The sequence below is a fragment of the Acinetobacter sp. YH12218 genome, from assembly GCF_013417925.1.
GTDB classification, from domain to species: domain Bacteria; phylum Pseudomonadota; class Gammaproteobacteria; order Pseudomonadales; family Moraxellaceae; genus Acinetobacter; species Acinetobacter amyesii.
The window spans coordinates 1-82,597 of sequence record NZ_VPDB01000010.1 but is presented as its reverse complement, the minus strand read 5'-3'; the positions used below and the strand labels follow the sequence as shown (position 1 = coordinate 82,597).

Below are 82,597 nucleotides of genomic sequence, written 5' to 3'. Positions count from 1 at the left end.
AAATATATATCGTTGGCAGAAGAAATTATTTAGACCAATTATCAAAAACTTCATTGATGACTTTATTCTCGATAAAAATCATCTGCTACCACAGAGAATCTATAAATGATAGTGCGTAAGTCCTAAACTATCAAAAATAAAACAAAGATTTGATGTGACTTTCTATTTATTTTTTTAAATTGTGGATACACAAAATTGGGGGAATTTTGATGGTATGGTTTTGGTCACGACACTGCATTCAAGCAAATCGGCTGCTGGTCTTAGCGAGTCTATTTTGCCTGCTATGTTGTATTGCTATACCCACTTTTGCCAATGCCACCCCTCAGATCTCAAGCAGTCATTGTCCTGTTGAAATTACCCATATTGCCACAGCTAAAAGCGCTGTCGAGCAAGAGCGCCCACGTACAGGTTGGCAAAATCTGCAAAAGCTTCCAGACACTTGGAATAAACGTTGGCCGGATTATCATGGTATCGCTTGGTACAAAATCCAATTTAAGTTGAACTGTGACCTCCATCAGTTAAATCAGCCCATTGCTATCGCCATACAAGGCATCACCCAAAGTGGACGGGTGTACATCAACGATGCCCTACTTTGGCAAGATTACATTTCAGCAGAACATTTTTCGCGAAGCCAACATCAACCTAGACTATTGAACTTGCCTAGCTCGAGTTTAAAGCAAGGTGTTAATACCATTTGGGTGCAAGTATATGGTTCGGTGACCCAAAAATCAGGACTCAGTTCAGTTCAAATTGGGGAATACCCGCAAGTCTATGACACCTTTAAAATTTGGTTACTCGAACAACGACAATTAGTCGAACTCAATACGATGATTAATTTCGTCGTGGCTGTGTTCTTTTTTTTAGCATGGCTCGCCAATCGTAATGAAAGAGCTTACTTATGGTTAACCATCACTGGTATGTGTTGGGTGTTTTATAGCCTGTGTATTATTTTTAATGGGCCAATTGCATTTCTAACCACCGTACAGATCGACCGTATGCAAAATATCATTTTCTGCTTTTATACGGTTTTTGGCTGTATTGGTGCATGGTATTTTGCAAACCACCCATTTCCAAAAATTCAGAAACTATTATTAAGTCTTGCCACCATCGCCGCTCTCTGTATAGGTTTTGCGCCAGAGGCTTATTTAAAGACCGTCATCCAAATTTGTTTTAGCTTCTTTGTTTTTGTCTTTGTGGCCAAATGTATTAGCTACCCCTATTTAGCCTATAAAGCCAAAATGGCTGAAACCTATTTGCTTGCAACGCTGTATCTGATTTATTTACCGATTGCGGTACATGATGCTCACTTTATGATGACCATGGAAGGTCATGCGCTCTCGCCCTATACCGGGCCAGTGACAACCCTCATCTTGGGCGGCGTACTGGCTCTACGTTTAGCTCGACACACGCGTCAAATTGAGCGTTTTAATAAGACCTTAACTGAAAATGTTCAACGAGCTGAACTGAAACTCGCTACTTCACTCGGTCAACAACATCAACTCGCGCTTGAAAATGCACGACTTCAAGAACGAATTCATTTATCTCATGACTTACATGATGGTTTAGGCGGATCAATTGTCCGTTCAATTTTACTGTTAGAACAAAATGATAAAATTGAAAAACCACAAATCATGTCGATGCTTAAATTGTTCCGAAATGATTTAAGACAAGTTATCGATTCGGGTTCAAGTATAGGGACGAAAGTTCCAGACACCCCGATCGAATGGGCGGCGCCGATTCGCCATCGCTTTGTACAGCTCTTTGAAGAATTAGACATGAGCTCAAGCTGGAAATTTGCTGCCGAATGGATTCACTCACCCACTGCAACTCAATGTCTCAATTTGACTCGTGTCGCAGAAGAAACCCTGACCAATATTCTAAAGCATAGTCAGGCTAGCAAAGTTCAAGTCAGTTTGTGCGAAACAGAGACTCAACTGATATTACGTATTGAAGATAATGGTATAGGCTTCAACCCTAACGAAGTTGAACAAGGGCTACATGTTGGCCTCCATAGTATGCAAACACGAATACATCGTATCGGTGGTGAATTTAAAATACAGTCACAGCCGGGTTGTACCGTTCTTGAGGCCATTTTACCGTTTAAACATGATGATACAGATAGTGAAGATCTTGACGATAAAATCGCCTAGCTTAATGTTATTTCATCGCTTTTGAGCTGAGTAATTCACTGTACATTGCAAATCCTCGGCACGGCTTCCGTCGGTGAGATTGAGCAAAAAGCGGATATATTCACGGTAAAAAATTTGACTTGTGCATCTCAGGACTTAAAATACCGCATTCGAATTTTTTACATTTGCCAAAGTTATGTCGAACGATCAATTAGACCAGCACGCTGTAGATCTGGATAATCTAAACGAACACCGTGAAATCGTGACGTTTATGCGCCGCTCTGCGCCACTTAATACTTCGCAACGTACTGCGCTGGAACAATATGGTCATCTAATTTTGGAATACCCTGTTGGTGATTTGCGTCAGCATTTTGAACACCCTGAACGCCCATTAACTGTAGAGATCGGTTTTGGTATGGGTCGCTCTTTGGTGCTAATGGCAAAAGCAAACCCAGAGCGAAACTTTGTCGGCATTGAAGTGCATGTTCCGGGTATCGCTCAATGTGTGTATGAAGCAGGTCTTGCAGGTTTAACTAACCTTCGAGTACTGGATGCTGATGCCATCCAAGTGCTACGTGAAATGCCAGATAACAGTATTAATACTGTGCAATTATACTTCCCAGATCCATGGCAGAAGAAACGTCATTTCAAACGTCGTTTTGTATCTCATGACCGTATGCCATTGGTTGAAGAAAAATTAGAAATCGGCGGCACATTCCACTCAGCAACTGACTGGGAACCGTATGCTGAATGGATGATCGAAGTTCTTGAAGAACGTCCACGTCTTGAAAACCTTGCAGGTAAAGGCAATAGCTACCCTCGTCCAGACTGGCGTCCACAAACTAAATTTGAACGTCGCGGAATTGAAGCAGGCCATAAAATTAATGACTTCATCTTCAAAAAAGTAAACTAATTTTTGAATGAAATAAAAAACCACCGTTAGCGGTGGTTTTTTATTGCTGTTTTTGATCTAAGATTTATCTGTGTTGTTTCAAATCACAGGAAAACTGCTTACACCTAGGCTACTTGCGCTTGGAGCTGACTTTGACGAATCATATCCACGGCTTTTTCAGCAATCATCACTGTTGGGGCATTGGTATTGCCATTCACCACAGAAGGCATAATAGAAGCATCGACTACACGAAGGTTTTGAATCCCGTAGACTTTCAATTCAGGGTCAACCACAGACATCTCATCTACGCCCATCTTACAACTGCCGACAGGGTGATAAACCGTATCCACACGCTGACGTAAGATTGCACGTATGTCATCATCGGTTTTGACCAGTGAGGTAAATAAATCTTGCTGATAATGACTCGATAAAGACGGCGACATCATTAATTGCTGCGTCAACTTAAAGCCTTGTACCAAATCTTCTAAATCCTGTTCATCCCCTAAAAAGTTTGGATCAATCAATAATGGATCATTGACACTGGAACCACTCAATTTGATCGTACCGCGACTTCTTGGATTGAGCAGACACACATGACAAGACAAACCATGGCTTGCGTGAAATTTCCGTGCATGATCATCTACTAACGCGACGACAAAGTGTAATTGCAAATTTGGTATCGCTAAATCGGGTGAAGACTTTAGAAAACCACCACATTCTGCAAAATTTGAAGCAATCATGCCCCGTCGCTCCTTACGATAGCGACTGATCTGCTTAAACATATCAATTGAGCCTGGTAAGGACACCCCAAATGTGCCTTGATATTCTTTGACTTTATAACCAAAAATGAAATCGGGATGATCGTGGAAGTTCTTTCCTACACCCGGTAAATGGTGCTTCAATTCAATGCCATGCGCTTGTAGCTCGGCCTGATCTCCCACTCCAGACAACATTAAAATCTGCGGTGACTGCATCGCTCCGGCACTGAGCAAGACTTCACGTCTGGCTTTTAGGTGTTTCATTTGCCCTGCATGTTGTACTTCTACACCAGTCGCAACTTGATGCTCTATGGTAATTTTATGCGTTGTTGCTTTGGTCAATACGGTTAAATTTGGCCGATCTAAATGTGGAAATAAGTACGCACGCGCCACACTACAACGCTCTCCATTGATATGCGTAACTTGATAAACCCCTAAGCCTTCTTGTTCTGCACCATTAAAATCATCAAGGACTTTATGGCCTTGTGCACGAGCCGCTTCGGTATAGCGTTGATGGAAAATATTGTCACTTTGTACATCTGTGACGGATAGAGGGCCGTCATTTCCGTGGAATTCATTGTGTATTCGGTTGTTATTTTCTGAGCGAATAAAATATGGCAAGACCTCGTCGTATGACCAACCAGTATTGCCCTGTACCGCCCATTGATCATAATCATTTTTATGACCACGAATATAAATCATGGCATTAATACTAGATGAACCGCCTAGGCATTTTCCACGTGGTTGATAGCTTTTACGACCATTCAAGCCAGCTTGTGGCACAGTTTCAAAAGCCCAATTATTGATCTTGGTCGGCAAGCTCACCACGCATGCAGCTGGAATATTGACCGTCCACTGATCACCTTGTCCACCTGCTTCTAGCAAGCACACAGATATATTCGGATCTTCACTGAGTCGTGCAGCCAGTACGCAACCCGCACTTCCGCCACCAATCACAATATAATCAAATTCCATTTTTGACATTATTTTCATCCAATTGATTCTTTTTATAAATGCACAATAAGTGATTTAACGCTGACTGAAAAGTTTCTTTTTAAAAAATGACGCGCGATACCGTGCAAGAAGGATGAAACTGATGATCGAAATTTTGAGGCAAGCGTCACTCATGCAAGGTAGCAACTATGTCGGTCAAAATGATCGATGAACTTAACACCCAAACTTGGTCTTTTTATATTTTTAATCTATAGACGTTTTAAAAGCACTGTAAGCTGCATAGCTAAAGATTTGGCTGAAACAATGGATTTGATCAAAGCCTATTTCCGTTAGTAAATTTTGATAGTGCTGCTGGCTAATCAGTTCAAAATCATCCTCTAAACGCTGCATCATTTTTGTCGCTTGTACAGCAGATAAACCTTGCATTTGGCAAAATTCAGGTAGGACACGCTGCTCAAAATTCGAATGAGTTTGCATCAAGTCAAAACTTACAAAAATGCCCTGCGGTTTAAGCAATTCAAAAGCTTTTGCTAAAAAATTCGTTTTCTCTGACAACAGAATGAAATGCGTCACCAAGATACTCAGCGCCGCATCAAAACAACTCGCCTGCTCAAAAGTAGTGTGACTGCCCAAAACAAATTTGACGCGATGCAACTGTCCAGCAGCTTCAACACTTTGCCGTGTTTGATTCAGCATATTTTCAGATAATTCTGTAACGGTAAATGACCATGTTGGATTCAAGGCCATGAGATAGCCCAATTCATAGCCCGTCCCACATCCAATGATCAGTACATGGGCATCTTCAGCGACATAGCAATTTAACACCGCCTGAATCTGTTGATGGACAAGTTCATAACCGGGAATTAATTTACGTATATGTGCATCATAACTTTCGACCACTTGTGGGCTATTAAAATCTTTTGCCATGTAACATCCTGATTGACATGTATTTCTATGCTAATAAATATTCATTGTTCTTTATAGATTGTTTATTTCTGATGATGCTCAAAAATCTGCTGACTCAGCATTTCATAGACCACTTTCAGATCGACTTGATCCGCTTGCTCAAGCATATTGGCGTGCATCTGCATGATATTTTGATCCCCACGCATTGCAGGGCCTGTTTGCATGTTACGCGGTTCAGCCTGAGTCGCTTTATTGGCTGTCTCTAAAATCAATGGATAAAGCAAGCTAAAATCGACGTATTTTGCATCGACAACCTGCTTTGCCATGTCATAACAATAATTACTAAAATTACATGCGAACACCGCAGCAAGATGCAGACTTAAACGTTGTGCCGAATCATATTGATAAACCCTTTGACTCATGCTGTTTGCTAAATCTGTTAGTGTCCTCAAATCTTTAGAATCCGCGGCTTCTACAAAGATCGGTGTAGACGTCCAGTCCACATCTCGATCTAAACTAAAGGTTTGTAAAGGATAAAACACCCCTGCTCGCAAATGCTGCTGGGTCAGTACCGTGATATTGGTGCTACCTGAAGTATGCACGATCAAAACCTGTGGCAGATAGGCTGTAACTTGCTGAATAACGGTTGCAATCGATTGGTCGCTCACCGCAATGATCAAAAGATCAGTCTCAGCATTCAACTTATTTGGGGTATGAATGGCTTCGGCACCTACACTTGCTGCAAGTTTTTCTGCCTTATCAAGATTTCGCGCATAAACTTGCACAATGTGATGTTGTGGATGAAGTACTTTGAGCAAATGATGTGCAACACGACCTGCACCCACAATACTGATTCGCATATAGTTTTAACTCATTTTCGATGGCTACAGCATGTCAGGAAAATATCGGACGTGCAAATCGAGTTGTATCGATAGAATGATTTATTTTCAATTCTTCACATTAGTTTCGCTCAGATAAGCACAAAAAAAGGGATGCGTTTCATCCCTTTTGCTAGACGTCAATCTAAGTCTAATGCATATCATATCGCTTTCAATCTAGACAATATTCGATATGCACTTTAGCTTTTACGATTTACCAATGATTTGATTCAGAGTCTGTAGGTATTGTTCTGCGTCACGGCGCGCATTGAATTTCTTTTCAAATACACCTGTGTTTTGCACACTGTTCGGTGTGTATTCTACCGAAACAACAAAGGTATCAAGCAAATCTCTATTAATCCGAATTGCAATAATATGATGTGAGTTTAAATAAAAACCATCATCAACCTTAACTAACATGACTCGCCTCAAAAATCTTGCATAATGAAATAGATAAAAATATCTAAACATTCATAAACTTGGATGCCTTACCGCATACAGTTATAAATAGGATAAACCGAAATCATTGTAACGCCATTATGTGATTTGTATTGCAATTATTATGCAATTTAAATGAATAATTAGAGAAAATCATTCAGTTCCAGTCATCTAAACATGATTGATTTTCAATCCTAGCTAAAGATTGGATAAAAAGACTGGATATAAAAAAGCCTGCTGCCATAGCCATGGCAATAGGCTCATTTCAGTACGACTGATTTAACTCAAATCAATCGTACAATGTGGTTGAACGATTAAACACTCAACATACTGTTTAATGTTTCTGACACATTCTTCGATTTCACAACAGGTTTAAGTGCTTCAAGTTTTGCTTTGACTTCACTACGCTGCGGTTCTGCCAAAGTGTACCAACGGGACAAAATTTGCAGTAACCGTGAACCGACAATTGGATTCTTCTCATCGAGGAATTTTGCCAATTCAACAATGTGCTGTACACCAAAGCTCCATGTGTTGACAGGATTGCTATTTAAACCGCCTGTAACCGCACGAATACGGTTCGGTACTTTCAAGTCATAGTCAGGATGAGCAGTTAGTGCCTTGATAGTTTCCGCAGTTGCTTTCGGATGTGCAGCTTGCAGCATAAACCATTGGTCCATCGACAAAGCTTCATTTTTAAAGCGTGTATAGAAGGCTTCTAAAGCTTGCTGTGCTTGTGGTGCATCATTCCAAACCAATACTTTTAAAGCACCAAGACGTTCAGAGATATTTTGCGTGGTTTTAAACTGTTCAAAGGCTAAATCAAATACTGACTTATCCCCCTGACGCGCCATCATATTCAAAGCGATATTTTTCAGCGCGCGCACACCCATTGCCTGACTGAACTCTGCAGGCGCTTCTAATGTTTGATAAATATTTTTCCAGAAACCGGTAAATGACAATGCAACAGCGGTAAGTAAAGCATTGCGCTTTTCTTGGATCATGGCTGGATTGTAGTTCTCATCAATACGGCTGCCCAAATAGCCCTCAGCCGGAACATCCAGCAAGCGTGAAGCCAATAACGGATCTTTGCAGACCAATTGAGGCAGCAGCTTAGGCGAACTGATCGCATCTAAATAAATTTGCGCATCATGATCTTTCAGCAGAATGTTTTCGACCAGGCTCTGCGCCGCCTGCCATTGGTTAAAGCCATTGGTTTCATACTGCAGAAGGAATGCAAGCTCTTCATCTGAATAGTTAAATTCAAGATTAACAGGTGCAGAGAAGTTACGTAGTAAAGAAACAACAGGCTGAGTTTTTACACCGCTAAATGTAATGGTTGCAGTATCGGTATCAAATAAATACACGCCATCTTTGATGCCATTTTCAACCAATGCATCTGAGCTGAGAACTAACTGTTCACCACTCGTCGCATCAAACAATGCCAAAGCCACAGGAATAGGCACAGCTTTTAAATTTGGATATTTCGGATGAGCTTTTAAGCTTTGTTTCAAGCTTAAAGTATAGGTTTGATTTGCAGCATCGTACTCACCTTTTGCTTCAAGTTTTGGTGTACCCGGTTGGTTATACCAAATCAAGAAACTCGATAAATCCACACCTGAACCCGCTGTCAGTGCTGCCACCCAATCTTCAACAGTCACAGCTTGACCATCATGGCGTTTGAAATATTCGTCAGTACCTGCACGGAATTTTTCTTTGCCCAAGAGTGTCGCCATCATGCGGTTAATTTCCGCACCTTTTTCGTACACTGTTGCGGTATAGAAGTTATTAATTTCAACAAAATGATCTGGACGCGGTGGATGCGAAAGCGGGCCTGAATCTTCTGGGAACTGATGTGCTTTTAATACTGCAACATCATCGATTCGTTGTACCGCAGCAGATTGTAAATCTTCTGAGAACGACTGATCACGGAATACCGTCAAACCTTCTTTTAAGCATAGTTGGAACCAATCACGACAGGTAATACGGTTACCCGTCCAGTTATGGAAGTATTCATGTGCAATCACCGATTGAACGCGCATGATCGCAGCATCAGTCGTATATTCTTCATCAGCAAGCACACAAGAGGTGTTGAAAATATTCAAGCCTTTGTTTTCCATTGCACCCATATTAAATGCACTGGTTGCCACGATCATATAATTGTCTAAATCATAAGGACGACCATAATGTTCTTCGTCCCAACGCATCGAGTGCTTTAAAGCTTCCATCGCAATATGACATTTTGGAATGTCTTTTTCTTCTGCATAGATTTCTAAAGCAACATTACGACCTTCAGACGTCACGTAAGAGTCTTTAAGTACCGCCAAATCACCAATCACACAAGCAAAAAGATACGATGGTTTTTTGGTTGGATCTTGCCAAACGGTATAATGACGACCTTCACCGGTTTCACCCGCTTCAATCAAATTACCATTGGCAAGTAATACAGGGAATTTTTTATCCGCTTCGACACGTGTGGTAAATACCGATAGCACATCAGGACGGTCAGGATAATAGGTAATTTTACGGAAGCCTTCAGGCTCGTTTTGAGTGACGAATAGATCGCCTGCCGCTTGGTATAAGCCTTCGAGTTGAGTATTACTTTCAGGATGAATCACGACTTCGGTTTCAATGACAGCTTGGTCAGGTGCATTTGATATCACCAGTTGTTCTGCATCTACAACATAGGCATCTGCTGGCAAGACTTGACCATTTAAGTGAATTGATTTGAGTTCCAAATCACGACCCAATAACACCAAATCCCCTGCCGTTTGACGCCGCATCACTAATTTTGCATTTACATTGGTATGGTCATCAAAGACTTGAATATCTAGATCGATACTATCTACGACAAATGATGGTTTTTGATAATCTTTTAAATAAACAGTTTGGTCTGCTTCGACCACTGGATTTGCCGCAATGTTCATATCTCGTCCTATTCCTTAGTTATTGCTCATCAGCTTTTTGAACACATTGTGAATGACTTGATCATACGACAAGATGCATAAGCTGTCTTCGCATTTACAATGATTTATATATGGGCTCAGCGCATGTTGTTTTCAATCATCTTTATTGAATAATTTAAAGGCTGGCACATATTTTCGCCATGTTTAAGCAAAATAAATGCCCGAGTTGAGTACAGCTACTGCAATATGCAAATTATTTATCTACCTCAAATAAATAAAGCACCTATATACTAGAAAGAGAAAGTACAGGTGCTTTATATCCTTCTGTACCTTCAAATTATTACGCTCAAACTTTCCTGCTTAAGACTTAGAGGATTATTGATTTTCGAAAATTAAATCGAGCGCGCTGTCATAGTCTGCAGCAAAGTAAAATTGAAATGCCGTGACTTTTGAGGTGAGGAATTGCTGAATTTCTTCCGTCGCACCCGCCACATAAATTTTAGATACTTGATGTTGCTGCGCCAGGCTCAATAACTCGATCGTCTTTTCCAGTGTTTGATCATGCCCAATAATCAGCGCACCAACCGTACCCTGTGGCTGCTTATATAATTGCATACGGGTGATATTGCTGTTTTTAAGTGCGTCTGACATATGTATTCCATACAAAGAAAGGATAAAAAAAGATCAAAACCTTTAGAAATCCAGCTGAATCATGCTGTGTATCAAGTTCAGTAGATTCCGCTTGGTTTCAATCCTAGAAGCCTAGATCATTAAAAATTATAAGCTCAATATATACAAATATACTTTTCAAATCCAATCGCTTAGGTGATTCCTTCCAAAAAGCACCTTAGTACGTAATTCATATCAATCTTCTAATTTGTATTTGATTGCATACTTCTGTTTAAACGATGCACCAAGATGTTTCTTTTTCAACAGTTTAAGCATTTTGAGAATTCATTAGACATAGCCATACGCATCAATATTATTTTGTTACTTTTAAATTAATAATTTATTTTCAATATCTTAGTAAATAATTATAAAGTTTATCTGCTTTAAAATGTCTACTCAAAACATTTGAGCATGCGTTTTGCATCTACTTAATTGCCAAAAGCAAAATCATCAGGCTAAAACAAAAAGAGGTGCATTATGTTTATTAAAGAACACATCATCCGTATTGAAAATATGAAGACCCTGCAAGCGCTTGATGCTGCAAATATCGACCATCAAGTAATTGCAATGTTTATGACTTGCGAAGGGATTCCACTCAAAGCCTTTGAGGTCAGTTCATTACTTAACTCATATAGTGCATTAGGCACTAAAAAAGTCGCGTCTAAAAAAGTGCAAGCCTTAATACAAGCCAAACAAGTTGGAGAGGAGGACGAATCGATCCCATGCCCAGCCGCCTATTAATAATCCATTCTAACTAAAAGCTGCATCATCACTATGCAGCTTTTTTTATTTGTCGACTTCTCGCCTGAGCTGCTGCAACTGAAATTGCAAACCCGTCTTTAAACAGAGATGTGTATAATCAATTTAACCTTTCAAGAAACGCTGGCAACATGTTCAATATTCTACGCAAACAAATGGATGAAAGTACGCAATGCCCGTTGTGTCGTGCATCTATGTATTGGGTAGATGCTGAAAAATTAGATGAGCAAGAATTTAATTTTTATCAGTGTAGCCACTGTCATCATCAAATATTTCCAGAACAGCAATACAACTGTCATTGTGAAAACTGTCAGGCTGCGCGAAAAAAACTACTGAAAGAAACCCGTTTACAAGAACAGCGTAAACTCAAAAATAAAGATATCGTTGAACGTGAATTAAGTGAACTGAGTTTTTTACAGAAACTCTTTTTGCTGGCTTTATTGGATAATCACGTCCAAGAACATACGGCGCATCAAGAATTTATCGACTGGGACGCTATTAAGTATCATAACATCAGCCCGAATTATTTCTTCCAACAATCACTCAAAAAGCATCTCGTGCATGAGCAAATTTTGATTGTGAAAGATGATGCACTACAAGCTGAACAGTATTATATCAATGTCCGTCTGGATGGCTATTCGGAGCCCAGTCTTTTTAGCGTAGCGCAGCAACTCCGTCATTGGTTTTATGAAAATTTAGCCTTGGGTGTTCCCTTTAAAAGTGCTGACGAAGTGAAAGAATGCTTGTATCTCCTACTTTTTCAAGAAATTGTGCAATTCATGCAGTTTTACTGTAAGACATGGGGTATTCAAATTGCAGGGAATAAAAGCTTTCAAGTGTTCTGTTATCGCCTACTCGACCATCTAGCGGTTGGGCAGATTTATTATATGATTCAGTCAGCACTCGAATATCTACATAAACAAAAAGCCCTGCAAGTTCGTAATGAAAATTTCATTAACACCAATCTGTTAAAAAAGACCTTACAGCAATACCGTGAACGTGGCTTACAGGAAAAATGGGAAACTTTTACCCTCCCTCGTCCGCCACAACTCCCCTTTAGTAAAATGAGTGAAATTTTGCTCTTTAACTTTTTAGGACTCGATGAAAGTATCTTTGTGCAGCCAATACGCCATGCTTGGAAAAAAATCGAACCTCGCTTAAATTTTTATTCCACAAAGCGCTGCATGTACTGTGGTTCACAAGAGCTCTCTGTCGATTATGATGCCGCAGATTATGTGACCCTGTTCTGCCGTAATTGTAAACATCAAGACCATTACTTCACCCGCTAAGGGAGAAACCGATGAATCAATCTGAAAATTTTGAAACGACCATGAACAGTGAATTGACTGACTTAAATAGCCCGCTTTTGCAAAGCGTCATCAATGCGTGGATTGAACTTCAATCCAAACAACCTTTGGTGCATATCCTCACCAATGCAGTCGCGAGTAATTATGTCGCCAATGTCCTTTTGGCTGCGGGTGCTTCTCCTGCAATGATTGACAATCCCTTTGAAGCCGAAAGCTTTGCCTCAATTGCCAGTGCATTGAATATCAATTTAGGTACGCCAACGTCTGAACAAATGCAGGCCATGCAAATTGCTGCACAAACAGCACAAAATTTAAATAAACCTTGGGTGCTTGACCCTGTCGGTTATGGCCCCGTTTTGCCGTGGCGATCTGAAATGGTTGATCAATTACTCCAGTACAAGCCAAGCATAATCCGTGGCAATGCATCAGAAATCAGTGGTCTTGCAGGTAATCAAGGTGAGTCACGCGGTGTCGATAGCACACTCAATAGTGCCGAGATTTATTTAAATGCTGCGCCCTTATTAGAACACTGTGAATGTGTGGCAATTTCAGGCGAATCGGATTTCATCTTATCAAAAGAAATGAATGCTGTGATACAGATTAATGGTGGATCTTACTTACAACCCAAAGTGACGGCTTCTGGCTGCGCTTTAGGTGCGTTAACAGCGGCTTATTGCGCCGTGAGTGAAACGCTAACTGCTGGCACGGTCGCAGCACATTTGCACTTTGCGATTGCGGGTCAAAAAGCCTATGAAATTAGCTCAAGTGTCGGCAGTTTCAATGTTGCATTTTTAGATGAAATTTATAATCTCAATGAAGATGATTTCAATCAACTTGCCAACATGCAAATTTATGCACTATGAAGCTATGATAGCTTGAGAAAAACAAAAACAGCTTGAGTAAAGACTCAAGCTGTTCAGGGATTCATACTGTTTTGTACTAATTAATATGCGACAAAAAATTTACTGTGCCGTACTGTCAATTGCAGCATTGGCATCAAACATTTCTGAATCTTCGATCGTTTCTGTTGGATTACTCAAAATCATGTCGAGGTCATAGTCCCCCGCATAGACAATATTTTTGATTTTTGAACAGTCGCCATCACTCATTTCATAATTTAAGACTTTGGCTTCATCACCAATTTTAAACTCAGCACGAACAACGTTTTTATTTTCATCAAAACTCAGTTTAGGCTGTACGCCCTTTTTGGAATTTTGCTGCGGATCTTGGCTGTCCGTGAAAATATCAAAATCCACATTACACTCTTGTTGCGACTGCTTACAGTTAATTTCTGCTTGCATACGTTCCACTAACGATGGCTCAAAATAGGCAGCAAGTTGATCTTTACTCAAAGCATGCAATTTCAACTCTTGATCATAAATTTGTTTGACCAGTTTTTCGGGGGCAACACATTTCTGCGATTGCTCCTGTACTTTTTGCTCTGCTGGCTGACAAGCCGTTAAAAAGATCGCCGCGCCGAAACCGAATAATCGATATATCGTCATTTGTCGCATAACACATCCATGTCCGTCATTAAACTGCCCGCCCAACTGCCAGATTCATACTTGCTTCAAAAATAGTTGAAACATTTAATTTACAAATACACATTAAACCCATGCCATCAAAATAATCTGGCACGTGCTGCATAAAAAATTGAACATGTTCATCAGATTTTTTCCGTAGCCGAACCAATTGCTCAGGCGTCACCTTCGGTAAATCACAACGATGAACAAAAATATCCTCAGCGCGATGCTGCACATCATGCTGACGGATTTTATAACTGTTTAAAACATCCGCATACTCAGTGGGCATCGGGACACCATGCCTTGGATAAAACTTAACAGAGCGCGAGGCAAATAATGTATATACCTTTGGTTGTGCCAATGTAGCCACAAACCACATAGGAATCGCTGGAAATCGAATCTGATGCTGCATCGCCACTTTAATCGCCGAATTTAAGGTCAGGTTTTTCCGACGATAATCAACCAATACCCCTGCCCGTGAATTAAAAATAAAAATCGGCCGATTGTTATGCATAATTTTTAATATACGCACAATGTTTTGCCCGATCAGTTTTTCCTGCTCAAAATACTGAATGATTGGTAAGGCAACAATATCTGGGTCATGCATGTATTGATAAAGTTGCTCAATCCTAGAAGTTGGAAAAATACATTGATCAAACTCCCAGAGCCGTTGAAACAACTCATGTTTTTCTTCAATCGTGAGTTTGCAAAAATCAATGATATTCTCAGTGATCGCCATACCAACACCCATTTTCTTAATGGATTAACTTTGATGTTTTTTCAAAGTCCCTAGTTATAAAGTTTTCCGAAGCGGTATTTAAATGAAATAAAATTATTCATAGATCATCAATGATGATTAAAACCCCAAGTTAAAAATGAATCGCTATTTACCCTCATGCTTTTTTAAAATCAACCCTATCAATATTTCTTACTTTTGAATCGTTTTAGCCCTCTAAAAGCCCAAAAGTTGCAGCGTTTTTTGACTGTTACATCATGTAAATATAATACGTTTTAACATAGTGAATTACAGCCTCCTTGGATAGGATTTCTTATACTTTCTAGTCATACAAAAAAGACAGCTTCGAAAAGCTGTCTTAGGGTCATTTTTAATATTTGAGCATTAGGCCTGGTAATAGATATCAACCGTTTTAATGCGGTTTTCATCCATTGCCGTGACTTTAAATTGAATGCCTTTAAAATCAACCACAGTACCGACTTCTACATTGCCGTGGGTCTGATCTAAAATAAGACCTGAAACACTGATATAACCATCATCTTCTTCGATCAAATCCAGCATTTCCAATTCAAGTTCTAACTGATACAGATCGAGCATGCCTGAAGCTTTCCAATGTTCATCATCGATTTTAATCAAATCAAGTTGTTCATCCGCATCTGGGAATTCACCAGCAATTGCTTCAAACACATCGAGTGGTGAAATCAGACCCTGTACCGCACCAAATTCATCCGTAACCAGTACCAAAGAGCCTTTAGAGGTACGCAAGGTATTAATCGCATCAATCACCTTCATTTTTTGGAAAATAAAGATCGGACGATGACGTTTAATCAATACTTTTAGATCATCTTCGCTATCTAGAACATCAATAAGTTCTTTCGCACGGACAATACTAATCACTTTGTCCAAGCTACCACGACACACAGGGAATAAACTGTGCGGCACTGAAAGGACTTGCTCACGAATTTGCTCAGGTGTGTCATTTAAATCAACCCAAGAAATTTGATTACGAGGGGTCATGATCGACGCAACTGAACGCTCTGCAAGCGTCAATACACCACCAATCATGTAACGTTCTTCGTCTGCAAAGGTTTCTTGTGCTTGATTACCGACTTGATCGGCTTCTAAGCGTCCACCCATCAGCTTTAAAATACTGTCTGCAGTACGGTGACGTAATGGAATTTTCGCTTCGTGTTTTTGAGCATTACGCTGACTAAACTGGTTAAAGGCTTCGATGATAATCGCAACACCAATACCTGAGTAGATATAGCCTTTCGGAATATGGAAACCAAAACCTTCTGCAATCAAACTAATACCAATAAGCAATAAGAAGCTTAAGCATAAGATCACGACGGTCGGATGTCGGTTAACAAAGGCCGTTAACGGTTTAGATGCAAGTAACATCACAGCCATTGCAACAATCATTGCAGCCATCATGACATAAATGTTGTCGACCATACCGATTGCTGTAATGACAGAATCTAGAGAGAAAACTGCATCTAAGACAACAATTTGCGCCACGACTGCTGTAAAGCTCGCATAAGCCACTTTTGTTGTCACTTGAACTTCTGGTTTACCTTCTAATTTCTCATGCAGCTCTGTGACCGCCTTATAGACTAAGAATAATCCACCGAACAATAAAATGAGATCTCGACCAGAGAATGTCCAATCAAAAACGGTAATCAGGGGCTTTGTTAATGTGACCAACCAAGAGATTGCAAATAACAATCCTAATCGCATTAACAATGCGAGTGAAAGACCAAGTATACGGGCTTTGTCACGTTGTTCTGGAGGGAGTTTTTCTGCCAAAATGGCAATGAAGACTAGGTTATCAATCCCTAGTACAATTTCTAAAATAATTAATGTAAGTAAACCAACCCAGATTCCAGGATCTAACAAAAATTCCATTAGCTCTCTTCCTCATTCTGGATTGTAAGAATATCTTCAATCAGACCAACGCACGGCGACGGATCCATAAATTTAACCTGTGTAACTAGAGACCATTCCATTATGCATAATCTTGCGCATTTGTAATGTATTCAAGCATATTTTTTCGCAGCAACAATATGACAAAATGTTAAAAACGCTGAATGTATTACAAATCGAATGGGCGATATAAAATACACATCTAGATGTTAAAACCTACTTTTTGAGATCTCCTCTTCCACTTTAAAAAAAGTATGAATTCACCTGACTTTTAATTAAATGTAATTAAATACGTTGTATGAGATTGTATGACAAATCTAATGAATTATTTATTTCTACCTTTTGGTAAAAAATATTAATATTCAATTCAAATTAAAAACTTATTTATTTTCACTACACTATCTCTTTACCCAACTTTGCTTTTATTCTCTTTTAATCGCTTGGAAAGAATATCAATATAATCTATTAAGATAATCTAAAAATGAGATATCTTCTACTTTCTATTTTTTTATTGTGAACTCTTGCTATTACCCTCTATTTTTCAATAGAATGTTAAAACATTAAATAAAATTAAAACAAATATTCAGGGGACTCCTTCATGACAAAAAAGTATTCAAAATTTTTACCATCCACCGATGACTTTAGTTTAGAAAATTTTCCTTTCTACTGGGTCACTCAGGTGCATTCACAATATGTTTTAAACGTCGACCATGCCTTAAAAAAGTATGGCGTAGATAATTCACGTCGTCGCATCCTGCTCGCACTCAAGTCTAAACCACATGCGAGCGTTTCGGATTTATCTGAAATGGTCGTGTCTAAAATGTCGACGACAACCAAAATTGTTTATCGCTTAAAAGATGAAGGCTTAGTAGACACTTATTCTTGTGAAGATGATGCACGTATTACTCGCGTCGTGTTAACCGATAAAGGCACTGCTATGACGCAAAAGATTAACGATCTAACGAATGTCGTTCTAGAACAATCTTTTGAAGGCTTAACACCGCTACAAATTGAAAAAACCATGGAAAGTTTAAAGCACATTTTCAAAAACTTAGCGCGCTAAGCATTCTGCATCACCGAAGTATCAATCGAAAAAGTTCAGTTGGGGACTGATTTTTTCGATTTTTATTTTGGGTGCATGCTCACATTCAAATTCGTCAACAGGAAAACCCTGTACAAAACTTTGGATATTCGGTGATTTCCAACTCAGCCATTCCTCTAATCGTGCATGCGGAATCACAATCACTGAGCGTTTTACATTACCTGGCTCATGAAAGTGTTTCATCATCTCATGCTGAATAGCATCCATCGTAATCATGGTTGCAGAACGTACAATCTCATCACCTTGCCGACAAATGTCATATAAGGCAGCGATATAAAACGCTTCTCCATCTTTGCGTTTAACACTCCAACGCTGCGGTTTATTGTCGATATACATAGACTCATAAAATTCAGACACTGGAATTACGCCAAACTTACATTTTGAGATCGCATTGATAAAAGACGGCTTTTGATACAAAGTTTCATTTCGGGCATTATAGGTTTTTAGTGCAATAGATTTGTCTTCGGCCCATTTAGGCACCATGCCAAAACCCACTTTTCGCCACTCTAGCCCTTGCTCAGACTTAAAGAGCAGCGGTAAATCATAATTTGGATAGACTTCCTCAGGATATTCAAAACTGATTTCAGGCAAGTTTTGCGACTTTAATTGCGCTAAGGTAATCGGTTTGAAATTGGCACACATATTTGCCATAATCCGCAAAAATTCAATCTTTATAATAAATGAAAAATCTAGACCGAAGTCGCTTTATCGTTTTAATTCTCAGTTTAAGTCTATATCCAACTGCAAAGCAGCAAAAGTTTCTGTACATACCGTTTCATTTCTACCTTTTAGTCTCGACGCGCTATATCTCAATGAATATCCATTTAAACAAAGCCTGATCAATGAAATCGAGATCCCTGCAGGCAAATACCGCATTCAATATAAGCATTTTCGCAATCAGCAAATGATCAGTACACATCATTGGGTCACGGTCAAAAATCTTCCCAACACCCAAGAGCAGCAGTTCTCATTAGTCATCCTGCCCTATGGTGAAATGATCAATGTCTCTGACTTTAAAATTACATCTCCAGAAATGTTTCCTGAAATCCGTTTTGCAAAACGTGCTCAAAATAGTTATCGCTTGATGCAAAATCAGCAAAGACAAAGAGATCAGTTTGGCGTGATTCTTCCTGACGTAGATGAAGCCCATACGATGGAATTGGAAGATCAATTTGGCTGGTTTACGGTGAACGCAGATGAAGGGCGTGTCAGGACAGATTGTACAGGCACGTTTAAAATCAATCCTCAAGATGCGCTCCCCTATTTCACTACTGCAAATTCAGCTATTCAGTTTAATGATTAACAAGGAAACAAAATACATAACGCATATTTAGCGTTTAGTGATAACAATCCGCTTATTCCAATTGCAGATCGAACAATTCATGAGGCAACAGATTACAAAAATGGCTTGAAGTTTGATGTGTATATTCACAATATCCAAAAAATGAAAACCGAGAGTATTTCTTCTAATTATTCAATCTACAATTACAAGGTTCAGGTCAAGCTGTATATGACGGCCTTGCAGCGTAAACCTATGCTGTTGATGAATCACAAAATGTACTATCAGGATAATTGTTCAAGCCAAGATATTGGCTCTTTCCTGTATTACAAAACACGTTGGAGTCGTTTTTGGGACTATATACTTCCTGATATTTCATGGAAATAAACTAGAAATGTCCTGCATAACAGAACCTGCAGTGAAGTCTATTGCACAAGATAAAATAGACTTCATTTTGTGTATTTTAAGCAGGGAACGTTTGCCAATGGGTGCGGGTAAATTCCTCAAATATCCACTCACCATTAAAGCGACCAAGGCCTGAATTCCGTTCACCGCCAAAGGGTGCATTAGAATGATCCGCCACACTGATGCCATTGATATGCGTCATGCCTATATCGAGTTTGGCCACAAACTCTCCGCCGCGTGCTAAATTTGAGGTACATACCGCACTCGATAAACCAAATCGGGTTGAATTCGCCAATTCAAGTGCATGCGCTTCATCTCGCGCTTTTAAAATCGGCAAAATTGGCCCAAAGCTTTCTTCTAATGCAATATCAGCGTGCGCATCCACATGGGTGAAAATATGCGGTGCAACCAATTGACCTTCTATACCGCCTGCATAGGCTAAAATCGCATCTTGCTGAATGGCATTTTGAATAATGGTTTTTAATTTATCGATTTGCGACTTATTGATGATAGGGCCTATCAGAGTTTCGACATCATTCGGATCACCGACCACAATGCTTTTTACCCGTTTAATTAATTTTTCAACATAAGCATCGTGCAAGGATTCATCCACAATCACTCGATTGGTACTCATGCAGATTTGTCCTTGATGCAAAAAACGCCCCATCACGGTCAGTTCAACGGCTAAATCTAAATCGGCATCATCTAAAATCACCAAAGGCGCATTGCCGCCAAGTTCCAGCGCTAAACGCTTAATCCGTGAACTTGCCAAAGCTTTCACCCCCACCTGTTGACCCACTTCAGTTGAACCTGTAAATGAAATCATTTTAGGCACAGGATGCTCTACAAAATAGTCGCCAATTTCACTGCCGCTGCCTGCAACAACATTTAATACGCCATGCGGCAAACCCGCTTCTTCAAATAATTTCCCGAGTAACGTTCCACCTGTCACTGGCGTGTCACTTGCAGGCTTCAGCACCACACTATTGCCGCAAGCAATCGCAGTCACCACAGAACGCATCGATAAATGAAATGGAAAATTCCACGGGCTAATCACCGCAATGACACCCAAGGGTTTGCGCAATACAAAACTCTTTCGACTCGGGTCTTTACTCTCTAGCTGCGTAGTTTGCATTTTTTCAGGAAAACGCAACGATTCTTGGATAATGCCGAGCGCTGCATCAACTTCAATATTGGCTTTTAAACGTGTACTACCAGATTCATCTATCAGCCATTGAATAATTTCTTCTCTGCGCTGCTGAATGGTTTGAGTTAATTTAGTGATGACTTGCTGACGTACTTCAATGGGCTTGGTCACTTCTGATTTAAAGGCAGCTTCTGCCGCACTATAAGCACTGTCTACATCGACACTGCTGGCTGCCTGCAATTCAAAAATCTCTGCTTGGCTAAAGGGATTGATATTCTTGATGTGACGCGTTGAAGTCCCTGCTCGCCACTGTCCACCAATATATTGCAAATCTAATGCGGTATATGCTGACATCGTTTCCATCCCATTTTTATCATTCATTCCAATGTAAAGGCTTCAGCATCGAAAAGCTATGAGAAAAACAGGATAAAACTTTATAATTAATTTCTTTTACAACCTTATACTTTAAACAGGCTGATGAATCTGCCGCATCGCTTTATAGATTCGCCAATAAATATAACAGCTAATGATGACTTCAAAACTTAGATCTTTAACTGTGGTGAGTTGCTCAAGCGCAGCCTCCTCCATGTTTAGGGTCAACATGGGTAACAGCCCTTCGACAACAACAGCGATCAAGATAAAGAGGACTAAACTCTGAATCGTTACGGGCAAATACAATGCAATAAAGCGCTTTAAAAAATCTCGGCCTTGCTCGCCGCCATTGGCTTTAAATATGGCATTCACCCAGCTAATCAGCAGACCAACTTGTAAAACAAACGAAGCCCAAGCTTCTGTAGGTTTGGATTCTGGGGTTAACGTCAGTGCTAAGTAGCTAAAGAAAATCAATATTGAGCTGGCAATATAGTAGTTTTTATAATGGGTTTCAGAGACTTTATTCAGTCTTATATCATCCACCAACCGATTTACATTCCATAAATACATGGAGTTTCCTTTTCATTTTTTATGTCGACATTCTAACTTTCTCAAGCAATAAAAAAAGCCTCCGAAGAGGCTTTTTTTGATTTACAGATTAGTCACCTGTATAACCTTTTAATTTTAAACGGTAAGCATGAAGAAGCGGCTCTGTATAACCAGAAGGCTGCTCGCCACCTTTGAATACTAAGTCATAAGCAGCTTTGTATGCATAACCATCAAAGCTTGGTGCCATTGGCGTGTAAAGTGGATCGTTGGCATTTTGCTCATCCACAATTTTCGCCATACGTTTAAACACTTCTTCAACTTGCTCAGCAGTTACGATACCGTGACGTAACCAGTTTGCAACGTGTTGAGAAGAAATACGTAAAGTTGCACGGTCTTCCATCAAACCAACGTTGTTGATGTCTAGTACTTTTGAACAACCTACACCCAAATCAACCCAACGAACGACATAACCTAAGATACCTTGAAGGTTATTTTCGAGTTCTTTAGTTTTCTCTTCTTCAGACCAGTTTGTATCTGTCGCTAAAGGCGGCGTTAACAAGTCATCTAAAGATAGCGGCTGAGTATTCAACAACTCTTTTTGACGCTCAGAAACATTGCACTGATGGTAGTGAATCGCGTGAATTACAGCACCAGATGGAGACGGAACCCATGCACAACTTGCGCCAGCTTCTGGATGCTCAATCTTCGTTTTGTACATATCAAGCAACATATCTGGTTTTGGCCACATGCCTTTACCGATTTGCGCTTTACCACGTAAGCCGGCTTGAAGACCGATCATCACGTTACGGTTTTCATATGCAGGGAACCAGATTTGAGACTTCACTTCGCCTTTACGAACGAATGGACCTGCTTCCATGAAAGTATGGATTTCATCACCCGTACGGTCCATGAAACCTGTATTAATAAAGATCGTACGATCTTTCGCTTGCGCGATACAGTTTTTCAAGTTCACAGAAGTACGACGTTCTTCGTCCATGATACCGATTTTCAAAGTCTTCGCAGGTAGACCAAGCGCTTGTTCAGCACGCTCAAATAATTCAACTGCAAATGCAACTTCTTCTGGACCATGCATTTTTGGTTTAACGATGTACATAGAACCTTTACGAGAATTCTTGTTTTCGTTTTCGCCTTTAATGTCTGCAAACGTCAATAACGGTGTGATCAATGCATCCATGATGCCTTCGTAGATTTCAGCACCATCTACAAGGATCGCAGGGTTTGTCATCAAATGACCTACATTACGAAGCAACATCAATGAACGACCGTGAAGCGTAGTTTCACCACCGATTAAGTTTTTGTGCGTACGATCTTTATTTAATGTACGCGTGATGGTCTTACCATTTTTCTCGATTGACTCAGAAAGTGTACCTTTCATTAAGCCTAACCAGTTACGGTAGCCTTCAACTTTCTCTTCAGCATCAACTGCTGCAATTGAGTCTTCTAAGTCTTGAATTGTGGTTACTGCAGCTTCAAGAACTAAGTCTTTAACGCCCGCAGCATCAGTTGAACCAATTGGGCTCGTCGCATCAATTTCAATGATTACATGCAAACCATTGTTTAAAAGTACGATTTCAGTTGGCGCAGCTTCGTCACCATTAAAACCAACAAACTGAGCTTCTTTCGCTAAAGTTGCAGTTGAGCCATCTTTTAGGCTTACAACTAACTTTTTGCCTTCTACCGCATATTTAGTTGCATCTGCATGCGAACCATTAGCTAGCGGGAAAGTTTCATTTAAGAAGTTTTTAGCAAATTCGATAACTTTTGCACCACGAGCTGGGTTATAGCCCTTACCTTTTTCCGCGCCGTCTTCTTCAGAAATCACGTCAAAACCGTAAAGAGCATCGTAGAGTGAACCCCAACGTGCGTTCGCAGCGTTTAAGCAGTAACGTGCATTACGTACAGGCACTACTAATTGCGCACCAGCCAATAATGCGATTTCTTCGTCTACATTTTCTGTGCTGATTTGGAAATCTTCTACTTCTGGTAATAAGTAGCCAATTTCAGTAAGGAAAGCTTTGTAAGCTTCGAGTTCAAATTTGTTGTTGCGGTGCCATTCATCAATTTTAGCTTGAATGTCGTCACGCTTAGCCAATAGTGCTTTGTTCTTTGGGCTAAGATCGACAACGACTTGTTCAAAGTTTTTCCAGTAAGTTTCACTGTCTAAACCTGAACCCGGTAGTGCTTCATTTTCGATGAAATCGTAAAGTTCTTTAGCAATCGCTAACTTGCCTTTTTGAATACGTGCAGTCATTGTCTTTCCTGATATTGCTATTTTTTATAACAAGAGATTCTAGTATACCCATTTATACTTTGCTGAATAGTACTATCACATTCCTAAATAATGATCATTTTCTATGTAATGAAATACCCTCATCATTCAACATAATAAAGATCAGAAATACGACGTCATCATCAGCCTGAATACCTTTTTACAGTGTATAAAGTTTTTGAAATGTCGAAATTAGACTTAAGTGCAGAATTTTGTTCTAAAACTGAACAAATAGACCCAAGCGTCAAACAAACTCACTCGATTAAGCCATGAAATGCTGCCAATGTCGATGCTACAACTTCAACCAATCAGTTTAAATTTAACGCTTTTATCGATGAATTATTAAACAGCCATACTTCTTATTTAATGATGCTTTTATCATGAGACTTTGCTTTAACTTCTATTGTTCGTTCCACAGCTTTTCTTAATTTATACATGTTTTCTAAAACTAAAAATCAAAAAAAAAGAACGCCATCAAGACGTTCTTTTTTCATTCCAACAGAAACGCTTAATTTTCTGCCGTAGATTCTGGTGCATTGATTTGACGGTGAGAGGTATGTAGATAATCATTAGATTGCATTTCCAATAAGCGCGAACGTGTACGCTCAATTTCAAATGCCAATTTTTCACCTTGATATAATTCAATAATCGTATCTTCTGAAGTAAGCAACAACTTCACACCACGGTCATAAAACTCATCAACTAGATAGATAAAACGACGAGTCCCTTCAGACAAATAATCCGTCATGTGCGGCACATTACTCACCAAGACCGTATTATAAATATTGGCAATTTCAATAAAGTCCGCTGGGCTACGTGGTTTTAGGCAAAGTTCAGAATATTCACACCACAGTACATCTTCCGTATGACCAATGGTTTCCACAATACGCTGATTAATAATAATTGGCTCTTGTGAAACTGTTTGGGTTTGCGTTAATGCTGTAAAACGCTGTGCCATCCACAACTTATGTTCATGTGTTAAAGGTGACTTAAACAACTGCGCTTGTTTCAATACACGTAAACGATAGTCTACGCCTGAGTCTACATTTAAAATCACACAGTTCTTTTTTACCATTTCGATGGTTGGGATAAAACGGTCACGGTGGATCCCGTTTTTATACAAACCATCTGGTGCGATGTTAGATGTTGCAACAAGGGTGATCCCACGCGTAAATAATTTTTGGAATAGATCACTCAAAATCATCGCATCTGTGACATTGGATACAAAGAATTCATCAAAGCAGATCACGACTGCTTCTTTATAAATTTGGTCGGCAACAAGGTCGAGTGGATTACGCTGACCTGAAAGCTTATTTAATTCACGGTGTACGTACTGCATAAAGTGATGGAAATGCATACGTGTTTTGCGTCGAAATGGCACAGAATCATAAAACTGATCCATCAGCCACGTTTTACCACGTCCTACACCGCCCCACATATACACCCCTTTCGGTGCAGTTTGACGACGGAAACGACGAAACGCTTTTTTAGAAGCCTTAAAACGTTGGATTAATTCTTGCCAAACTCGATCCAACTCATGCACCGCTTGCGCCTGTTCCTGATCTGGTAAAAACTGACCAGATGCTAAGGCTTGAGCATAACGCTCAGCCGGTGAAATCGGAGTAAATGCGGTGTTGTGTGGTGACTGAAAATCTGACATATCATTAAATACTTTTTTGGGCTAAATGAATTATAACGAAGAATAAACTCGAAGATATAACACTTTGGCAGTAAAGCGCATTGGCTATTTATTATATTGTCTCGGACTATGCCCAAACCAACGTTTAAACGCATGATTAAACGCCGCAGGTTCTGAATAGCCCAGCAATTCTGCAATCATTTCAATTGAATATTCATTATATTCAATCATACGGAGTGCTTTATCTTTAATAATATCTTCACGAATTTGCTTATAACTGGTATTTAACTGTTGCAGTTGATGACGCAAAGTTCTTTCAGGCAAGTTCAACGCTTGAGCAGTTGCTGCCATACTTGGCATCGCACCACTTTGTAATTCCAAATAATCTTGCACACGTTGAACCAATGATGGCGCATCTTCATCGGCGCTTAAACGTTCTAACTCCGCAATACATTTCGACTCATATAATCGAAAAGTAATAATATCTGCGGAAGGGATCCGAATATCTAAAACATCTTCATCAAACCAAAATGCCGCAAATGGCGCACCAAATCGAACTTGAGAGCCATAATAATCAGTAAACATTTTTAATTTTTCAGGATCTTTGGGTTCAGCGAACGGCAAATCAATTTGAACTTGCGGTGTAGATAGCCCCATCATTTTGTACAGATCACGGATGAATTTATACGTTCCAGAAATTTCCGACTGCGCCAATAATGCACCCAGTGGTGCATACACATCTTGCGGTTGATAACATAAGGCCACTTTATGCTGACTGATTTGCAAACTCAAACGCCCAGTTAGATGCGTCAACTGTTGAAAGCGAATTCCCTGATTTAAAGCTTGGCGTAAAGTATCACTGGTGACCAATAACATCAGCAACGGGCCATAACCCGCCAACGTATAATGCTGACCAATAAATAAACCTTGCTCAGGTTCTACATCTTTACCAATGACTTTCAGTACATCCCACTCCAAACTCGGATGAATCACCGAAGTAGGATCGAGTGCATCGACACGCAGCCCGATAGTTTGCAAACGTTGATCGACATCTACGCCTGCTTTACGCATTCCTTGTACTAAATACATCAGGCTTAGAATAGATCGTTTCATAAATCGTAAAATGACATTAAATTTCTTCTTTTTTACTACAAATTTGCAATTATGAACATTGCCGTTTCGATCAATTTTTCTGTCACCTCAATCATATTGTTCTGGTTATGAACTCAAGTATGCTTAGCCTGTAATCTCGCTTGGAATTAAAAAAATGATGCAGGAAGCGCAAACAAAAACAGTGCAAACCCCAAAAGCCAATTCTGAAATACATACACAAATCGCCATCATCGGCGGTGGTTTTGGTGGTATTGCTATGGCGATCCGACTTTTACAACAAGGCAATCAAGATTTTCTGATCCTCGAAAAAGCCAATGATTTTGGTGGAACCTGGCGTGAAAACCGCTACCCTGGCGCTGCCTGCGATGTGCAATCACATATGTATTCACTTTCTTTTGCACCCAAAACAGATTGGTCAAAGCGTTACGCCGAAGCGCCGGAAATATTTGACTATATCCAACATGTCACCCGTGAATATAATTTAAAACAATTCTGTCGCTTTAACAGTGAAGTGCTTTCAAGCCAATACAATGAATCAACCTGCGACTGGCATTTAGAACTCAAAGATGGCGTTAAAATTACCGCTCAATATGTGATTTTTGCATCTGGCCCGTTACATGTCCCACAAATTCCACATATTCCAGGCATTGAAAAATTTAAGGGTAAAGTGTTCCATTCTTCTCAATGGGATCATCAATATCCATTAGCAGGCAAAAAAGTCGCATCGATTGGTACAGGCGGCAGTGCCATCCAATACATTCCAGAAATTGCACCACAAACACAGCAACTTTATGTTTTTCAGCGTACAGCGGCTTGGGTCATTCCACGAGATGAACGTAGTTATCATGGTTTAGAAAAATCATTATTTAAAAAATATGATTGGTTTCGAAAAATTCACCGTGCTCGACTGTATTGGACCAACGAATCACGTGTCGTGCCAATTGTTAAGCCGACCACCATGAAGTATGCGCAAAAACTGGCTGAACTGTATATTAAATACCAAGTCAAAGATGCTGAACTCGCCAAGAAACTAACCCCAAACTACATCATGGGTTGTAAACGCATTTTAATTTCTAATAAATACTTTCCAACCTTTAATAGACCTAATGTGGAATTGGTCAGTGATGCAATACAAGAAATCACTGAAAATGCCATTATTACCAAAGATGGAAAATCCCGTGAAATTGACTGCTTAATCTATGGGACTGGCTTTATTACTGACCCACGTATTTATCTCAAGTCCTTTGAATGTATTGGTGAAAATGCTCAAGAACTCAAACAAGTTTGGCAAGCTGGCGCAGAAAGTTTTTATGGCATTTGCACCAAAGGCTTTCCAAATCTGTTCCAATTATTAGGCCCCAATACCGTACTTGCGCATAATTCAGTGGTATTTATGATTGAGGCACAAGTCGATTACATCTTACAAATGATGCAATTGGTTTCAAAATCTAATGTTCAAGCCATCGCTGTCAAAGATCAGGTGCAAGATCAATTTAACACTCATGTACAAGACATGCTTGATGGCACGGTATGGCAATCAGGCTGCGTGAGCTGGTATCAACAAAATGGCGGTAAAAATTTTGCACTGTGGCCAACTTATACATGGAAATATTGGCTCGCTACTCGAAAAATAAATCCAGCTGATTTTCGACTCCTAAGTAAAACAAAATCTAGTCATGCAGCTTAAGCAATAACAGGTCATAATAGGCAGGTATTCATTATCTGCCTATTTTTTATGCAATCTTTCTGGCTGATTTTCCAGCTCTTGACCTGTTTAGGGCTTGGTTTTATTCTTGCACGTCGCCTACCCACTTGGCTTGAAAAAATCGCCTTTAAACTCCTGCCGTACTTTACTTATATTTTGTTATTTGCGATTGCGATCGAATTTTCTGAAACATTACACACTATTCCAGCACCTCTGCAAATCCTCTCTTCATCAGTACTTATTGCACTATTGACCTCAATGGGTGCTTTTATTTGCTGCTATATTTTGTTTAAGCTTTTAGGCTATAAACCCAGTCATGGCAAAGTGTCCATGCAGTTAGTGACAAGCTCACTCATCAATATTAGCTATGCTTTTATTGCATTAGGTTTAGGTTATGCTTTTGCCGAAATTGCAGCACATTTTAGTCTTCAGCCACATATTAGTACTTGGGATCTACTTTTAGTCTTCATGTTTCTGATTGGGCTTGATCTCGCCTACTCACCGCTCGATCGTTCTTGGTTAAATTGGAAAATTCTACTTGTTCCACTCGGCTGTATCGTCGGTTCACTTTTGGGCGCTTTTGCTGCTGCCTATCTATTGCCACAAATCAGTTTGAAAGATTTGATTATGTTGTCACAAGGCTACGGTTTCTATTCGATGACAGGCATCGTCGTGACTGAATTAAAGAATGCGCATCTAGGCAGTATCGCGCTGATGAATGATTTATTCAGAGAAATTTTTGCGATTGTATTTATGTATATTATTGGCTGGCGCTACCCACGCTCTGCAATTTCATCTGCGGGTGCAACAGCTATGGATGTCACCCTACCCATGGTCAAACAAGCCTGTGGTAATGATTTTATTCCACATGCTATGGTCAGCGGCTTTATCCTTTCTGTACTTGCACCAATATTGGTGAGTATATTGGCGGCTATCTAACCCCTCACCTAAATCCTCTCCCAAAGGCAGAGGACTTTCTCTCTCCCTTTGGGAGAGAGTTAGAGAGAGAAGGTAAATATTAAAGTGTCGCTAAAATATCTTTTAAAGTCTGACGCATATTGTCCGATTTGGTAATCGGACGACCAATCACCAAATGTGTAGAACCATCGAGCATGGCTTGTTTAGGTGTCACAATTCGTTTTTGATCATCAGCAGCAGAACCCGCAGGACGGATACCCGGTGTCACTAAAGCAAACTCAGCACCCAAAGTCTCACGCAGCATTTTTGCTTCTTGTGCCGAACACACTACACCATCTAAACCACTTTCTTTCGTTAAAGTCGCAAGACGTTTCACATGTTCAAAGGGTTCAACATCTAAACCTAAATCCGCAAGATCTTCACGGCCCATCGAGGTTAATACCGTTACTGCAATCAGCTGAGTGTTATAGTTACCCGTCTTTAAACGCTCAACACAGGTTTCCATCATTTTACGACCACCTGAAGCATGAACATTCACCATCCACACACCCATATCCGCAGCTGCACAAACTGCTTGCGCTGTAGTGTTTGGAATATCGTGGAATTTTAGATCTAGAAATACTTCAAAACCTTTATCATGCAATGCCTTAACGACACTTGGACCCTCATGGGTAAATAACTCTTTACCAACCTTAACTCGACATAATGCAGGATCTAACTGCTCTGCAATTGTAAGTGCGTCATATTGGCTTTTAGCATCTAGTGCAACGATGATACTCAAGAGACTTACCCTTCATTTTGACAAAATTAGTGCATTATAAATGGATTCAACTTGATCAGAAAGCTATAAAACTCATGTTATTTGAAATGATTAATTTTAATTGACCTATCTCATTATTTTATTTGAGATAAGCGTTTTATTTTTTCAGCCCATAAAAAAACACCCCGATGATCCACCGGAGTGTTAAATATAAAATTTAAATCTACTCATAAAAGTAGTTAATTTACTTCTAAAACCCAATTATAACGGGTTAGAAGGACGCTCATTCGCATCAATATCTAAAACTGTCTTTTCATGACGCGTATGTGCAGCCGCTTCAGCAGCAGCCAGTTGAGCAGTTTGAATTTGCTCTTTGCGTAGGCGGTCAATATCTTTACGTAGACGTTTAATTTCCCAGTTATTTTGAAATACTCGAAATACTTGCACTGCCAATAAAAGACCTAACACCAAACCTAAAGACAAGGTTAATAGCAATAAAAGCCCTAAACGCATTGCAGGCACTTGTGTAAATAACAAATCGACTGAAAGTTCAGTTCCGTTTTGCAGAACCAAAGCCAATGAGTATCCAAATAGAACCAGTAAAATTACGACCAATACGTAACGCATAAACACCCCTAACAATGTTTTGAATTAGTTTGCAGATTCGTTTACCGCATCACGTAAAGCTTTACCAGGTTTAAAGTGCGGTACAGCTTTTGCTGCAACTTCTACTGATTTACCTGTTTTTGGGTTACGACCCACACGTGGTTCACGGTGATGTAATGCAAAACTACCAAAACCACGGATTTCAATTCGGTTGTCTGTAGATAACGCTTCGATCATTTGATCGATCATTATCTTAACGGCCTCTTCCACTAAGGGTTCAGCTAAGTGTGGGTTTTTAAGAGAAATACGCTCTATTAAGTCAGACTTATTAAGTGCTTCAGTAGTCATCTGCGACCTCTTTAATTATCAAGCTACCTAGGATCAGTTTCCTGATAATAACCTGTTTAAATACAAAACGGTAGCGTAATAATCACTTACTACGCTACCGTTACAGTAATTGTGTAAAAAATATTAATTAATTTACATTAATAATACAATTCAAACACTTACTTAGTGGTTCATTTGAGCTTTGATCAAATCACCAATAGTCTTAGGACCATTGTCTGAAGATGCTGTAGCTGTCTTGTTCAAGTTAGCTACCGCTTCTTTTTCTTCAGCTTCGTCTTTCGCTTTGATAGACAAGTTGATAGAACGTGATTTGCGGTCTACGTTGATGATTTTAGCTTCAACTTCTTGACCAACTTCAAGGAACTTAGTTGCATCTTCAACGCGGTCGCGGTTGATTTCAGATGCTTTAAGAGTCGCTTCAACTTCGTCAGCTAACTTAACAGTAGCGCCTTTAGCGTCAACTGCAGTTACAGTACCTTTAACAAGCGCACCGCGTTCGTTAGCAGCTAAGAAATCGTTGAACGGATCGCTGTTCATTTGTTTGATGCCAAGGCTGATACGGTTGCCTTCAGCGTCTACTGAAAGGATAACCGCTTCAACTGTGTCACCTTTCTTGTAACGACGGATAGCTTCTTCGCCTTGTTCGTTCCAAGAAATGTCAGACAAGTGAACTAGACCATCGATACCGCCTGGTAAACCGATGAAGATACCGAAGTCAGTGATTGACTTGATCGTACCTGAAACTTTTTCACCTTTGTCGTGTTCTTTAGCAAACTCTTCCCATGGGTTAGCACGAGTTTGTTTGATACCAAGAGAAATACGACGACGCTCTTCATCAACTTCAAGAACCATAACGTCAACTTCGTCACCGATCTGAACAACTTTAGATGGGTGGATGTTTTTGTTAGTGTGGTCCATTTCTGAAACGTGTACTAAGCCTTCAACGCCTTCAGCGATTTCAGCGAAGCAACCGTAGTCAGTTAAGTTAGTTACACGAGCTTTAACGATAGAACCTTTAGGGTAACGGTTCATGATCGCTAACCATGGATCTTCGCCTAATTGTTTAAGGCCTAAAGATACGCGGTTACGTTCGCGGTCGAATTTAAGTACTTTAACAGTAACTTCTTGACCAACTTCAACAACTTCTGAAGGGTGCTTGATACGTTTCCAAGCCATGTCAGTGATGTGAAGAAGACCATCAATACCGCCAAGGTCAACGAACGCGCCGTAGTCAGTAAGATTTTTGATAGTACCAGTAACTGTTTGACCTTCTTCAAGCTGAGCAAGAAGAGCTTCACGGTCAGCTGAAGATTCAGCTTCCATAACAGCACGACGAGATACAACAACGTTGTTACGTTTAGCATCAAGTTTGATTACTTTAAATTCTAACTCTTTACCTTCTAAGTGAGTAGTATCACGAATAGGACGAGTATCAACTAAAGAACCTGGAAGGAACGCACGAACTGGACCGATGTCAACAGTGAAACCGCCTTTAACCTTACCAGAGATAACACCAGTAACGATTTCGCCGTCTTCAAAGATTTTTTCAAGTTTAGTCCAAGTTTCAGCACGTTTCGCTTTTTCACGTGATAAAACTGTTTGACCCATACCGTTGTCAAGAGCTTCAACAACTACGTCAACAGTGTCGCCAACTTGAACTTCAAGTTCACGTTGTTCATTTAAGAATTCAGCGCGGTCAACAATACCTTCTGATTTAAGGCCAGTGTCAACTGTTACCCAGTCAGAGTCGATATTTACTACAACGCCTTGGATGACAGCACCCTTTTCAACGTTGAGGTTTAATTCGCTTTCTTCAAAGAGGGCTGCAAAAGATTCGGTCATGATATACCTAGTAAAGTCAGCGGTCTTGGATCAGACAAGGCCGGTTTAATTAAGCGTCTACATAGTCCGTATAAGACTGATCAAGCTATGCTTCTGCTGAAAATTCTTTAGTTTGCTAATTGCTGATCGATGTAATTCGTCATCAGCGTGAATACTTCATCAATACTCAAAGTTGAACTATCAATGAAATAAGCATCTGGCGCAGGCTTGAGTGGAGCGACTGTGCGTTCCATATCTCGCTTATCACGCGCTTCGATATTAGCTAAAATGTCGTTTATTTTAACATCCACACCCATAGCCTGCAACTGATTTACACGGCGCTCTGCACGGGACTGAGCAGAAGCCGTTAAATAAATCTTGGCTTGAGCATTGGGAAAAATCGTAGTTGCCATGTCACGGCCATCTGCAACCAAACCAGGTGCTTGGGCAAAGGCATGCTGACGTTCTAAAAGCGCAGTTCTAAGTGCAGGAATTGCAGCAACTTTTGAGGCAAACTCTCCGACTCTCTCAGTACGGATAACTTTTGAGACATCTTCACCATCTAAAAGCACCGAAACACCTGCTTCATTTGTCACAAATTGTATGTCTAAATTTGTTGCAATTTTTACGCATTCATCGAGCTTTGAGTCTAATGCATCAATTAAGTCTTGCTTATGCAATGACAATCCCAACAGACGATATAACGCACCTGAGTCGAGTAAGTGGAACTGATAATGTGCCGCAATTTTTGCTGCCAATGTTCCTTTACCTGAGCCACTTGGGCCATCAATTGTAATGATTTGAACTGTCATTGCTCTTCCACTTTTGTTTATACGGTTTTTGCAAGTTTTGAAAAACCAATTTTAATCGCTGACTTCAGTTGCGCAAGGATTAATTGACTAACGAATGGCGCACGCGCCTGTAATTCAATCGTATAAGTGACTAAAGTACGCGCAGCATCAATCGCTTCGAATTGAATCACACCCAAATGATGTTTCACCAGTGGGTTTTTAATAATCTTATATTCAATGCGTTGGTTTGGCTCAAGCAAGGTAATTTGCTCTTGTAACGGCTTCACTGGCCCAAAGCCCATACGACGTACAGAACCCACACCATCAGGACGTTCAGGATCTGCAGAATCTTTGACGCGCACCACTTGAATCGGTGCAAAAGCCACGTTATAGGTCGAATGTTTTGAAAGTAAGTCAAAAACCTGCTCGACTGGTGCATTAAATTCTTTTTTTACTTGGATCGATTTCATGGTGTACCCTATTTTATTTGACAATATTAATTGTCAGTAGAGTTTACTTGATTTTTTAAATTAAGTTCAGTCAAAGTGGCTTTTTCCTGTAACTTCATCAGTCGTTTTTGTTCACGACGCATTTTAAAAAAATCACTTAATTGTTGGGAGCATTGCTCTTGTAGGCAACCATGCTCAAACTCAAAGATATGGTTATAGTAGCCTGAATTTAATAATTGACGCGAACTGACCAAAGAACCTGCTTTAGGCTCAGTCGTCGCAAATACCACACGTTTAATTCTCGAATGTACCAAAGCACCCACACACATTGTGCATGGCTCCAATGTTACATATAAGGTTGCATCATCGGGTAAACGGTAATTATCGATATTTAAACAAGCTTGACGCAAAGCTTGTACTTCCGCATGTGCGGTGGGATCTTTCAGAGAAATCGGCGCATTAAACCCTGCACCTATGACTTGATTTTGACTCACAATGACTGCGCCTACAGGAATTTCTTGCAATTCGGCAGCTTGTGCAGCCTGCTCGAAAGCAAGCTGCATCCAATGTTCATCACTATATAAGTTTGGTTCAGACATCAATTAATAAATTACACCATACTGTCTTAACAGTGCATTCCAACTGTCAATATTGGTTACAGGAGGCTCATCAGCCAGAATTCCTTTGAGGGAAAGATCTGTACCTTTTTTCCATTCTGGAGACAGGTCTTTATCGACTAGACGGGCGCGCACACCTTCAACAAAGTCCGCGTGACGAATTTTCCAATCCGAAATTTGGGTTTCTAGCTCAAACACTTCATTCCAAGAATGCACTTGCTTGCCCCACTGCCACAACAACCATGTTAATGCGGCGGTTGCAGGTGAACCTTTTTGTAGATTTTCACTGGCTTGGCGTAACCAATCACTGCGCGCATCACTTAAACCAATAATTGATTCATAGTCATGTTCAAAATTATGCCCACGGCACACACTTTGAATCACATCTAACGAGTTTTGTAATGGCCCCGGCCCCACAGAACGATGCATACTATTTAAAGTGTCATCAATGGCACGAAAATCGCCCGCTGGATAATGATCCCAATCAATATTAATGACAGTTTCAAGTACATTATCACGCTGAGCATCACAAATATGCGTTGCCCAGCCGATACCATAAGCACCAGCTGCGGTCATAATCGAGCCAGTTAACCCAGTAAACAATCCAATGGCACCACGGTCAGCGAGGAAACGCGTCGCACCAACATCTGGATACAAACCGATATTAATCTCAGGCATTGCTAAACGTGAATAAGGTGTCACCAAACGGAAAGGTGCAGCCATAAATAGACCTAAACCACCTCCCATGACATAACCTTCGCCCCAAACCAAAATCGGCTTTGCATAGTTATGCAGCAGCAAATCTAGGGCATATTCTTGTTCAAAGAATTTATTCGCCGTTTCAACTTCATCATTGACCACCAATTGTCGCAATTTGCGTACATCGCCACCTGCACAAAATGCTTTCGGCGTAGTGGAATCTAACCAAATCGCTTTTACTGCATCATCGTGTTGAAAGTCCTGAAAGACTTCAAGCAACGCTGTACAGATAGATTCATCTAATGCATGAAGCGATTTTGGGCGATTCAGGCGAACAATGCGCCAGCCCTTTTTCGCTTCTTCAACAATCAGATCTGGGTGATAATTTTTTGAAACGGGAGAATAAGTCATGCGTCCAGCTGCCAGTCTATTGGCTCAATGCCATTTTGTTTAAGATAATTATTACTTTTTGAGAACACCTTACAACCAAAAAAACCACCGCGGTTTGCAGCCAAAGGTGATGGATGCGCGGCTTTTAGCACCAAGTGCTTATTTTGGTCAATGCGTTGTCCCTTACGCTGTGCATATGCCCCCCATAAAATAAAGACAATATGCTCACGTTGTTCATTTAAAACATCAATCACATGGTCTGTAAAATCTTCCCAGCCACGTTTTTGATGTGAAGTTGGTTGCCCAGCCTCAACAGTCAGTACCGCATTTAAAAGCAAAACACCTTGTTCTGCCCAGCGTGTTAAGTCCCCATGTTTTGACACAGGTACCCCAAGGTCGGTATTTAACTCATGGAAAATATTACGTAAAGAAGGTGGTAATGCAACCCCCTTTTGTACCGAAAAACTCAAGCCATGTGCCTGATTTGGCCCATGATAAGGGTCTTGGCCTAAAATCACCACCTTTACATTCGCCATAGGCGTCGTATTTAAGGCATTAAAAATCAGCGGATTCGGAGGATAAATCACTTTATCCTGTTTCATTTGTTGTATCAGAAAGTCTTTTAACTCATCCATGCGGGGGCTAAGCAGAAACTCACTTAGACCATATTTCCAGCTAGCATCAAGCTGCACTTTAGCGAGTTTTGCTTGTTGCTCTTCTGTTAAAGACATCACTGTTAACCAATCCTAATAAAACCAAATATTTACTTAAATTTTAACTTGTAAATCAACTGCAGGGTTTAAAAATTTTTGACCCTGTTTTAATTTTTCATACATCTGGGTATCGTTCCATTCCGATTGAACCTGTTCGGAAAAGACGATTTGATCTAACTGCAAGAGCCCCATTTGTACATTATCGATATCTTCTAAAAAGCTTTGCGCATAGCCTGTGTCCGTCTCATGTACGATCACAGAATACACTTCAACATCACCCTCACCATTTTGAGTTTTTGTTGATTTTAGAACTTGTTGTGCCAAGTAAAAGAAGATCCGTGAAAACTGTTCTGCTGAAGGCGATACGGGTAGTTCAACCCACCGTGCGCTGAACTGTTTGCAGGCACGAATGTACTCGGCATCATCATGTTGCCAAAAACAAATCGCGTGATCAAAACTATCAAATAAGTCTTTAATTACCCCTTTGAGCAAACCGAAATCGTAAACCATTTGTCCATGGTCAAGTTTCGACGCTTTGAGTAATAATTCGACTTTATAACTGTGTCCATGAATGGAACGTTTGCAACGGTCTGACGTGCAATTACGCACGATATGCGCGTTTTCAAACTTAAATAACTTACGAATTAACATGTGTCGTAATGCAATCAAATAATCTATGGGTTCTTAGAGATTATAATGCAAAAGTCTAACAAGAGGCATTAATTTTGCTGTTCAGCACAATTGGGAAAAGGCATCATGAAAATTTAGCGATATTTAAGACCTAAAATGGTGCCATACTGCGAAAAGCCACATATACATCTTTATCTTTTCGCACTAACTCACTGGTAAATTGACGCTTTCTTTCATTTAAAATAATTTCAATTTGCGCTTTAAAATAGTTCGACTGCACACCCAATTGTGAATTTAAAACTTCCCTATTTTCTGTGCTCACCTGTGCAAATGGCTCCATTGCCCATAAATCATTGATATTTTCGAAATGTTCAAATTTGGCTGCTTTTTGTTGCAAAGCTTGTTCAACTGCATTGACATCTAAACGATCATCCAAGGTCGCTAACAAAAATGCAGGAGCGGTATTAATGTTTACCGTTGTTTCATGCGAAGGTAAGCTACTCACATAAGGCGCAATTAGTTTATATTGAGCACCGTCAAAACCACGGACTGATTTCAGCTCTTCCACACTATGGAATTTTGCATTTGGCGGTAGTGCCGCATTATTTAAACCACGATAATACGCCAGCTCTGCTCCCATTGGGCCAGAGGTCTCATCATCTTCATCTTGCCAGTCAATCACGGCTTGACTTAATTCTGCGGGTAAACCAACACGCTGCAATATTTTCTCAAACCATAATTTTGCTTTGTCATTTACCACACCCTCTTCTGAAACCAAACTATTGAGGTTAAATTTTCCAGATTCGTCTTGCAGCACACCTGCAACAGTTCCACCTTCCACTGGAAAGGCGGGCATAGGCTGAGCCCAATTTTCTTGGAGGTGATCCACCTGCCCTGCATTTTCGGCATCATTTACTAAAAGTTCAGCAAAAAATGCTTCGGCACTTTTCGCATATAACAACGACTGATTTTGGCGCATCACATAAGCGGTATTTTCAGAAGTATGGGCTTGTTGTTTTGCGATACCTGCTGCAACTATGGTTGCCAAAGCTACCATCATCAGGATAGTTAACAAAGCGATACCACGTTGCTGTTTCATACGCAACTCCGAACTTCAAATGACTCTACTACCTGACCGCTAACCATTCTTATTTTTATCCAATAAAAAATCAGTATTTAACAAACTGAATAACCATTCGTAGTTTGTCCCATCCACTGTGAGCTGCATCCTGATACCCCGCGGTAACAGTTGAATGGTTTTTTCATTATTCAAATCAGCGGCAGCATCTGGCCAATTCTCTAACTCATTTGGATTGAGTACCGTGATTTTATATTGTTCAACATTATCCAGTAAAACACTCGAATCTGGCTGATCATGCCCCGTTTGGTTGAGATTTTTAAATTTTAGCCGATACAATTTTTTTTCATCAGCTTTGTATTGATATTCCACTCGCTCGTCAGGTGCAATGCCCTGATTTAATGGATCAGTGACACCTGTCTTACTGAAATTAAATCGGCCATTTTGCAATACTAACGCTGGTTGAATATCTCCATTAATATTGGCAGTTAAGGGCACAGCTTGTACTGTGTCTCTGAGAATTTGCTGATGGGCATCTTGCAACTGACTAAGCCTTGCCTCATGGGTTGCGTTTCGTTCCTTCACTTTCGAGACATAATCAAAAACCTTCCAACCCAAAGCAGACAGCACTGCGAAAATAGCAATCGCAACCAAAAGTTCAACTAAGGTAAATCCTGCTTGATTCTTCATTCCTTGCTGCACAAGCACAGGCATATCTTGAGATGTACGTTTTTTTCTAGTTATTATTTTCATCCAACGGAGCCTTATAGTTAAAGAACACTAAACTACTAATCCCTGCTTCTACATCCCCAGTTTCAGCATTCATCAAACTCACTTGGATATCAATCCGTTGTACATTTGGACTAATGGTGGCTTGGGCTTTTTTGTCAATTTGCCATTGTTCGCCTTGTTCAGTGACTTGTTTAGATGCAGTACCTGTCATCCATTCACGATTGATTTCCATCTTAGCGATTTCATTCAGCGCGACAAATTGTGCTTTATTTCTTAAAATTGCGTGTGCTGTCGACTGTGTATACTGCATCGCAACATTAGACAAAGCCATTGCCGCAGTCGCAAAAATCGCCAATGCCACCATGACTTCAAGTAGCGTAAACCCTTTAGCCCGCATTGACTTTCCCTAAATGATCAATTTCGATTTCATTGCCAATGGGACGTTCTTCAAAATAAAACTGTATACGCACAGGCTTCACTTCCCCATTACCTAACCAAATCAACTTGGGTGCATTGGTATTTAACAAATCATCATTATTGGCATTTTCATACTGCTGGTCTAAAGGCTGAATCGTAAAAGAGACATTTTCAGGTAATACTCGGATTTCAAAGTTTTTATAGTTTTGCCATTTATTGTTCTGATTTAAAATACTATTTTCTACACGTTTTTGTTCTGGTAAATATTCTTGTACCGCATAGCTTTGCGTGTTGACATCCGTTCCAGCTTTTTGCTGTAAGGCCAATATCAAAGCTTGATCATTTGCATCACGTAATATTCGTTTCAGATCCATTACAAACACTTCGCGTGCTTGCATGGCTTTGCGTTGATCTGTTCCACCGATATTCAAAAGCACCAATGAGGCCATGATGCCCATAATCACAATCACCACCATCAATTCTACGAGGGTGAAGCCACGAACCAATGATGGTGATGCTATTTTCATAAGCAGCCTTTAAGCGAATTGAGCAACCGCATGCACTTGTTTTGGTAAGGCCAAGGCTTGATCAATATAAGCAACCCGCAAGGTGTCTCTTGAACCCAAATAACGCTGATAAAAACTAGAGTTCAAAATTGCTGCAGCACCATGTGTAAGTGACCAAATCGAAGCAAGATAATCACGTACTGGCATGCTACTTTGAATCGACTCCAAGTAACGCTCAGTCATACGAATGATCAATCGTAGGCGTTGTTTGCGCACTTGATATAGTTCACTAAACAAGTGCTGAATACCCACACCCGTTGTCGATAAACGCTCTTCAATTTGGTGAAACAACACTGTACGTTCTGGGTGATGTAAGTGATGCAACATAAAGAAAGCAAGGTGTTCAGGAAAAGCTTTATCGGTGTCTTTAATCATTTCCAATAACATGCGTTCATTACGAATAATGAGCAACATATATAGTTCATCTTTACTTTGAAAATGTTTATATAACGTCCCTTTTGCCAAGTCGAGTTCTGCCGCTAGCGCATCTAGTGTCATCCCTGCTTCGCCATTTTCCAATAGCAGCTGCTCTGCCACTTGGAAAATTAATGCCTCTCTTGCTCTAAACTGAGCTTGACGATCCATCTTCACCCTATACTCTCTTACTCTTATATCAATTCAAATTATTTACTTAAGATTGAGGAGATTTTCAAAGTTTTGCATTGTAATGAAAGCCATCTCTTCAATTGACTTATCATATACATCACTTAAGGCTTTGGCTACATAAGGAACGTATTTTGGTTCATTAGACTTTCCTCTATAGGGCATCGGTGCAAGGTATGGGCTATCTGTTTCAATCAGCACGCGATCCAGTGGCACTTGCTTGGCCACATCACGCAAATCTTGTGCATTTTTAAAAGAAACAATGCCTGAAAATGACACGTAATAACCACAATCTAAGACAGCTTTTGCCGTTTCCCAATCTTCAGTAAAACAATGCAAAATACCGTGAGTAGATTTCTCTGCACGGATAATATCCACCGTATCATGCTTTGCAGAACGAGTATGTACAACCACCGGTTTTTTCACGGCTTGCGATGCGCGAATATGGCGGGCAAAACATTCTTTTTGCTCTGCAACAAAGTCGGTACTATGAAAATAGTCCAGCCCTGTTTCACCAATCGCCCAAACCTTTTCAGGTTGTGCTAATTCAATGAGATATTCTTCTGTTGCCCGAGCCATCGTTGCAGGATCTTCACATGGGTGTACCCCAACGGAATAACCCACATCGGCATGACGTGAAGCAATTTTTGAAAGTTCGATATGGTCATCTAGATCAACCGAGATACTCATAAATTTTGAGACCCCGGCTTGACGAGCCTGATCCAATGCAAGATCTAAATTACCCTCATAAGGGCTTAAGTCAAGCATGGTTAAATGGCAATGGGTATCTACAAACACAATATGTACCTACAAGTCTTCACTGTTGTAACTACATAGTGTAACTTCTACGCCCCTCAGATTTAAGCCCTGCAAGTAAACGTTCTGCTTCTGTTTTGAAATAAACGCCTTTTTCGCCGCTTAATTGAATTCCAAAGCCTTGTGGTTTAATGCCATTTTGCTTTTGCGAAATCCAAATCACTTTTCCTGTCAAAGGAATTTTTATACTTTGTTCAGGCAAAGTCGCCAATAAGAAAACCTCATCACCCATTTTCACAGCTTGCTTTGATGGTACAAATAAACCGCCACCAACGACATAAGGCATGTAGCTCGCAAAAAGTGTTTCCACATCTGGAATATTAGCGTGAACGATCCCGCCCATACGTGGTTGCATGATGTTTCCCCTTAATTAAACATTCATCAGTTTGATGCAAAGCTCATCTACGACCAGATTCCCCTGTACGTTCTGCTCGATGAACCGCTTAGACTGCTGTAATTCTGTATAAATCCCAAAGAGTGTTTCGAGCGAATATTGCTCTGCCAACACCCCAAAATCCAAATCTATATTTTTTATGGATTGATTTAGCTTGACACAAATTATATCGGACAACAAGTATTCAAACATTTGACTAAAATCACTAAAACTCAGAGCTTTATTCCACTTGGTCGCAATTGCCATCGGCATATTTTTTTGTGTCACAAGTTTTTGCCAATCTTGTAGAAACTCTTGGCGCATATTTAGCCATTCACTACTTGCCAATGAAATCGCTTGTAATGGCATTTGACTAGCTAAGTTCATGAGAACTTTGCGCTGGGTTTCACCACTATCGGGCAAATGCTGCTGTAAATATTGCTGTGATTGTTCCGGTTCAATACGATCCAATGCATAGTGCTGCATTCGACTGCGAATGGTTGCCGGCAATTTCAAATAATGCTCTGCCAATAACATAATCACAATCCGCTCGCCCGGCTCTTCCAATGTTTTCAGCAATGCATTTGATGATGCAATGTTTAATGCTTCAGCAGGCTCAATCAACACAACTCGCCAACCGTCTACGGTTTGCTGTACAAAAGGCAATAAATCACGAATTTTCTCGATTTTAATTTTGGCGTTTTGCTTTTTATTGTCTTCATCTGTACTGATATGGACAAAATTTGGATTTGTATCTGACTTTAACCACTGGCAACTCCCGCACTCACCACACGGCTCAGTTCGCTCATCACGTTTTTGACACAGCACCCATGCAAGAAATTGTTTTGCAAATGCCTCTTTACCACAGCCTTTTTTGCCATACAAAAGCACGCCATGTCCCAATTGTGGAAAACGGCTGGTTAATGTATTCCATGTATTTTTCTGCCAAGGGTACACTTGCGCCACAATTTCATTTTGCATAAATCGTTTAACCTTATTCGAAGTTCGAAACATCCATTTGGTTCAAACGATCAAGGTCAGCTTGAGTATCTACGCCCGGTGGAAGGTTCGCTTCTGCCACAGCAATGGCAATACGGTGACCATTTTCCAAAACGCGTAATTGTTCAAGGCTTTCTAATTTTTCCAGCACACCCATATCCCAAGTGACATATTCTTGTAGGAGTTTTACGCGGTATGCATATAGGCCTAAATGACGATAAGCCTGATCATGCAAGGTTTGTTCAGCTTGCTTTGCACCATCACGGTCATAAGGAATAGTCGCACGGCTAAAATACAGCGCTTGATTGTGCTTTGACATCACCACTTTGACGATACTGTCACGTTGAAACTCATCTAGACTATGAATCGGCTCACAGAGCGTCGACATCGAACATGTCGGTTGATCAACAAGTAATTGTGCAACTTGTTTTACCAATTGAGCGGGAAGCAAAGGTTCATCACCTTGCACATTGACAATAATGTCATCACTCGCCCAACCTTTGATGCATGCAACTTCACTTAAACGATCTGTCCCTGATGGATGCTCTGCAGAGGTCAGTACCACATCAACCCCTTCTGCACGACACACTGCTGCAATACGTTCATCATCTGTAGCGACACAAAGATCATCGAATCCTGCAACTTTTTTGGCTTGATCGACCACACGTAAAATCATCGGACGACCATGAATTTCAAGTAAAGGCTTACCCGGTAAACGTGAACTTGAAAAACGTGCAGGAATAACAATATGTTTCATAAATTAAATGCCTTCGGGAAGTTTCAGACCCAGTTTTTTCAACTGCGCATGCAAAGTTTCATAACACGCAGGTGACAACACTGCATCTACAGGAACAACCCATATTTCTCTTTTAAAATCTGGATTATTTTTGAGGATCGCTAAAATTTTAACTGCATCTTTTTCAGTGGTAATGATGGGATTGGCATCTTCAAATTGCAAATCACTCAGTTCATATTCATAATGATCTGGGAATTCATGACATTGAAATTGATGAATCCCCATGTTTTCTAGGGTTTTATAAAATCGTTGCGGAAAACCGATACCCACTACGGCATAAAAATCTTTATTTGCATCAAATGTCGTCACAAGATCTTTATTGAGCAAATAAGGCTGCGCCGCTTCTAGGTGCATATTCAGTGGAGAACTTGGATCTGCTGAATGCTCAATGACCGTTCCACTGGCAAGGCGCTTTTTCGGTTCACGCAAATAACCTTCAGGTAATAATTTTTCATTGCCTAAACCACGGTTATTATCCAGTACGATCCACTCCAACTGGCGTTGAAGCGCCCAATGCTGCAAACCATCATCACAGATAATCAAATCCAATTCATGCTTAGATAGCAGCAACTCAATACTTTGTTGGCGATTTGGACCGACCGCCATCGGCACACCTGTAGACTGAACGATTAAGCTCGGTTCATCACCCACGATTTCAGCCGTCGAATCTAAATCCACATAGGCCGGAAATGGTCCTTGACCACCATAGCCACGACTGATCACACCAACACGCAGCTTTAAGCTATTTAAATAACTAACCAAGTGAATGAGCAAAGGGGTTTTACCACTTCCACCGACTGTGATGTTACCAATGACCATGACTGGAATGGGCGCTTTATAGCTTTGCTTAATACCTGATTGATAGAGTTTTTTATTGAGTAAAAAGCCGCCACGATAAAGCCATGACAAAGGTCTAAACACAACGAGCCACTTTGCCTGTTCATTCCAAGCATCCTGAATCAATTGTGTAAAAGACATGACTTAATTTTCCTCAAAATTACGCTGATGAAGTTGGTAATATGCACCACGTTGTGCCATCAATTCCGTATGCGAACCTTGTTCAATAATACGCCCTTTATCCATCACCACAATACAGTCTGCATTTTCAATGGTCGATAAACGATGCGCAATCACGATCGTAGTACGATCTTGCATCGCAGCGTCAAATGCTTGCTGAATGAAAAATTCAGATTCGTTATCTAGCGCACTGGTCGCTTCATCTAAAATTAAGATCGGTGCATTTTTCAAAATCGCACGAGCAATTGCAATCCGTTGACGTTGTCCACCAGATAGATTTAAACCTTGGGCACCCAATGGTGTGTCATAACCTTGCGGTAAGTCCATAATAAAATCATGTGCAAATGCAGCTTTGGCAGCAGCAATGACTTGTTCATCTGTTGCATGCTCGAGCTGACCATAAGCAATATTTTCACGCACAGTACGGTTAAACAAAACCACTTGCTGATTGACCATCGAAATCTGAGTACGCAAGCTATTGAGCTCTATGTCGTGAATATCATGCTGATCAAGCAACAATTGGCCTGAGGATACCTCTTGGTAACGCACCAACAGATTGACCAGTGAGGTTTTACCTGCACCTGAACGCCCAACCAATGCAACAGTTTGCCCTGCATTCACTTTTAAATTGAAGTCATGAATCGCATGGTGACCATCGGCATAGATCAAATTAACATTTTTAAATTCGACATCACCTTTCAAAGCAGGCTTCAGCGTGCCGTTATTTACTTCTTCAGGCATATCAAGCAATTCAAAAACTGAATAAGCTGCTGCCATGCCTCGTTGTAGTTTTTCATTGACATCCGTTAAGGTTTTAATCGGCTTACTCAGCATACCTGCGGCAGTGATATACGCTACAAACTCACCCGCTGTTGTATCTTGTAAAATCTCAGGGCGTAGCGCGATATACATCACGATACTGAGCGCGATCGACATAATCAGCTGAACAATTGGGCTATTGAGTTGCTGCACCACAACCATTTTTAAGCCGCGGCGTAAGTTCTCCATTGAGCTTTCATAAAAACGTTTTTGTTCATAATCTTGCCCTGCAAAGCCCTTCACTACCAAGTTGCCTTGTACTGTCTCTTGCACCACATGGTTAACGTCACCCATGGTACTTTGTACTTGCATGGATAATTTACGCATGCGTTTCGACGCTTTCCGAATGATCAGCCCAATAATTGGGCCAAAAATTAAAATACATAGAGTTAAACGCCAGTTGGTATAGAGCAAATAACCCAATAATGCGATGGTAATCAGACCCTGTTGTACAATCGTTTTCAGTGACTCAGATGATGCTGCCGTCAACTGTTCAACGTTATACATAATTTTTGCAGTGATATGACCGCTCGAATTATCTAAATAATATTGCGAAGGCAAACGCATGAGTTTTGCGAACACTTGCTGACGAATATTAAAGATTAAGTTTCGAGAAATCACTGCGGTAAAATATCCCCCCATGAACAAACCGAGTCCACGGAAGAACATCAATAAAACCACCAAGAGTGGAAATAAGGTTGTAAAGCTTTGATCTTTGTTTTGAATGGCTTCAATAATGCGTTCCAATAATTTTGCGACAGAAACTTCTGTCGCAGCATTAATACCGAAACCAAGCAAAACCAGCAGGCCGATTCCCCAAAAAGGTTTTAAATAACTTAATAGGCGTAAATAGACCTTAAAATCGTGCTTCACTAATAACCTCGAGTTGGAACTTTGGTACTGATGTTGATATTCACAAATCCAAGTTGACCTGCAACATCCATCACCCGAATCACATCTTGATGTGTTGCTTTTGCATCTGCGGCAATCACAAACATTAAATCACGACGATCATTGGCTGTCTGTTTAATTGCAGTATTCAAATCAGAGACTTCTTTACTGGCCAATGACTGACCATTGACAGAATAATGGCCTGATGAATCCACCACAACTTCAATTTTTTGATCATAGTTTTTAGGTGGAACACCTTGTGCATCTGGCAAAGTGAGGTTCATTCGACTCATCTGATTAAAGGTAGTCGAGAGCAACAAGAACACCAAAATGAACATCAAACAGTCAATCATCGGTGTGAGGTTGATATGAATATCTTCAACCTGACGACGTTTAAATTTCATGCGCAGTCTCCACTCAGCTGGCTTTCTGAATGTCCTGACTTTCTACTTCAGGTGTTTTTTTATAAAACAAAGCGGCATGAAACAATGTCGACTGCTGTTCTAACTCAGCCACATATTCCTGAACCAAACGTTGGAAATAGCGATGCGCAAATAATGCAGGCACAGCAATTAACATACCGGCAGCAGTGGTAATCAAGGCTTTAGAAATACCCGGCATCATCAACACTGGATCACTATTGGTACCAATATCAATTATTAAGAATGCTTCAATAATACCGATCACCGTACCCAACAAACCTAGTAACGGTGCAACAGCGCTTAAGGTGCCCAAAAAGTTGATATTTTTTTCTAAATAACCAATTTCTTGTGACGCTGTGACTTCCATTTGCGCACGTGCATATTGCTCGTTTTGATCTTTACTGGCAAAACCTGCATCCAAGACACGACCCAATGTACTTTGCTGTAAAGTTGGACTTTGCTTTAGCTGCTGCACCACATCTTTCACTGATGTGTTCACATTCATCATCAAGTCTTTTGGCAACACCATTGATTTTTTTAAACGAATAAAACGCTCAATGGTAATGGCTACCGTAAAGATCGAACAAATGACGAGCGGGATCATTAACCACCCGCCCGCTTTGACTAATTCCCACATTTGATTTTCCCCAATAAATCGAATTTAAAAATTATTCAGCTAGACAAATATTTAAAATGCCATCTAGCTCTTCAAGAGTATGGTAGCTAATCACCAGCTTGCCTTTCCCTTGTTTATTATGATCAATTTTCACATCTGCACTGAAACGATCAGAGAGACGTTGTGTCAGTTGCTGAATGTCTGATGAAACACTTGGTTTAGCTTTTTGTTGTTTTGGTGCATTCAAATCACGAACAAATTGTTCGGTTTGACGTACAGACATACTTTTTTCAATCACCATTTCAGCAACTTTAAGCTGATCTTTGGCTTTTAACGTCAAGATCGCACGTGCATGCCCCATATCGAGCAAACCTTGCTGCATAAAGTCTTTGACTTGATCCGCTAAAGACAAGAGGCGTAGCAAGTTACTAATCGTGGTACGTGCTTTACCGACCGTATCGGCAATCTCTTGATGACTTAAACCGAACTCGTCATGGAAGCGTTGTAAAGCCATGGCTTGATCGATTGGGTTCAAATCTTGACGTTGAATGTTTTCAATCAATGCCAAGGCAATTGCCACTTGGTCACTCAAGTCACGAACAATGGCTGGAACTTCGGTTAAACCTGCAAGCTGAGCCGCACGCCAACGACGCTCACCTGCAATAATTTCGTAGGGATGCTTTTCATCTTCTACAGGACGAATCACGATTGGCTGCATGACGCCATGCTTTTCAATCGATGCAGCAAGTTCTTGTAAATCTTGTTCTTTAATGAAACGACGCGGTTGATACTCACCACGTTTCAATAAATGCACATCAATTTGTTTTAACTGTCCATGATCTAAAGCTTTTGCTTCGAGCTGTAGTTTTTCTTTTTGGATTGAGCCGAGTAAGGCATCCAGACCACGACCTTTAGCCAGTCCGCGTTTTTTTACGGTCATGCTTTAGTTCCTTTTTTTACTTTGGTTTTTTTCAACATCTCAGCTGCCAAGTTCAAATAAGCAACTGCACCCTTCGAGCTTTTTTCAAAATAAATCACTGGTAAACCGTGCGCAGGCGCTTCAGCCAAACGAATATTACGCGGAATGACCGTGTCATAAAGTTTCTGACCGAAGTATTGTTCAAGCTCAGCAGACACATCACGTGTTAAGGCATTACGCGCATCGTACATGGTACGAAGCACACCCACGATCTCTAGATCTGGGTTTAAAGCTTGCTGAATACGGTCAATGGTTTGGGTTAGGTCAGCCAAACCTTCTAGGGCATAATATTCACACTGCATTGGAATCAGCACAGCACGTACCGCTGCAAGTGCATTGACAGTGATCAAACTTAAACTTGGTGCACAATCGACAATAATATAGTCGAAGTCTTTTTCGACGCTTGCCAATGCTTCACGTAAAATAAACTCACGACCGTCTTGATCTGCAATTGCAAGCTCAACGCCAGCTAAGTCACGGTTTGCACCTAAAACCTTATAGCCCACTTCCGCTTTATAAATAGCGGTTTCAATCGGCACTTCGCCGAGTAAGACATCTGTGACTGAATACAGCAAATCATTTTTTTGAATGCCCGAACCCATCGTGGCATTGCCTTGTGAATCCATGTCCACAAGTAAAACTCGTTTTTTTAATATGGCTAAAGATGCAGCCAAGTTCACAGCCGTTGTGGTTTTACCTACGCCACCCTTTTGGTTTGCAATCGCAATAATTTGAGCCATGGTAACCCCAGTCCTTTGAAAATTTTAAATACGTTTAAGAAAAATTAAATGACGCTGCTCATCAAGTCGTGGAACTTGTAATGCAACGATATCAATCTTGAAATCACTTTTCAGTGTTTCAACTTCTTCTTCAGGAATTAAGCCTTTCATCGACGCAATAATACTTTGCTCATGCATATACGGTTTAGAGGCATCCACAAAATCCGTTAATGATGCAAAAGCACGACTGGTAATCACATCAAACTGACCCAGTTCATGAATGCTGTCTTCATTTTCGACACGTGTTTGTACCGCAATGACATTTTTTAGTTTTAAGTCAGCAATAAATTGTTTTAAGAATCGAATTTTTTTACCGTTGGCATCTAAAAGCACACATTCACGTTCAGGCTGACACAGTGCAATGATCATGCCCGGCATGCCACCACCCGTACCGATATCCAATAAACGACCTACAGGCAAATCATTTAGGATACTTAAGCTATCCAATAAATGCTTAACCAACATTTCTTTAGGATCACGAATAGCGGTTAAGTTATATGCTTTGTTCCACAGCACTAGGGCATCTTGGTATTTCAGCAATAGATTTAATGCTTCTTCACTCAAATCTAAGCCAAGCTTTTGACTACCTTGCTTTAAGTCTTGAAAAAAAGGATGCATAAAGAAGACATCTCAATAAAAATTAACTGAAGTATACCGATTTCTAAGCCGTGGAACAGTAGCTAACGCTTAGCGAATATGCACTTAATCGTACATGCCTTGGCGAATCTGTAGATCTAGATCACTTAAACGCTCAGGTGTGCCAACATCAACCCATGCAGTTTGCATTTTCTCTGCAGAAATTTTTCCATCCAACATAGCTTCTTTCAATAAAGGTGCGAGCGGACGCTTGCCCGCTTCCAATCCATCAAACATATTTGGATGAATGACCGCGATCCCACTATAGGTGAGTGCCTCGCCTGCATGTTCTTGCTCAAAGGTATAACTACGCCCTGCATCCAAGATAAAATCACCCTTTGGATGTTGCGTTGGATTAGTCACATAAACCAAGTGTGCCAAATCATCTTTTAGCTCAACATTGAGCAAGGCTGAAAAATCGTAAGTCGTCCAAACGTCACCATTGACTAAAATAAACGGTTCTGTCCCAAGCAAAGGTAAAGCATTAATAATGCCACCAGCTGTTTCCAAACCTTCCGCTTCACGTGTCCAACGAATATCTACACCAAACTGCGAACCATCACCTAAAGTACCAATCAGGATATCTGCAAGCCATGCAGAATTGATGATGATTTCAGTGACACCTATTTTTTTTAGCTTTTCTATATGCCAAACAATCAGTGGTTTTCCACCCACTTCAAGCAAAGGCTTTGGCTTATACAATGTTAAAGGGCGCATCCGATTTCCGAGACCCGCTGCTAAAATCATGGCTTTCATTATGCAACAACCTCATAAGTGCCGTATTTGGCTTCAAATTTCGGCAATACTTTAGCGTGAATAAATTGCATAAAAGGTTGTAATTCTGCATATGGTTTACTTTCTTCAAGTAAATACCACATCACACGCGGCAAATCTTTGAGATAACCTGACTTACCATCACGCTCAAATAAGCGCACAAAAATACCTAAAATTTTGATATGACGTTGAATCGCCATGAGGTCAGCGTCTTGTTTGAATTGCTCAAAGCTACGACCATCTTTAGCCGATGCAGGTAGCAAATCATAGAACGTTTTAAACCATGCATAAACGCGATCTACATTCCACTGCACATAAGCATCACGTGTGATTGAGATTAAGTCATAAGTATCTGCACCAATCACAGCATCTTGGAAGTCAATCACACCCTGATCTTGCTCATCATCAAGTACCATCAAATTACGGCTATGAAAATCACGATGCACAATCACTTGAGGCTGAGCCAATGCAGCATTGGCTAAGATAGCAAAGGTACGTTTAATAAGTGCCGATTCTTCTTCAGTAGGCTGCACTTGTAGAGATGGCAATAACCAATCGGTTAACAGCTCCATTTCAGAAATCAGCTTTTCATAGATATATGCAGGAAAATGAGCAGTACCATCAATTGACTGTAATTGAATCAACTGTTTAAAACTTTGAGCATAATGTGCGTCTACTGTTTGATCATTCAACAACGTGGACAATAAAACATCACCAAAATCTTCTAACAATAAGAAGCCTTGATCGAGGTCTTTGGCCATGATATGTGGTACACGCACGCCATGTGCATCAAAAAATTCATCAATCGACACAAAAGGACCACAATCTTCTTTTTCTGGTGGTGCATCCATGAGCATAAATGTTTTATTATTCAATTTGATTCGTGCATAACGACGGAAGCTTGCATCGCCTGCTAAGAAGTTAATTTCAAATTGATCTGAACCGAGTACAGATGAAATCCATGTTTGTATCAATTGTTCACGTTGTGTATTCATTTGCGATAAATTCTAATACAGGCTGAGTTTTTAAAGTGCTAAGTGTAGCTACTTATCAACTTTTTCTCTATGATGCGACAATAATTAATTGCGATTAAGCATACCTGGTTAATGAGACAAATGAAGCATCAGTTTAAATTTAATCCTTTAGCGACTGCGATCTTAACCCTTCTATGTGGTAGCTCGTTACCAAGCTATGCAGCACCTGTTTCAAACCCGTCCACGGATGACGATACAGAACAACTCAAACAAAGCATTTCAGAAGCTTATCCTGGGCAGCAGTTCTTCGAACAATATTATGTCGATAAGTCTGCACCTGAAGCACAGATTCGCAACACCAATCAATTAAGTTCTGCATTTTGTACTGGCACGTGGATTACCCCTGTTGCGCCAACGACAAAAGCGGTCGCACCTGAAGATGCAACCTCTACCATTACCGCTGACTATGGTCATTTTGACCCGAATGGCGACTCCATTCTTGAAGGTAATGTTCTGATTGACCAAGAAGGTCGTCAAATTCGTGCCGATCAAATCAAAATTGATAAAACCCAAACCTACGCCAATGCTTCTGGCCGCGTGCAAATGGCGCAGTCTGGGCTAATTTCTCAAAGCGATTCAATTGATTACAATTTAAAAACCCAACAAGGTGATTTAAATAACAGTTTCTTTATTGCTGAACAGCAGCATGCGCATGGTCGTGCTGAAAAAATTTCGCGCACTTCAACAGAAACCCTAGAATTAGAAAATGCGGTTTATACCACTTGTCCACCCGATGAAAAACCAACGTGGAAAATTCAAGCAGACAAAATTAAGCTGAATCAAGAAACCGGTCGTGGTGAAACCAAAGGAACGACACTTTATGTAAAAGATGTTCCTGTCATGGCTGTACCCTACTTCAACTTCCCGATTGATGACCGCCGTACCACAGGTATTTTGACCCCAAGCTTTGGTTTTACCAATGACGGTGGTATTGAGCTTGCGGTACCGGTTTATCTGAACCTTGCGCCAAACTATGATGCCACAGTAACGCCGCGTTATATCGCAGACCGTGGTGCAATGATGGAAGGTGAATTCCGTTATTTGACCAAAAACTTTGGTTCAGCTATGGTGTGGGGTGGTTATTTACCATCCGACCAAAAGTATGACGACCAAGATCGTAAAGACTTACATTTTCTCCATAACTGGAAAATTAACGATCAATTCACGACAAATTTAGAATATAACTATGCATCTGATAAAGACTATTTCTCAGATCTCAATAATAATCCAAACTCAAAAACTGACCTAAACTTACGCCGTGCATGGGAACTCAATTATAAAAATGGTATCCCTGGGCTAAAAGCACAGCTCAAAGTTGAAGACTTCCAAACACTGGATAAAACTGTCAGTGATGAAGACCGTCCGTATGCGCGTTTGCCGCAATTCCTACTGAACTACAAGACTGGTAATCCTCTAGGCTTACAGTACGAATTTAACAACGATACGGCTTACTTCAAAAAGAACTTACGTAGCAACGATATTCCAAGCAGCACTGTCGATTCGCCAATGTATGAGCCAAGCGGCGCGCGTATTTATAACGACTTTAGTGTGCGTTATAACTATCGTACCCCATGGTCATTTGTGATTCCTGAAGCAACGATTCGTAACGTCAACACCATTTACGATCAAGACACCGTTAATGCACAAAACATTAGTTCATCAAATGAAAGTAAATCGGTCGTTGTACCGCAATTCACTTTAGATGCGGGTCTTGTGATGGAGCGCGAAGGTCGTTATCTACAAACCTTAACGCCTCGCTTCTTCTATGCGTATTCTCCATACAAAAACCAAGACACTAACCCGAACTTTGACTCAACCACAGCGTCAATTAACTATGACCAATTATTTAGCCCGCGTCGCTTCTACGGTAATGACCGTTTAGAAGACAACAACTTCGCATCTCTAGGTTTAAGCTATAGTTTATTTGATGATGTAGGTCTTGAGCGTTTAAAAGCCAGTGTTGGTCAAAGCTTCTATTTTGAAGACCGCCGCGTCACGCTAAACAACGTCTCTGATAAATTTGATACCGAACGCCATACCGGCCCTGTCGTGAGCATTTCTAGCCAGCTATCTGACAGCATCAGTGTCAATGCCAATTCTGCATGGATGGCGAATGGTGATAATGCTCAGCGCGATATTCAAATGTATTACACAGGAAATAAAGGCAATTTATACAATGTCGGTTATTTCTATCGTAAAGACATTCCGAACAGCCAAGACAGCTATGACCAAGCAGTAGCATCGTTTATTCAACCTATTCACAATAACTGGCGTATTATCGGTCATGCACAATATGACCTCGACAACAGTATTGCGCGTGAATATTTACTTGGTGTGAACTACGAGTCATGCTGCTGGGGTGTTTCAGTTTATGGTCGTTCGTACTATAACGATTTAGATGATGTAACATCTTCAGATGTTAAACCAAAACGTGCCATTATGGCGGAGTTCACCCTAAAAGGTTTAGGTGGCTTCAACAATAAATTAACCTCTTTGCTTGAAAACCGAGTGTTGGGTTTTAACAATATTAATCAATCTTGGACAGAACGTTAATGAAGACAAAACAGTTAAAACAAATTTTTAAAGCGTCAGCTTTGGCACTTTGCCTATCGACTTCTGTATCTGTATTTGCTGCTGCGCAACCTAAAGATGAAATTGTAGCTGTCGTTGACAATAGCGTGATTCTTCGTAGTGATCTTGATCAAAGCATTGCCGAGATCACTCACCAACTTCAAGCAAAAAAACAAACCGTCCCACCGACTGAATATTTGCAGCAACAAGCTTTAGAACAGCTGATTTCGCGCCAAGCACAGCTTGAACAGGTTAAACGCTATAACGTCAAAGCGGATGAAAAATCGCTCAATGAAGCCGTACTTAAAGTTGCAAAAGACGCAGGTTCTCCAAGCTTAGAAGCATTTCAGCAAAAATTAGATGCTGTTGCGCCAAATACCTATGCTGGTTTACGTGCACGTATCGCTGAAGACATCGCGTTACAACGCCTACGCCAACAGTTAGTCACTTCTCGCATTCAAATCAGTGACCAAGATGTGAAAAACTTCTTAAGCTCACCACAAGGTCAAGCAGCACTAGGTAATCAAGTTCATGTCTTACATGTACGCGTTGCTAGCAGTGATAATGCCGTTAAAATCGCGGAAGACATTCGTAAAGAACTGGCAGCAAGTAACGATGTTAAAGCAATTACCAGCAAATACAGCACTAAAGACATTAAAGTTGACGGTGCAGATATGGGCTTCCGCAACTTATCTGATATTCCAGATGAGCTTGCTGCACGTGTAGCACCTTTACAAGTCGGTCAAACCACTGAACTGATTTCAGTACGTGATGGCGTTCATGTTTTAAAATTAGTCGACCGTAAAGGTGGCGAACAAAAAGCCATTGTTCCTCAATACCAAACTCGCCATATCTTGATTCAACCATCTGAAGTGGTGAGTCCTGAAAACGCAAAACAAATGATCGACAGCTTGTATAACCGCCTGCAAAAAGGTGAAGATTTTGCTGTCTTGGCTTCAACATTCTCGAATGACACCGGTTCTGCTGCCAATGGTGGTAGTTTAGGTTGGGTTAGCCCAGGTGTTATGGTTCCAGAATTTGAAGCGATGATGAAATCAACAGCGAAAGGTGAAATCAGCAAACCTTTCCAATCTCAGTTTGGTTGGCACATCCTGCAAGTAACAGATACACGTCAACAAGACATGACACATGAAGTACAAGAACGTATGGCACGTCAGATTTTAGGTGAGCGTCAATTTGACACTGAACTGGACAGCTGGTTACGTGAAATACGCAACAATGCCTATGTTGAAATTAAAGACCCTGCTCTAGATCGTAAAAAGAAATAAGTGAATAAACAAAAAACCAGCTTCGGCTGGTTTTTTATGTCGATTCTTATCATTATTCAGCGTTGTAGTAATTATTAGTTGTAGTAATTATTAAAAAACCAGTATTTAAACCATCTACTCTTTTTATAGGCAAAAAAAACCTCCCATTTGGGAGGTTTTTTTAACTCAATTAACGATTGTTGTTTTCGTCGTCTTGAGCATCTTCAAATTTAGTTTCGCCATCAAAACCAGCATTTTGACCGCCGAAGCCACTTTGACCGCCGAAGCCACCTTGACCACCGAAGCCACCTTGACCACCGAAGCCACCTTGACCACCAAAGCCACTTTGACCACCGAAGCCACCTTGACCACCGAAGCCACCTTGACCACCGAAGCCACCTTGACCACCGAAGCCACCTTGTTGGCCGCCGAAGCCGCCTTGTTGACCACCGAAGCCAGCAGCGCCTTGAGCACCAGCAGGAGCACCAGCAGGACGTGGGTTACGTGCTGGAACAACAGTTGAAATAGCGTGTTTGTAAACCATTTGGCTTACAGTATTTTTTAATAAAACAACGTATTGGTCGAAAGATTCAATATGACCTTGCAATTTAATACCGTTTACAAGGAAGATCGACACTGGAATACGTTCTTTACGGAGAGAATTTAAGAACGGATCTTGTAAAGTTTGACCTTTAGACATGTTATAACTCCAAAAAATAATAAAAATCAGCGCAAAAGCTACCTTTACTTTTCAATTAAAAATTATCAAAAAGGTAGTCTGTAAATTTTGCTTTATCCGTAGCACTTTCGCAAGTCTTCTTGAGCCTGCTGCGCAGTTAAATATGTAGTAAATTTATGCGTTTCTTGCAAAGATCTTAACCAAGTATATTGACGTTTTGCAAGTTGTCGTGTTGCAAAAAGTGCCTTATCCTCCATTTCACGCTGTTTTTCGCTACTTTGATCACTATTTTTCAAAAAATCTAAAGCTTGACGATATCCAACTGAGCGCATAGAGGGTAAATTTTCATCTAAATCGTATTTTTCAATGAGAGCTTTCACTTCATTTAAAAATCCAATTTCCCACATTATTTTTAGACGTCGAGCTATACGCTCATGTAATTCTAATCGGTCGGGCAATAATGCGTAATTATGAAAATTGTATCGGTATGGTACGTTTTTAGGTTGCTCAGCTTGTAACTGAGTAATGGGTTTACCGGTTAACTTAAAAACTTCGAGCGCACGGATAATTCGTTGCTTATCACTCGGTTTAAATTTTTCACCTGCCAATGGGTCTACATTGCACAATTCTGCATATACAGCATCCCAACCTTGCGACTCAGCTTTGGCTTCAATTTCAGCACGTACGGCATAGTCTGCACTTGGTAAATTTGAAGACAACCCTTCCAATAAAGCCTTGTAATACAACATTGTACCACCGACTAATATCGGTGTTTTACCTCGTGCATGCATATCATCAATCAGCACACACGCATCTTCCACAAAGTTCGCTGCCGAATACACTTCTAGCGGACTGATAATATCAATCAAATGATGTGGATATTTCTCCAACTCAGCTTTACTCGGCTTGGCCGTACCAATATCCATATCCTGAAAAACCAAAGCAGAATCGACAGAAATTAATTCGAATCCACCTTGCTCGTATAATTCACATGCCAAGGCGGTTTTACCGCTTGCAGTTGGTCCCATTAAGTTGATGACCGGCAATTGATTTGACATGTAAAACTACTCTCCCCGAGCAAAAAGTTTATCTAGCTGTGCCAATGGAAACGCACGCCACGTCGGACGTCCATGGTTACATTGGCTGGCAAATTCAGTTTGTTCCATCTGACGCAGTAATGCATTCATTTCAGATAGACTTAAAATACGGTGTGCGCGTACAGCGCCGTGACAGGCCATGCCTGCCAATATTTGATCGCGCTTTTGTAGTAACCCTGCAACCTGATCACTTGGGTCTAAATCATTTAATAAATCTGGAATCAGCGCATCAAAGTCTGCTTTATGCAAAATGGCAGGAACACCTCGGACAATAACTTGCTCATCGCCATATTGATCTATTTCTAAACCTAGGCGTGCCAATTGTTCTTTGAGCTCATCGACGCGCATCGCTTGCATCCTACTGATGCTCACGACTTTAGGAATCAGCAATTGCTGCGATGTCCAAAACTCAGGTTTATCCCAAGCAGTTTTCATTTGTTGCAAAACAATGCGCTCATGTGCCGCATGCATATCAACAATGATTAAACCTTCGGTGTTTTGGGCCAAAATATAAATACCATGCAATTGCGCAATGGCAATCCCCAAAGGATGCTCATCGACTTTCTGCTGAATATGTTCAGCCAAAGAAGTATCAAGATCATTTGTAGACTCAGTTTGACGTAAAGGCGCCAAATAACTTTGCAATGCATTATTGAGCTGTCTGGAACCCGCTAAATTTGACTGATATCCAGCACTATTGTTCGACGCATTTGAATATTGCTGTGTATAAGCTTCCTGCCCTGTTGGCGCATGATTAGAAGCATATTGCACTGTTGCAGGTGAACTAAAGTCAGTGAGTCCGCCTGAGATCTCTGGACTGACAAAATTTGAGCCTTGCTCTGCAACTGGCTGAGATTGATGTAATGAAAATTGTTCCTGATGACGCGGCTGCGGAATAATATTTTCGTGTGCCTGCCCGTCGAGTTTCATTGCAGATGACAATTCGGCTGTCGCGGTTTGAAATTGCGCTAAAGTCGATTTGGCAAAATGGCGCACAAACTCATGTACTTCACGTTGATTTAGAAAACGTATTTCATGCTTGGTTGGATGCACATTCACATCGATATTTTCTGGATCAACTTCCATAAACAACAAATAAGCGGCATGTTGATGCCCATGCAAAATACCGTCATAAGCCATGCGAAGTGCATGTGAAACGGTCTTGTCTTTTACGATACGTCCATTCACATAGACATATTGCATATCGGCCTGCGCACGTGCATCTGAAGGATGGCCTAACCAACCACTGAGACGCATATTGACGCTATCAGCATCTATCCAGTACGCATTTTCAGTAAATTGACGGCCTAATAATTGTTGTACCCGCTGAAAACGCAGCGTACCACTGTCTGCAATAGGCAAGTTCAGCTTAATACTATTGTTATGCTCAAGGACAAAACGTATATCAAAATGGGTCAGTGCCAAACGACGGACAATTTCTTCGATATGTCCAAACTCAGTCCCCGGTTTTTTGAGGAACTTACGCCGTGCAGGCACATTAAAAAATAAATCTTGCACACGGATGGTGGTGCCTTGCGTCGCTGCCACAGGCTGAATTTCTTGCGAATCAAATGCGGTGCCATTTACTTCGACCTGATAGCCTACACCGTCATCATTTTGGCTACTGGTCAATGTCAAACGAGACACCGCAGCGATCGAAGCCAAGGCTTCCCCACGAAAACCTAGACTTACAATGGCATGCAAATCTTCAGCAGTTTGGATTTTACTTGTGGCATGGCGCATGACCGCCAAAGGTAGATCTTCAGGGTGAATACCCCGACCATTGTCTATTATTTCAATCAGTGTACTGCCGCCTTGTTCAATACGAACAATCAGCTCAGTCGCCCCTGCATCAATGGCATTTTCCAGTAATTCTTTGACCACAGAAGCAGGACGTTCAATCACTTCCCCTGCGGCAATTTGGTTGGCTAAGGCAGGATCAAGCGTTCGAATGCGGCGGGCACTGATTTCATTCAGCATGGTTAAATTTTTGCTCCAAAGCGTTTTGCAAAGTTTCTGAAGAAGAGCTTAAAGTCGCTGTACGGGTGGTTTCATCCGCAGACTTTTCAATATTAATAATTAAATCAGCCTCGGGGATTTCGTCGCCCCCTTTAGATGGCCATTCAAATAAAAATAGGGCGTTCGGCGTTTCTAAATAATCACGGATACCCATAAGTTCAAGCTCATAAGGGTCATTCAGACGATATAAATCAAAATGAAAAATATCTTGTCCTTGAATATTGTAAGGTTCAACTAATGTATAGGTTGGACTTTTTACCGCACCTTGATGACCCAAGTGTTGTAAAAAATAACGTGTTAACGTGGTCTTTCCTGCACCCAAGTCACCAATTAAATACGCTACACCCGTCGTAAAATGCGTCGCCAGTACGGTAGCTAAGTTTTGGGTATCGACTTCACTATTAAGTTCCAGACTGAATGAATACTGCATATTACTCACAACATGTACATAAGAATTAAATATGATAGCATCGCACTGGCTAAAATGGATATGTTCACACTACAGATTGAGCATTTTTCATGATGTGTTCTCTGCTTTATTTGCTCAGTTTTTAGATCTTTCTTCATGCACAGTTTTGAATTTACTCCCCCAATGATCAATGGTGTTAGTGCCAGCAAAGTCTTCCTTGACGGTCAACACACGCAAGCCTCTACCGTCTATGCATATTTGTGTGAACAATTTCCTCATATCCAAGCAGCAGAGTGGCAACAACGATTTAAGGATGGATTGGTCTATGCCGCAAATGGTGACGTTTTAACGATAGACAGTCCTTTTGAAGCCAATCGTCATGTTTATTATTATCGATTCTTAGCGCATGAAATCCATGTTCCCTTCGAGCATCAGATTTTATTTGAAAATGATCATTTCATCGTGGTCGATAAACCGCATTTTCTCACCATGAGTCCAACCGGTCAGTATGTACAAGAAACCTTGTTGGTTCGACTCAAAAAGCAAACGCAGCTTGAACAGCTAACGCCGATTCATCGTTTAGACCGTGAAACTGCCGGCGTGGTGCTCTTCTCCAAATGTGTCGAAAGCCGTGGGCTATATCAACAGATGTTTGCCACTCGAAACGTTCAAAAAACCTATCATGCCATTGCAGCTTATCGAGATGAATTAAATTTCCCAATCACAACTCGCTATCGCATGGAAAAAGGTCAACCTTTTTATACAATGCAAATAGTAGATGGTGAACCTAACAGCGAAACCTTCATTCAGCTGATCCAGCAGCATGGAAACCGCGCTAAGTATGAATTAAAGCCACATACCGGCAAGCAGCACCAACTCCGTGTGCATTTAAATGCTTTGGGCATTCCAATTCAAAACGACCCCTTTTATCCAGTAGTGCAACATAAGGCAGAGGATGATTTCAGCCAACCTTTACAACTACTTGCGAAACATCTTGAGTTTATCGATCCTGTGACAGAGCAGGCTTTTCAATTCAGTTCTGCCTATGAATTGACACTGTAAATCGATTGTCATTACATTAAATTGATAAAATACTGCCGAACATTCTTGAATTTATGATAGTTTTGATTAGAATAAATGCGAAAAGTTAAGTATTTTAAAGCTTTCTAAGAATATGAGAAAAACTGAAGTCTACCAAATCCGCCTCGATTCACAGGAAAAGAAACAGGCCTTTGCCGTGTTTAAACAATTAGGCATTACACCTGCACAGGCTGTACGTCTATTCTTTAAACAAGTTGTTTTAACCAAATCGATCCCCTTCTCTATTGAAAACCAAAATATCAATATTGAACAATTGATTAAGTTACGTAAATTAAAACAACAAGAAGCCCAAGCCATTTCAACCACTGAAATTAGCCCTGCGGAATTAGAAATTTTAAATAATGATCCATTATTAGATGATGATCATCTCGACTTGTTTGAAGAACTCAATGCAATTTTGGGTGAAGGTGACAAAACTTAACACTGTCGCATTTATAAACAATTTATAAATCAACCAATTTCGAAATTTCGATATGCTTCATGCAAGACTGATAAAAATAGCATGGAGTATAGAAAAAAATGATCGTTCGACGCGCAACAGAAGCAGACCTTCATCCACTTGCTGTTTTATTTGATGAATATCGCCAATTTTATGGCACCTCTTCTAATCTTGATATCTCATATAAATTTCTAAGACAACGTTTTGAAAATAATGAAAGCGTAATTTTTATTTGCTTAAAAGATGATGTGATTACTGGGTTTATCTTACTGTATTTGGGCTTTTCATCTGTGGCTTGTTCAACTTACTATATTTTAGATGATGTCTATGTCAGCCCTGTATATCGTCGTCAAGGTTCAGCTAAACAATTGATCGATACCGCTGTTCTCTTTGCACAACATGAAGGTGCGCTTCGAATCAGCCTCGAAACTCAAAAAAATAACTATCACTCGCATCAGCTCTATGAATCGATGGGCTTCATTAAAGATGATGAATTTCAAACCTATCATTACTTTATTCGTTAATGCCTTGCTCGACGTTAAATACACAATCAACGCATATTAGAAACGCATCTTTAAATCAATAATTAGCAGACATATTTAGGGGCTTTAATACCGCACATTCATCCTTTGAATAATGAAGTATCAAAGCCCAGTACACATTACTATGCAGTGATATTTTCACGAAATTTCGATTGTTCAATTTGCACTGTATTTAAATAGATCCACTCACCCTCAGCGAGATCATCAAGCTTTAATTGTCCAATTTGAGCACGATGTAAAGTTTCAACTTTATTGCCGACAGCCGCCAACATCCGCTTCACTTGATGATATACCCCTTGATGGACAGTCATTTGTAATTGCTGTGAAGCCAATAGCTGCACATCGGTTGCAGCGAAAATGCCTTTTTCGTTTCGCAGCTCCACGCCTTGTTGCAATTGTTGCATTTGCTCAGGCGTCACAGGATCTGCGGTATGCATCGAATACACTTTGGCAACATGCTTTTTAGGGTGTGTCAGTGCTTGCAGATATTGACCATCATCCGTGAGCAGCAACAGTCCAGTGGTGTCTTGATCCAGCCGCCCTACGCATTGCAAACCACGATTTAACAGCACATCATCAAATAATTCAAAAACACTAAAATGATGGGTTGCCTGATGCGAACATTCATAACCTTGAGGTTTATTTAACGCGATATAAACATGCTCACGATAGGTATAGTCCTGTCCATGCACACTGTAAGTTAAATCATTCAAGTCCAGCTTTTGCTTTGGATTATCTACAATCTCACCGTGTATTTCGACCGCACCATTTTTAATCAACTGTTGGCAATATTTACGCGAACCAAAACCTTGTGATTGCAGCATTTTTTCCAAAAACATAGAACAACCTAATAAACACCATATATTGCTATTTTATACTGAACAGTGACTCAACTTGCAGGAAAAATAGCGGAAATGATCTTGAACGCCAGTTTTTAATGTTTCTGCGCTACACTATTGATTATTTATTGAAGTTTCTCACGAATATCCTATGTCTCAGTTGGATTTAAATCTGATCGTGTTATTGGTGTTATTGGCTTGTGGCATCTTTAGCCACAATACAGCGATCACCATAGCAGCAGGTGTCTTGATTATTTTCCGCATCACGCCTTTGAGTGAATTTTTCCCCTATCTGCAACAATATGGCTTAAACATTGGCATTATTATTTTAACCATTGGCGTACTCACACCGATCGCTAGCGGGAAAATACCCGGCGATTCAATTTTAAAATCCTTTTTAAGTTGGAAATCCCTCGTCGCAATCGCCATTGGCGTCTTTGTCGCATGGTTAGGCGGTCGCGGTGTCAAACTGATGTCCAATCAGCCAGATGTGGTTGCCGGGCTATTGATTGGGACAGTCGCAGGTGTTGCGATGCTGCGTGGTGTACCTGTCGGCCCACTCATTGCAGCAGGCATCTTGTCGCTACTGATTGGGATTAAGCAATAAGGCCGTTGCTGACATAGCGGTTTAAAAAATTTTAATTTGAGCCATGCTACATTTTAAATAAACGCCGACTAAGCATGATTCCAACGAATGACAACGCTGACATCAAGATCCCCGCCCAAAACCACGCTCCAGTCTGTGAAACCACAGTGGCAATCACAGGTGGCAGAACAAATTGGGAAATTGCAGAACATTGTAAAATCATGCCGACCGTCGTACTAATTGCCGCAGGATAAGGTGCAAAATGCAGTGCTTGTGCAAAGACCGTCGCAGCAACCAAGCCTCCAAAAAGCGAAAAACTGAACACCGTTAAATATTGCAGTAAAAACGGTAACGCATCTTTAAAGAGATAAAATCCTAAGGAGCAAATGATCAAGACAGCAAAACCCAGTTGGACTAAAGTTTTAGCTTGAAAACCACGCTGTAATAACAGTCCACACCCCCATGTACCCACCGCATTGGCAACGGCAACGCTGGCTGTTAAAGCACCTGCCAATTCGGCTGAAATTTGGTTTTGTGCATAAATCATCGGTAAGAAACCCACCAAAGCAAACCATTGCCCTGCATATGTCCCAAAAATGAGCGCCAAAAGCCATGCTGCAGGATGTTTCAGAGTATCCCGAATGAGACCAATAATAGGTGTTGTATTCAGCGCTACATTAGGCTGAGGAATAAACATCGCAATACAGAGCAGTAATGCCGCAGTGATCATAGCGAAACTGAGCCAAACCACACTCCAACCATATTGAGCAATTAGAAATGGCGCAACCAATAAGGCTATGCCCATACCTCCGCCCATATAAGCACTCCACAGTCCCATCTTTGCGCTGATGTGCTGTAGCGGTACAAGCTGACGGATAAATGCAGGCCCTGTGAGTGTCACCAATAAGAAGCCAAAGCCTTCTATGACACGCAGAAGCAACAAGGCATCAAAGCTTTGTGCAAAACTCCCCCATGCACTTGCCATCGTTAATAAACTTAAGCCTAGTAATATACATAGCTTAAATCCAATTTTTTGGATATAACTGCCAATCAACAATGCAAAGCACATTCCTGCGCCCTGTACCAATGAAAGCAATAAACCAGACTGAATAAAGCTAATACCAAGTTGCTGCTGTAATACAGGTATCGCGGGCGGTAATTTCCCGATATGCATTGCAGCAATAAAACCTGCCGCAATAATGAATAAATCTTTTGACATCCCTTTCATTGAATTGTCATGCTCTTTTCGCCATGCAATAGTGCACAGCTTAACAATTCAAAATATTATTTTGAGTCAAAAAACAAATGACCTTAGATGATTTTTCAATTATTTAATCATCTTGCACCGTCACATGCTAAGCGCACTTTGATTTAAATTAAACAATGATATTCCGTGATGTCATCTGCAATTGTTTGAGACAACACGTATTCCCATCAAAAATGTTTTTTCTGATACTTTCAATAATTTGGCGGTAGTGAAGGAATTCACCTGCATAACAATTAGTGAATTATTTAAGCAGTGAGTTATTCAATATTTACTTGTTTCCGTTCACGCTTATTGGCGTACATTTTCAAATCAGCCATTTCGACCAATTGATCGATGGATTCGGCATCCTCTGGAAATAAAGCCATGCCAATACTGGCACCAATTTTCAAGCTCATTTGCTCGAATGCAAATGGCAGTCCGCAACTTTCTGCGATTCGATTCATCGCCGTTTGCGCACGCTCTAAGTTGGCAATATTGGTTAAAATCACAGCAAATTCATCACCACCCAAGCGTGCAACCAAGTCATCTTGACGCGTTTCACGCAAAATGCGCTGCGCGATTTCTTTCAGTGCAGCATCCCCAATGCGATGTCCAAACTGATCATTAATCGGCTTCAGACCATCCATATCAATCATCAAGATACCCAACACTTTTTTCTGCGCACGTGCTTTTTCTATCCCTTGGCGTAAAAAGTCGACAAACAAAGCCCGATTAGCTAAGCCGGTTAAGCTATCTTGCGTCGCCAATTTATATAGCTCTGTCGCACCGAAATGTGTCGCATGGTACATCGCCGCAGCGATCAACTCAGACATCAAACTTAATATATGCAAGTCGGCTTCCTGAAAGGCATCGACTTGGTCAGAGTAAATCTTTAAAACACCGACACCTTCATCACAATGAATCAATGGCACTACTGCCATCGAACGCAATCCAACACGTTGACATGCCACGCGATCTACCCGTGCATCTGTTTCCGAATCTTGGCAATACAGTGTTTGTTTTTGTGCAATACATAGACCTGATAAGCTGTTTTCAATATGAAGTCTTAAACCCAGTAAATGGCTCGCCCCGCCAGACACTGCACGATAGACCATATCACCATCTTCAGCCAACTCTACAACTGCACCTTTAGCGTGTGTAATCTGCTGCGCCTGTTCTGCGACCACGGTCATCACTGCATTTAGATCTAAACCCAGTTTGGCAATAGCTGTCTGCGTTTGAATCACAGACATGAGTTGAGTTGGTGAAGGTTCTATAGTATTCGGCATGATTGAGTTCAAACAGGGTTCAATGTGAGATACAGCTCAATTCTAAAAATTATTCATCCACTTGTATAGCAATCTTAAAGTGATTTCTGTGCATTCAAGCACTTTAGATACAACTCTTTCAAATACTGGTCTTCGAAAGAAAATGCACTCAAGGAAACAACAGAGCAAGCAGAATCATCGATACATATTTCGAAGGTTGGGGAAGTCATGATGTATGGATGACCCACGTATTTCACGACTCTCCCCCTGAATATTATTTCAACGCGTAAATTTCACTCTGCATCCATTCTCCGCCTTCCAGTTGCACATCGACAGCCACACGTTGATATTCAACCCCTTCAAATTCATCTAAAGCCGCCCAATGTGCGGCTAAGTTTTCAGAGATAAAAACATAGCCTTCAATCGCTAGACCTGCCTTCGATAAACGAATGCCCGGACTGCCCATCGCCGCACCCCAGCCTTTATGTTCTAACTCACCCCAAACCACACCTTTCTTCCACTCGCCACCAATACGCTCCATCACATGAGCATTGGGCTGACCTAGACGTAATGTCCCGTATACAAAAAGACTCTGAGTCATAGCTCCCCCTTAGTTGGAATAATATTGATTGCGTTTTTGTGAGAATTTGGCCAACTGTTTTAGGAAGCCTTCAAAATAGCTTTTTTCAGCCTCTTCGGTACGATAACCGGCGTACAAAGTTCGTCTTAAACCTTCAGGTGAAACACAATCTAAACGTCGAGAGGTCACCCAACCTTTTTGTTCATATTCATTCACGACCCAATCAGGTAATGCCGCGATACCACGACCACTTGCAACCAACTGAATCAGCATCTGGGTCAAATCTGTGGTACGGACATGTTTAGGTTGAATATTGGCCGGTAAAAATAATTTCGCCATGATATCTAAACGATGTTTATCAACCGGATAGGTAATCAGCGTTTCTTCTGCTAATTCTTGAACAGTCACATTTGTCGCACGAACCAATGGGTGTGTATTCGACAATACCAAACGAGACTCATATTCAAAGATAGGGAAATATTCCACACCTTTTAAATTGACCGGGTCTGCAGTAATCAGAAGATCAAACTCGCCCGTTTGTAATAGTTCATGCGGATTGGCTTCAAAGCCAGATGCAAAGTCCAAATCTACATCGGGGTATTGCTGACGGTAGACATTCAATAACGGCATCAGCCAGTCAAAGCAACTATGGCATTCTGAAGAAAAAATAATTCGGCCAGTTTGACCATGCACAATACGTGTAATGTCCGATTGCGCAATTTGAACTTGCGGCAAAATGTCATCGGCAAGGCGTAGTAAACGTTGCCCAACATTCGAAAAGGTCACAGGACGTGTCCGTCGGTTCACCACCTCTACCCCATACCAATGATCAAGCTCTTTCAACTGATGTGAAAGCGCAGAAGGCGTTAAACACAGATCATTAGATGCAGCGACCAAAGAACCATGTTCTCTGAGTGCCAATAATGTTTTGAGATGGCGTAATTCCAACATAATGAGTTCCACAAACGACATACTGAATGAGCTGAAAATCAGTATTTTTAAATTATATTTATCATATCATGATATTTATGAATCATATTCATCATAAATTTTATTTAACTATTTTTTATTCACATGAATATACTTCATCAAGTTTTACTGAATCATCTTTAGCTAATGTGTTTTTTTCACATTACAAATCAGGTAATTTTTTTCCACAATGCGGGCAATATGCATACTGCTCACGCTCCTGCTTTAATGATTCCTCTTTTTGCTCACGTAACAATTGCCAAATAATATCCTGTGTTTGCTCACGGGTTAAACCCACTGTTTTTCGGATTTCTTCGATTTTTTCAGGCTCAAGTACAAAATCAATTTCACGATTTTGAATCAACTCACGAAAACTGAGTTCTAATTGTTGTTTGCGTTGCTCCAATTCATGTGCCAAACCATTGGCTAAAATACCTGCTGGCAATGCTGCCAAGCCAACCCCTAATATCGTAATCATTGCACCTAATATCCGCCCAACAGGGGTTATCGGTGTTACATCGCCATAACCGACCGTCGTTAAAGTAACAACAGCCCACCACATGGACGCAGGAATAGAACTAAAGACCTCTGGCTGTGCTTTACTCTCAACTAAATACACCCCAGCTGCGGCCATAATAATCATAATAAATAAAATAAAAACAACAGCTTGAAATGAACCTTTTTCACGTTCAATGACACGTAACAAAATTTGCAACGACACAAAATATCGAGTTAATTTTAATAAACGCAGTAATCGTAAAATACGTAAAAAACGCAAATCAAAATGGACAAAGAAATTTAGATATGCAGGTAAAATTGCCAATAAATCAATAATTGCGCCACCACTTTTTACCCAATTCAAACGATTACGCCAAGCGGAGTAAAATGGGTCTTTATCTGCAATCGACCAAAGCCTCAATACGTATTCAACACTAAATATAATGATTGAAAAATTTTCAAAAAAATCAAAGTAAACTTGATAAGACAAATAAATATCATTGACCGATTCGAGTAAAACCGCAGCAGCATTACCTAAAATCAGCAATATCAAAGCATAGTTGAGAAAATGACTAAATTTAGTTTCATAATCATCATTATGTAAATTGTTATAGACAAATTTACGCAGTGAATACCATGCACTAAAAGTCATAATTCAAATCGTTAGCAAATTAACTTGCTACAGTGTAAACCATCGCTTAGGAAAAATACGAATCCTTTAGACAGTCTGCTGTTAAATCTATTGAACGATATTAACCACACTTTATTCATCAGTATTTTTCGTATGCACCATATATCCATTATTCCACAAATAATAAAGCCAAACGAACTTGGTCATATCCCATGCGTGGACTGGTCAACTCCACAATTGGGCGCAGCTTAACCGTGCCGTCATCATTATAATGTGCTGGGTCTTGTCGCTTCGCCAAGCGTTTATAGATTTTACGCACCTGTTCAACCACGTCTTCTCCCGGATGTGCCACCGAGATATCCAAACCTTGCTCTTTTTGCAGACGAGCCAAATGGTTAATAATCGTAGCAGGTGTTAAACCACGCTCCACTGCAATATCTTGAATTTCATAACCTTCTTCAAATAATTCACGAGTTTGATCTAAAGTCGCTGTGGCAAAGCTTTGTTTCGCACCAGTTTTGGCAATTTTCTTTTCATTGCGCTCGATTTCCACTTCATTCAGTGTTCCGCCACAATGGCGAATAAAGGCTTTGTGTTGAACGGTTAAATCGGCCTCTGCAAAATTGGTTTCCGCTTCATCAGAGAGTTCCTGAAAGCGTCGATCGGCTTTAATGGCCAAACTGTCGAGTTCTAAGGCTTGTTCATTAAAACCAAGTAAACGCAAACCATCTAATGTTTTTAAACGCGACAATGCCACATAACCCTGACCTTTCTCAAAAGTATGGGTCAAGTTAATTTCAGCCGCTGCAAGGGTCATCCCTTGAGATTTATGAATGGTGATCGCCCAGGCCAAACGCAGTGGAATTTGTTGGAAACTGGCAATGGTTTTACCATCATCATTATCGACAGACCATGTTTCAGGCTCGACCACCAAGGTCGTGCCATCAGTGAGTTTTACTTTAGGCAAGATGCCATATTCATCATCTTCTTCAAAACCTATCACTTCACCGAGGCTGCCATTGATATAGCCCACGTCAAAGTTGTTTTTTACAAACATCACTTTGGCATTTTTCTTTAAGGTCAAAGTTTCCGGCGCACGCACTGAAGATTTTAAGGTTTCGATCAGTTTATCATTACCATCACATTGGGCTTCAAACTGGCGAGATTCTTGCTCAATTTCATTTAGATGTTTATAGTTAATACTATCTACATCCATATTATGGGTATACAAGCGCGTAAAGGTTTCACCTATATTTTGTGAACTTGTCTGCCTTAAAGCATGCAAATGATCGCCAGTAATTTGCTGAGCACGAATCGCATTTAGAATATCATTGAGATAGTCATTACCCTGACGATGTTGTTCGGTCAAATAACACACGCGAAACTTCGCTTCTACCCATGCCTCAGACATAAAGCAAAACTTGTCACGGTTTAATTCACCTTTGCGTCCCACAGGGGGTAACTGGAAGAAGTCACCTGCAACAATGACTTGAATCCCCCCAAAAGCATCTTCACTGTCTTTAAAAAATTTTAAAACTTTATTCACCAAGTTTAATTGCTTGGCATGCAACATCGAAATTTCATCGATGATTAAAACTTGGGCATTTTCCAAATGCTCTTTTAAATATTTACGTTCTTTTAAGCGCTTTAACTCATCTTCGGAAATCGCATCTTTAATCCCAATCCCTGCCCATGTATGAATTGTCATGCCATTCATATGGGTTGCAGCAATCCCTGTAGAAGCCGTAATTGCCACCGGCACTTTGCGCGCTTTTAGATAATTGATGTACTGATTTAAAGTATAAGTTTTACCTGCACCAGCCGAACCTGTTAAAAACACATTTTCGCCTGCTTTGAGCAGCTTGAGTGCAGTTTCTTGTTTCATAAGACCTATACCGTAAAAGAACGGCTATAGCCTAACGATTTTTGACTCAAAAGTTAAGCGCACAACACAGTTTCCTAAATCCGTATTTCGCCAATCTTACTTTAAGCTATTGAACCTATTTAAAAATTCTTTGGCGATATTTACTTTTTCTATTTCTGCTTGGGTATTATTTGAATACTCAAGTTGATCAAAAACCAAAATGTGGTTTTGCACATGACAGCCCAAAGTCATCGATACATGCAAAATGGGATGGTACATATGAAAAGCTACATATACTCTTGCAATGATACTGGCGCTATAACTTGATGCCAAACAATGTTTAAACTGAATAGATTCATCAATAATTCGATCGATGGTTTTTAATTCCTCAAAGACCCAATCTTGAAAATATATTTTGTCTTCAGTTGTAACCGGCTGCCAAACCGTTGTCGAAAATTGACGCTTTAATTGAGTTAACACTTCTTGCTTTTGTTGCTTAGCATGCCAATGCACCGCCTGATGAAAGACCCCATTCCACGTGATATTTTTAGGCACTGTATGACCTGTCGAATAGGCAGCACTGACATAGTCACGCACATAGGCATCAAATACAGATACTCTTAAATTAGCATGCTTTAAATAAAATAAGTTTCGAAAATCCTGCAGTTGAATTTTATGTTGTCGTAAAACATTTAAAAATTGGCGATTTTCTTGGGTTTCTGTACGGATATAATCCATCAAAGCCTGCGGTAAATGCTGCGTACAACGCACTAAATGCTGCAGATAAGCCTGCATAATACGGCTCAAGGGTAGATAGACTTTTTTAATTGCCTGATCCTCTGCGCCCAACACCTGTCGCATTAAGATCAACCACTCATCTAAATACAAAATCGATGGGCTGATCACCACCCGGTGATCATCATGCTGCTGATATTTTCGCTGCAAAACAAATTGCAGATTTTTTTCATGATTAAACCAGCCATGTTCATGCGCAATCGCATGGCAATTTTGAATAAATAAACGCGCTGCAATAAATTGAAAATGTTGTAAGGTCGCAAGAATCAACGAGGGATGAATATGCTGCGTATCGACAAAACTCAATGCTGTCACAGCCACACGTACATTACTGTGTTGGAAATTACGACTCAGCCAATCCAACACTTCGGCTGACTGTTTGAACATCCATCGCACTGCACGATTGTTATCGAGTAAAGGGAGTTTTCCACATTTTTTTTGCCAAATTGCTGTGGCTTGCACAAAATTGCTATGGCTTAATATGTCCTGTTCTGCCCAAACATCCCGATGCATCATACGAATAAAGCCTAGTAAATTGGGACGCTCATATGCATGGTCGAGCAACAAAATAATATCTTCTATATGTTCATTTAATTCTTGTAAATTGAACCGATCTTCATAACTCAAACTCATGATCCGATAAATCGTCGGATCTAAAAATTGTGCCGTAGCAAAACAAATCTCGTCCAAACTATCCATTAACAGTTGTATCGGCAATATTTCAGCTTCTGTAAGTGAGTTGAGTGCGAACATCTGCTCAATCTTTTGCATCAACCAATGGGGTAGACAGATTTGGCATTCGATATACGTTTGTAATAGCGGTGTCTGATAAATCTGCTGCTCTTGCATCAACTGATCAAAAATTTGCGCTTCAACTGCTGTCATCTGTGCTAAAAACTGTTGAACACGCGCTGACCCATTTAGATGTTGAAAAATCGACTGTAAGATCAATTGTCTAAATTGCTGTGCTTTTTCTCTGAGCAAGAGTGAATGTTGCGGCTTTAGGTCGCCAGTAAAAAAATACAATTCATGAAATAAGAAATCTTCTATTGCCTCAATACATGGCACTGTCGAATGCAATTCAGCAATTTTGATGGGTCTAAATGGACTTCTAGGAAACTGATAGCCAATTGATTCACGACTTTGTAGTTGTAAGGTCCACAGTCCATTACACAGTTGAATGCGGTGCAGCTCTTGTTCAATTTTAAAGATATTTTGTGAATTGAGTGCCGTAGCAAGATCCATTTGCTCTTGATACAACTGCTTTAAACTTGGAGATATTCGAATAAGTTGCCGAGCAATATGCTCTAGCTGCGGGGTCAAGCTTTTCTTTTCCATCTTCCGCCCTAACGATTGTTGAATATTTTTCAACCTTCACTATAGTCAAAGTTTAATGCTCCGACTACTGCCATTAATCAACCAAATAGCTGTACAAAAGGTCAATACAAAGGCATTCAATAAAAAAGTCTAAAAGCTATTGTTGTGACAAAATTCACTATGATTTTGAGCTGTGACGAATAAAAAATGGATGAAGTTGAAGAGTAGTCACTATTATTGATCTGTAGAATGTGGTTCTGAACGGATTTTCTTAAGCTGTTCTATGGCAGTGTAAATATCTTGTTGTAGTGCCTCTCGATAGAGCTTTAAAGCCTCTACACTCTGAATATGACTCAAACTTTGACGGGGTAAAAATTGAAAATAGAATGGAATGCGCTTGGGGATAATCCGTTTAGGTAAAGACGGAATCACATCACCATGACGTAATAATTTATCGAGTTTTTGTATTTTTAATAGTTGTTTAAACCAACGATGTTCAACGATCACACTGGCATCAAAACCCAGTTCAAAGACTTCATCTCCACCTAAAGCGGCAAAAGGCACGATATCATAATTAAATTCTTGCGCCAGTTTTAAAAAGCCATAACGTTGCTTCCAAATCAGTTGATAGGCTTCGCCTTTTCGCTTCAAAACCTCTCGACCACCACCGGGAAAAACTAAAATGGAATAACCTTGTTGCATCACAGTTCTGACATAGTCCTGAATACCTTGGACTGCACCGAACTTTTTGACCATGCCACGCCAACCGGGCAAATAAAAATGGCTATGATCAGCGATACTGACCACAGCCACTTTATGTTCATTGTAGAGATAATCAATAATCAACGGTGAATCGAGTACACCGTAAATTGTATGATTCCCTACATACATTGCAGGTTTTGATGCATCAATATATTCAGCGCCAAAAAAGGTCGGCGTGAAATACATGCGGGATAAAGCACTTAAACGCTTTATCCATTTTGCATCATGTTCAACCTGCAAATGTGCTGACCTTAGGCAGCATCATGTTTTTGAACAAGTACAGAACCTACTGAGTAGCCTGCACCAAATGAGCAAAGTACACCATATTCGCCATGGTTTACTTCATTCGCAGTACGGTGCAATGCAATAATGACACCTGCTGATGAAGTATTGGCAAATTCATCAAGAATGATTGGCACAAGGTCTGGCTGAGCATGTTCTTTGCCCACAACCAGTTTCAGAATCAATTCATTCATGCTGGCATTCGCTTGGTGTAACCAGAAGCGTTTTACATCTGTTGCCGCAATTTTATTGTCATCCAATTGCTTAGTGATCATTTTCGCCACTAATGGACACACTTCTTTAAATACTTTACGACCGTCTTGACGGAAACGGTTGTTGTCGATGTCAGCATCGACTTCACTCATATTTAAGTAACCGAAGTTGTTACGAATGTTGTTTGAGAACTGAGTAAACAGGTCAATATCCAACACTTCAAAACCAGCTTTGGTTTCAGTTTCTTCAATGATCGAAGCCGTTGCAACGTCACCAAAGATGAAGTGACAGTCACGCATACGGAAATCTGTATGACCAGATGTGATCTCAACGTTCACCAATAACACGCGACGAGCGCCTGATTTGATCGCGTCATAGGCTTGCTTAATACCAAAAGTTGCAGCTGAACATGCAACGTTCATGTCATAGGCATAACCCTGAATACCCAACGCAGTTTGAATTTCAATTGAAACGGCTGGATATGCACGTTGAATGTTAGAGCACGACAAGATCACAACATCGATGTCTTCAGCAGTCACACCCGCATTTCCCATCGCTTGCTTTGCAGCAGCTACGCCCCATTCCGCTTGAATAGACAATTCATCATTTGAACGTTCATGCAATACTGGACGTAAACGTTTTGGATCTAAAATACCGCTTTTTTCAGCAACATAACGTGCTTTTACGCCAGATGCTTTTTCGATAAATTCTGCACTTGAACCACGGCGCGCTTCTAGCTCACCGGCTTCAATTTTTTCAGCATTATCACTGTTGTACTGTTCCACATAAGCATTTAAAGCTTCAACTAACTCTTCGTTAGTAATTACGTCTTCTGGATGATAAAGACCTGTACCCGTAATGCGGATGCCCATGTAAAACTCCTTTTAGAAATTACCTATATCTTAACTGATTCCGAGCTTATCCCATACTTTTTGCAAGCGGGATGGAGAAATTGGCATCTTGGTCTTCATTGGTTGAGAGAAAATAGAGATGCGTAACTCCTCAACCATGAAATACAATTCTTTAAGGCGAGTGTCATTTTTAAACTTAAATAATTTTTCCATCCATGGGTCAACTTGATCAATGGCAGAATTGTCCCTTTGTAGGTTATTTGGCAAGCGGTCTAAACGCAAGACTAATGCCTTCAAATATCTTGGAAATTCGAGCCACACATCGGAAGTTTTGCCATAAACAAAATCTGAAAGTTGCATCAAATCGAGTTGATCTTCAATGTCATCAATGTTCTTTCCAAACACAGAATCATCTAAAACCAACAATTTCCGACGTATATCCTGCCATTGAATATAGGTTTCAGTTAAAACGGCTAATGCTTGTTGCCCATGGGTTAAGAAAGATTTCTTTACATTTAAAATCAGGTTTTGGTACTCCTGCACATTGACAGGTAGCTCATTTATTGCAAGCTGAAGTGTGGCATAAACTAACATTTGCTCTAGTTTGGCTTTGTCACCTAGCGGTGAATAAGCCAATGCCAAGGGTTTAGAAATCTGTTTTTTCAACTGACGAACTAAGTCCCCCAGCTGCATATGAACCAAACGAATGATCCCTTCGCGGTGTTGTTTGACTGCTTCAAATTGGTCATTGAAGGTCTGAATCACCACACCCGATTCATCTTTGGCATCCAACTCCGCAAAGCTTTTGACTGGAACAAGCGCTTGATATTGTTTCACCACCACACCCGTGACTTTTTGTGATGCTTCGAACACAAAATTATCAGGGAAGGTTTTAAACTCACCTTTTAACTGTTTGACTGGGCTATGAGTTTCCGTACGACAGCGTGCTTTGAGTTCATCTAGATCACGACCTTGCTCAATCACACGGCCTTTTTCATCAATGACTTTGATTAAAGGCAGCAGATATTGCTCAACGCGTTCCCAAGAAAAGTCCTTATCTGTGATTTGCTCACCACGCAGTTGGAACGCCAAGAAACTAAAAATATGCTCGCGCAAATGCACGGCATCGACACGATCCATCAATTTACGCGCTGTATCAGGTATTGGCACCAAGTGACGGCGTTTATCCTTAGGCAGTGCTTTAAGTAAAGCTTCAATCAGGTCTTGTCGCCAACCAGGTATACCCCATGACCAAATATTTTCATCCACTTGCGGCAAAGCTTGAACTGGAATTTTGACCGTTGCACCATCTTCATCATGACTTGGGTCAAAACGATAACTTGCAGCCAAACGCAGTTCACCATTTCGTAGGTAGTCTGGAAATTGCTGGGTCGTTGGACGGTCATTCATCCAAAGCGCATCATCATCGATAAATAAATGCCGTGGATTTTTCGGTTCTACAGTTGCACGCCAGTCTTCAAAACTACGACGACTTGCCACCTCTTCAGGCACTTTTGCAGCATAAAATTGGTAGATGGTTTCTTCATCCACCACCAAATCACGACGACGCAGTTTATCTTCAACACGCTCAACTTCTTCGAGTTTTAATAAATTGTGTTTTAAGAACGGCGGCGTAATACCCAAATGTCCCGTCGTCAACGCATCGCGTAGGAAAATTTCATGCGCCGCCGGATGATCCAATTTTTCATAATTAATCTGACGACGTGGCTCAATAATCAAACCAAATAAAGAAATTTGATCATAAGCATTCACCACACCAGCTTTTTTCGACCAATGCGGCTCAAAATAATGATGCTTCAATAAATCGCCTGCAGCCAATAAAATCCATTCAGGTTCAATTTTCGCCAATGTACGAAGATATACCTGAGAGGTTTCCACCATCTCAAAAGCCATGACCCAAGGTGTATTTGTTTTATGCAAAGTTGATGCAGGGAAAATACGTGCCTTTTGCTGACGCACTGCCATGAACACATTACGTTCATCGGTTTTGTTGGCAATAAATGAAAGTAAACCCGTTAATAACGCACGGTGCAGATTTTCATAATTGGCCTTCTTTTCATTAAAGGACAGTTTTAAGCCCTGAGCCAAATCCACCAATTGCTCATGGGTTTTTTTCCACTCACGGAGGCGTAACCAACTCAGGAAATGGTTGCGTGCAAATGTACGACGCTTATTTTCACTCATGTCACGGTTGGCGACTAAAGCTTCCCATAACTTGATATAGAACAAGAAATCTGAGTCAGCTTCACGGAACAAAGCATGTTTCTGATCGGCCTGCATTTGTTTATCCGCAGGACGTTCACGTGGATCTTGTACTGCCAAAGCAGCGACAATAATCAAGACTTCATTTAATACGCCAAAATGCGCTCCGCCCAAAATCATCCGTGCAAGACGCGGGTCGATTGGCATTTTCGCCATTTGCTGACCAATTTTGGTTAAACCACCACCCTTCGCCGGAGGAAGTCCCCCTTTTGTAAAGGGGGATTTAGGGGGATTACTTTCAATAGAATCTCCCCCAACCCCTCTTTGCGAAAGAGGGGCTTTCCCTTTCTCAACCATCGCCCCAAGCTCAATCAAAAGCTTACGACCATCATTCACCAAACGATGATCTGGCGGCTCAATAAAATCAAAGTCTTCTAATTCACCAAAGCCCAAACTTTGCATTTGCAAAATAACCGAGGCCAAGTTGGTTCGTTTAATCTCAGGCTCGGTAAATTCAGGACGACTCATAAAGTCTTCTTCTGAATATAGTCGAATACACACACCCGGCGCGATACGACCACAACGACCTTTACGCTGATTTGCTGCCGCCTGTGATACAACCTCAATCGGTAGACGCTGTACACGTGAGCGATAGTTATAACGGGATATCCGTGCAAAGCCACTATCAATTACGTAGCGAATATTCGGTACGGTTAAAGCCGTTTCTGCCACGTTGGTGGCAATAATAATACGTCGCCCACCGCCTGATGGATTAAAGATCTTTTGCTGTTCTGCCAAAGCCAATCGAGCATATAATGGCAAAACTTCGGTATGTCTTGGCCCAAACTTTTGCAGTGTTTCCTGTAACTCACGAATTTCTTGTTCAGTGCTGGCAAAAATCAAAATGTCGGCATGTTCAGGATGACCTTTTTCCTGCGCATCTTGAAAACATTCTTCTACAGCTGAAACCACGGCACGAGGTAAATTTTCTTCAAAATCGTCAAATTCATCATCATCACTGCCGACAATACTCAGCTCTGAAATCGGACGATAACGCAATTCTACAGGGAAGCTTCGACCTTCGACTTCAAAAATAGGTGCCCCATTGAAGTAATTAGAGAAGCGATTTACGTCTAATGTCGCGGAGGTAATGATAACTTTGAGATCTTTACGACGTGGCAAGAGCTGTTTGAGATAGCCCATGATGAAGTCGATATTTAGCGAACGTTCATGCGCTTCATCGATAATAATCGTGTCGTATTTATTTAAGAATCGGTCATTGGCCAGTTCAGCCAATAAAATACCGTCGGTCATCAAACGAACGATTGAATCTTGTGAACCTTGTTCATTGAAACGAACTTTAAAGGAGATCGACTCCCCCAGCTTTTCGCCCACTTCTTCGGCAATACGCTGCGAAACGCTACGTGCGGCCAGTCGACGAGGTTGCGTATGTCCAATCAAACCCGTTAAACCACGACCTGCAAGCATGGCAATTTGCGGTAACTGCGTGGTTTTACCCGAACCGGTTTCACCTGCCACAATAATCACTTGATGCTTTTGAATCGCATCGATCAGTTTGTCTGCATACTGCGTAACAGGTAAGTCTTGATTTAATTTAATATTTGGGATGCGGGCAATCCGTTCGCGGACTTTCGCATTCGACTTTTCAAACAAATCTTGAAATTTTTCAGGATTGGCTTCTTTGCCTTTTTTCAGCCGACTTAAGCGATGGCGATCACGAACCATGACCAATTGATCGACATTTAACTGACTTGGCACAGATGCATTATCCTAATAATTAAAAATAGAACCGAATATTTTACGCTGTATGTAAAAATAGTGAAAGATGAATCTATTTTTTGCGTGCCTGAAACCAATAGATGAAGCCGAACAGAATAAAATGATAAAAAACTAAAATTGCGGCCAATAACCAATAATTGCCACATGCTTCTATGCTGTCATGTAATAGCTGATAAAATGGCACTGTATAAGACATACTCAACGGCATAATTAAAAACATCAATAAAATGAAAGAGATGATCAAAAAATGATGAACAGATTTTGCTAAGCACAAAAAGAATTGAGAATAAAAAGCAAATCAACGCAATAAAAATAAATAAAAGAGGTTCATCCGATGAAAAACCATTCATTTCAGCATAATAAATAATTTGATTCGAGCTAGCATCTTGAAAGCACATTCTTGAGTCATCCAGTATAGATAAAATGAAGCAACATGCTGACAAGAATAGGCAACTCAAGCTTATCCATTTGGATGCTTTATCTATTAGTTTCAGTGCCATAGAAAATATAAACGAAACTAAAAATAATAAATATGCTCAGCCCGATCACCCATGCGAACAACCAACCATTATGACAATAAACAATACTGTCATAGATAATTTTTGAAATTGAAGCAGTTTCTATCATTAAAATGATGATGAATTGAAAAATCGCATATAGCCATAATATAACCACATACCAAGCACGTCTAAATGATAGCAACAGTGGGAAAAAAAAGAAGATTCCAACGATTCCCATGGTACTCAATAGCGTAGGATCATCTGATGAAGTTCCTAATAGTTCATTAAAATAGATCGCTTTTTGAGGTTGCAAGTATTCATAGATACATAAATTTGTACCTGTGTCTTCAACTTTAAGAATACATAGTGATGCAAGTGCAAGACTGAGAATGGCAATGATACGAAAAAAATTGACTAAGCACCTGATCAAATCTGGAATCATTTTATGTTCATGCCATCTTATATGAACACATTCTATAATTTGAAATATTTTTTATAACTTTTTTAGAGATCACCCTTGAAATCTTATGCCACAAGCATCATGTTGGTTACAGATTTTAAAAAGATGATTTTGTCATTTTACTTTCAACTTTATATGGCATTGATATGGCTTATATCGAATGAAATAATGATAAATAATCGTTATTGTTGAAATAGTTCTGGAGTGTACTAATTCGGATTTTCCGATATTAGTTATGTAAAAATACTATTTCAGCAATAAGAAAAATTTCTGTACCCTATTGGAAATCAAAAACAAACCTCAATCATGGAGACAATGATGAGCTTAATTAATACTGAAGTTAAACCGTTTAAAGCACAAGCATTCCAAAATGGTCAATTCATCGAAGTAACTGAAGCTGATCTTAAAGGTAAATGGTCTGTTGTATTCTTCTACCCAGCTGACTTCACTTTCGTTTGCCCAACTGAACTTGGTGACCTTGCTGACAACTATGCAGAATTCCAAAAACTAGGTGTTGAAATCTACTCAGTTTCTACTGACACTCATTTCACTCACAAAGCTTGGCACGATTCTTCAGAAGAAATCAAAAAAATCCAATACGTAATGGTTGGTGATGCGAACTGGACTCTTGCTAAAAACTTTGATGTATTAATCGAAGCTGACGGTCTTGCTGATCGTGGTACTTTCGTTATCGATCCAGAAGGTAAAATCCAAATCGTTGAAATCAACGCTGGTGGTATCGGTCGTGATGCTCAAGAACTTCTTCGTAAAGTTAAAGCAGCTCAATACGTACACGCTCACCCAGGCGAAGTTTGCCCAGCTAAATGGAAAGAAGGCGATGCAACTCTTGCTCCTTCAATCGACCTAGTTGGTAAAATCTAATCTGTATTAGATTGAACTGATTCAAAAACCACGCTTTTAGCGTGGTTTTTTTGTGCCTATTATTGGAGAGTATGTACCTCTATATACCCTACGCAGTTCACACTTTATTCATACAGCTATAACGCCCTAGCACTTTCCATCTATCTATAGATATTCATCAACTTAGCACTTACACAAATATAATAAAAATGCGCCTCATACCTGATAGTTTAGACTTACATCTTTGTCGGTATTTCAGTATTTTTAACTTGAATTTTAGGTCAATTGCTTATTTCAGGAAGATGTAAGCCCATGAAAAAATATTTCGTCTCGATCAGTTTAATTTTATGTTCGTTTACGACTTTTGCTGCCGTGAACTGCGAAGGTGAAATTAAAAACCAAAGTATTCGTGAAGATATTAAAGTCAAAAAAAATTGTCAGCTTGAAGGTTTAATTGTTCATGGCAATGTTATTTTAGAAAATGGCGCTAGTGTTGAACTGCATGACAATCATATAAAAGGCAATATTGAGTCTAATAAAAATTTTACCAAGATCATTGCCAATCATAACAATATCAGTGGCAATGTCGATTTTACGACAGGGAAAAACATCCAACTCCTCAATAACCAAATTTCAGGCGACCTGAAATTAAAGAAAAATAACGGCAATATTGTTCTAAATAATAATGAAATCGCAGGTAATTTGATTTGTCTTGAAAATGCTTTTTCAATTAATGGCAGCAACAACCAAGTCAAAGGCAATAAATCAGAACAATGCCGTAGTTTTTAACTCCCCCGACACCAACAAGTGAGAATGACGCTTATGGCATTTCTTTGAACTGGCATTATTTTTATCAAATTAGTTGATAAAGAAATGAAAAAAATGTGAGATAAAACATTATTTTTTAACAATTCTGCAATACTTCACGCCCTAAATTTGTCTTAATTTCAAATGAGATAAACCTTTAACTGCAGTATGACTATAACAACGCAATAAGGGGTGGCTTATGACAACAACTGTTGTAACTTCTTGGAAATACAGTTCTTCTTCACGTTACTTAAAAATATTTTATGCGAATGGTTCTGGGGATCTCTTTTATCCAGTTTCACCTTTTATTTATGATAATTTACTTCGATGTAGTGATAAAACGGCATTTGTCCACAAATATTTAGAATATGATCTACATTTTTCACGAGTAAGCTTACAGGGTTAAACCGCTACAAGCTCAGCGCTATAGCAACAGTATTTTTACTAATTAAAAAAAATTCGATCAAATCAGGGCTGAATGCCCTGATTTTTAGTTGCGCCAAGTCACCATAAAGAGCCCTGCGCCCACATTTAAGGTCGTACTGATAAAACGATCATCCGTTTCAACACGTTGGATAAATTCAGCGACCTCATTGGCATGTGATAGCACATTATCCACGATCAACACGCCATTTTGAACTTGTATCAATTCAGCTAAATATGACCAATACGCCACATACGCATCACGTTCTGCATCTAATAAAATGAAGTCATAACGACGATTTGAATGCTGTAAAAAATGCAGTGCATCGCCATGATGAAATTCGATGTATTCGGATAAAGCTAAATTTTCCGCATGCTGTTTAGCTTTCTCAATGCGCGCTGCATCAATTTCAATGGTTTCGACCCACCCTTGTGTAGACTGCGCAGCATCTGCTAACCACAGCGTGGAATAGCCTGTAGATGTTCCAATTTCCAAGATCTGTTTGGCTTGTTTTAAGCGAATTTGCATAGCTAAAAACAGTGCAGACTCAGGCTTAATATTTCGGTAACGCGCAAGTCGGTGATTTTGCGCAGCATCGTGAGCACTAAAGTCTGCATAGAGTTGTTGCATATAGTTTTTAAAATTTGCATCCATGCTCATGATTCTGTCCTTTTGTTATTTCTTTCATATTTATAAATTGAAGTACTAAATATCTACTTAGTGGGTTTCTTGGATCAGCTTAAAACGTGGAATTACTTCACCATCAATTTCAACGGTTTCCATAAACATCTCTAAGGGTCTAACCCACATTGAATAGTCGTCATACAAGCACTGATAGACCACAACTTTTTCACGCGTTTCACTATGTGTTGCAACATGAAAGACTTGATACAACTGACCTTTATAATGCTGATAAATCCCTTGCTTGACCTGCATGCCATTTCTCTAAAAAGTTCTCAATACAATAGGGTTGACTCTAGCATTGTCTTGCTTAAAGCGCGATGAATTCGTTTATTTTTCCACTATTTAACTTGTATTTCTCGATAGTGGCCCAATATTGACTGGATTCACATCGGTATATTCTAATGATTTAGAAAGAAATTCAATCATTTGATTTGTAAAACCGATTAATTTTATAAAAACAAACCGTTTCACCTATTTAATGGTTTGTTCTATCATTCTCTCATCAAATAAATTTACTCCTCTGGAGACGTTAGCAATGTTAGATCAA

General features: G+C 40.3%; 79 protein-coding genes and 1 pseudogene. 19 read left to right on the top strand and 61 right to left on the bottom strand.

What is annotated here, in order from left to right; all coding sequences use genetic code 11:
* The 3 genes and pseudogenes from FTV03_RS04955 to trmB form a co-directional block, all read left to right on the top strand.
* Nucleotides 1-109, top strand: a pseudogene (locus tag FTV03_RS04955) (IS701 family transposase); the annotation flags it as partial.
* Between the two features lie 100 nt (nt 110-209).
* The gene (locus FTV03_RS04950) at nt 210-2,150 is read left to right on the top strand and encodes a sensor histidine kinase (RefSeq protein WP_257220677.1); all 1,941 of its coding nucleotides are present in this window, start codon (nt 210-212) and stop codon (nt 2,148-2,150) included.
* Nucleotides 2,151-2,325: 175 nt separating this feature from the next.
* Complete coding sequence (gene trmB / locus FTV03_RS04945; RefSeq protein ID WP_078188891.1) at nt 2,326-3,042, top strand: tRNA (guanosine(46)-N7)-methyltransferase TrmB; 717 nt, start codon at nt 2,326-2,328, stop codon at nt 3,040-3,042.
* 104 nt (nt 3,043-3,146) lie between these two features.
* Here the strand turns inward: trmB and FTV03_RS04940 are convergent, their stop codons facing one another.
* The 6 genes from FTV03_RS04940 to FTV03_RS04915 form a co-directional block, all read right to left on the bottom strand.
* Nucleotides 3,147-4,763, bottom strand: a complete 1,617-nt coding sequence (locus FTV03_RS04940) for a GMC family oxidoreductase (protein ID WP_180040266.1) — start codon at nt 4,761-4,763, stop codon at nt 3,147-3,149.
* 213 nt (nt 4,764-4,976) lie between these two features.
* Nucleotides 4,977-5,660 carry a class I SAM-dependent methyltransferase gene (locus tag FTV03_RS04935; protein ID WP_180022464.1) on the bottom strand — a complete coding sequence of 228 codons (684 nt, stop codon included), beginning with the start codon at nt 5,658-5,660 and terminating at the stop codon, nt 4,977-4,979.
* Nucleotides 5,661-5,722: 62 nt separating this feature from the next.
* Nucleotides 5,723-6,499 carry a Rossmann-like and DUF2520 domain-containing protein gene (locus FTV03_RS04930; protein ID WP_180040264.1) on the bottom strand — a complete coding sequence of 259 codons (777 nt, stop codon included), beginning with the start codon at nt 6,497-6,499 and terminating at the stop codon, nt 5,723-5,725.
* 225 nt (nt 6,500-6,724) lie between these two features.
* Nucleotides 6,725-6,937, bottom strand: a complete 213-nt coding sequence (locus FTV03_RS04925; RefSeq protein ID WP_180003031.1) for a hypothetical protein — start codon at nt 6,935-6,937, stop codon at nt 6,725-6,727.
* Between the two features lie 332 nt (nt 6,938-7,269).
* On the bottom strand, nt 7,270-9,879 hold the full coding sequence (gene pepN / locus FTV03_RS04920) for an aminopeptidase N (RefSeq protein WP_180040262.1): 2,610 nt from the start codon (nt 9,877-9,879) through the stop codon (nt 7,270-7,272).
* 354 nt (nt 9,880-10,233) lie between these two features.
* Complete coding sequence (locus FTV03_RS04915; protein ID WP_180040260.1) at nt 10,234-10,509, bottom strand: hypothetical protein; 276 nt, start codon at nt 10,507-10,509, stop codon at nt 10,234-10,236.
* A gap of 495 nt (nt 10,510-11,004) precedes the next feature.
* Between FTV03_RS04915 and FTV03_RS04910 the strand changes: the two genes are divergently transcribed.
* The 3 genes from FTV03_RS04910 to thiM all read left to right on the top strand — a co-directional run bounded on the left by FTV03_RS04910 (nt 11,005) and on the right by thiM (nt 13,456).
* Complete coding sequence (locus FTV03_RS04910; RefSeq protein ID WP_111885040.1) at nt 11,005-11,268, top strand: hypothetical protein; 264 nt, start codon at nt 11,005-11,007, stop codon at nt 11,266-11,268.
* A gap of 149 nt (nt 11,269-11,417) precedes the next feature.
* Nucleotides 11,418-12,575 (top strand): hypothetical protein, encoded by a 1,158-nt coding sequence (locus FTV03_RS04905; RefSeq protein ID WP_111885041.1) that lies wholly within the window; start codon nt 11,418-11,420, stop codon nt 12,573-12,575.
* Between the two features lie 11 nt (nt 12,576-12,586).
* Complete coding sequence (gene thiM / locus FTV03_RS04900; RefSeq protein ID WP_180026863.1) at nt 12,587-13,456, top strand: hydroxyethylthiazole kinase; 870 nt, start codon at nt 12,587-12,589, stop codon at nt 13,454-13,456.
* Nucleotides 13,457-13,555: 99 nt separating this feature from the next.
* On the opposite strand, the gene FTV03_RS04895 is transcribed toward thiM, so the two are convergent.
* The 3 genes from FTV03_RS04895 to FTV03_RS04885 form a co-directional block, all read right to left on the bottom strand.
* Nucleotides 13,556-14,107 carry a hypothetical protein gene (locus FTV03_RS04895; RefSeq protein WP_180040258.1) on the bottom strand — a complete coding sequence of 184 codons (552 nt, stop codon included), beginning with the start codon at nt 14,105-14,107 and terminating at the stop codon, nt 13,556-13,558.
* A 19-nt stretch (nt 14,108-14,126) separates the two neighbouring features.
* The gene (locus tag FTV03_RS04890) at nt 14,127-14,855 is read right to left on the bottom strand and encodes a hypothetical protein (protein WP_180040256.1); all 729 of its coding nucleotides are present in this window, start codon (nt 14,853-14,855) and stop codon (nt 14,127-14,129) included.
* A 381-nt stretch (nt 14,856-15,236) separates the two neighbouring features.
* The gene (locus FTV03_RS04885) at nt 15,237-16,757 is read right to left on the bottom strand and encodes a transporter associated domain-containing protein (RefSeq protein ID WP_180040254.1); all 1,521 of its coding nucleotides are present in this window, start codon (nt 16,755-16,757) and stop codon (nt 15,237-15,239) included.
* A gap of 616 nt (nt 16,758-17,373) precedes the next feature.
* On the opposite strand from FTV03_RS04885, the gene FTV03_RS04880 reads away from it, so the two are divergent.
* The gene (locus FTV03_RS04880) at nt 17,374-17,838 is read left to right on the top strand and encodes a MarR family winged helix-turn-helix transcriptional regulator (RefSeq protein WP_078193646.1); all 465 of its coding nucleotides are present in this window, start codon (nt 17,374-17,376) and stop codon (nt 17,836-17,838) included.
* Between the two features lie 21 nt (nt 17,839-17,859).
* On the opposite strand, the gene FTV03_RS04875 is transcribed toward FTV03_RS04880, so the two are convergent.
* Nucleotides 17,860-18,519, bottom strand: a complete 660-nt coding sequence (locus tag FTV03_RS04875) for an SOS response-associated peptidase family protein (RefSeq protein WP_180040273.1) — start codon at nt 18,517-18,519, stop codon at nt 17,860-17,862.
* A gap of 262 nt (nt 18,520-18,781) precedes the next feature.
* Between FTV03_RS04875 and FTV03_RS04870 the strand changes: the two genes are divergently transcribed.
* Entirely contained in the window at nt 18,782-19,180 is a 399-nt protein-coding gene (locus tag FTV03_RS04870; protein WP_180040252.1) for a hypothetical protein, read from the top strand.
* 439 nt (nt 19,181-19,619) lie between these two features.
* Here the strand turns inward: FTV03_RS04870 and FTV03_RS04865 are convergent, their stop codons facing one another.
* The 5 genes from FTV03_RS04865 to FTV03_RS04845 form a co-directional block, all read right to left on the bottom strand.
* Entirely contained in the window at nt 19,620-21,062 is a 1,443-nt protein-coding gene (locus tag FTV03_RS04865; RefSeq protein ID WP_180040250.1) for an aldehyde dehydrogenase family protein, read from the bottom strand.
* Between the two features lie 111 nt (nt 21,063-21,173).
* Nucleotides 21,174-21,650: a hypothetical protein gene (locus FTV03_RS04860; RefSeq protein WP_111885048.1), complete on the bottom strand. Its 477-nt coding sequence runs from the start codon at nt 21,648-21,650 to the stop codon at nt 21,174-21,176.
* An 88-nt stretch (nt 21,651-21,738) separates the two neighbouring features.
* Nucleotides 21,739-23,901, bottom strand: coding sequence for a malate synthase G (locus tag FTV03_RS04855; protein WP_180040248.1), 2,163 nt, complete (start codon nt 23,899-23,901; stop codon nt 21,739-21,741).
* A gap of 526 nt (nt 23,902-24,427) precedes the next feature.
* Entirely contained in the window at nt 24,428-25,579 is a 1,152-nt protein-coding gene (zapE, locus tag FTV03_RS04850) for a cell division protein ZapE (protein WP_180040246.1), read from the bottom strand.
* Between the two features lie 84 nt (nt 25,580-25,663).
* Nucleotides 25,664-26,671, bottom strand: a complete 1,008-nt coding sequence (locus FTV03_RS04845) for an AraC family transcriptional regulator (RefSeq protein ID WP_111885051.1) — start codon at nt 26,669-26,671, stop codon at nt 25,664-25,666.
* Between the two features lie 157 nt (nt 26,672-26,828).
* On the opposite strand from FTV03_RS04845, the gene FTV03_RS04840 reads away from it, so the two are divergent.
* On the top strand, nt 26,829-28,358 hold the full coding sequence (locus tag FTV03_RS04840; RefSeq protein ID WP_180040271.1) for an NAD(P)/FAD-dependent oxidoreductase: 1,530 nt from the start codon (nt 26,829-26,831) through the stop codon (nt 28,356-28,358).
* 48 nt (nt 28,359-28,406) lie between these two features.
* A complete protein-coding gene (locus FTV03_RS04835) occupies nt 28,407-29,315 on the top strand; it encodes a lysine exporter LysO family protein (protein WP_180040244.1) in 909 nt (302 codons plus the stop codon).
* Nucleotides 29,316-29,394: 79 nt separating this feature from the next.
* On the opposite strand, the gene pyrF is transcribed toward FTV03_RS04835, so the two are convergent.
* The 28 genes from pyrF to FTV03_RS04695 all read right to left on the bottom strand — a co-directional run bounded on the left by pyrF (nt 29,395) and on the right by FTV03_RS04695 (nt 51,426).
* Nucleotides 29,395-30,075: an orotidine-5'-phosphate decarboxylase gene (pyrF, locus tag FTV03_RS04830; protein WP_180040242.1), complete on the bottom strand. Its 681-nt coding sequence runs from the start codon at nt 30,073-30,075 to the stop codon at nt 29,395-29,397.
* A gap of 240 nt (nt 30,076-30,315) precedes the next feature.
* Entirely contained in the window at nt 30,316-30,681 is a 366-nt protein-coding gene (locus FTV03_RS04825) for a lipopolysaccharide assembly protein LapA domain-containing protein (protein ID WP_078188931.1), read from the bottom strand.
* Between the two features lie 24 nt (nt 30,682-30,705).
* Nucleotides 30,706-31,008 carry an integration host factor subunit beta gene (locus FTV03_RS04820; protein ID WP_067767464.1) on the bottom strand — a complete coding sequence of 101 codons (303 nt, stop codon included), beginning with the start codon at nt 31,006-31,008 and terminating at the stop codon, nt 30,706-30,708.
* A gap of 162 nt (nt 31,009-31,170) precedes the next feature.
* Entirely contained in the window at nt 31,171-32,850 is a 1,680-nt protein-coding gene (gene rpsA, locus FTV03_RS04815) for a 30S ribosomal protein S1 (RefSeq protein ID WP_168378903.1), read from the bottom strand.
* Between the two features lie 107 nt (nt 32,851-32,957).
* Nucleotides 32,958-33,641 carry a (d)CMP kinase gene (gene cmk / locus FTV03_RS04810; RefSeq protein ID WP_168378902.1) on the bottom strand — a complete coding sequence of 228 codons (684 nt, stop codon included), beginning with the start codon at nt 33,639-33,641 and terminating at the stop codon, nt 32,958-32,960.
* A 17-nt stretch (nt 33,642-33,658) separates the two neighbouring features.
* Nucleotides 33,659-34,090: an SRPBCC family protein gene (locus FTV03_RS04805; protein WP_078188937.1), complete on the bottom strand. Its 432-nt coding sequence runs from the start codon at nt 34,088-34,090 to the stop codon at nt 33,659-33,661.
* A 26-nt stretch (nt 34,091-34,116) separates the two neighbouring features.
* A complete protein-coding gene (tadA, locus tag FTV03_RS04800) occupies nt 34,117-34,668 on the bottom strand; it encodes a tRNA adenosine(34) deaminase TadA (RefSeq protein ID WP_078188939.1) in 552 nt (183 codons plus the stop codon).
* A 3-nt stretch (nt 34,669-34,671) separates the two neighbouring features.
* Nucleotides 34,672-35,796, bottom strand: coding sequence for an enoyl-CoA hydratase/isomerase family protein (locus tag FTV03_RS04795; protein ID WP_180040240.1), 1,125 nt, complete (start codon nt 35,794-35,796; stop codon nt 34,672-34,674).
* On the bottom strand, nt 35,793-36,506 hold the full coding sequence (gene ung / locus FTV03_RS04790) for a uracil-DNA glycosylase (protein ID WP_180026951.1): 714 nt from the start codon (nt 36,504-36,506) through the stop codon (nt 35,793-35,795). Before ung ends, FTV03_RS04795 begins: the two co-directional genes overlap by 4 nt.
* Before the next feature lie 36 nt (nt 36,507-36,542).
* The gene (locus FTV03_RS04785; protein ID WP_180040238.1) at nt 36,543-37,139 is read right to left on the bottom strand and encodes a 6-carboxytetrahydropterin synthase; all 597 of its coding nucleotides are present in this window, start codon (nt 37,137-37,139) and stop codon (nt 36,543-36,545) included.
* Nucleotides 37,140-37,269: 130 nt separating this feature from the next.
* Nucleotides 37,270-38,217, bottom strand: a complete 948-nt coding sequence (gene gspK / locus FTV03_RS04780; RefSeq protein WP_180040236.1) for a type II secretion system minor pseudopilin GspK — start codon at nt 38,215-38,217, stop codon at nt 37,270-37,272.
* A gap of 39 nt (nt 38,218-38,256) precedes the next feature.
* Nucleotides 38,257-38,886, bottom strand: a complete 630-nt coding sequence (gspJ, locus tag FTV03_RS04775; protein WP_111885090.1) for a type II secretion system minor pseudopilin GspJ — start codon at nt 38,884-38,886, stop codon at nt 38,257-38,259.
* Between the two features lie 46 nt (nt 38,887-38,932).
* Nucleotides 38,933-39,325: a type II secretion system minor pseudopilin GspI gene (gspI, locus tag FTV03_RS04770; RefSeq protein WP_078188947.1), complete on the bottom strand. Its 393-nt coding sequence runs from the start codon at nt 39,323-39,325 to the stop codon at nt 38,933-38,935.
* The gene (locus FTV03_RS04765) at nt 39,315-39,872 is read right to left on the bottom strand and encodes a type II secretion system protein (protein WP_180040234.1); all 558 of its coding nucleotides are present in this window, start codon (nt 39,870-39,872) and stop codon (nt 39,315-39,317) included. The genes gspI and FTV03_RS04765 overlap by 11 nt, the downstream gene beginning before the upstream one ends.
* Nucleotides 39,873-39,881: 9 nt before the next feature.
* Nucleotides 39,882-40,496 carry a TetR/AcrR family transcriptional regulator gene (locus tag FTV03_RS04760; RefSeq protein ID WP_168378896.1) on the bottom strand — a complete coding sequence of 205 codons (615 nt, stop codon included), beginning with the start codon at nt 40,494-40,496 and terminating at the stop codon, nt 39,882-39,884.
* Between the two features lie 42 nt (nt 40,497-40,538).
* Nucleotides 40,539-41,312 carry a TatD family hydrolase gene (locus FTV03_RS04755; RefSeq protein WP_180022528.1) on the bottom strand — a complete coding sequence of 258 codons (774 nt, stop codon included), beginning with the start codon at nt 41,310-41,312 and terminating at the stop codon, nt 40,539-40,541.
* Between the two features lie 31 nt (nt 41,313-41,343).
* Nucleotides 41,344-41,685, bottom strand: coding sequence for a PilZ domain-containing protein (locus tag FTV03_RS04750; protein WP_111885061.1), 342 nt, complete (start codon nt 41,683-41,685; stop codon nt 41,344-41,346).
* Nucleotides 41,686-41,700: 15 nt separating this feature from the next.
* On the bottom strand, nt 41,701-42,684 hold the full coding sequence (locus FTV03_RS04745; protein ID WP_180040232.1) for a DNA polymerase III subunit delta': 984 nt from the start codon (nt 42,682-42,684) through the stop codon (nt 41,701-41,703).
* A gap of 13 nt (nt 42,685-42,697) precedes the next feature.
* Nucleotides 42,698-43,459: a 3-deoxy-manno-octulosonate cytidylyltransferase gene (gene kdsB / locus FTV03_RS04740; protein WP_180007338.1), complete on the bottom strand. Its 762-nt coding sequence runs from the start codon at nt 43,457-43,459 to the stop codon at nt 42,698-42,700.
* A 3-nt stretch (nt 43,460-43,462) separates the two neighbouring features.
* Nucleotides 43,463-44,476: a tetraacyldisaccharide 4'-kinase gene (lpxK, locus tag FTV03_RS04735; protein ID WP_168378892.1), complete on the bottom strand. Its 1,014-nt coding sequence runs from the start codon at nt 44,474-44,476 to the stop codon at nt 43,463-43,465.
* Nucleotides 44,477-44,479: 3 nt separating this feature from the next.
* Nucleotides 44,480-46,207, bottom strand: coding sequence for a lipid A export permease/ATP-binding protein MsbA (gene msbA, locus FTV03_RS04730; RefSeq protein ID WP_180007340.1), 1,728 nt, complete (start codon nt 46,205-46,207; stop codon nt 44,480-44,482).
* Nucleotides 46,207-46,629, bottom strand: coding sequence for a biopolymer transporter ExbD (locus FTV03_RS04725; RefSeq protein WP_180022523.1), 423 nt, complete (start codon nt 46,627-46,629; stop codon nt 46,207-46,209). The genes msbA and FTV03_RS04725 overlap by 1 nt, the downstream gene beginning before the upstream one ends.
* Nucleotides 46,630-46,642: 13 nt before the next feature.
* Nucleotides 46,643-47,284 (bottom strand): MotA/TolQ/ExbB proton channel family protein, encoded by a 642-nt coding sequence (locus FTV03_RS04720; protein ID WP_180040230.1) that lies wholly within the window; start codon nt 47,282-47,284, stop codon nt 46,643-46,645.
* Between the two features lie 31 nt (nt 47,285-47,315).
* Nucleotides 47,316-48,203, bottom strand: coding sequence for a ParB/RepB/Spo0J family partition protein (locus tag FTV03_RS04715; RefSeq protein WP_168378888.1), 888 nt, complete (start codon nt 48,201-48,203; stop codon nt 47,316-47,318).
* Nucleotides 48,200-48,982, bottom strand: a complete 783-nt coding sequence (locus FTV03_RS04710) for a ParA family protein (RefSeq protein ID WP_078188958.1) — start codon at nt 48,980-48,982, stop codon at nt 48,200-48,202. Before FTV03_RS04710 ends, FTV03_RS04715 begins: the two co-directional genes overlap by 4 nt.
* Nucleotides 48,983-49,006: 24 nt before the next feature.
* On the bottom strand, nt 49,007-49,639 hold the full coding sequence (gene rsmG, locus FTV03_RS04705; protein ID WP_180040228.1) for a 16S rRNA (guanine(527)-N(7))-methyltransferase RsmG: 633 nt from the start codon (nt 49,637-49,639) through the stop codon (nt 49,007-49,009).
* A gap of 84 nt (nt 49,640-49,723) precedes the next feature.
* Nucleotides 49,724-50,413: an N-acetylmuramate alpha-1-phosphate uridylyltransferase MurU gene (gene murU, locus FTV03_RS04700; protein WP_180007341.1), complete on the bottom strand. Its 690-nt coding sequence runs from the start codon at nt 50,411-50,413 to the stop codon at nt 49,724-49,726.
* Entirely contained in the window at nt 50,413-51,426 is a 1,014-nt protein-coding gene (locus FTV03_RS04695; RefSeq protein ID WP_180040226.1) for an aminoglycoside phosphotransferase family protein, read from the bottom strand. The genes murU and FTV03_RS04695 overlap by 1 nt, the downstream gene beginning before the upstream one ends.
* Nucleotides 51,427-51,546: 120 nt before the next feature.
* Here FTV03_RS04695 and FTV03_RS04690 point away from each other — a divergent pair, with 120 nt between their 5' ends.
* Together FTV03_RS04690 and FTV03_RS04685 are read left to right on the top strand one after the other, a co-directional pair.
* Nucleotides 51,547-54,018 (top strand): LPS-assembly protein LptD, encoded by a 2,472-nt coding sequence (locus tag FTV03_RS04690; RefSeq protein ID WP_180040224.1) that lies wholly within the window; start codon nt 51,547-51,549, stop codon nt 54,016-54,018.
* Nucleotides 54,018-55,325, top strand: a complete 1,308-nt coding sequence (locus tag FTV03_RS04685) for a peptidylprolyl isomerase (protein WP_180040222.1) — start codon at nt 54,018-54,020, stop codon at nt 55,323-55,325. Before FTV03_RS04690 ends, FTV03_RS04685 begins: the two co-directional genes overlap by 1 nt.
* A 169-nt stretch (nt 55,326-55,494) precedes the next feature.
* Here the strand turns inward: FTV03_RS04685 and hfq are convergent, their stop codons facing one another.
* The 4 genes from hfq to tsaE form a co-directional block, all read right to left on the bottom strand.
* Entirely contained in the window at nt 55,495-56,004 is a 510-nt protein-coding gene (gene hfq, locus FTV03_RS04680; RefSeq protein WP_180040220.1) for an RNA chaperone Hfq, read from the bottom strand.
* A 92-nt stretch (nt 56,005-56,096) separates the two neighbouring features.
* On the bottom strand, nt 56,097-57,041 hold the full coding sequence (miaA, locus tag FTV03_RS04675; RefSeq protein WP_180007346.1) for a tRNA (adenosine(37)-N6)-dimethylallyltransferase MiaA: 945 nt from the start codon (nt 57,039-57,041) through the stop codon (nt 56,097-56,099).
* 6 nt (nt 57,042-57,047) lie between these two features.
* Nucleotides 57,048-59,060 carry a DNA mismatch repair endonuclease MutL gene (gene mutL, locus FTV03_RS04670; RefSeq protein ID WP_180040219.1) on the bottom strand — a complete coding sequence of 671 codons (2,013 nt, stop codon included), beginning with the start codon at nt 59,058-59,060 and terminating at the stop codon, nt 57,048-57,050.
* Nucleotides 59,050-59,529, bottom strand: coding sequence for a tRNA (adenosine(37)-N6)-threonylcarbamoyltransferase complex ATPase subunit type 1 TsaE (tsaE, locus tag FTV03_RS04665; protein ID WP_180007348.1), 480 nt, complete (start codon nt 59,527-59,529; stop codon nt 59,050-59,052). The genes mutL and tsaE overlap by 11 nt, the downstream gene beginning before the upstream one ends.
* A 135-nt stretch (nt 59,530-59,664) precedes the next feature.
* Between tsaE and FTV03_RS04660 the strand changes: the two genes are divergently transcribed.
* From FTV03_RS04660 to FTV03_RS04650, 3 genes are all read left to right on the top strand, one after another.
* On the top strand, nt 59,665-60,570 hold the full coding sequence (locus tag FTV03_RS04660) for a pseudouridine synthase (RefSeq protein WP_180040217.1): 906 nt from the start codon (nt 59,665-59,667) through the stop codon (nt 60,568-60,570).
* A 112-nt stretch (nt 60,571-60,682) separates the two neighbouring features.
* On the top strand, nt 60,683-61,030 hold the full coding sequence (locus FTV03_RS04655; protein ID WP_078189014.1) for a type II toxin-antitoxin system RelB/DinJ family antitoxin: 348 nt from the start codon (nt 60,683-60,685) through the stop codon (nt 61,028-61,030).
* A 98-nt stretch (nt 61,031-61,128) separates the two neighbouring features.
* Nucleotides 61,129-61,572: a GNAT family N-acetyltransferase gene (locus FTV03_RS04650; protein ID WP_168378877.1), complete on the top strand. Its 444-nt coding sequence runs from the start codon at nt 61,129-61,131 to the stop codon at nt 61,570-61,572.
* Nucleotides 61,573-61,712: 140 nt separating this feature from the next.
* Here the strand turns inward: FTV03_RS04650 and FTV03_RS04645 are convergent, their stop codons facing one another.
* Entirely contained in the window at nt 61,713-62,429 is a 717-nt protein-coding gene (locus FTV03_RS04645) for a pseudouridine synthase (protein ID WP_168378876.1), read from the bottom strand.
* Between the two features lie 151 nt (nt 62,430-62,580).
* Between FTV03_RS04645 and FTV03_RS04640 the strand changes: the two genes are divergently transcribed.
* Nucleotides 62,581-63,036, top strand: coding sequence for a DUF441 domain-containing protein (locus tag FTV03_RS04640; protein WP_180010292.1), 456 nt, complete (start codon nt 62,581-62,583; stop codon nt 63,034-63,036).
* 46 nt (nt 63,037-63,082) lie between these two features.
* Here FTV03_RS04640 and FTV03_RS04635 read toward each other — a convergent pair whose 3' ends face one another.
* The 11 genes from FTV03_RS04635 to FTV03_RS04585 form a co-directional block, all read right to left on the bottom strand.
* Nucleotides 63,083-64,234 carry a CynX/NimT family MFS transporter gene (locus FTV03_RS04635; RefSeq protein ID WP_257220675.1) on the bottom strand — a complete coding sequence of 384 codons (1,152 nt, stop codon included), beginning with the start codon at nt 64,232-64,234 and terminating at the stop codon, nt 63,083-63,085.
* Nucleotides 64,235-64,539: 305 nt separating this feature from the next.
* Nucleotides 64,540-65,550 carry a sensor domain-containing diguanylate cyclase gene (locus FTV03_RS04630; protein ID WP_180026930.1) on the bottom strand — a complete coding sequence of 337 codons (1,011 nt, stop codon included), beginning with the start codon at nt 65,548-65,550 and terminating at the stop codon, nt 64,540-64,542.
* A 253-nt stretch (nt 65,551-65,803) separates the two neighbouring features.
* Nucleotides 65,804-66,130 (bottom strand): gamma-glutamylcyclotransferase family protein, encoded by a 327-nt coding sequence (locus FTV03_RS04625; protein ID WP_180040213.1) that lies wholly within the window; start codon nt 66,128-66,130, stop codon nt 65,804-65,806.
* Between the two features lie 9 nt (nt 66,131-66,139).
* Nucleotides 66,140-67,060, bottom strand: a complete 921-nt coding sequence (locus tag FTV03_RS04620) for a LysR family transcriptional regulator (RefSeq protein WP_180040211.1) — start codon at nt 67,058-67,060, stop codon at nt 66,140-66,142.
* A gap of 181 nt (nt 67,061-67,241) precedes the next feature.
* Nucleotides 67,242-68,228: an ion transporter gene (locus FTV03_RS04615; RefSeq protein ID WP_180040209.1), complete on the bottom strand. Its 987-nt coding sequence runs from the start codon at nt 68,226-68,228 to the stop codon at nt 67,242-67,244.
* Nucleotides 68,229-68,376: 148 nt separating this feature from the next.
* Nucleotides 68,377-70,092, bottom strand: coding sequence for an AAA family ATPase (locus FTV03_RS04610; protein ID WP_111885078.1), 1,716 nt, complete (start codon nt 70,090-70,092; stop codon nt 68,377-68,379).
* A 96-nt stretch (nt 70,093-70,188) separates the two neighbouring features.
* Nucleotides 70,189-72,204, bottom strand: coding sequence for a hypothetical protein (locus FTV03_RS04605; RefSeq protein WP_180040207.1), 2,016 nt, complete (start codon nt 72,202-72,204; stop codon nt 70,189-70,191).
* A gap of 213 nt (nt 72,205-72,417) precedes the next feature.
* Nucleotides 72,418-73,185, bottom strand: coding sequence for a 1-acyl-sn-glycerol-3-phosphate acyltransferase (locus FTV03_RS04600; protein WP_180040205.1), 768 nt, complete (start codon nt 73,183-73,185; stop codon nt 72,418-72,420).
* A gap of 11 nt (nt 73,186-73,196) precedes the next feature.
* The gene (locus FTV03_RS04595; RefSeq protein WP_180022509.1) at nt 73,197-74,312 is read right to left on the bottom strand and encodes a beta-ketoacyl-ACP synthase III; all 1,116 of its coding nucleotides are present in this window, start codon (nt 74,310-74,312) and stop codon (nt 73,197-73,199) included.
* Nucleotides 74,313-74,342: 30 nt separating this feature from the next.
* A complete protein-coding gene (locus FTV03_RS04590) occupies nt 74,343-78,260 on the bottom strand; it encodes a DUF3418 domain-containing protein (RefSeq protein ID WP_218950612.1) in 3,918 nt (1,305 codons plus the stop codon).
* A 531-nt stretch (nt 78,261-78,791) separates the two neighbouring features.
* Nucleotides 78,792-79,256 (bottom strand): hypothetical protein, encoded by a 465-nt coding sequence (locus tag FTV03_RS04585; protein ID WP_180040201.1) that lies wholly within the window; start codon nt 79,254-79,256, stop codon nt 78,792-78,794.
* A 336-nt stretch (nt 79,257-79,592) separates the two neighbouring features.
* Here FTV03_RS04585 and ahpC point away from each other — a divergent pair, with 336 nt between their 5' ends.
* The 3 genes from ahpC (at nt 79,593) to FTV03_RS04570 (ending at nt 81,348) form a co-directional block, all read left to right on the top strand.
* Entirely contained in the window at nt 79,593-80,156 is a 564-nt protein-coding gene (gene ahpC, locus FTV03_RS04580; RefSeq protein ID WP_078193727.1) for an alkyl hydroperoxide reductase subunit C, read from the top strand.
* A 291-nt stretch (nt 80,157-80,447) separates the two neighbouring features.
* Nucleotides 80,448-80,924, top strand: a complete 477-nt coding sequence (locus FTV03_RS04575; RefSeq protein ID WP_180034674.1) for a hypothetical protein — start codon at nt 80,448-80,450, stop codon at nt 80,922-80,924.
* A 217-nt stretch (nt 80,925-81,141) separates the two neighbouring features.
* A complete protein-coding gene (locus FTV03_RS04570; RefSeq protein ID WP_078189026.1) occupies nt 81,142-81,348 on the top strand; it encodes a KTSC domain-containing protein in 207 nt (68 codons plus the stop codon).
* Nucleotides 81,349-81,432: 84 nt separating this feature from the next.
* Here FTV03_RS04570 and FTV03_RS04565 read toward each other — a convergent pair whose 3' ends face one another.
* Together FTV03_RS04565 and FTV03_RS04560 are read right to left on the bottom strand one after the other, a co-directional pair.
* Nucleotides 81,433-82,026, bottom strand: a complete 594-nt coding sequence (locus FTV03_RS04565) for an O-methyltransferase (protein WP_180040199.1) — start codon at nt 82,024-82,026, stop codon at nt 81,433-81,435.
* Between the two features lie 57 nt (nt 82,027-82,083).
* On the bottom strand, nt 82,084-82,302 hold the full coding sequence (locus tag FTV03_RS04560) for a DUF1653 domain-containing protein (RefSeq protein WP_078189028.1): 219 nt from the start codon (nt 82,300-82,302) through the stop codon (nt 82,084-82,086).
* Nucleotides 82,303-82,597 lie beyond the last annotated feature (295 nt).

Excerpts from the sequence above, each read along its gene's own strand:
- hfq (WP_180040220.1), bottom strand. The coding sequence starts at position 56,004 with ATGTCTAAAGGTCAAACTTTACAAGATCCGTTCTTAAATTCTCTCCGT.
- FTV03_RS04720 (WP_180040230.1), bottom strand. The coding sequence starts at position 47,284 with ATGTGGGAATTAGTCAAAGCGGGCGGGTGGTTAATGATCCCGCTCGTC.
- FTV03_RS04570 (WP_078189026.1), top strand. The coding sequence starts at position 81,142 with ATGACAACAACTGTTGTAACTTCTTGGAAATACAGTTCTTCTTCACGT.
- pepN (WP_180040262.1), bottom strand. The coding sequence starts at position 9,879 with ATGAACATTGCGGCAAATCCAGTGGTCGAAGCAGACCAAACTGTTTAT.
- gspJ (WP_111885090.1), bottom strand. The coding sequence starts at position 38,886 with ATGAAGAATCAAGCAGGATTTACCTTAGTTGAACTTTTGGTTGCGATT.
- kdsB (WP_180007338.1), bottom strand. The coding sequence starts at position 43,459 with ATGAAACATATTGTTATTCCTGCACGTTTTTCAAGTTCACGTTTACCG.
- FTV03_RS04870 (WP_180040252.1), top strand. The coding sequence starts at position 18,782 with ATGATCAGTACACATCATTGGGTCACGGTCAAAAATCTTCCCAACACC.
- FTV03_RS04610 (WP_111885078.1), bottom strand. The coding sequence starts at position 70,092 with ATGAAACAAGAAACTGCACTCAAGCTGCTCAAAGCAGGCGAAAATGTG.
- tsaE (WP_180007348.1), bottom strand. The coding sequence starts at position 59,529 with ATGCAGTATTCATTCAGTCTGGAACTTAATAGTGAAGTCGATACCCAA.
- FTV03_RS04820 (WP_067767464.1), bottom strand. The coding sequence starts at position 31,008 with ATGACTACTGAAGCACTTAATAAGTCTGACTTAATAGAGCGTATTTCT.
- thiM (WP_180026863.1), top strand. The coding sequence starts at position 12,587 with ATGAATCAATCTGAAAATTTTGAAACGACCATGAACAGTGAATTGACT.
- FTV03_RS04925 (WP_180003031.1), bottom strand. The coding sequence starts at position 6,937 with ATGTTAGTTAAGGTTGATGATGGTTTTTATTTAAACTCACATCATATT.
- FTV03_RS04885 (WP_180040254.1), bottom strand. The coding sequence starts at position 16,757 with ATGGAATTTTTGTTAGATCCTGGAATCTGGGTTGGTTTACTTACATTA.
- FTV03_RS04605 (WP_180040207.1), bottom strand. The coding sequence starts at position 72,204 with ATGGAAAAGAAAAGCTTGACCCCGCAGCTAGAGCATATTGCTCGGCAA.
- FTV03_RS04880 (WP_078193646.1), top strand. The coding sequence starts at position 17,374 with ATGACAAAAAAGTATTCAAAATTTTTACCATCCACCGATGACTTTAGT.
- FTV03_RS04615 (WP_180040209.1), bottom strand. The coding sequence starts at position 68,228 with ATGACTTTTAGTGCATGGTATTCACTGCGTAAATTTGTCTATAACAAT.
- FTV03_RS04905 (WP_111885041.1), top strand. The coding sequence starts at position 11,418 with ATGTTCAATATTCTACGCAAACAAATGGATGAAAGTACGCAATGCCCG.
- cmk (WP_168378902.1), bottom strand. The coding sequence starts at position 33,641 with ATGACAGTTCAAATCATTACAATTGATGGCCCAAGTGGCTCAGGTAAA.
- lpxK (WP_168378892.1), bottom strand. The coding sequence starts at position 44,476 with ATGTCTTTTACACAATTGATTCAGGATGCTTGGAATGAACAGGCAAAG.
- miaA (WP_180007346.1), bottom strand. The coding sequence starts at position 57,041 with ATGTCAAATCAATTGCCGGTCATCAACTTAATGGGACCAACTGCAAGC.
- ahpC (WP_078193727.1), top strand. The coding sequence starts at position 79,593 with ATGAGCTTAATTAATACTGAAGTTAAACCGTTTAAAGCACAAGCATTC.
- gspI (WP_078188947.1), bottom strand. The coding sequence starts at position 39,325 with ATGCGGGCTAAAGGGTTTACGCTACTTGAAGTCATGGTGGCATTGGCG.
- FTV03_RS04930 (WP_180040264.1), bottom strand. The coding sequence starts at position 6,499 with ATGCGAATCAGTATTGTGGGTGCAGGTCGTGTTGCACATCATTTGCTC.
- FTV03_RS04825 (WP_078188931.1), bottom strand. The coding sequence starts at position 30,681 with ATGCGTTACGTATTGGTCGTAATTTTACTGGTTCTATTTGGATACTCA.
- FTV03_RS04660 (WP_180040217.1), top strand. The coding sequence starts at position 59,665 with ATGCACAGTTTTGAATTTACTCCCCCAATGATCAATGGTGTTAGTGCC.
- FTV03_RS04935 (WP_180022464.1), bottom strand. The coding sequence starts at position 5,660 with ATGGCAAAAGATTTTAATAGCCCACAAGTGGTCGAAAGTTATGATGCA.
- gspK (WP_180040236.1), bottom strand. The coding sequence starts at position 38,217 with ATGAAACAGCAACGTGGTATCGCTTTGTTAACTATCCTGATGATGGTA.
- FTV03_RS04575 (WP_180034674.1), top strand. The coding sequence starts at position 80,448 with ATGAAAAAATATTTCGTCTCGATCAGTTTAATTTTATGTTCGTTTACG.
- FTV03_RS04910 (WP_111885040.1), top strand. The coding sequence starts at position 11,005 with ATGTTTATTAAAGAACACATCATCCGTATTGAAAATATGAAGACCCTG.
- FTV03_RS04630 (WP_180026930.1), bottom strand. The coding sequence starts at position 65,550 with ATGCCGAATACTATAGAACCTTCACCAACTCAACTCATGTCTGTGATT.
- FTV03_RS04865 (WP_180040250.1), bottom strand. The coding sequence starts at position 21,062 with ATGTCAGCATATACCGCATTAGATTTGCAATATATTGGTGGACAGTGG.
- FTV03_RS04760 (WP_168378896.1), bottom strand. The coding sequence starts at position 40,496 with ATGGATCGTCAAGCTCAGTTTAGAGCAAGAGAGGCATTAATTTTCCAA.
- FTV03_RS04560 (WP_078189028.1), bottom strand. The coding sequence starts at position 82,302 with ATGCAGGTCAAGCAAGGGATTTATCAGCATTATAAAGGTCAGTTGTAT.
- ung (WP_180026951.1), bottom strand. The coding sequence starts at position 36,506 with ATGTCTTTAACAGAAGAGCAACAAGCAAAACTCGCTAAAGTGCAGCTT.
- trmB (WP_078188891.1), top strand. The coding sequence starts at position 2,326 with ATGTCGAACGATCAATTAGACCAGCACGCTGTAGATCTGGATAATCTA.
- rpsA (WP_168378903.1), bottom strand. The coding sequence starts at position 32,850 with ATGACCGAATCTTTTGCAGCCCTCTTTGAAGAAAGCGAATTAAACCTC.
- rsmG (WP_180040228.1), bottom strand. The coding sequence starts at position 49,639 with ATGCATCCTTTTTTTCAAGACTTAAAGCAAGGTAGTCAAAAGCTTGGC.
- FTV03_RS04745 (WP_180040232.1), bottom strand. The coding sequence starts at position 42,684 with ATGCAAAATGAAATTGTGGCGCAAGTGTACCCTTGGCAGAAAAATACA.
- FTV03_RS04845 (WP_111885051.1), bottom strand. The coding sequence starts at position 26,671 with ATGAAACGATCTATTCTAAGCCTGATGTATTTAGTACAAGGAATGCGT.
- FTV03_RS04895 (WP_180040258.1), bottom strand. The coding sequence starts at position 14,107 with ATGCGACAAATGACGATATATCGATTATTCGGTTTCGGCGCGGCGATC.
- FTV03_RS04645 (WP_168378876.1), bottom strand. The coding sequence starts at position 62,429 with ATGTTTTTGGAAAAAATGCTGCAATCACAAGGTTTTGGTTCGCGTAAA.
- FTV03_RS04585 (WP_180040201.1), bottom strand. The coding sequence starts at position 79,256 with ATGATTCCAGATTTGATCAGGTGCTTAGTCAATTTTTTTCGTATCATT.
- FTV03_RS04695 (WP_180040226.1), bottom strand. The coding sequence starts at position 51,426 with ATGAATACACAACGTGAACAATTGATACAAACATGGATTTCATCTGTA.
- FTV03_RS04785 (WP_180040238.1), bottom strand. The coding sequence starts at position 37,139 with ATGTTAATTCGTAAGTTATTTAAGTTTGAAAACGCGCATATCGTGCGT.
- FTV03_RS04690 (WP_180040224.1), top strand. The coding sequence starts at position 51,547 with ATGAAGCATCAGTTTAAATTTAATCCTTTAGCGACTGCGATCTTAACC.
- FTV03_RS04835 (WP_180040244.1), top strand. The coding sequence starts at position 28,407 with ATGCAATCTTTCTGGCTGATTTTCCAGCTCTTGACCTGTTTAGGGCTT.
- FTV03_RS04655 (WP_078189014.1), top strand. The coding sequence starts at position 60,683 with ATGAGAAAAACTGAAGTCTACCAAATCCGCCTCGATTCACAGGAAAAG.
- FTV03_RS04750 (WP_111885061.1), bottom strand. The coding sequence starts at position 41,685 with ATGCAACCACGTATGGGCGGGATCGTTCACGCTAATATTCCAGATGTG.
- FTV03_RS04595 (WP_180022509.1), bottom strand. The coding sequence starts at position 74,312 with ATGGGCATCCGCATTACGGGTACAGGTCTTTATCATCCAGAAGACGTA.
- FTV03_RS04795 (WP_180040240.1), bottom strand. The coding sequence starts at position 35,796 with ATGACTTATTCTCCCGTTTCAAAAAATTATCACCCAGATCTGATTGTT.
- FTV03_RS04915 (WP_180040260.1), bottom strand. The coding sequence starts at position 10,509 with ATGTCAGACGCACTTAAAAACAGCAATATCACCCGTATGCAATTATAT.
- FTV03_RS04620 (WP_180040211.1), bottom strand. The coding sequence starts at position 67,060 with ATGTTGGAATTACGCCATCTCAAAACATTATTGGCACTCAGAGAACAT.
- tadA (WP_078188939.1), bottom strand. The coding sequence starts at position 34,668 with ATGTCTGAACCAAACTTATATAGTGATGAACATTGGATGCAGCTTGCT.
- FTV03_RS04710 (WP_078188958.1), bottom strand. The coding sequence starts at position 48,982 with ATGGCTCAAATTATTGCGATTGCAAACCAAAAGGGTGGCGTAGGTAAA.
- murU (WP_180007341.1), bottom strand. The coding sequence starts at position 50,413 with ATGAAAGCCATGATTTTAGCAGCGGGTCTCGGAAATCGGATGCGCCCT.
- zapE (WP_180040246.1), bottom strand. The coding sequence starts at position 25,579 with ATGTCAGATTTTCAGTCACCACACAACACCGCATTTACTCCGATTTCA.
- FTV03_RS04890 (WP_180040256.1), bottom strand. The coding sequence starts at position 14,855 with ATGGCGATCACTGAGAATATCATTGATTTTTGCAAACTCACGATTGAA.
- FTV03_RS04855 (WP_180040248.1), bottom strand. The coding sequence starts at position 23,901 with ATGACTGCACGTATTCAAAAAGGCAAGTTAGCGATTGCTAAAGAACTT.
- FTV03_RS04635 (WP_257220675.1), bottom strand. The coding sequence starts at position 64,234 with ATGTCAAAAGATTTATTCATTATTGCGGCAGGTTTTATTGCTGCAATG.
- FTV03_RS04725 (WP_180022523.1), bottom strand. The coding sequence starts at position 46,629 with ATGAAATTTAAACGTCGTCAGGTTGAAGATATTCATATCAACCTCACA.
- FTV03_RS04650 (WP_168378877.1), top strand. The coding sequence starts at position 61,129 with ATGATCGTTCGACGCGCAACAGAAGCAGACCTTCATCCACTTGCTGTT.
- FTV03_RS04685 (WP_180040222.1), top strand. The coding sequence starts at position 54,018 with ATGAAGACAAAACAGTTAAAACAAATTTTTAAAGCGTCAGCTTTGGCA.
- FTV03_RS04565 (WP_180040199.1), bottom strand. The coding sequence starts at position 82,026 with ATGAGCATGGATGCAAATTTTAAAAACTATATGCAACAACTCTATGCA.
- FTV03_RS04805 (WP_078188937.1), bottom strand. The coding sequence starts at position 34,090 with ATGAAATCGATCCAAGTAAAAAAAGAATTTAATGCACCAGTCGAGCAG.
- FTV03_RS04625 (WP_180040213.1), bottom strand. The coding sequence starts at position 66,130 with ATGACTCAGAGTCTTTTTGTATACGGGACATTACGTCTAGGTCAGCCC.
- FTV03_RS04840 (WP_180040271.1), top strand. The coding sequence starts at position 26,829 with ATGCAGGAAGCGCAAACAAAAACAGTGCAAACCCCAAAAGCCAATTCT.
- FTV03_RS04875 (WP_180040273.1), bottom strand. The coding sequence starts at position 18,519 with ATGTGTGCCAATTTCAAACCGATTACCTTAGCGCAATTAAAGTCGCAA.
- FTV03_RS04940 (WP_180040266.1), bottom strand. The coding sequence starts at position 4,763 with ATGTCAAAAATGGAATTTGATTATATTGTGATTGGTGGCGGAAGTGCG.
- FTV03_RS04640 (WP_180010292.1), top strand. The coding sequence starts at position 62,581 with ATGTCTCAGTTGGATTTAAATCTGATCGTGTTATTGGTGTTATTGGCT.
- mutL (WP_180040219.1), bottom strand. The coding sequence starts at position 59,060 with ATGCTGAATGAAATCAGTGCCCGCCGCATTCGAACGCTTGATCCTGCC.
- FTV03_RS04860 (WP_111885048.1), bottom strand. The coding sequence starts at position 21,650 with ATGTATTTATGGAATGTAAATCGGTTGGTGGATGATATAAGACTGAAT.
- FTV03_RS04950 (WP_257220677.1), top strand. The coding sequence starts at position 210 with ATGGTATGGTTTTGGTCACGACACTGCATTCAAGCAAATCGGCTGCTG.
- FTV03_RS04765 (WP_180040234.1), bottom strand. The coding sequence starts at position 39,872 with ATGAAAATAGCATCACCATCATTGGTTCGTGGCTTCACCCTCGTAGAA.
- FTV03_RS04715 (WP_168378888.1), bottom strand. The coding sequence starts at position 48,203 with ATGACCGTAAAAAAACGCGGACTGGCTAAAGGTCGTGGTCTGGATGCC.
- FTV03_RS04590 (WP_218950612.1), bottom strand. The coding sequence starts at position 78,260 with ATGGTTCGTGATCGCCATCGCTTAAGTCGGCTGAAAAAAGGCAAAGAA.